We start from the raw sequence: 109859 nt of genomic DNA, 5'->3' as shown, positions 1-109859 counted from the left end.
GACGACCTCAGCCCGCTGCCGCCCGAGGCGCGCATAGACGGCATCTTCGCGGAGGGGCTGACCGAAGACCTCCAACTCCGGGTCGACTACCAGCCGCGCTTCGGCACCGTCGGGAAGTCGACGCCGGAGTTCATCGTCTCCCGGCTGGTCGCGAACGCCCGCGACCGCGCGGAGCGCCGCGGCTTCGAGGCGCTCGCGGCCGCCGTCGGCGAGGAGGCCGTCCAGCGGACGCTCTCGGACGCGGCCTGGAACGAGTAATCGGGCCGAACGCTTTTGCGACAGCCCGTGGTACCGGGTGGCAATGGTCGAGTTCCCCTGGAGTCGCGGCGCCGCGGACGGATCGAGCGGCGGCGACGAGGACCACCCCGAGGCGCTCGTCGCCTGCGCGTTCCAGGACGGGACGCTCGCCGTCTACGCGGACCGCGTCGTCATCGAGCGGGTCGACCGATCCAGGTTCGACGACAAGACGATCCCGATGGGGCAGATCGAGGGCGTCGACCTCGAAAACGGCATCACGATCGGCTACCTCCAGATCGAACAGACCGGGGTTCCGGTGGACTCAGGGGGACTCTTCAGCGACCCGGTCAACGAGAACACGCTCCACTTCGGCCGCGGGAGCCGCGACTGCGCGAGCGAGGCGCGCACCGAAATTCTCGCTCACGCGGAGGGGTGACCGTAGCCACCGCCGCGGGAGTCGAGCGGCCGTAGTCGTCCGTCGTGGTTCAGAGTTCGAGTTCGGTGGCCCCGCTCACCTCGAACCGGATCACTTCGGGTTCGCCCGCCAGCAGGTCCGGAAGCGCCGCCTCGAACGCCTGGAAGTGGTCGGTCTCCTCGTGGTGTTCGAGCGCGGCGGCGTCCTCGTACTGCTCGAAGAAGCGGAGCGTGTGCTCGTCTTCGACGTCTCTCGTCGCCCGGTAGTCGATGACGCCGGGCTCCTCGTTGGTCTCGGCGACGAGCGTCTCGGCGTGGTCGAGCGCCTCGTCCATCCGCTCCGGGTCGATCGGGAAGGTCGCGTGGAGTACGATCATCGGCCGGATCCGTCCGCGACGTCGCCGTCCAGCGGTATATGCGCCGGGGATCCAGAAAGATTCGTCGTCGCCGCGGCGTCACATCTCCGCGCCCTGCTCGTCGATCGCGTCGGCGGCGATCGACCGGCCGCGGGCGTTGAGTTCGACCTCGTGGCGGATCCGGACCTCGTCGAGGACGTCGTGGTCGATCAGGCGGACGAACAGCTTTTCGACCTGGTCGACGTCGATCCCCAGGAACTGCGGGATGTCGAACGGCGAGACGCCGGAGTACAGCGCCATCAGTACCTGTTTGTCCTGCATCGAGAGGTCCAGCGAGGTCTCCGTCTGCTCCTCGCCGATCCTGAGGAGGGACTTCAGGATGCTCACCGCGCGCTCGGGGCCCGAGACGTACGTCTGCACGCTCGTCCCCTCGCTGTCTGAGTGTTCGACCTCGATGACCTCGCGCTGTTCCTCGCGGACGGTCCGCCGCCCCATCTCGATGTCGCCGATGTCGTCGAGGCGGACCTCGACGAACGTCCCCGAGACGGTCGCGATGCTCACAGACTCCTCTTCGACCTTCAGGCGCCCGCCCTCCCACTCGGTGTTCTGGACGACGCCGCCCTCGACCGCGGGGTGGCGGACGAGGAACTTCGTCGAGGAGAGGAGGGCGTCGTAGAGGTCCATCTCGAACTCCTCGAACTCCGCGGGCGCGACGAGGATGACGTTCTCGCCGTCGTCGAACTGCAGGGCGAGGTAATCGGAGACGGTCGCGACGCGCTGATTGACGTCGTACCGGCCGCCGACGCGGTCGATGGCGTCGAGGCGGAACGTCCGCTTGCCGCCGGTCCCCGCGAGGACGATCCGTTTGTTCGAAAGCAGGATCCGCCCGTTCGTCCAACCGGCTTCGTTCCGTTCGCGACCGTCACGGAGCGCCCGCAGGAACTGTCCCCGTGTGTCTGCGATCTTCGTTTCGCCGGGTTGCACGTGTGTTCACCTCCTGGTGGTAGATCGTGACGTCGAGCCGGATCTCGATTGCGAACCGGACCGCGACCTCGAGTTCGACCGCGACGTCGACGAGCGAGAGCGAGAGCGGGAGCGGGATCCGGACCCGCCGCCGTTGTCGCCGCCGTCGCCGTCGGTCGAGTCCCGGTAGATCCGCAGTCGCTTTTCGACCGGATCGAACCGCTCCCGACAAGACGCGGGCACGGTCTCTGTCATCCCGATCGTGAGGTAGCCGCCGGGCTCGACGGCCGAACTCAGCGTCTCGAACATCGCCTGTTTGGCCCGCTTGTTGATGTAGATGAAGAGGTTCCGGCAGATGACGAGATTGAACGTCTGCGGCGGGCTCTCCTGTACCAGGTCGTGCTTCCGGAACGACACCAGCTCTTTCACCTCGTCGGCGACGCGGTAGGTGTCGCCGTCCCTGGCGACGTACCGGTCGTTCCGGGCCAGCGGCTCCAACTGCTCTTCGAGGTCGTTGGTCTCGGAGGCGTGGTACTCGCCGCGGCGCGCCGCCCGGAGGATCTCGGGCTTGATGTCCGTGCCGAGGATGTCGAGGCGTCCCGCGTCGATCCGGTCGTCGTCGAGCGCGAGCATCGCGACCGAGTAGGCCTCGCGGCCGTCCGAGCAGGCGGCGCTCCAGACGTTCGTCCGACCGGACTGGCTCAGGTCCGCGAGGATCTCCCGCAGCGACTCCCAGACCTCGGGGTTGCGGAAGAAGCTCGTGACGTTGACGCTGAGCGCGTTCAACAGCTCTTCGCGTTCGTCTTCGTCCTCCCGGAGGAGCTCCTGGTAGTCGGCGTAGTCGTCGACGCGCTGGCGACGCATCCGCGCGGAGATCCGCCGGTCGAGGTACGAGCGGTTGTACGAACTCGTCGCGAACGACAGCGACGACTCGACGAACTCCAGCAGCTCGTCGAAGCCCTCGTCGGTATCGTCGTCGTCGCTCCCGCCGCCGAGGTCGATGTCCAGGCCCATCAGTCGGCTGCCCCCTCCGCTCCGGCGCCGGCCTCGGTCTCGGCGTCGTCCTCCGGCGGGGTCCACTGGCGGCGCGCCCGCTTGCCCTCGTCCGGAATCGACAGGGAGTTCACATCGAGGATCGGGACGACGTTCCCGTCGCCGACGACGGCCGTGCCGGAGAGCCCCTCGGTGCCCTTGAGCGGGCCCTGGAGCGGCGTGACGACGACCTCCTCCTGCCGGGAGACGCTGTCACAGCGCAGCGCGACCTGCCGGTCGGCGGGACGGATCCGGACGGTCATCCCCTTCTCGCGGCGGCGCCCGTCGATCTCCAGCGCCTCGCGGAGGCGGATCAGCGGGAAGATCCGCTCCTCGTGGACGATCACTTCGGCGCCGTCGACGCGCTGGACGCGCGCCTGCTGGGAGACCTCGTCGATGTACTTGATCGGCACGCCGAACTCGCGGTCGTCGATCCGGACGAAGAGCACCTTGATGATCGCGACCGACACGGGCAGTCGGATCGAGATCCGCGTCCCCTCGCCGAGGTCGCTCTCGACGTTGACCGAGCCGTCGAGGGACTCGACGGTGGTCTTGACGACGTCCATCCCGACGCCGCGGCCGCTGACGTCCGTGATCTCGTCGTTGGTCGAAAAGCCCGGGTGGAAGATGTAGTCGTAGACCTCGCTGTCTGTCATCTCCGCGAGTTCGCCCCGCGGGCGGATGCCCTTCTCTGCGGCCTTGTCGCGGATGACGTCGGCGTCGATGCCGGCGCCGTCGTCCTCGACGGTGATCACGACGGTGTCGTGCTCGCGCCGCGCCCGGAGTTCGACAGAGCCCGTCTGCGGCTTCCCCGCGGCTTCGCGCTCCTCGGGCGGCTCGATGCCGTGGTCGACCGCGTTGCGCAGGACGTGCATCAGCGGATCGGAGATCTCGTCGAGGATCGTGCGGTCGAGTTCGATGTCCTGGCCCTCCACCGAGAAATTGACCCGCTTGTCCTGGTCGCGCGCGAGGTCGCGCACGAGCCGCGGGAACTTGTCGAAGACCTTCTTCAGCGGGATCAACCGCATGTCCATCACGGTCTCCTGAAGGTTCGAGGAGATCTTGTCCAGTTCGTCGAGGGTGTCCCGCCCCGCGCTGTCGTCGGCGCCGAGCGCCTGGCGGAGCTTGATCCGGCTCGTGACCAGCTGCTCGACGAGGCTGTGGAGCTCGTCCAGTTGGTCGACGTCGACGCGGACGGACTTCACGGCGGAGATCGAGCGGGTCTCCTCCTCTTCTTTCTCTTCCCCCTCGGCGTCGCCTTCGTCTTCGCTTCCGCCTTCGTCCGCCGACTTCTCCGAGCCCTCACTCGATTCAACTCCGGCTGCGGCATCTGCGTCGGCCGGAGCTGCCGACGCGGACTCGGCATCGCTCTGGGATTGGGCCGGTTCGTCGGGGCCGCCGGATACACCGCCGCTCGACGGCTCGGCCGTCGGTTCGTCCGGCGCCGGATCCGCGGCGCTCGGCTCGGCTCCTTCCGTGGAATCTGCCCCCGAGTCCTCGCCGTCGCCGGACCCGCCGGACGTGTAGGCGTCGACGACCGCGTCGACCGCGGCGGCCGCGTCGTCGGCGTCGACGTCGTCGGTCGGCGTGGCCGTCGAGACGGTCGGCTCGCTGGCCTCACCGGTCCCGCCGGACGCGTCAGTCGGCGCGTCGTCCGGGGTCGCGTCGCCGTCGTGATCGGCGGCTTCGGCGCCCTCGGACTCGCCCGTGGATTCCGCTTCGCCGCCGTCGTCGACGACGATGCTGACGTCGGTGAGCGTCACCGATTCGACCTTCCAGAGGTCCCACAGCGTCGCTTCGAGGTCCTCGCGGGGCTCGTCGGCGACGAAGACGACGAAGGTCTCGCCGAAGTCGCCGTCCTCGATCCGGTCGAGGCTCGGGTCGGCCCCAACGACGGCGAGGTCCTCCGGGAGCCCCTCGACGAACAGGCCGCCGTCGACGGCCTTCATGTCGCCGACGTTCAGCGCGATCTCGGCGTGGTAGAGCCGATCGGCGTCCGCGACGGCCGGGTCGTCGAGGTCGAGGACGTCGGCCGCCAGTGCGGGCGCGTCGCCGCCGCTCGTGTCGCCTTCGGCGTCTGCGTCCGCCGCGTCGCCGTCGCCCTCTCCGGCCTCGGCTCCGTCGTCGGAACCGCCGGCACCGCCCTCGTCGGCGTTCGGTTCGGCCGCCGCGCGGATCTCGTCGACGAGGTCGCTCGGATCGCGGTTCGACTCGCCGTTCTTCTCGATCTCGTGGAGGATGTCGAGGATCTCGTCCATCCCGTCGAAGACCAGGTCCATCCGCTCGTGGGTGACTTCGATCCGGCCGTTCCGGACCTCGTCGAGGAGGTCCTCGACGGCGTGGGCGACCGTCGCGGCGTTGTCGAACCCCATCGCGCCGAAGTTCCCCTTGAGGGTGTGCGCCTGGCGGAAGATGTCGTCGATCGCTTCCGCGTCCTCGGGGTTCGATTCGAGGTCCAGTAGCGAGTTGTTCAGCTGGGTGATGCTCTCTTCGGACTCGGTGATGAATTCCTGGTACAGTTCGTCGTCCATCTGTCACTCCTCCTCGAAGTACCGCAGTGTGTTCTCGGCGATCCGTTCGGCCGGCGCCACGTCCGCGACGCACCCCGCTTCGATCGCTCGCCGGGGCATCCCGAAGATGGCCGAGGTCTCCTCGTCCTGGGCGATCGTGTGGCCGCCCCCGCCGCTGATCCGCTTGAGGCCGTCCACGCCGTCGCGTCCCATCCCGGTCAGGAGGACCGCACACAGCGGCCCCTCGGCGGTCTCGGCGGCCGAGGCCATCGTGACGTCGATGGCGGGCCGGACGCCGTGGATCGGCTCGGTGTCGGTGAGTTCGAGCTTGAGCCGCCCCTTGCGGTCGCTCGTCGTGAGCAGGTGGTGTCCGCCGGGCGCGACCCGCGCCTCGCCGGGCTCGATCCGCTCGCCGGACTCGGCCTCGGTGACCGAGTACGCCGAGCGCCCGTCGAGCCGGCTGGCGAAGCGCGTCGTGAAGCCCTCGGGCATATGCTGCACGACGAGGATCCGGAGGTTCGCCTCGCGGGGGAGCCCGCCGAGGACGCGCTCGACGACCGCCGGGCCGCCGGTCGACGCACCCACGACGAGGGTTCCGACGTCGGGGTAGGTCGCCGCCGACGCCGGGGTACCGGCGCCCGACTGCGCGGCGCTCTCGGACGCCGCGTCGCGAGCGGCGCCGGCGTCTGCCTCCCCGCCTGCGGCGGTCGATCTGCGCTGCCCCCGCCGCCGCGACGACCCGCCGGGGCCGTCGGTCGACGTCCCCGACGACCGCGACGGCGACTCCGCCGCGTCCGTCCCTCCCGCCGATCCCGATCGAGTCCGCGATCCGGAGCGGGTCGCCGATCCCGACCGCGTCGTCTCGGCCGTCCCGCCGGACCGGTCCGACTCGCGCGTCCGACTCCCGGTCGATCCCCGGTCGGAGACCCGGGCGCTCGCCGAGAGGTCCACGCGCGCCGCGGACTCGACCTTCTCGACCAGTTCGCGCTTCACGCGCGACATCGACGAGGTGACCTCGCCGCCGGGTTTCGTCACGAAGTCGACCGCGCCGCGGTCGAGCGCCTCGAAGGTCACGTCGGCGTCCTCCTCGGCGTGCGCCGAGAGCATCAGCACCGGCGTCGGGTGGTCCTCCATGATCGCCTCGACGGCTTCGAGGCCGTTCATCGCGGGCATCTCGATGTCCATGGTCACGACGTCGGGGTCGTGCTCGCGCACGGCGTCGAGCGCCTCAGACCCGTCCGACGCCTCGCCGACGACGTCGACCCCGCCCTCTTCGAGCAAGCTCCGAATGAGCGTCCGCATGAACCGCGAGTCGTCGACGATGACCGCCCGCGTCGACTGCCCCTCTCGGCCCCGCTCCGAAGCCGTGCTCATCGGTCCTCGCTCCTGTCGTCCGCGCTGCCGGCCACCGTCGGGAACGCCGCCCGCGCGCTGGTGTTCCCTCGCCGGTCGTCTCGCCGGCTGCCGGACGCGCGGCTCGGTCGTCCCGGGATGGGAATCGGGTGGTCCACAGCGTACTCGTACCCGCTCATCTCTACCGGCCATTCCCAACTGGGGGACTTAAGCGCTCGCCGGCGAAAATCAGCCGTGATAATAGCGTGCGTACATTTATTGCCGACCTGTGCGCCCGACTGAGTAACGACCGACGGCCCACGCCGTCGGCGACATCGCTATGTCCCAGGAACAAACCGCGGCGGCGGGTGCCTCAGCCCCTACCGCCACCGACGACGCCGACGCCGATGCCACCGCCCGCAAGATGCAGGTCCTCGAGTTCGAACTCGGAGGCGAGACCTACTGCGTCGACATCGACTACGTCTCGGAGATCGTCGACCGCGGCTCGCTCACCTCGGTTCCGAACGCACCGAACTACGTCGAGGGCGTGATGGACCTCCGCGGGCGAACGACGTCGATCGTGAACCCGAAGACGCTCTTGAACGTCGAGGACAGGGGCGAGGCCAGCAGAATCGTCATCTTCGACGCCAGCAACTTCCAGGACGACGCCGCGGTCGGCTGGCTCGTCGACGAGGTCGACCAGGTCGTCCGGGTCTCGATGGACGACGTCGAGGACCCGCCGATGGAGCGCGGCGAGTTCATCGAGGGCATCGTCCGCCAGGAAGACGGCCTCGTGGTCTGGATCTCTCCGACCAAGACGGTCAACTGATAGTGATTACTCTCACTGTTTACCGCCGAACGCCATCCCCGGTGACGGCGTTCGGCGGGAAGAGACGAGAGTAATCACTATGAGCCAAGCGGACGGCCGGCGCTCGAACACCTGCCTCAACGTCGGACCGGTATCAATTTCTGCGTCCTGACTACGCCTCGGCGGCGCTCTCGCTCGGAGCCCCGCTCCGGACGAGTCCGATCGCGACGACGACGAGTCCGCCCGCCGCGAGGAACGCCACGAGATAGCCGACGCCCTCGGCGACGGCGCCGCCGAGGACGCTCCCGAGGCCGCCGCCGAGGCTCCCGATCGCGGTGTAGAGCCCCAGCGCCTCGCCCCGGGCCGACTCGGGCGCGAGGCGCGACACGAGCGCGGTCGCGGTCACCGTGATGAACGCCCAGGAGGCTCCGATCGCGAGGAATAGCGCGCCGACGACGAGCAGTCCGAACGGGGGCGCGACGGCCGCCCCGGCGACGGCGACGATCGGGAACGCGACGACCCGGAAGCCGAGCGCGCCGACCTGGAGCCCGAGCGGGTCGCGCGTCGTCGCCAGCGCCCCGGCGCGGGCGTAGACGGCGGCCGACGCCGCGGAGTTGACGATGAACAGCGCGAACACCTCGTCGGTCGCGTAGCCCGCATCGACCAGGTAGGCCGGCAGCGGCCCGAAGAACGCCGAAAAGCCCGCGAAGAAGATCGTCGCGCCGAGCAGATATCTGAGGAGCGTCCCCGAAAAGCGGGTCCGCAGGCGCGTGAGGACGTTCCCGCCGCCGATGTCGCGGAGCGCCCAGTAGATCCGGACGGGGCCGAACGGGACGCCGCGGGCGCTCCGGACCGAGGTGCCGCCGTTGAGTCGGAGCCGCCGGACCAGCCGCCGGAACCGCTGTTCGGAGATGGTCGACGCCTCGGGGTAGCGGGCCACCACGAGGAGGAAGCCGCCGACGGTCGCGACGGCGCTGACGACGAAGAACAGCCGCATCGCCGGCAGCGAGGCCAGCCCCAACTGCGGTCCCGCCACCGACGACCAGGCGCCGCCGGCGGCGAGGCCGGCCAGCCAGCCGTAGCCCTGGTAGTGGTTCAGCAGGCCGAAGCGCCGCGTCCACTGGTCGGTCCCGAACCCCTCGACGACGATGATGTTCAACACCGGTGCGGCCGCCGCGATGACGAACCACAGCGCGGCGTTGACGACGAGCACCGACCACGGCGACCCGAGGAACGGCAGGAGCAGGAAGACGACCGCGGTGAGGCCGAGCGCGACGAGGATGAACGGCCGGCGGCGCCGCGTCCGCGTCACCAGCCGCCCCCAGAGGATCGCACCCGGCACGCCCGCGAACGCCGCCGTCGCGGCGATCAGGCTGACCACGAGCGCGCCGGCCCCGAGTTCGATAGCGTAGAGCGGCACGAGCAGCGACGCCGCCCCGACCGCGGCGTAGCCGAGCGCCCAGCCGTACAGCCATCCGTCGGCCCCTCGCGGGCGGTCCTCGCCGGCTGTCGGATCGCTGGCGCCGGCGGCCTCTCCCGATCGGTCCGCGCCCTCGCCGTCGCTCGGTCCGTCGCGGTCGCGCTCTCCGCTCACGTCCGCCGCGACGGCAGGGCGACGTATAGTAGTTGACGGTCCGGCCGTTTCGCTTCCGTCCTCATCGTTCGAGACCGACGATCCCGTCCGCACGGGGGTCGAACCGGAGCACGAAGGCCGGATGCGTGTAGAGGACGGCCCCGCACGCCCGACAGCGCGTGAAGAGCGGCCGCTCTGCGTCCCAGATGTCCGCCCGGCGTACGACGCCCCCGTTCCGGACGCCGTAGCGGGCGCCCGCGGTCCCGACGTGGGCGAACTCGCGGCCGCCGCAGTCCGGACAGGGATCGCTCAATCGGTCCCACTCGCCTCGCTCGACGCCGGTTATCGTGACCGATCGGCCGCCGGCGACGACGCGGAGTCTCCGTTCCATCGGCGGCTCTGGCCCCGCCTTCGGTTATAATGATCCGGGCCCGCTACCGCGGACCGACCGGGTGTTCGAGCGCCCACGGGTCCGTCAGGGCGGCGGCCTTGTCGTCGGTGCCGCGGTCGGTGACGAGGCCGACGTGGTAGAGCTGCGCCTTGTACTGGAAGTGGATGCCCGCCTTGTAGACGCCGGGATCGTCGAGCGCCTCCGCTCGGAGGGTTCCGTCCCGTTCGAGCACGGCGTCACGGCCGCCCTCGGTGAAGAACACCTCGACGGTCAGGGGTCGGTTGATCTCGCAGGCCGACGCCGCGACCTCGGGCAGCGTCGCCGGGCGGACGCCGTCGGCGTGAAGCCGCTCTAGCGCCTCGACGACGAGCCGGGTCGGTTCGTACCCCATCGCCACGCTCCGGGCGAGCTGTGCCCAGCGGGGCGCGAGCTCCGTGAAGCGCGTCGACCTGCCCGTCCAGGAGTCGAACTCGGCCAGCGCCGACTCGACGCTCCCGCACTCGGCGCGGGCGAAGCGGACGACCTCACGGCCGAGGTGGGTGAGCCGATCGACGCCGCGGCCCTCCACGAGTCCGAGGAGGATCGCGCCCCGGCGACCGTCGCCGACGAGTCGGATGACCCGGTCCTCGTAGACGGCTTCGGTGTCTGCGTCGGCCGCGAGCGCGAGCGGGTAGCCGAGGTAGTTCTTCGGGTGATTGACCGGGAAGCTCCCGTCGGTCAGGCGGTGGGTCCGCGCCCGGAACCGGACCGCCTCGACCCCCGTCGAGAACTCCCCGGCGCCGGTCACCCGCGGGGGTTCGAGTACCGTCGCGGCGGCCTCGCTCTCGACGCCGACGACGCCGACGTTCAGTTCGCGCGCGAGCGACCGCGCGGTCTCGGTGACGCTCTCGGCCGGCGCGGCGACGTAACCGAGGTTCACCTCCGAGAGGCGCGAGTGCGCCTGTTCGATGCCGCGGGCGACGTCGGCCGGTCCCCGCTCGCGGTGGCCCTTCGCCTCGACGGCGACGACCGGCGCGCTCGCGACCGACGCGTCGAGGACCTCGCCGGCGGGCAGGCCGACCCCGAGCAGGTCGGGCTCGCCCGAGTCGAGCCGGATCGCGTTGAAGGGTCGGAGCCGCTCGCGGACGTCGTCCGGGATCGACCACCCGCCCCACGCCTCGGCCGTGAACTGCGTCTCCGTGACGGCGTACTGGTCGTCGCGGTCGTCGAGGTCGGGATAGAGCGCGTCCTTCGCGGCGGCGAGCACGGCGGGCTCTGCGAGGGTCGCCATCGGGCTCCCGTTCGCGACGCGGTCACTTAACTGTCGGACGGCGCGCCCCGCCGACCCGAACAATCAAGATTGCCCGCGCGTCAGGGTAGGACATCCGGACTATGCGCCAGTATCTCGATCTCGTCACCGACGTCCTCGAAGCGGGGGGACACAAGCCGAACCGAACGGGGGTAGACACGATCTCGGCGTTCAGCCGGCACTACCGCGTCGACCTCTCGGAGGGCTTTCCGCTGCTCACGACGAAGGACCTCTCGGGGGCGCGCTGGAACTCCCTGATCCACGAGTTCGTCTGGTACCTCTCCGGCGAGGAGCACATCCGGACGCTCCGCGAGGAGACGGGGATCTGGGACGCCTGGGCCGACGAAGACGGGAACCTGGACACGGCGTACGGGCGCTTCTGGCGGCGCTTTCCGGTCCCTGAAGAGGGCCTGCCCGGCGAGTCGTGGCCCGAGGACGGCCACCGCTGGATGAACGACGAGGGGACCTTCGACCAGATCCAGTACGCCCTGGATATGCTTCGGGAGAACCCCAACTCCCGGCGGATCGTCGTCAACGCCTGGCACCCCGCCAACGCCGCGGTCTCGACGCTCCCGCCGTGTCACTACACCTTCGTCCTCAACGTCCAGGGCGACGAACTGAACGTCCACCTCCACCAGCGCTCCGGCGACGTCGCGCTCGGGGTCCCGTTCAACATCGCCGCCTACTCGCTCCTGGCGACGGCGCTCGCCCAGCGGACCGGCTTCGAGCTCGGCGAGTTCGCCCACAGCGTCGTCGACGCGCACATCTACTGCGGCGCGGGCGACCGCGGCGCGTGGTACGCCGACAACCTCGGCGAGCTCCAGTCGCGGCTGGCCGACGTCGACGAGCGGACCGAGTACCGCGACGTCCGCGAGTGGCTCGAAGCGACCGCGCCGCCCGAGGCCGATGGCGAAGAGCGGTACGACCACGTGCCCGGCCTCCTCGAACAGTGCGCCCGCGAGCCCCGCGAGCGGCCGACGATCGACGTCGCGGACGTCCCGCTCGACGACCTGACCTTCGAGGACGTCGAACTCTCCGGCTACGACCCCGCGCCGGGCATCGAGTTCGCGGTGGCCGAGTGATGGTCGGCGACGACACCGCGGGGGACGGTGATCGCGACGGCGACGCAGACGCCGACAGCGACGGTGACGACGTCGACGTCGTCTTGATCGCCGCCGTCGCCGCGAACCGCGTGATCGGCCGCGACGGCGAGATGCCGTGGCACCTCCCCGCCGACCTGAAGCACTTCAAGCGGACGACGACGGGCCATCCGGTGATCGTCGGCCGCCGGACCTACGAGACCGTCGTCGAAGCGCTTGGCGAACCGTTCCCCGACCGGACGAGCGTCGTCCTCACCTCGCAGTCGCTGGACCTCCCGGCGGGCGCGGTCGTCGCCAACTCGATCGACGAGGCGGTCGAACTGGCCCGCGAGGACGCGGCGGCGCGCGGCGTCGACGCCGTCTACGTCGCGGGCGGCGGCCGCGTCTACGAGCAGTTCCTCCCCCGCGCCGACCGGCTGGTGCTCACCGAACTCCGGGCGCCTCACGACGGTGACACGCGGTTCCCGGCGTGGGACGACGAGGAGTGGCGCGAGATCGATCGCGAGGAGCGCGACGGCTTCGCCTTCGTCACCTACGAGCGCGTCCGCGACTGAGGGCCGATTCCGTGCGAACATTTACCATCGATCGCTGCGAGGGACGAACGTAATTCGGCGAAATTCGAGCTGTTCGAAGACCGATCGGGACAGTACCGCTGGCGGCTCGTCCACTCGAACGGGAACATCATCGCGGACAGCGGCGAGGGGTACGCCACAAAGCAGAAGGCAAAGCAGGGAATCGAGAGCGTCAAGCAGAACGCGTCGGACGCGGAGGTCGTCGAGGAGGAGCCCTGACCGTCCCGGAGCGATCCGTCGGTTCCGGTAATATCGTGTGACGCTGGTGGCTTTATCCGTCCCCGGCCCGGAGTAGGGGTAGATGAACCGAAACGACCAGCAGGCGTACGACCGTGGGACGTCGCTCTTCTCCCCGGACGGACGCATCTACCAGGTCGAGTACGCCCGGGAAGCGGTAAAGCGCGGGGCGCCGAGCCTCGGTGTCAGAACGAGCGAGGGCGTCGTCCTCGCGGCCCAGCGCCGGACGAACTCGCCGCTGATGGAGGGCGAGAGCATCGAGAAGCTCCACAAGCTCGACGACTTCCTCGGCGCCGCCTCCGCGGGCCACGTCGCCGACGCCCGCCGCCTGATCGACGACGCGCGGACGGCCGCCCAGCGGAATCGCCTGCGCTACGGCGAGCCGCTCGGCGTGGAGGCCCTCACGAAGACGCTCTCCGACGAGATCCAGGAGACGACCCAGGTCGGCGGGACCCGTCCGTTCGGCGCCGCGCTCCTCGTGGCCGGGATGGACGGCGACGACCCGGACGCGGCGCCCCGGCTCTTTCAGACTGATCCCTCCGGCGCGCCCCAGGAGTGGCGCGCGGTCGCCATCGGCTCCGGTCGCGACGACATCCAGGAGTTCCTCGAAGACAACTGGACCGACGACCTCTCGCTCGACGACGGGATCGCTATCGCCGTTCAGGGCCTCTTCGAGTCCGACGACGAACTCGGCGCAGAGAGCGTGAGCGTCGCGACGATCACGAGCGACGGTTACGAGAGCGTCTCCGAGGACGCGGTCGCGGCTGTCATCGACGAGCACGTCGACGACGAGACGGACGCCGACGACGCCGAGTAAGCCGCCTGCAGTCGTCCGCAGTCGTCGGAATCCGGTACGGCACACCGCCGCACGGCGCGGGCAAAACGGAACCGTTTTACACGTCCCACCGGTATCTGGGAGTGCGCATCGCTCCGTTGGTGTAGTCCGGCCAATCATCTTGCCCTCTCACGGCAAGGACCAGGGTTCGAATCCCTGACGGAGCACTTCTTTCCCCCGCGTCGTATTGCGATTTTCGACCAAAAGTAGCTCGACTGACGATCGGATCGCAGACGTTCGGCGGTGGATCCGATCGACCGAAGCGCCGTCGCGAGATCGATCAGGTGGTCGCCGGGCAAGAACCTTTTCCGACTGGTACCCGACCGTCGGATATGGACATCGATCTCGGACTGGAGGGCAACGTAGCGCTGGTCACCGGAAGCGCCACGGGCCTCGGCCACGCCTGTGCGGAGGCGTTCTCGCGTCAGGGCGCTGATGTCGCCCTCGCCGCGCCGAATCTGGACGACCTCGCGTACGCCGGCGACAGGCTCGACGCGCTCGGTGCGGGCGACATCTTCGGCCTCGAACTCGACGTCCGCGACCCCGACCACCTGGCGGTCCTCGTGGAAGAGACCGTCGACCAGTACGGTGGCATCGACCACCTCGTCACGGGGCCCCGACCACTCGAATCGGAGCGGTTCCTCGATGTCTCCGACGAGGACTGGTTCCGGGGGTTCGATCGGCTGTTTATGAGCGTCGTCTGGGCCATCCGCGAGTCCGCCCCGCACCTCGAAGCCTCCGATGCGGGCACGGTCGTCACCGTCGCCAACCCCGCCATTCCGGCGCTCGCGGACGAGCTGTCGGTGGCGACCGCCTACGGGCGAGCGGTCCAGGGGCTCACCGAGAGCCAGGCGACGTCGTTCGCGCCGGACGTCCGCGTGAACGCCGTCGCTCCGGGGCCGCACGAGACCGCGGACCTGGAGGAACTCCTCGCTCGACGAGTCGACGCCGGCGAGTTCGAGGATCTCGCGTCGGCCTGGGAGGCCGTGCTCGCGGACTGCCCCTACGCGTCGCCAGGGGATCCGCTCGACCTGGGGGCGGTGGTCACGTTCCTCTCCAGCCGGCACGCGAGCTTCGTCAACGGCGCGACCGTCCCGGTCGACGGCGGATCCGGGATCTGAGAGGCCCAGTCGACCCCCGGCTCGGGGGTCCGCTGACGACGGTGCGCAGCGACCGAGCCTCCCGTCGCCGGAAGCCGGAGTCGATCTCGAGAGGTGATCGAGGAGTGCGTCGGTCACCGCCGCCCGCTCGTGATGCACCAGTGGGACGCTTCCGGGAACGTCCGGGGCCGGCCGGTCTCGCAGTAGTCGAGGCTCCGTTCGGCCATCGAGGGGACGAGGCCGACGTCGTCTTCGCCCCAGCAGATGAGCGTCGGCTGTGTCACAGTGTCGCGCGGCGGGCGCTCGGACCGCCGGAAGCCGCGGTACCAGTGTATCCGCGGTTCGACGCCGGCTGGCGTCGACCCCCTCGGGCGCCTCGCTCAGATTGCAGCCTCGCTGGTCCGGGACGGCGCCGCGAGCGTGCCCGTCGCCGGGAGTCTCGTCGTCCGGATCCGGCCACGGCGGAAGGCTTACCTCGCCGGCGGGCGCCCCTGACGGTATGCAGTCGCTGCCGGAGACGCCGGAGCTGACGCCGCCGACGGACCTATCCGGCCACCTCTGGGTGCAGGAGCTCTCGACGGGGGGACGGCTCCGGTTTCAGGTGACGGCGGCCGGCGGACTCGCGTTCGCTACGCCGGACGAGACGGACACGACCGTCACGGCGCTTTCGGCCCCGTATCGGCGCGCGGCGTGGCGACTCCGGGAGGCCCTCGACCGCGATGCGGTCCGGTCTGCGGTCGACGATCCGGAGACCATCACGTTCGTCGGGCGAGCCACGTGGAACGAGGGCGTCGATTACCCGTGGCGCGACGTTCCGGCGTTCCTCGGCAGCGACGTCTGGAGCGACCGGACGGATCGGTTCCTGCCGCCGGACGCGGCGACGGCGGCGTTCGAACGGCTGGGGGTGCCGACCCTGCCCGCCGTCGCGAAGGAACAGCCCGTGTCCCGCACCGACCTCTCTCAGTACACCGACCCCGACGGATTCCCGTCGTCGGCGTGGCGCGACGGCCGCGCCGCCGGCGTCCTCCTCCGCGACAAGACCGGGACGCGCGCCCAGGCGTGGCGTCCCGTCACGACGGCCACCGGACCGGACCGCGACGACCCCTCCGTTGCGGACGTCGTGACGCGACACGCGACCGAAGAGCGCATCGCCGAGACGGTCGCCCGCCTGGACGCCACCGAGTACGCTCCGTCGGTCGAGGCCGTACGCGACCGTGTCGTCGCCGACATCACCCGGGAGCGCTACCCCGAACTGTACCGGGACGGCGACCCCGTGGTGTCGATGAGAGCGCTCGACTCCGCGATCGCGGAGTCGGTCCAGCGGTACCTCGCCGACCGCCCGTGAGCGGAGTCGATTAAGTCTCTCGAACGGTGAGACAGCGGTATGGACATCTTCGGCTCGGAGACCCCGATCATCGGAATGGTACACCTGCCGCCGCTCCCGGGCGCGCCCGGCTTCGACGGCGACAGGGGCGCGACCCGCGACCGACTCCACCGGGACGCGTCGGCGCTCGAATCGGGAGGCGTCGACGGGATTATGCTGGAGAACTTCGGCGACGCTCCCTTCTATCCGGACCGGGTGCCCCGCCACGTCGTCGCCGACGTCGCGGCGCTCGCGGAGTCGCTCCGCGAACGCGTCTCGATCCCCTTCGGCGTGAACGTGCTCCGAAACGACGCCCGGAGCGCGCTCGGCGTCGCCGCCGCGACTGGCGGGGCCTTCGTCCGCGTGAACGTACACACCGGGGCGCGACTGACGGACCAGGGCCTCATCGAGGGGACGGCTCACGAGACCCTGCGGCTCCGCGAGCGGCTCGACGCCGACGTCGCGATCCTCGCGGACATCGACGTGAAGCACTCCGCGCCGGTCGCCGAACGGCCGCTCGGCGAGGTCGTGAGCGAACTCGTCGAGCGCGGCGGGGCCGACGCGGTCGTCGTGAGCGGCACCGGCACGGGCGAGGCGGTCGAGACGGACGCCCTCGACGCCGTGGTCGAGGCCCGCGACGCGCGCGGCCTCGACGCGCCGGTCTTGGTCGGCAGCGGCGTGACGCCCGGGACGGCGCCCGAACTCCTCTCGGTCGCCGACGGCGCGATCGTCGGGACGGCGCTCAAACGGGGCGGCGAGACGACGAACCCCGTGGACGAAGCCGCGGTCGAGCGCCTCGTCGACGCCCGCCCTCACTGACTCTCCAGGAACTCCCGCACCGCGGACTCCGAGGGAAGGCGGCCGCGCGCGCCGTCGGCGGTGCAGTTGAGCGCCGCCGCGGCGGCCGCAAAGCGACCTGCCGCCGCCGGCGACTGCCCGCCGAGCAACCACGTGTGGATCAGCCCCGCGGTGAAGGCGTCACCGGCGCCTGTCGTGTCCGCCACGTCGACCTCGAAGGCGGGCACGTCGATCACCGCTCCCTCGTCGAGGAGGACCGCGCCGTCGCGTCCCCGCGTGACGGCGGCGCGAGAGACGCCCCGTCGCGCGAGGGTAGTTACGGCCTCCTCGACCCCGCCGCCGAAGTACGACTCGGCGGCGACCTCACCGACCACGAACAGATCGACCACGGGGAGGAGGCGATCGATGGTGGCCGGCGTCGTTCCCCGGCCTTCGAGCTCCGAGAGCGGCCCCGCGAGGTCGAACACGAGCGTCGAGACCGCTCCGCGCTCGCGCGCGTCCACGAGTCCGGAGACCACCTCGTCGGGGGCGTAGGCGCTGGTGAAGACCGTTCCGGCCTCGCCCGCGTACTCGACGTCGACGTCGTCGAGCCGAAGCTTCGGGACGCTGTCCCCGCCAGCGACGATCATTCGCTCGCCGTCCGGACCGCGGAGGACCAGCGTGTACGACGACTCCTCGGGGCCGGAACGGATCCGAGTGCAGTCGATCCCGCGTGCGCGGAGGTCACTCTCGATCTCGTCGGCCGCATCCTCGCCGACGCGCGTGACGATGCCCGTCTCGTTCCCCAGCGCGGCGAGCTCCGAAGCGACGTTCGCGGCGACGCCGCCCACTTCGGTCGCGTGATCGCGGACGAACGCACCGCCGTCGGGCTCCGGGAGGTTCGAGAGCGCGTACAGGTGGTCGATGACGGCACTGCCGACCGAAACGACGTCGAGCGAGGCCATTGCGTCTCCTCGGAGGTGGGACTCTACGATCATACAGGCGTCGCTGTTCGTCGCTCCGCGCGAGACGCGGTGACGGGATTCGAGAACGTCGACGGCGACCGAGCGAAACGGCGGAGGGCCGAAGCGGGGGGATGCTTCCGCATCCACTGGGTCGTTCACGTGACAGAGATACAAGAGCACTCCGCTGACAAAGAAGCACTATTGAGAGCGTAAGCAGTTATGACAGCATCAACGAAACGACCGCAGTATCTATACTACGCCCTCACGAAGCGACGCTATGAGCGACGAGGAGCCAGCCCCGACGCCCGCGGACGACCGATCGAACGCGACGACCGAGGACGACACCGCGGCGGACGAGTCGGTGTCGTTCGAGGGCCTGACCGTGTCCGATCGGGTGCACATCGTCCCGCTGGGCTACGAATACGAACGCGTGACCGTCCCGGCGATCCGGATGCGGGCCGACCGCGTGTACCTCGTATACCACGAGGGCGACGACCCGGCCAAGCGGCCAGAGTACTACGCGGACATCCGCGAGGATCTCCGCGCCGCCGGTATTGCTGTCGATGACGACACCGTCTGCAACATCTTCGATCTGTACGACACGCTCCGGACGGTCGCCGAGCTCATCCAGGCCAACAGGGAACACGAGGTGTACGTGAACCTGGCGTCCGGCGGGAAGGTAACCGCGATCGCGGGGATGATCGCGTGTATGGTCACGGGCAACGCCGAGCCGATCTACGTCAGCGCCGCCGAGTACGGACAGGACAAGGAGGTCCCGGTGGCGAAAAACGTCACCAGCGTGTCCCGCCTGCCGACGTACCCGATTCAAGCGCCGTCTCGGGACCCGCTCCGCCTGCTCCGCTACGTCGTCGAGGACGGCCCGGTCACGAAACAGGAGTGCATCGAGTTCGCGGTCGGCGCCGGTATCGACCCGCTCGCCGGCCACAGCGAAGACGACACGCGCGGGCTGTATCGGCTGCTCGACTCGCACCTGCTGAATTCGCTGCGCGACGACGGGTACGTGGAGACGTTCAAGAAGGGCCGGAACAAGTACGTCGAAGCCACTGCCGAAGGAGAAAACACCCTCGAAGCGTTCGCGTATCTACTCGACGAGGACTGATTTGGATTGATAGCGGATTAATATATTAGATATATAAAAATAATTTATAATATTAATTATATTTATAAAATATTCAAATAGTGCAATTAGAATCCAAAACGGCAAAAATCTATTCTAAAATATATCAATTTACGAATTACTAATAAATAGTATCAATTTTGTAGTATATGCGGAGAAGCTCATTTATGACGTTTGGATCCCAGTCCTCGACACAGAGACGCTACGCCGAATCGGATCCGTGGACGAGGTTGAGTTCGACTTCGTTCGTCGCCGCGAGCACCCGATCTGCGATCTCGTTCCGGCACCGCGACTCGGGCATCCGATGGGCCGCGCCGGCGACGCTGATCGCCCCGCGGACGCCCTCCCCGTCGACGATGGCGGCGCCGACGGCGTGGAGCCCGTCGATCGACTCCTCGAAGTTCAACGCGTAGCCCCGCTCGCGGATCTCGTCCAGCTCGGCGAACAGCTGCTCCCGCGACGAGAGCGTGTGGTCAGTTCGCTGTGAGAGCCCGCGCTGTTCGATGATCTCTTCGACTCGGGCGTCCGGTAGCTCCGCGAGTATCGCCTTGCCCCCAGAAGTCGTGTGTAACGGGACGTGCCGGCCGATACGTGCGTCTGTCGCCACGACGTTCTCGCCGATCGCTCCGTGAATGAACACGCCCTGTCCCCGCTCTTCGACGTGTCTGGTGCCATACGATTTGGGCTCGCCTAAACAAATGAAGCGCTTTCGAATTTTAGACTAACCTAAAATTGGCGCTCGCGCGACAATTACATCGGCGTGTCGCCGGAGTTATTTCGACGCCCGCCGTCGGACGTCGGATATGGAGGACGCCCTCGCCGACTACCTCGATGAGTTCACGCGCCGCGACTGGCAGACGCTCGACCCCGACGACGTCGACGACCCCGTCCGGATCGCGGTCGTCGGACTGGGATGGTTCGCCCGCGAGTGGGCGCTCCCGGGCATCGCGCGCTCGGCGTTCACCGAGGCGACCGTCGTCACAGACGTCGACGCAGACGCCGTTGAGACCGTCGCCGCCGAAGGCGACGTCCGCGGAGTCACGCCCGACGAACTCCGATCCGGCGCCGTCGCCGACGCCTACGACGCGGTCTATGTCGCCACGCCGAACGCGACCCACCTGGAGTACGTGCGGGCCGCCGCCGAGCAGGGGAAGGCGATCCTCTGTGAGAAGCCGCTGGAGGCGACGCTCGACCGCGCCCGGGAGCTCGTGGCCGCCTGCCGCGACGCCGACGTCCCGCTGATGGTCGGCTACCGGATGCAGACCGATCCCGCGGTGCGGCGGCTGCGGGACCTCCTGGAGGCGGGCTTCGCCGGCGACGTCGTCCACGTCCACGCGACGATGTCGCAGACGATGCTCGGCGAACTCGGCAGCGACCACGACCAGTGGCGGCTCGACCCCGACCTCTCGGGCGGCTGCGCGCTGATGGACATCGGCGTCTACCCGCTGAACACGACCCGGTTCGTCCTCGGTTCGGACCCGGTTCGGGTGTCGGGCCGGACCCGCACGGAGCACGAGGCGTTCGCGGGCGTCGACGAGCACGCGACGTTCAGATTAGAGTACCCCGGCGGCGTCGACGCGATGTGTACGGTGAGCCAGAACGCCCAGCACGCCAGCCGGCTCGAAGTCACCGGGACCGACGCCCGATTGATCCTCGATCCGGCGTTCTACGAACGCGAGGACCGAGGGTTCGCCGTCGTTCGCGACGGGACCCGCGTCGACGTCGACTTCGACCAGGTCCACCAGATCGAAGAGGAGTTCGCCTACTTCGGGCACCAGCTGCTGGCAGGGGAACCGTTCTACCCGGACGGCGACCACGCGCTGGGCGATATGCGCGTCCTCGATGCGCTCTACGAGTCGGCGGAGACGGGCCGAGCGGTCGCGCTCGGCGACGACGCGTAGGGCTCGGTGCGCCTCGCGCTACGGCTCGGTTCGCCCCGCGCTACGGCTCGATGCCGTAAATGTCGCCCGTCCAGTCGCGCGCGGGGTGGTCGTACACCGGCTGGTCGCGGTCGCGCTCGTCGAGCCGCCTGCGGTCTTCGTCGTCGAGCGACCAGTCGAGGTCGGCGTTGGCCCGCACGTGCTCGGGGGTCGACGACCGCGGCAGGGCCACGATGTCGCGGTCGAGCGCCCAGCGGAGGATCACCTGGGCGGGGTGTTTGTCGTACGTCTCGGCCAGCTCTTGGACCACCTCGTCCTCGAACACGTCGGTCCGCGCCAGCGGCGCCGCGGCCTCGATCACGGTGTCCGATTCCCGACAGTACTCGGCGAGATCGGGCCGCTGGAACCACGGATGGAACTCGATCTGATTGACCGCGATCGGGACGTCGGAGATGTGGTGGGCACAACTCAGCTGGTAGGCGCTGAAGTTCGAGACGCCCACGTTGCGGACGAGCCCCCGCTCGTGGAGGCGCTCCATCGCCTGCAGCGACTCCCGCAGCGAGATCGCCGGATTGGGCCAGTGGATGAGGTAGAGGTCGAGGTAGTCGGTCCCCAGTCGGTCCAGGGACGCCTCGCACGACCGGATCAGCGACTCGTAGTCGAGGTTCTTCGCGAGCACCTTCGAGGTGAGAAACACCTCGTCGCGGTCGTACTCGGCGAGGACGTCGCCGATGACGGCCTCGTTTTGGTACCCCTCGGCGGTGTCGATGTGGGTGTAGCCCGCCTCCAGGGCCGCGCGGACGCTGGCTTCGGTCTCCTCGTCGCTCAGGTCGTAGGTGCCCAACCCGAGCGCGGGCAGTTCGTCGCCGCTCGGGAGGGTGTGGGTGGGAGTGTTCACAGGCACAGTTCGTCAGATCGCTGATTGAAAGTACCGCTTCCGGACGGGAGCGTCCGACCGGCGGCTACAACCGGTCGAGAATGCGGTCGGCCGTGCTCGAGGACTCGCTCGTTCCGCGCTCGTCGCGCCGCGCCTCGTCTTCGTCGTTCCACGTCGTTTCGGGGCGACTCTGGAGGACGTAGAAGCGCCGTTCGTCGCCGTCTTCCTCGATCGCCCACTCGATGTCCTGCGGTTCGTCGTAGTGTCGCTCGATCGCTTTCGCTAGGTCGGTCAGTTTGATGATCTCGTCGGCCGTGAGGGAGGGGACGTCCCGCCGGTCGTCGTCGACCTCGATCTCTTCGGTCCCGGCGTCGGTCGGGACGGTCATCACGTTCTTCTCGGAGACGTTGCGGTCGACGATCTTGTACACCGGCTTGTCGACGAGGAAGCTGTCGGGCGTGACGGTGCCGCTCACGACGGCCTCGCCCAGCCCCCAGTTCGACTCGATCCGCACCTTCGAGCGGTCGCCGTTGGACGGGTTCACGGTGAACATCACGCCGGAGGTGCGGGCGTCGACCATCTTCTGGACCCCGACGCTGATCTGGACCTCGTCGCGGTCGAAGCCGTGCTTCTCGCGGTAGGTGATCGCCCGCGCGGTGAACAGGCTGGCCATACACTCCTTGGTCCGCTGGACGACCGCATCGAAGTCCGTGACGTTGAGGTAGGTGTCCTGCTGGCCGGCGAAGCTCGCGTCCGGGAGGTCCTCGGCCGTCGCGGACGACCTAACGGCCACCTGCAGATCCTCGTTCCCGGTTTCGACCTGTAGCTCCTGCCAGGCCGACGCCAGGTGCTCTGCGAGGAAGTCCGGCAACTCGGCGCTCTCGATGTGCTCGCGGATGTCCGCGCTCGCGGCCGCGACGGCGCTGTCGTCGTCGATGTCGACGGTCGCGAGCCGTTCGGAGATGTACTCGCCGAGCGACTGTTCTTCGAGGAAGGCCTCGTAGAAGTCCGTCGTGACGGCGAATCCTGGCGGTACCTGGACCTCGTCTCCGGCCTCCATCAGTTCGCCGAGGGAGGCGTTCTTGCCACCGACGAGTCCGATGTTCTCCTTGGTGCAGTCCGGTGAGGCGAAACGTAGCGTGTAGGTGCGATTGGACATAGTTCAGATAGTACTCGGTCCGATTTAGTTACTCCCCAGCTTTTTCGAGGATCTCGACCTCGCCGGTCTCGCCGTCGAGACGGATGAGATCGCCCGTCTGGATGACCGACGTGGCGTGTCCGGTCCCGGTCACGGCGGGAAGGCCGTACTCGCGGCAGACGATCGCCGCGTGGCTCGTGATGCCGCCGTCGTCGGTGACGGCCCCCTTCGCCCGCGGGAAGACCGGCGCCCACGCCGGATTGGTCAACGGCGCGACGAGCACCTCGCCGTCCTGGAGTTTGTCGATGTCGCTGGAGTCGCTGATCACCCGCGCCGGTCCCTCGACCCGGCCGGACGAGGAGCCGAAGCCCTCCAGGTGCGTCTCGTCGCCGGCGTCGGACTCGATGTCGAGCCAGTTTTCGACCTTCTCGGTGGTGATCCCCCACAGCATCTGCATCAGCGGGTCGGTGACCTCCTCGGGCGGGTCGCCGAGCGCCGGCGAGGGGTCCCACTCCTTTGCGGCCTCGAACATCTCGCGGCGCTCGGCGGCGCGGTCCTGCCACCGCGTCGAGACGAACGCGTCCTTGCCGAGCGCCCACGTCCCACACGCCTCTTCGAGCAGTTCTGCGACCTCGAAGCGGTTGAAGAGGAAGACGTCCTCGCGGTCTGCGAGTAGCCCGTGATTGACGAGCAACTGTCCGAACTCCCGCATCTTCCGGAAGACGATGGTGTGGAGCCAGTTCTCGATCCAGAACTGGTGGTTCTCGGCGTACTCGTAGATCGTCATACAGGTCTCGTACGCGTGGTCGAACTCCTCGCGTTCTTCGGGGTCCAGATACCGTCGGTACTCGTCGACGACCTCGTCCCGTTCCGCCTGGAGCGCGTCGAAATCACGTCCCAGCGTCTCGCCGGACTGGAGCCGGTCGACCTTCGATTGGAGGTGGTCGAAGGGCGCTTCGAGGTCCTCGATCCACGAGCCCTTGTAGCTGTGGAAGCCGTCGCCGTAGGTCATGTAGAACCACGGATCTTTGACCTCGTCGAAGGCGTCTATGAACTCCCGGCCGGCCTCGGTCTCCCGCAGGCATTCGATCTTCTCCTCCGGGTTGGCGTTCGCGGTCAGCACGTCCGTGACGTCCTCGCCGAGGTCGACCGCCAGCGCGGCCAGGTCGTTCAGTTCCTGATCCGGCCGGAACACGTCGGCCTCGACGGCCGACACCATCTTGCCGATCGCGTCGTCGGAGATGTCCGGGAACAGTTCGCGGCTGAGCTCGGTGAACTGCATATAGGCCAGGTACGCGAGGTAGAGGAACTCGAAGTGGCGCTGCCAGCCTTCGAGCGCCAGCTCGGTGAGGCGGTTGTAGTTCCGGACGACTTGGAGGGTCGACTGACTCTGGCCCTTCCCCTCGGTGATCACGTCGTCGGGGACGTACTCGGGGAGCTCGTCGGGGACCTCCAGGTCGTCGATCTCGTTGCCGATCCGCTTGACCGCCGGGAGCCAGATTCCGTTGTAGAGCGCGTCGTAGTTCTCGTAGTAGTACTCGCTCCGCTCCTTGAAGATGCGGCCGCGCTCTTCGAGGAGTTCCTCGTCCTCGACCTTGATCCCCGTGAAGTACGCGTAGCCGGCGATCACCCGGATGTCGACCGACATCGACGGCGGGATCGCGAAGACCCGGCTCGTGTTCTGGGCCATCGCGATCTGCCACGCCTGCGCGCTGATCGTCATATCCCAGGGCATCACCGGCTCGGTCGTGTCCTTCTTGTCCCAGAACCAGAACCGGTCCCGTTCGTACTCCGTGCGGTCGTCTTCCAACTCGAACTGGAAGTACTCGGGGTACGCCTCCTCCCACCCCTCCAGTTCCGCCGGGAGCTCTAGTTCGCCGGCGTGCGGAAACCGCGTCCGGGCCTCTGTCGTTCCGCCGTCTGTGTCCGCTGTCGCGGACGTTTCACGATCTGACTCCATGTGAACAGTCACCGAGGCACAACTATTTATAATTAACGACTCGGGAGATGATTTTGTAATCAGATATGAGGATATAGAAAATTATTGTATTTTGAAATCGCTTTAAGAGAGTGATTAGGTACAGTAAATGGGGTAGTTTGATTACAGTATAATTACTATGTGAGTGTATGCGAATCGGACTCATCAGCGACGTACACGCCAACCGTCCTGCGCTCGACGCCGTCCTCGACGATATGCCCGACGTCGACGCCTGCGTTCACGCGGGCGACGTCGTCGGATACGGACCCTTCCCCAGCGAGGTCATCGAGGTCTTTCGGGCGAACGACATCGTCTCGATCCAGGGGAATCACGACCGCGCGGTGCTCGGTGACTTCCACGACAACTTCCACGAGATCCCGAAGTCGGCCGCGCTCTGGACGGCCGAACGGTTGACCGACGACGAGCTCGCGTACATCGACGCTCTGCCGACCGAACGCGAGCTGTACGACGGGCAGCTCAAGGTCGCCCACGGGGCCCCGGGGAAGCCGAACACCTACACCTACCCAGAGGATTTCAGCGCCGACCTGCTCGGCGAGGAATCGGTCCTGGCGATCGGCCACACCCACATCCAGGCGTCGGAGACGTTCGAAGACGGCGTCGTCGTCAATCCCGGCAGCGTGGGGCTCCCCCGCGACGGCGACTGGCGACCCGGCTACGCGGTCGTCGACGTGGACGCGGCGACCGTCGACCTGCGCCGCGTCGAGTATCCGAAGGAGGAGACCCAGGCCGCGATCGAGGAACACGGCCTCCCGGAAGTGCTGGTCGACGGCCTCGAACACGGGGAACTGGTCTTCGGCCGGGCGAAGCGGTCCGTCACCGACTCCGTGGAGTGACAGATCGCGCCGGGCGCGGCCGGCGCCAGGTCAGAACGGATACTCGCGCGGCCGGTGCTGAATCGACGTCCACTTGTGTTCTGTGAGTTCGTCGATGATCCACTCGCCGTTGTAGCGACCCATCCCGGAGTTCTTCGTCCCGCCGAAGGGCACGTGCGGTTCGTTGTTGATGGGCTGGTCGTTGATGTGGACCATCCCGGCGTCGATCCGGTCGGCGACGTCGCGCGCCCGCGAGATCCGCTCGGAGTGGACCGAGGCGGCGAGGCCGTACTCGGTGTCGTTCGCCAGTTCGACCGCCTCGTCGTCGTCCGCGAACGGGATCACGGGCGCGACGGGGCCGAAGTGTTCGTTGCACGCGGCGGCCATCTCGTTTTCCATCCCGGAGAGCACGGTCGGCTCGACTAGCAGTCCGTCCGCGTCGCCGCCGAGTTCGAGCGTCGCGCCCTGTTCGACGGACCGCTCGACGTACGCGAGGACGGTGTCGCGCTCGCTCTCGCTGATGATCGGGCCGACGATCGTCTCGTCGTCCAGCGGATCGCCGACGGTCAGGTCAGCCGCGCGTTCGACCAGTCGCTCGACGTACTCGTCGTAGATCGACTCGTGGACGAGGTGGCGGTTGATCGAGATGCAGATCTGCCCCTGATGCATAAACGAGCCGAAGACGCCCGCGTCGACGGCGCGCTCGACGTCCGCGTCGTCGAGCACGACGTGGGGGTTGTTCCCGCCCAGTTCCATCGCGGGGAGCGCGAACGCGCCGGCCGCGTTGCGGGCGACGCGCTGTCCCACGGACGTCGATCCCGTGAACGCCACGGCCGACATCGCCGGGTGGGAGGCGACCCGGTCGCCGATCTCCGAGCCGCGGCCCGTGACGACGTTGAGGACGCCGTCGGGGAGGCCCGCCGCCTCGAAGAGCCGGGCGATGAGGAGTCCGCCGGTGATGGGCGTTTCGGTGGCCGGCTTGAGCACGACGCTGTTGCCGAGGGCGATCGCGGGCGCGACCGCGCGCAGCGAGAGCTGGAACGGGAAGTTCCACGGCGAGATCACGCTCACCACGCCGACCGGCTCCCGCTTGACGATGTTCTCCTTCCCCTCGACCTTCGAGCGGCTGTGGCTCCCGTCCATCCGGAACGGGTAGGTCGCCACGTCGTGCATCATCTCGCCCGTCGAGGTGAACTCCCGCGACGCCTTCGGCCGGGCGCTCCCGGACTCGATCGCCAGCAGTTCTGTCAGTTCCTCGTGGTAGGTCTCGATGAGTCGCTGTACCTCGCGGATGACCTCGCCGCGCTCCTGCGGGAGGACCTCCTGCCACTCCTCTTGGGCCCGCGCGGCCGTCTCGAACGCCTCGTCGACGTCGGCGACGGTCCCGGCGGGCACCTCGCTCACGACGTCGCGGGTGGCGGGGTTCGCCACGGGGATCGTCGCTCCCCCCTCGGCGGGCCGCCACTCGCCGTCGACGTAGATGCCGTTCCAGTCCGCGTCGATCGAGATGTCCCTCGCCGCTATCTGTGCCGTTCGTGATGACTGCTGTGTCATTGTATCAGTGATTGGTTGTCGGTCGTGTGTCGGTCCGTCCGCATCGCCGCTCGAAAGCCCGAGCGCCCGCTCTCAGTGGGCGTGTCCCCCGGGGCCGTGGGGCGTTTCGAGGAACTCCGAGAAGATCTCCGTGTCCTGTGCGGCGAGGCCTTCGAGTCCCTCGGCGTCGACGCGGATGCTGAAGTGCTTCTTCGGCGCCTCGATGATCAGGCGGTCGCCGTCCGGCGACGCGACGCTGCGGACGACGATGTCGGCGTACTCGTTACTCAGCGTGAACTCGCAGTCGACGTCGTCGTCCGCCTCTGATTCCGAGCGGTCCGCGAGGTCGTACTCGTGACCGAGGAACGCCTCGAAGACGTCCAGGTCCTGCCACGAGAGGCTCTCGAGGCCGAGCGCGTCGGCCCGGAGCACGTCGTCGCCGGCGCGGACCTCCAGCCGCTCGCCTTTCGGCGTCCTGATCCGCCGGACGGTCACCGCCGCGTCGTCGCCGCGGATCTCGGTCTCCTCGGCGATCTCGATGTGGTGTTCGGTCTCGGTCGCGTCCGTCATAGGAAGATCGAGACGTTGTCGGTGCTCAGAACCGTCTGGTCCAGTCGGATCTCGCGGTCGGCGATCTCGAAGTCGTCCCCGCGGCGCCGGAGCACGTCCTCGCGCCGCGCCGAGTAGAACGTGTGTTCGTCGCTGTCGCCGCGGCTGATGTACACCAGGAGGTTGCTCTCGACGAACAGTTCGTCGTCCGCGAGATCCTCGTCGTCCCGCGTGACGCGGACGTTGGTGACGTAGCGGCGCGTTCGCGTCGGTGGACGCTCCGCCCACGCGTACTCGGAGTCGAACCGCTCGACGCGGGCCTTCAGCGAGCCGTAGTCCTCGTTGAAGTAGTACCCCTTCTCGCTGAACACGCTGGCGGTGTTCTCGCGCATCAGTCGCCGCGGCATCCGGTAGCTGACGTCGTCGGCGACGTGGTCGAACCACTCGTGGAGTTCGCGGTTGTCGAGCAGTTCCGCCTCGTAGAAGAGGAATTGTTCGACCTCGCGTTCGACGAGGAGCGCCTCCAGTTGGGACTCGCGCTCGGCGAGCATCAGCGGTCCTCCTGGATGTTGATCGGGGTCCCGGTCGCGTCGGTCCGGTCGTTGCCGGCGAGCATCTCGTACCACTGCTCGTGGAACAGCCGCATTCCGCCCTCTTCGAGATTCTCCGAGTAGGCGAAGCCGGGGCCGAGCCAGTCCTCGTCGAGTTCCATCTCGCTCATCCAGTCTAAGCCCATCTGGTAGTTCAACTGGAGGTTCTGCTTCTCGGCGAACTGCCCGCTCGCGGACTCGGTGATTCCCTTCCAGATCGGCACGTCGTCCTGCTCGAAGTTCCCGGTCGGACCGAAGTTCGAGGTGTACATCTTGTACATCCGCTGTTTGAAGTCCTCGGGGGCCTTTTTCGGCGCGAGCCCCCAGCTCCACAGCTCCATCTTGTCGGGGCCGAGCGGCCGCCACTTCCGGATGGTGAAGAAGGGCGCGACGTCCTTCTCGGGGTCGTCCGTGGTGTCGCCGAAGTGGAGGAACCCAAAGTTCGGGAAGATCGCGCCCGTGAACGAGAGCGCCTGGCGGGCCAGGCGCCACTGCGCGTCCGAGAGCCCCTCTTTCGTGAAGAGGTCCTCGACGACTTCCTCGGGGTAGGTGAGGAACACGTCCTCGTCTTCGAACCCGCGCATACTCGTCGTGTGGCCGTCGCAGTGGATGTGCCGGTCGAGGCTGTCGCCAGTGCCGGCGTGGCCGACCGTCTCCTCGCCGCCCAGTTCCAGGTCGAGGACGGATCCGTGCGCCCACGCGGTGTGGTAGCTGTCGCCGTTGAAGTTGTCCGCGATGGTCTTCCAGTTCGCGTCGATCACCCAGCGGTGCGGCTCCCCGATGACCTCCATCCCGCCCTCGGGGAGCTTCATATGCACGTCGAAGTACCACGTGAAGTCCCCGAGCCACTCGTCGAGCGACGGTCCCTCCTCGGCCAGGGAGGCGAACACCAGTCCCTCGTAGCTCTCCAGCCGCGGGACGTGCGCCAGTCCGCAATCGTCCCGGTCGAGGCCCTGGAACGCCTTCGACTTCTGCGGGATCCCGGCCGCCTCGCCGTCGTTCTTGTACGTCCAGCCGTGGTACGGACAGCGGAAGTGGGAGGTGTTACCCTGTTCGGCTCTGCACACCTGCGCGCCGCGGTGGCGGCAGCTGTCGAACAGGAGGTTCACCTCGCCGGACTCGTCGCGGACGAAGATGAACGTGTCATTGCCGATGTACCGACGCGCGTAGTCGCCGGGTTCGGGAATCTCGGACTCGTGGCCGATGAACACCCACGACTCCCCGATGATCCGGTCCATCTCCAGTTCGTGGACGTCCTCGTCGTGGAAGAATTCGAGCGGGAAATACCCCTCGTCGAGGGACTCCCGGGCCGTCTGTAGCGTTCTGTGTATCGCCGGCGATCTGTCATCCGTTGCCATAGTATGAGCACCGATTCAGTGTGTATCTACTTAAGTATTCTGCAAAATAGAGTGAAGTGTAATTTCTGAACTGCATATAGGGATACAACAAACCGTTTTTTCGGAAAATTATATTACGCAAGGGCCGAATGGGGTAGTGAATGAGTCATCGTAGATTCGTCCCCCCAGGCGCGATCCCGCGGACCGGCGACGACCGAACTCGACCGTCGAACCGCGACCGGAGGGGAGACGATGCGTGAGGTCGAGGCGGCCGTCGTCCGCGAGCCCGGGACTCACGCGGTCGAGACGGTCGCGCTCGCCGACCCGGCTCCCGGTGAGGTTCTCGTGGACGTGCGCGCGACCGGGGTCTGCCACACCGACTACCACGCCTACACCAGCGCGGAGACGGACGTCCCGATCGTCCTCGGCCACGAGGGCTGCGGCGTCGTCAAGGCCGTCGGCGACGGCGTCTCGACCGTCGATCCGGGGGATCGGGTGGTCCTCTGGGTGCTCCCGTCCTGCGGCGACTGCGAGTACTGCCGCGCCGGAGAGCCGTACCTCTGTCAGGCGCGGCGCGAGACCCGCGGACGGATGATGGACGGCACGCGCCGGCTCTCGAAAGACGGCGATCCGATCAACCACTTCTACGCCCAGTCGTCGTTCGCCACGATGGCGGTCGTCCCCGAGCGGCAGGTCGTCCCGGTCCCCGAGACGGTACCCTACCCGATCTGCGCGCTGCTCGGCTGCGGCGTCACGACCGGGCTCGGGGCGGTCACGAACATCGCCGACGTCGACAGCGGCGAGACGGTCGCCGTGTTCGGCTGCGGCGGCGTCGGCGCCGGGGCCGTCCTCGCCGCCGACGCCGTCAGTGCGGGCACGATCGTCGCCGTGGACCTCGACGCCGATACCCTCGCGACGATGCGGGAGATCGGCGCCACCCACACCGTCGAGGCCGGCGTCGACGACCCCGTCGAGGAGATTCGGGGGTTGACCGGCGGCGTCGACTACGCCTTCGAGTGTATCGGGACGCCCCAGACCGTCCAGCAAGCCATCGCGTCGCTCGGTCCGGGCGGCACCGCGGCCATCACCGGCACCAGCGACACGCCGCCGGCCGAGATCGACCTCGGACAGTTCACGTCGGGGATCTCGGTCGTCGGCAACATCGTCGGCTTCACCCGACCCCGCATCGACATCCCGCGGTACGCGCGGCTGTACGAGAACGGCGATCTCCCGCTCGACGCCGTACTGACGCGCACGTACGCCCTCGACGAACTGGGGGCGGCCTTCGACGCCCTCGCGGCCGGCGACGTGATCCGGAGCGTCGTCGAGTTCGAGCCCGGTCCGTGATGCTCTTGACCCTCGGCTCGGTCTCGGAAGGCCCCTCGCTGAGACGGTGACGAACCTCACGACGCACTTGCAGGGGACAGTACCAGACTGTCGTCGACGGCTCCGGTCGCAGTACACTTTTGGGGGCAGACCGAATAGGCTCGCAGAACGTAATGTCCGACGACACACTCGCCGACATCGGGGCGCGGGATCTGATCCTTCTCCAGGCGCGCATCGCGAACCCGACCGCCTCCAGCCGCGAACTGAGTGATATCCTCAAGGACGAATACGGGATCTCTCTCTCGCACAACCACGTCAACACGCTCCTCCGGGAGATGGAGACAGACGGACTGTTCCGGAAGACCGTCGTCCCGCGCCGGACCCTGTTCAAGCACTACGTGTTCCGGATCGCGTTCCACTACCCGAACTTCGAGGACCACTGGGAGGCGTGCTACGACACCCTCGTCGAGGACCCGCACGTCCTGATGTTCTTCAACGCGGACCACAAGTACCGCTGGCAGCTCATCACCCAGTTCCGGAGCACCGAACAGATGGACGACTGGGTCACCGACTTCTTCGAGACGCACGGCGAGGTCATCGACGAGTTCGAGACCACCTCCGTCCACAACCTCCACAAGTTCAAGACCGACGCGGCCATCTTCGACGACCTGATCGCCGAGACCGAAGAGGGCCGCGAGTACCTGGCCGAGCGCGGGGGCTACGACGGGAACGCGATCCCGTCCGACGAAGGCTCGGACGCGGAGTAACCTCGCGCCGGCGTCTCGCGTGCCGGCGGGACGTTCTCGATCACCCGGAGCGACGCGTCGGGGACGCTGGTCGAGCTGACGCTCCCGACAGTGACTTGACAAGGATCAGCGCAGCGACCGCGCCGCGTCAAGCGCCTCGACGTCTTCGAACGCCGCGGCGGCGAGCGGCGGACGCACGTCCGGGGTCGCGATCAGGTCACGCTCCGCGAGGAGCGCCTTCGTCGCCGGCGCGAATCCCTCGTCCAGACACCGGTCGAACAGCGGCTCGACCACCTCGCGGTGAATCCGTTCGGCGCGCTCGCTCGACGGCTCTGCGACCAGGCTCGCGTACGCCTCCGGCACCGCGTTCGAGAGGGCGTTGATGCCGCCGTCGAAGCCCATCCGGAGCGACGGCAGCAGCAGCGCGTCGTACCCCTGGAACAGCGCGAAGTCGTCGGGCGTGTCGTGCATCGCGCGGAGCCCGTAGGCGAGGTCGCCGCTGGAGTCCTTCAGCCCGAAGACCGCCTCGTGGTCGGCCGCGGCCGCGACGGTCTCGACGGGGATGGGCTCGCCCACGCACGCGGGGATGTTGTAGAGACACAGCGGCAGCGGGCTCGCCTCGGCGACCGCCTCGAAGAAGCGCCGGAGCCCCGGCTCGCGGTTGGAGTTGTGGAAGTACGGCGCCGTCAGGACCGCGGCGTCGACGTCCAGGTCGTCGAGGGTCTCGATCCACTCGACCGTCTCGCGCACGCTGGTCCCGGTCCCGCCGGCGATCACCGGGACCTCGTCGCCGACGCGGTCGACGGTGTGCTCGACGAGTCGGCGCCGCTCCTCGCGGGTCAGACTCGCGGCCTCGCCGGTGGTCCCGCAGGGGAAGACCCCGGTCACGCCGCCGTCGACGACGTGGGTCAGTAGGTCGTCGAACGACTCCCAGTCGATGTCGGTGCCGTCGAACGGCGTCGCCAGCGGCGGCGTCACGCCGTCGAGCGCGGGCGGGTCTCCCGTCATACGCTCTCCTCCCTGCCGCCGACCCTAAAAATTCCGGCGTGGGTCAGCGATCGATGCCGAGCTCGTCCAGCAGCGTCGCGGCCGCGGCCGACGAGGAGCCGGGGCCGCGCGCCGTGATCAGATCCCCGTCGACGGTGACGGAGGTGTCCGCGTCGAGTTCGGCGTCCCAGTCCGCGCCGGCGGCTTTGACCTCGTCTTCGACCCAGTAGGGGAGCTTCCGGCCGTCGGGCATCAGGTCCTGCTCGTCGACGATGCCCTCCTCCCACTCGTTGGGGAAGCCCGTGACCGACCGGCCCTCGACGAGGTGGCTGCCGTCAGCCTCGCGGGTGAACGCGAGGATCCCGACGGCGTGGCAGACGACGAGCGCCTTGCCCTGGCCGCCGCCGACGGCGCTCAGGAGGGCCTGTCGGGCGTAGCGGTCCTGATTCACGTCCCACTCGGTCCCGTGGCCGCCGGGGAAGACGACGGCGTCGTAGTCGGTCGCGTCGACCGTCGCGAGCGGCTCGGGATCGTTCAGGCGGTCGTCGTTCTCGTCGACCTCCCTGACGCGCGCCGCGGTCTCCTCGCCGACGTTCTCGGGGTCGACCGAGCGCTCGTCGACGACCGGCGGCCCGCCCGTCGGCGTCGCGACCGTGACGTCGACGCCGGCCTCCGAGAGCGTGGTCAGCGGCTCGATACATTCCTCGCCCCAGTACCCCTCTTCGCTGACGATGAACAGCGCTGACGTCATACGTGGTCGCATTGTCGGTCCGCGCGATAAGGTCTTTCCATCCGGAAGGCCGCGGAGCGACCGGGGCGGAGGCGTCGTGGCGGGGAGGGGTGCCCGGAGACGGTTGATCCGCTCGGTCGCCTCGCGGTACGTCTCCACGACGACGACCGAGTACGACAACATCGTCGTCGCGACGGTCGACGACTCGGGACCGGCGCCGGGTGGCGCTTCCGCCTCGGCGACGTACTCGCCCGCTCCCGAAGATCCGGACGGAGCTGGTGCGACGTAGCACACCCGATCGTGCCTCGATTCGATGGCGACGCAAGCACCATTAGGCGTCGGCGTGTCGCTTCGGCTATGCTCAGGCAGGCCCGCGAGTACGGTCCGGCGCTCCTCGTGCCGCTCGCGTGGGCGTTCGTCGCGGCCGCCCACCTCGGCGCCGTCGCCGACTCGACGCTGTTCGTCGCCCACGTCGTGATGACGGTCCTCCTCGCCGTCTTCGCCGTCACCGGCCGGGCGGAGATGCGCGCGGGGACTCTCCGCGTCTGGTGGTGGATCGTCGCGGTCGGCTTCGTCGTGACGCTGCTGGGGACCGTCGGCTTCCGCCTCGGCGACGCCGGCGCGCCGTTGCAGGCGGTCGCCCTGTTCGGCTGGATGGTGCTCCCCGCCGCCGGCTTCCTCGACACCGCTCGGCGGGGCGCCGAGCGGGCGTGGCTCTACTACGGCGCGGCCGTCGGCTCCCTGGTCGGCGCGGGCGTCTACGTCTTCGGGGCGGCCCTGTACTTCCTGGGCGTCGACGGGTCGCTCTCGGCGGTCCCGGTCGTCGGCCTCGGGCTCGTCGGTATCGGACAGACCGCCGCCATCGTCGACGCGGCGTTCGGCTACTGATCCGCCTCGATCAGACGAACTCGGTGTTCTGCGGACCGTTCGTGATGTGGACCTCGAACGGCTGGGTCCCGACGTCGCCCTGCTCGACGAGGTGCCAGTAGGTCTCGGCCATCGCGTCGGGATCGAGGAAGGTGTCGTCCTCGCGGTCAGGGAGCCGCTCGCGCGTCCGCGGATTGTCGATCTGCCCGTCGATGACGACGTGGGCGACGTGGACGCCCTCGGGGCCGTACTCCTGGGCGATGTCCATCGCCATCCCGCGGGCGGCGAACTTCGCGGCGGCGAAGCCGATCGTCCCGCCCGTGCTCCGGACCGCGGAGGTCGCGCCGGTGAAGAGCACCGTCCCGCCGCCGGTTTCGACCATATCGCCGACGGCCTCCTGGGAGGCGACGAAGGCGCCGCGGCCGCCGACCTCCCAGGCGCGCTCGAACTCCGCGACGCTCGAATCCAAGAGCCCCTGCCAGGACGCGGCGCTCGCGTGGTTGACGAGCACGTCGATCGGGCCGAACGCCTCCCGGACGGTCTCGAAGGCGTCGCGAATCCCCTCGACGTCTCGGAGATCCACCTGGACGGCGAGCCCCTCGCCCGGTTCGGGGAGGTCGTCGGCGAGGTCCTCAATGAAGTCGGTCGTCCGCGCGAACAGCGCGACCTGACAGCCCTCCTCGGCGAACTTCCGCGCGATCGACGCCCCGAGTCCGGGGCCGACGCCGGCGATGACGGCCGTGCGTGTCATACCGGCGGATCGACCGCGGGACGCAAAACCGTGGCGGCTGTCGCTCCGCTCGGCTCCGCATCGGGACTTTTGTCGCTCCATTCCTATTCGCACCTATGGAGGGCCTCGATCCCGACGAACTCCGGCGGGTCGTCGCCGACTTCCCGGCGCCGCCGGACGGCGACCGCTTCGACCGCGCGGACGGCCTCCTCGACGGCGCCTACGGCGCGATGGCCGAGATCTGGTATCCCGAACTGGAGCGGCTGACCGCGGCGTACGCCGACGGCGACGTGCTCCGCGAGCGCGTCCTCGAACACGTCGAGTCGGTGCCGTCGGTCCGGCTCTCCGACGGCGCGGCGCCGCTCCCACGCCGCCGCGAGGCGCTGGCGGAGGCGGCGTCCATTCTGGACGAGGTCGCGGCGGTCTCGACGTGGTACTCCGAACTCCGGGCGCTCCTCGGCGACGATCCCGACGAACTGACGCGGGTCGAACGCCTCCTGCACGACGTCGGCTACGCGCTGGCGCACGTCCTGTTTCTCGGCGCCTCGACGCCCGAACAGGTCGTCAGCCGGCTCCGGGTCGCCTACCGTTCCGTGGGCGTCCGCATCGACGACACCGATTCCGAAAGAGGCGCCGAGCGGACGACGTTCACCTGTCCGTATCGGGACGTCGCGGCCGGCCAGTACGGCGAGCGCTGGGTCTGCCACGAGAAACTGGACCGCGTCGACGACGGCTACGTGACCTACCTCGCAGAGCGCGGCATCGACTACCAGCGGCCGCGCGCCTGCCCGCGCGGCGGGCAGTGTTACTCGACGGTCGCCTGCGACGCTCCGGAGCAGTGGTGGCCGAAGACCGCGCCCGAGGCCGTCGACGACGGGGTCGACGGACCGTGACGGGTCCCGATTCCGGCCCGGACCCCGATCGCCCCCCCGACCGCGTCGCCTTTACCGTCGAACAGGCCCGCCGGATCCAGCGCGAGTACGGGACCTGGGCGCCGCTCTACGACTGGTTCGCGCGCGCGACGGCGTCGGTCGGCGGCGTCCGCGCGGCCTGCGTCGAGGCGCTCGACCTCGATCCGGGCGACACCGTCCTCGACTTCGGCTGCGGCCCCGGCGTGAATCTCCCGGCGCTCCGCGAGGCCGTCGGCCCCGCGGGCCGCGTCGTCGGCGTCGACATCACCGGCCCGATGCTTGCCCGCGCCCGGCGGCGCGTCCGCCGCCGCGGCTGGGAGAACGTCGACCTCCTCCGCGCCGACGCCACCGACCCGCCGATCGAGGGCGTCGACGCCGCGCTCTCGACGTTCGTGACGTCGCTGTTCTCGGACCCCTACGCGGTCGTCAGCCGTTGGTGTGAGATCGCAGACCGCGTCGTCGTGACGAACTTCGCGCCGCGCGGGAGCGCGCCGGCGAACGCGGCCCTCCGCGCGTTCGCCCGCCTGAACGCCCGCCTCTTCGACGTCGACGGCGAGGGAGTGCTCCGACAGCTCGACGAGCGCACTGCGGCGTCCCGGCGCGCGCTCGACGATGGGATGGACGCCGTCGCGAGCGAGACCTACGTCTTCGGGACGATCGAACTGAACGCCGGCCGCCGATCGGCGTGATTTCGTATCGCCGTATTCGGTTTATTTCTCGGTCTGCTCCTCGAAGCGAATCGACACGTTGATACTCGAATCCGTGGACTTCCAGGTATGCAGGGCCTCCAGTACAGTCGCGACCGCGGTCGGGACGTCCTCGAATGCCGACACTGCGACGCGACGTTCCCCGAGGGGAAGGCGACGACCGACGGCTGGCACTACGTCTGCCCCGAGTGCGGCGAGGGTCGGGGGATCGGCGAGGGCCTGCGCCGGCTCTGACCGAACGCGGACTGAATCATTTTTACGCCGGGCGCCCGCACGCTCTCGTAATGACTGCGTACGACTACGACGATCTCGGCCTCGTCGCGGGGCTCGAAATCCACCAGCAGCTCGACACCGCGACGAAGCTGTTCTGCGGCTGTCCGACCGAAGAGCGCGACCCCGAATCGGCGACGCGCTCGTTCACGCGGTACCTCCACCCGACGAAGAGCGAACTCGGCGAACTCGACGAGGCGGCGCTCGAAGAGAGCCAGGTCGAACGCGAGTTCGAGTACCTCGCCTACGACACGACCTGCCTGGTCGAAGAGGACGAAGAGCCGCCGCACCGGCTCGACGAGGAAGCCCGCGAGGTCGCCCTCCAGATCGCCGACCTCCTGGAGATGGAGCCGGTCGACCAGGCGCACGTGATGCGGAAGCTCGTCATCGACGGGTCGAACACCTCCGGCTTCCAGCGGACGGCGCTCGTCGCCCAGGACGGCGTGATCGAGACCGACGACGGCCCGGTCGGGGTCGAGGACCTGCTCCTCGAAGAGGAGTCCGCCCAGCGCGTCGAAGAGCGCGGCGACGACGTGACATTCTCCCTGGACCGCCTCGGCGTCCCGCTCGTCGAGATCGGCACCCGACCGGACATCGACTCGCCCGCCCAGGCACAGGAGGCCGCCGAGACGATCGGGATGCTCCTCCGCTCGACCGGCGCGGTCAAGCGCGGGCTCGGGACCATCCGTCAGGACGTCAACGTCTCCATCGCCACGGGCGCGCGCGTCGAGATCAAGGGCGTCCAGGCGCTGGACCAGATCGCCGAGATCGTACGGGAAGAGGTGGGCCGGCAGGTCGAACTGCTCGCGATCCGCGACGAACTGGCGGAGCGGGACGCGAGCGTCGGCGACGTACAGGACGTTTCGGAGGTCTTCGCCGACACCGACTCCGGCGTCATCGGCGGCGCGCTCTCTGACGGCGGCGTCGTAAAGGCCGTGCCGCTATACGGATTCGACGGCCTGGTGGGCCGAGAGATCCAGCCCGACCGCCGGCTCGGCACCGAACTCTCCGATCACGCCAAGCGCCGCGGCGCGGGCGGCATCTTCCACACCGACGAACTGCCCGCCTACGGCGTCACCGAGTCCGAAGTGGACGCTCTCCGGGAGGCCGTCGGCGCGGGCGATGACGACGCGGTCGCCATCGTCGCCGACGACCCCGAGACCGCCGCGGGCGCCATCGAAGCGGCCGCCGAGCGGGCCCGGACCGCGATCGAGGGCGTCCCCGAGGAGACCCGCGGCGCCAACGACGACGCCACGACGCGCTATCTCCGACCCCTGCCGGGCGCGGCGCGGATGTACCCCGAGACGGACGTCCCGCCGGTCGAGCTCGACGTCTCGGACGTCGAGACGCCCGAACTGCTGACCGAGAAGGTCGATCGGTACCAGTCCGAGTACGGCCTCGACGCCGGCCTGGCCGAACAGGTCGCGTTCGGGCGCCGGATGCCGCTGTTCGAGCGGGCCGTCGACGAGGGCATCGACGCGACGTTCGCCGCGGGGCTGCTGGAGTCGACGCTGACGGAGCTCCGCCGGGACGACGTCGCGATCGGGAATCTGACCGACGAGCACCTGCTCGCGGTGATGCGCCTCGTCGAGGACGGCGACCTGGCGAAGGAGGGCGTCGGCGACGTCCTGACGACGCTCGCCGACGATCCGTCGCTCTCCGCCGAGGCGGCGGTCGAGGAGGCCGGTCTCTCGGGCGTGAGCGAGGACGAGGTTCGCGAGGCCGTGAGCGAGGTCGTCGAGCGGAACGCGGCGCAGGTCCAAGACGAGGGGATGGGCGCGTTCTCGGCGCTGATGGGCGAGGCGATGGGCGCCCTGCGCGGGAAGGCCGACGGGGAAGTCGTCAGCGACGTCCTCCGCGAGGAGATCCAAAAGCGGGCCTGAGACGGCTCTCCGTCCGGCTGGTCGACGACGTCGAATCGTAGGAATCGGTCCGTCCTGGCAAAGTATCTCTTCGCGTCGGCACGCGCTTCGGATTATTCAGTCTGATAATTGGTGGCTAAGGGTTTTTACCGTGGTTTACGGGGTTGGTGGTATGGCAGAGAGCACGGTCGGATCTCGGGGGGAACGCTTCGGGACCGACAGTTGGGGGGACAAACTCCGCGAGTTCGTCAGGTACATTCCGAGCGGGGACACGATCCCCGACGACACCTGGCGGGTGCGGCACCGAAACATCGTACTGGCGCTCTTCGCGCACATTCCGTTTCTGATCGCGCTCGGTCTCTATGAGGGCACCGAGCCGTTCTCCGGGGCTCAGATCCCGGAAGTGGCCCTGCCGACGGTCCTCACGCGTGTGGGGATCGTCGCCGCGATCGGGCTGTTGGCGGCGTGGCCGCGGTTTAGCCGCCGGCTCCGCACGTCGCTCGCGACCGTCGGAATGGTGCTGTCCTCGGCGGTGTTGGTGTACTTCTCGGGGGGGTACATCGAGGCGCACTTCCACTTCTTCGTCGTGATGGGGATCGTCGCCGTGTACGAGGACTGGGCGCCGTTCCTCGTCGGCATCGTCTTCGTCGCGCTCCAGCACGCGGTCTTCGGATTCTACATGCCGGAGATGGTGTACAACCACAACGCGGGCGCGACCCGCCCGTTCGTGTGGGCGGGGATCCACGCCGCCTTCGTGCTGATGCTCGCCTCGGCGCTGATGACGAACTGGGTCTCGATCGAGCGCTCCCGCGAAGAGGCGCGGAACCAACTCGCTGAGACCGAAGAGGCGGAGGAACTGAAGGCCGAGGCCGAGGCCCGGCAGCGCGAGGTCGAGGAGATGAACGACCACCTCGAACGGAAGGCCGACGAGTTCAGTGCGAAGATGGCCCGCGCGGCCGACGGCGACCTCGGCGTCCGACTCGACAGCGACGCCGACAGCGAGGCGATGGCCCAGATCGCCGAGGACTTCAACGGGATGATGGACGAGATGGAGTCCGCGGTGCAGGACATCCAGGCGTTCGCCCAGGAGGTCACCGCCGCCAGCGAGGAGGCCAACGCGGGCGCCGGCGAGGTCAAGCAGGCCAGCGAGGAGGTGAGCGAGGCCGTCCAGGAGATCTCCCAGGGGACCGACGAACAGCGCGAGATGCTCGAGGACGTCTACGACGAGATGACGGACCTCTCGGCGGCGGTCGAGGAGGTCGCCTCCTCGGCCGAAACCGTCGCGAAGACCTCCCACGAGACGGCCCAGATCGCCGACGCGGGCGAAGACACCGCCCGCGGCGCCATCGACGACGCCCAGGAGGCCAAGAGCGCGATCGGCTCGACCCGCGACAACGTCGAGCACCTCGAAGACCAGATGACCGAGATCGGCGAGATCGTCGAGCTCATAAGCGACATCGCAGAGCAGACGAACCTCCTCGCGCTGAACGCCAACATCGAGGCCGCCCGCGTCAGTTCGACCGGGAACGGCGACGGCGACGGGTTCGCCGTCGTCGCCGACGAGGTCAAACAGCTGGCCGAGGAGACGCAGGAGTCCGCGACCGAGATCGAAGAGCTCATCGAGGAGACCCAGGCCCAGACCGCCCGGACGGTCGAGGAGGCACGCACCGCCGAGGAGCACATGGAAGAGGGCGTCGAGGCCGTCCAGGACGTCCTCGACGCGTTCACGCAGGTCTCCGAGAACACCGACGAGACCGACAGTGGCATCCAGGAGATCAGCGACGCCACCGACGACCAGGCCAAGAGCGCCGAGCAGTCGGTCTCGGTGGTCGAAGAGGTCGCCGACATCAGCCGGAACACCGCCGACGAGGCCGAGGGCGTCTCCGCGGCGGCCGAACAGCAGGCGGCGTCGATCTCGCAGGTGAGCTCGAACGTCGAAGCGCTCACCGACCAGGCCGAACAGTTACAGTCGCTCCTCGCCCGGTTCGAGGTCAGCGCCACGAAGACGCAGGTCCCGACGCCGGGCCCGGAGGACGGCTCCGGCTCCGGGCGGAACCTCGCGCTGAACGACGGCGGCCGGCTCGAATCCCCCGATTCGGAGGCCCGCCCCGACTCCGGATCCGAGTCCGGGTTCGAGTTCGACGCCGAATAGCGGCCCGCCCGCGGTCGTCGGGGCGGGGACGGGAGCGTGAGGGCGGGCGTGACATCCGTGCGGCGGTGGGGGGGTCAGTCGGGCGTCGATTCCGGAGTCGATTGCGATTGGGACTGAGACTGCGATTGCGAGTTCGACTCTGGCGACGACTCCGCGGACCCCTCGCCGGTGTGGTCACCGAACGAGCGGTCCCCCAGCAGTTCGTTCGCGCGCCGGAAGATCCCCGTGAGCGTGGTGATCTCTCGTTCCGTGGGATGCGCCCGCCCGAGGAGTCGTCGCATCATCACGCGCGTCTTCTCGCGCTTGTGCTCGCGGTTCTCGATCGCGCGGTGGAACTCCTCGAAGAAGTCGTAGAAGCGGTCGATCTCCGCCTCGTCGGCGCGCTCGCGCTCGACGTCGGGGAGCTGCGTCTCCTCGACGGTCAGCGAGCGGAGCTCGTACAGCAGGATCGTCGCCGCCTGACCGAGGTTCAAAACGGGGTACTCCGCGCTCGCGGGGATCGAACACACCTCGTCCAGCTGCTTCAGCTCCGCGTTGTCGAGGCCGGTGCCCTCGCGGCCGAACACGAGCGCGGTCCTCGTGTCGACGGTTTCGAGGCTCTCTCTGACCTCCACGGGCGTCTTGAACGGGAACCGCGTGTGCTTTCTGCTGTCCTCGTTCGTGATCGCCGTCGTGCCGACGGTGTGGTACTCGGCGACGACCGCCTCGAAGGTCACCTCCTCGGCGTTGGGGAGGACGTCCTCGCGGGCGTGGCCGGCGAAGCCGTACGCCTCGCCGTCCTCGTCCAGATCTGGAGGGTTCACGAGCTTCAGCTCCGAGAGCCCGAAGTTCTTCATCGCGCGGGCGATGGTGCCGACGTTGCCGGGCGTCTTCGGGTCGACCACGACGACGACGGGGTCGCGACTGCGCGGCGCCATCGTCACTTCGTGGGGTACTCGCGGGAGAGGTCCGCCTCGTCCAGCGACGGGAGGTCGTCCTCGTCGTCGCCTTCGTCGACGGTCGTGATCTCTCCGGTCTCCAGATTGATCCGCTTGCGCTCGCCCTCGTACTGCTCGTTGAGCCGACGGTTGAGCTCCGCGGGCTCCGGCGGCGTCGGCAGGCCGCCGGGGTCGGTCTCGACGTGTTCGAGCCCGCCGTAGCCCTCCGGCGCGCGGTTGCCCGCCGCGAACCACTCGTGGAACTCGTCGCGGAACGTCTCGGTGCCGGCGGCGTCGCTACCGCCCGCCTCGCGGAACCAATAGAGGAAGTCGGCCTCGTGCTCCGCACAGAGGAGGACCTCCTCCATCGGCTCGCCGTAGACGATCTCCGCCTGGTTCGCTCGCTTTTTGTCCGCCTCTCCGTGGATCAGGTAGCACGCGTCGCAGGGCTTGCCCTGGAGGTACGTCAGCCGAATGAGTCGCCGCCGCGTGTCGTCGGGTACCTCGTCGAGCGGGCGGAACTCCCCCTCGTCGGTGAACACCTCGCGCTCGTCGAAGCGCCACCCGCGGAGCCCGATACTGACTTTGGCCATTACGAGTCGGTTGCGCGCCGGCGAATAAAAGCGGCGTGTCTCGGATGGCGAACTATCAAGGCGCGCCGCGGCGAAGGTCCGCGTATGCCCGCCGACGACCCGGCCGCCGCCGAGACGCCGTCGCCGTACCCCGACGCGCTCCCGCTGTCGCCGCGGGTCGAGCGGCTCCTCCTCGGTCCCGACCCCGCGACGGCGGTCCGCCTGTCGGCGATCGCCGGCGCCCTGTTCGTCGCCACCTTCGTCGTCCACCTGCCGCCGCGTCTCGTCGGCGGCCTCTCGTTTCCGTTCGGGCTGTTGCTCCCCCTCTTGGTCGGCGTCGCGTTCGTCGCCGCCGCGGTCGGCGCCTACCGCAACGACGGGCTCTTCGTCTGTCTCGCGCTCGCCGGCGGCCCGAGCTTCGGCTTCTACCTCCCGCTCGGCCTCTTCGATCTCACGTATCCGAGCGCGACGATGCTGACCGCGCTGGCGATCGGCGCGACGCTCTCGGTCGTCGTCGGAACGGCCGGCTTCGCCGTCGGCGCGGGCGGTCGGCGGCTGGTCGAGCGGGTCGCGTAGGCCGCGGGTCGCCGTCCGTCTCGTCGGCCGCCGTTTCCCTCCCGGCGCGCCGCGGACCCCGGAACGTGCGCCTTTTCCTTCCCCCGCGAGAACGGAGGGGTATGGATCCGAAGCGGGAGCTCACGAGCGTCGATCTGGCCGCCCTCGTCACCGAACTGAACCGGTACGAGGGGGCGAAAGTCGACAAGGCCTACCGCTACGGCGACGACCTGCTCCGCTTTCGGATGCGCGACTTCGACCGCGGGCGCGTGGAACTGCTCCTCGAAGTCGGCGAGGTGAAGCGCGCCCACGTCGCCGACCCCGAACGCGTCCCCGACGCGCCCGGCCGCCCGCCGAACTTCGCGATGATGCTGCGGAACCGCCTGTCGGGCGCCGACTTCGCGGGCGCCGAGCAGTTCGAGTTCGACCGCATCCTCGTCTTGGACTTCGAGCGCGACGACGAGAACACCCGGATCGTCGTCGAGCTGTTCGGCCAGGGCAACGTCGCCGTCCTCGACGAGACCGGCGAGGTCGTCCAGAGCCTGGAGACCGTCCGCCTGAAGTCGCGGACGGTCGCGCCCGGCTCTCAGTACGAATTCCCCGCGTCCCGCCTGAATCCGCTGACGGTCGGTTACGAGGCGTTCAAGCGGAGTATGGACGACTCCGACACCGACGTGGTCCGGACGCTCGCGACGCAGCTGAACCTCGGCGGCCTCTACGCAGAGGAGCTCTGCACCCGCGCGGGCGTCGAGAAGACGACGCCGATCGAGGAGGCCGGCGACGAGGAGTACCGCGCGATCCACGACGCCATCGAGGAACTGCGCACGCGGCTCCGCGCCGGCGACTTCGACCCGCGGGTCTACCTCGACGACGGCGCGGTCGTCGACGTGACGCCGTTCCCGCTCGAAGAGCGCGAGCGAGAGGGCCTCGACAGCGAGGCCTACGACAGCTTCAACGACGCGCTCGACCGGTACTTCTACCGCCTAGAGCTCGAAGACGACGAGCCTGAGGACGCGGGGCGACAGCGCCCGGACTTCGAGGCCGAGATCGAGAAGAAACAGCGGATCATCGACCAACAGCAGGGCGCGATCGAGGACTTCGAGGCGCAGGCCGAGGCCGAGCGCCGCCGCGCCGAACTGCTGTATGCGAACTACGACCTGGTCGACGAGGTGCTCTCGACCGTCCGCGACGCGCGCGAGGAGGGCGTCGGCTGGGACGAGATCCGCGAGACCCTCGCCCAGGGCGCCGAGCGGGGCATCCCCGAAGCCGAGGCCGTCGTCGACGTCGACGGCGCCGAGGGGACGGTCACGATCGAACTCGACGACACCGAGGTCGCAGTCGAGGTCGACACCGGCGTCGAGAAGAACGCCGACCGCCTCTACACGGAGGCAAAGCGCATCGAAGAGAAGAAGGAGGGCGCGCTGGCCGCCATCGAGGACACCCGCGAGGAACTGGCCGCGGTCAAGCGCCGCCGCGAGGAGTGGGAGGAAGACGACGCCGAGGAGGCGGACGACGAAGAGCCCGACGAGCGCGAGGAGCGCGACTGGCTGGCGATGGAGTCGATCCCGATCCGGCAGTCGGACCACTGGTACGAGCGCTTCCGGTGGTTCCGCACCTCCGACGGCTTCCTCGTGATCGGCGGCCGCAACGCCGACCAGAACGAGGAGATCGTCACGAAGTACCTCGATCAGCACGACCTCTTCTTCCACACGCAGGCCCACGGCGGGCCCGTGACGATCGTGAAGGCGACCGGTCCCTCCGAACCGTCCGAGGCCGTCGACTTCCCCGAGCGGACGAAGGAGGAGGCCGCCCAGTTCGCGGTCTCGTACTCCTCGATCTGGAAGGAGGGGCGGTACGCCGGTGAGGCGTACATGGTGACGCCCGATCAAGTCTCGAAGACGCCCGAGTCCGGCGAGTACATCGAGAAGGGCTCGTTCGTCATCCGCGGCGACCGGACGTACTTCCGCGACGTCGAGGCCGAGGTCGCGGTCGGGATCCAGTGCGAGGGCGAAACGCGCGTGCTCGGCGGGCCGCCGTCGGCGATCGAAGACCGCGTGGAGACCTCCGTCCGGCTCCAGCCGGGTCGCTACGCCCAGAACGACGCCGCGAAGATGCTCTACCGAAAATTCAAGGAACGCTTCGCCGACCAGTCGTTCCTCCGGAAGGTGGCGACCGCAGACAGGATCCAGGAGTTCCTCCCGCCCGGCGGGAGCGAGATCGTCGAAGACTGAGGCCCGGATCTCTCCGGCTCCCTCCTGTGAGCCACTCGCCCCGTGCGACCGGCCAGCACGCGTCAGTGCGGCTTTATCTCCGTGGTCGGCGTATCTCTCCCGAGCGACCATCCGGCTCCGTCCGTCTCCCTCGCTCGGTGATACCAATGATTCAACGATCCCTGCAGTACCTCCGCAACGACGAGGACTCGTGGCTCACCACGGTCCTCATCGGCGGGGTCCTCAGCCTGCTCGGCGCGCTCGTGATCCCCGCGATCCTCGTCCTCGGCTACCTCGTCCGCGTCGTCCGCGAGACGATGCGCGGAAACGAGCACCCGCCCGCGTTCGACGAGTGGGGCGACCTCCTCGGCGACGGCCTCCGGGCCTTCGCGGTCGTGGTCGTCTACGGCCTCGTGCCCGCCGTCGTCTCCGCGGTCGTGATCGGCGGCGGCGTCCTCTCGTTCGTCGTGGTCGGCGGCTCGACCGGGGGAATGTCCGGTCCGGGGCCCGTCGGGCCGCAGAGCGGCCTCGGCCTCGGGATCGGCCTCCTCGTGATCCTCGTCGGGGGCGTGCTCGCGCTCGTGCTGACGCTCCTGGCCGCCTATATCGTGCCCGCCGCGATCGCGACGATCGCCGAGCACGACGACCTGAGCCGGGCGTTCTCGGTCGGCGAACTCCGCCCCGTGCTGACCTCGGGGACGTACGCCACCGCGTGGCTCTCGGGCTTCGCGATCGTCCTCGCGGCCGGCCTCGTCGCGGGCGCGCTCAACGCGATCCCGCCGGTCGGCTTCCTCGCCGGGGGCTTTCTCGGCTTCTACGCCGCGGTCGCCGCGTACTACCTGATCGGGACCGCTGGGGCGAGATCCACCCGGTCGAGGTGCGCGACGGCGGCGACGCAGCCGACGAGCGGCCGGCCGTCTGAGCGACAGCTCCGACCACCGCGCCGATCGGCGCGTATGGCCCTGAGACGCACTCTATGCTCTCGGGTGGGACTTTATTGCTAATGAGACACGATCACACACGAAGCGGCAACTCCAGCCCGCCCGTGAGGCAATGTCCACTACGTCCCGGCGCGACCTCGCCGACGAGGTCACCCGCGTCTCCGCGGTGTCGTACCTCCAGGGCGCCACCGGCCACGGCGTCGGCAGCCTCGCCTTTCTCCTCGTGGGCGTCGTCGGGCTCGTGGTCGTCCTCGCCGCCGTGTTCTTCGTCTTCCGCCGGCTGGGCGTGACGTACGGCTCCTACCTCCTGGGCGGCGTCCTCGCCCTCGGCAACCTCGCGGCGCTGGCGCTCGCCTAGCGGCGCACGGACGGATAACAGGACCTTTCTTCCCCGACGCTCCAGTCCCGATATGCGAATCTCCAGTCGCGGCCGCGGCGAGGAGGGCCGCGAGCGGATGACGGTGGTCCCCGAGAACGTCGACGACCTCTGGCACCTCTCGCACGTCCTCGAAACGGGGGACCTCGTCTCCGGCGACACCACCCGCCGGATCCAGCGCGACGACGAGAACCTCCGCGACACCGGCGGCCAGCGCGAGCACCTCTTCGTGACGATCGAGGTCGCGGACGTCGAGTTCGCGCGCTTCGCCAACCGCCTGCGGGTCGGCGGCGAGATCGTCGACTGCTCGCGCGAGGACCAGCTCGGCCACCACCACACGATCAACGTCGAGGAGCACGACGAGCTCACCATCGAGAAGCACTTCAAGCCCGATCAAATCGAGCGGATCGAGGCCGCCGAGGAGGCCGCCGAGAACGCCGACGTCGCCATCGCCACCGTGGAAGAGGGCGAGGCGCACATCCACACGGTCGCGCAGTACGGGACCGAAGAGCGATTTTCGTTCACCGCCCCCACCGGAAAGGGCGAGTACGCCCGGCCGCGGTCCGAACTGTTCGCCGAACTCGGCGACGCGCTCGCGCGGATGGACGTCGACGCGATCATCCTCGCGGGCCCGGGCTTCACGAAGCAGGACGCCCGCGACCACATCGCGGAAAGTCACCCCGAAACCGCGGACCTGATCACGATGGTCGACACCGCCGGCGTCGGCGACCGCGGGGTCCACGAGGTGCTCAAGCGCGGCGCCGTCGACGAGGTACAGACCCAGACCAGGATCTCGAAGGAGGCCGAACTGATCGACGAGCTGACCGAGGGCATCGCGACGGACGAGAAGGTCGCCTACGGGATCGACGAGGTCGCAGAAGCCGCGGAGTTCGGCGCTGTCGAGGAACTGCTCGTCGTCGACGACCGCCTGCGGCAGGAGCGCCAGGGCGAGGGCGACTGGGACGTCGACGTCAACGACGTCATTCAGTCGGTCGAGCGCCAGGGCGGCGAGGTGACGGTCTTCTCCGGGGAGTTCGACCCCGGCCGCCAGCTGAAGAACCTCGGCGGGATCGCGGCGCTTCTCAGATATCGACTCCAGTGAGGCTCACTCGCCGGTGAGCGCCTCGCTGCCGGGCGAGACGTCGACCGTCGTCCCCAGGTCCTCCTCTCGGGCTTTCTTGTAGAGCAGGTACGCTCCGGCGACGGTCTCGATGCCCGTCCCACCGCTGTCGAAGACGGTGATCTCCTCGGCGTCCTCGCGGCCGGGGGCCTCGCCGGCGACGACCTCGCCCAGTTCGGCGTGGACGTGGTCCTCGTCGACGACGCCCGCATCGAGGGCGTGGAGGAACGAGCCCGCGTCCTGGAAGGCCCGCTCGCGGAGGTCGGGGACGTACGTCGCCCGCTCGATCGTCGCGTCGTCGAGTTCGCGCTTCTCGGGGTCGTACTGGCCCATCGCCGTGACGTGCGTGCCGGGTTCGAGCGCGTCGCCGTCGAACACCGGCTCGTCGGCGTTCGTCGCGGTCACGACGACGTCGGCGTCCTCGATGGCGGCGGCGGCGGAGGCGACGGCCGCGACGCTGGCGTCCAGCCGGCGGTCCATCTCGCCGGCGAACGACTCGCGGTGCTCCTTGGTCGGCGAGTACACCCACACGGTCTCGAAGTCGCGGACGGTCGCGAGCGCGCGGAGCTGGCCCTTCGCCTGCGGGCCGCTGCCGATGATCGCCGCCGAGGTGGCGTCCGCGCGGGCGAGTTCGTCGGCCGCGACCGCGCCGGCCGCGCCGGTCTTGTAGGGGTTCATACTCGCGCCGTCGACGAGCGCGAGCGGCTCTCCGGACTCGGCGTCGAACAGCGGCGTCATAAACCACGCGTCCTCGGCGCCGAAGCCCGCGGAGTACATATAGCCGCCCATCGCGCCCGTCTCGGGGAGCACGGCGGCGTAGGCGGTGAAAAAGCCCGGCGGCTCGGCGTTCGTGAGCTTCGTCCGGGGCTCCGCGGGCGCGCCCTCGCCCCGCTGTCGGTAGGCCTCCCGGACGGCGTCGACGAACTCTGCGGGCGTCGCGAGCCCGTCGACTTCGGCACTGTTCAGAAACAACGTCTCGGTCATACCCGCCGGTTCGGGGGGCAGCGATAAGAACCTGGGGAAGGCGTCACCGACCGGCGGACGGAGGCGAAGGACCGAGCGGCGAGCGGCGAACGCCGACGACAGGGCCGACTTCAGTCGGCGTTCTGGACGCCGATGTTCTGGCTCTGGGTCGACTCCGTTCCGGAGAGGCCCGAGCGCGGCCCGCGGTTCACCGGCGAGCGGACGAACATCGCGTGGCCGATGATCCCGGCGGCGACCGCCGCGGCGATCGGGACTGCCTGCGTGAGCGTGAGGCTCGTCTGGACGAGCCCACCAGTGAGACCGAACAGCGCGAGCGGGATGAGGCCGAGAACGTAGTCGTAGTACCCTGTCATAATACAATGTATACTACGAGTGTAGGGAATATAATTTTTTCCCATCAATAACGGGTAAATTCGTAGTTGGGTCTCCGATGGATTTCTATAACTTATGAACCGAAATTCGTGTTAGAGGCCCTCAGACATAGGTCTGCGACGAAATCGAGGCCAGAGTACCGACGGATCGAAATCCGTCGATCACTGCGGCAGAGCCGGCGATTCGCACAGGCCGGCGCGCGCGAGCGTGCCGCGCGGGAGACATCGGAGCGTTGAATTGATCGCCTCGTCGAACGGTGGACGTGAACGGGAACGACCGGTCGATCGTCGCGCTTGTGAGCCTGGCCCACGGGATGGTCCACACCTACGAGCTCTCGATCCCGATCTTCGTCTCCATCTGGCTCGCCGAGTTCGACGTCCTCCCGCTCGGCGTGGTCGAGGTCGAGGTGACCGCCGCCACGCTCGGGCTCGTCGTGACCGCGGGCTACGGGCTCTTCGGCGTCGGCGCGCTCCCCGGCGGCGTCCTCGTCGACCGCGTCGGCTCCGCGCGGCTCATCACGCTGTGTCTGTTCGGGATGGCCGGGTCGTTCCTCCTCCTCGGCGTCTCGCCGAATCTGCTCGTCGTCACGCTCGCGCTCCTGCTGTGGGGCGCGGCCGCCAGCGTCTACCACCCCGCCGGGCTGACGCTCATCTCCAAGGGCGTCCGCGAGCGCGGCACCGGCTTCGCGTACCACGGCATCGCGGGGAACGTCGGGACGGGCCTCGGCCCGCTCCTCACCGCGATCCTCCTCCTCTTCGTCGACTGGACGGTCGTGGCCGTCGTCCTCGCGGTGCCGGCGCTGGCGGCCGGCGCGTACGCGCTCCGGGCGCAGTTCGACGAGACCGCGGCAGTCGAGCCCGACCCCGACGACGCGAACGAGGGAGCGCCTCGCGGCGACGGCGGCGACTCGCGGACCGACAGCGTCGACTCCCTCGCGGAGTTCGTCTCCGAGTCGCGGCGGCTCTTCGCCGGGGCGTTCGCGCTCGTCTTCGTGGTCGTGATGTGCTCGGGGCTCTACTACCGCGGCGTCCTGACGTTCCTGCCGAACCTGCTCGAATCGTTCCCGGCGTTCGAGCCGGTTCCGATCACCACGCTCCTCCCGCCCGCGGTGACCGACGCGCTCGGCGTCGACCCCGACGCGACGCGGACGATCAACCCCGAGCGGTACTTCTACTCGGGGCTCCTGATCGTCGGCGTCTTCGGGCAGTACGTCGGGGGCAAACTGACAGACCGGATCCCGGTCGAGTACGGACTGGTCGGCGGCTTCGGCCTGCTCGCGGTCCTCGCGGTCGTCTTCCTCCCGGCCGCGAGCGCGGGGCTCGCCCCCCTCCTGATCATCGGGGCGGTGCTGGGCGCCGCGCTCTTTCTCGTCCAGCCCCTGTATCAGGCGACCGTCGCGGAGTACTCGCCGCCGGGGACGCGCGGGCTCTCCTACGGCTACACCTACCTCGGCGTGTTCGGCGTCGGCGCGCTCGGCGGGGCGATCGCGGGCGGGATCCTGACCTACGCGACGCCGCCGGTGCTGTTCGCCGTCCTGGCCGGGTTCGCGGCCGTCGCCTCTGGCGTCGGGATCGCGCTCGCTCGGTATCTCTGATAGTGATTACTCTCGTCTCTTCCCGCCGAACGCCACCCGCGGTGACGGCGTTCGACGGTAAACAGTGAGAGTAATCACTGTGAGCCACCGAGACCGGACCCTCTCGGTCGCGGTCGCGACCCATACCGGACTATCGGAAGAGCTTGAAGAAGAGCCAGCGCCCGGCGACGAGCGCCACGCCGCCGAAGAGCAGGACGACGACGCCGAAAGTTAGCTGGAAGCCGCCCGAGAAGAGCGGCGAGGCCCGGAGCGCGAAGCCGACGATCGCGCCCGGCACCCACGCCCGGACGGCGAGCGGAATCGCGGCCTTCGCCGACTCCGCCGCGCCGGCGGAGTACGCCCCGACGAGCGGCCCCGCGACGCCCCAGCCGACGAGGAAGGGAACGAGCGTCAGAGCCCAGCCGACGGGGTCCGCAGAGAGGTACTCGACGCCGTTGTGGTTGATCACGCCGACGGTCAACACCGCCGAGAGCGCCAGGACGTCGACCGCGGCGAGGGGGGCCGCGGCGGCGTCGATGCGTCGCGCGAGGAACGACTCCTCCGAAGCCAATGGTGCCATACCCGTGGATTCGAACGCTCCCTAATGGCTCTCTCGGAATCCGCTCGAATGCTCCGGGACCCGGCCGACAACCACGTAGTCGAACCCCCCGCGGGCGATCCGGGGCTCGAAGCCGGCCGCCGCGAGGCGCTCGCAGAGCTCCGAGGGCGTCCAGAACGTCGAGTCGAAGCCGACGGCGCGCTCGGCCGCGACGAGCGCGCGCCCGCGGAGGCCGCGCGGGTGGAACTCCTGCACCACGAGCACGCCGCCGGGTCGGACGACGCGAGCGGCCGCTTCCAGCGCCGCGTCCGGGTCGGGGACGTGGTGGAGTGCGTCGACGACGACGGCCGCATCGACCGCGTCGGTCCGGACCGGCAGGCGCGTCACGTCGGCGCGGACGGTCGGGTGCCCGGCGTCGCGGGCGCGGGCGAGCATCCCCGCCGAGGCGTCGACGACGACGGCGTCGATCCCGAGCGCGGCCAGCCCCCGCGAGGCCCGTCCGGTGCCGCCGGCCAGGTCGAGGACGCGCTCGATCGGCCGGTCCGCGAAGGCGAACGCGTCCGCGAACGGACCGACGCGCGCCCGGGGCATCGCGGCGTCGTAGAGGCGCGCCACGCGGTCGAAAAAGCGGACGTCGCCGGGGCCGAATCGGGGCATACTCCGAGTACGTTCGGGGCCGAAAAGGGCCTGTCGGCGTCGGCACCGATCCGCTCGCACACCGCCGGACTCTTGCCGGTCGGCGTCCCACTCCGATCGATGGAATTCGCCGTCCTGGGCTGGCCGCCGGAGGGGCCACAGCTCAGACTCGACTACCGGCGCTTCGCCTACGCCGGGAAGTTCGTGATGTCGAACACCGGGAAGGCGGTCGTCCGGGAGGCCGAGGAGCCGGCGGCTGACGGATCGACCGCCGAAGACTCGACTGCCGGCGACACGGCCACCGACGACGCGGCCGCTGGCGCCGACGCTGACTTCGAGGCGGGAGTCGCGGCCGCGCTGGCGTTCAACGCGGACCGGACCGAGGACGCGACGCTCTGGTACCGGTACGTCACCGTCCGCGACGACGCGAAGGGGAACGGCCTGGGCCCGCGCCTCGCGGCGTTCGTCGCGCCGCGGGCGGCCGACCGCGGGTACGATCGGCTCCGGATCGCCGTCAACAACCCCTTCGCGTACGAGGCGATGTACAAGGCGGGCTTCGCCTGGACCGGCCGCGAGACCGGCGTCGCCGAACTCGTCCTCGAACGGCCCGCCGACCCCGCCGCGGCGGCCGGGCGCGATCGCCCCGGGGACCGATACCGCGCCGGCTTGGACCGCTTCCGCGCCCGCGACCCCGCGGATCCGGAAGCGTCGTTCCTGGCCGCGCGAGAGGGTGCGGATCCTCCCGCGGTCCTCGCCGATCTCGCCGATCCGACGGTGGACGCCGTCGAGCGGCCGTCGACGGAGGCCGACCCCAGCGACCCGCCGGCCGACGTCGATCCGGACGGTTAACTCTCCGCGGCACCGACACCGGGATAATGGGCAACGCAGATCTACGCAGTCTCGCGGTCCTCTCGAAGATCGGGTTCGACGAGGTCGCGGGCAGCGTCGTCGCCGTCGACGCGCACAACTGGCTGTATCGCTACCTCACGACGACGGTCAAGTTCACGCGCGAGGGCGCCTACACGACCGACGCGGGCGAGGAGGTCGCGAACCTCATCGGCCTCGTCCAGGGGCTCCCGAAGTTCTTCGAGCACGACCTCACGCCCGTGTTCGTCTTCGACGGCGGCGTGACCGACCTGAAGGACGAGGAGGTCGCCGAGCGGCGCGAGGCCCGCGAGCGCGCCGAAGAACAGCGGAAGGCGGCCGAGGAACGCGGCGACGACGTGGCCGCCGCCCGGCTGGAAGCCCGCACGCAGCGCCTGACGGACGTGATCCACGAGACGACGCGGGAGCTCCTCGCCTTACTCGACGTGCCGATCGTCGAGGCCCCCGCCGAGGGCGAGGCGCAGGCGTCGTACATGGCCAGGCGCGGCGCCGTCGACTACGTCGGCAGCGAGGACTACGACACGCTGCTGTTCGGCGCGCCCTACACGCTCCGGCAGCTCACCTCGAAGGGCGATCCCGAGCTGATGGACCTCGACGCCACCCTCGCCGCGCACGATCTCACCCGCGAGCAGCTCGTCGACGTCGCGATCCTCTGCGGGACCGACTTCAACGACGGGCTCTCGGGGGTCGGCCCGAAGACGGCGCTGTCGGCCGTCCGCGAGCACGGCGACCTCTGGGCGGTGCTCGACGACCGCGAGGCCTACATCGAGAACGCCGATCGGGTCAGGGAGCTGTTCTTGGACCCGCCGGTGACGGACGACTTCGACTTCGGGACGGACCTCTCGCCGGACGTCGAGGCCGCGCGGGCGTACGTCACAGACGAGTGGGAGGTCGACGCCGACGAGGTCGCCCGCGGCTTAGAGCGGATCGAGTCCTCGCTGGTCCAGACCGGCCTCGACGACTGGACCTGAGTCGCGGATCGGCGCCGGCCCCGGACGCCCGCGGTAACTCAAACGCGCGTTCCACCTATCCCAACGGGTATGGTACGGTCCGCCGTACGCCGAGGTAATGCGTCGCCGCGAGCTGCTCTCGTTCGTCCCCGCCCTCCTCGCTGGCTCCCTCTCCGGCTGTCTCGACGGCGTGGGCGCCGGGACGCCGTCGACCGGAACGACCCCCGAGCCCCTCCCGCCCAGCGGCTACGGCAGCCTCTCCGAGTTCGACGCGGGTGACCCCTTCGAGACCCGGCAGATCGGCGAGCCCTCGCCGGCACACCACCACCGGATCGTGGTCTGGAACGACGACTCCGAGCGGCGGCCGGTCTCGCTCCGCCTCCGCGACGTCTCGACCGACGACGTCGTGTTCGCGTTCGAACCGACGTTCCCGGCGTACGGGACGCTCCTCGTCGAGGTGTTCCGCCGGGCCGACTACGTGCTGGCGGTCGACCCCCCCGCCGCCGACGGCCGCCTCCTGGGCATCCGCCGGGACTTCGTCGACTGCAACGACTCGGCGACCCACGTCGCGGTCCGCCCCGACAGCAGCGTCCGGGCGCGGGTCGTCTCCACCGCCGTCGCCTGCGACGTCGGCACCGCGACCGTCGAGGGGAGCGATTCGGGGTCCCGGACCGGATCGACGTCGGCGCCGGCGGAGCCGTCGGGGACGCCGACCCCGACCCCGCGGTAGACTTTTGGTCCGTCGCGGTCCCTGATTCGGTATGTCCGTTCCCGAGTTGGACCGCTCGCGGCTCTCCTGGTGGCTGGGCGGGGCCGCGCTCGGGGTGGGGCTCGCGTACGTGATCTACTCGTTTATCGGCACGTTCGTCTTCGGCATCTTCCTCTACTACTCGACCCGGCCGATCTACCGGCGGATCAAAAAGCGCGTCCGACCGCCGAGCCTCGCGGCCGCCGTCGCCCTGTTCGTCCTGGCGCTGCCGGCGCTCGTCCTCATCGCGTACACGGGCGCGATCGCCGTCAGCGAGCTGACTCGGCTCACGAACCAGGGCGTCTTCGACCTCTCGCAGTACCCGATCACCGAGGCGCAGTTGGCCCGGCTGACCGACGTGGAGCGGCTGCTGGCGTTCGACCCCGAGACGATCACCACCGACCAGATCCGGCGGCTCTTCGCTTCGATCGGCTCGGCCGGCAACGTCCTGGCGTTCGTCGGCTTCGGCCTCGTTCACCTCTTTGCGATGATCGCGCTGGCGTTCTACCTGCTCCGGGACGACCGGAAGCTCACCGCCTGGATCAGGAGACAGGTCGGCGATGACCGGGGCGTGATGGAGGCGTTCCTGGCCGGCGTCGACCGCGACTTCACCCACATCTTCTTCGGCAACATCCTGAACGCGGTCCTCACGGGGACGATCGGCGTCGTCGCGTACGCGCTGTTGAACGTGATCTCGCCGCCCGGCGTCTCCATCCCGGCGCCGGAGCTCGTCGGACTCCTGACCGGCGTCGCGAGCCTGGTCCCCGTCGTCGGGATGAAGCTCGTCTACGTCCCCGTCGCGGCGTATCTCGGCGTCACGTCGTACCTGTTCGATCCGGCGACGCTGTGGTTCACAGCCGTCTTCGTCGCCGTCTCGTTCGTCGTGGTGGACACGATTCCGGACCTCGTGCTCAGGCCGTACGTGTCGGGGCGGAACCTCCACGTCGGCGCGGTGATGATCGCCTACACGCTGGGCCCGCTGCTCTTCGGCTGGTACGGGATCTTCCTCGGGCCGATCCTGCTCGTCCTCGTCGTGAACTTCGCGCGGCACGTCCTTCCCGTGCTCATCAAGAGGCAACCGCTCGCGCCCTACGCCGTCGATCCGGCCGTGATGCAACCGGACGAGCCGACGACCGGAGCGATCCACGACCGAGCCGTCGCCGCCGACGGGGCGCCCGCCGCTTCCGCCGACGACGTCGGTGGCGAGTCCGACCGGGACGGTTCGGACGGCGAGAGCGGATTCACCTTCGGCGCTCGGATCGTCGGCGACGACGACGCGTCCACGGAGTGACGTCCAGTGCCGTCGCTGATCGCGGGAACGAACGCAGGAACTGATGGCGATGGACCGATCGGTCTCGTAGTGATTACTCTCACTGTTTACCGCCGAACGTCACCCACTGACGGCGTTCGGTGCTAAGAGACGAGAGTGATCGCTATCAGTCGTCGTCGATGCCTTCGAAAGAGACGTTGATGTAGGTGCTCTCCCAGTCCTTCCGCGCCGCGATCTCGCGGCGGCCGCGACGGGTGAGCGTGTAGTAGTTCGTCCGGCGGTCGCGCTGTCCCTTGTCGACGAGGCCCTTCTCGACGAGCGTATCGAGGTTGGGATACAGCCGGCCGTGGTGGATCTCCTTTTCGTAGTACTCTTCGAGTTCTTCCTTGATCGCGAGTCCGTGCGGTTCGTCGAGCCCCGCGATGACGTACAGCAGGTCACGCTGGAATCCTGTCAGGTCATACATCCGTGGAATCTATTCGGATGTTAGTGTTCTCCAAAATAAACATATCGGCCTGAATCGACCCCGACGATACCCGAAATGGATGGTAGCCGCCGATCTGGCAGATGAGTGACCGCGAACATATATTTCAGTTTACTATTTCCGAGTCAAAAGACGAATATGTCAACGTAATTTGTATTCCGGACTGTGGTCGCTTCTGTTGCCACTCCGTGATCGAGCCAGTAGTCGACGATTGAGATTCGCAACGACGGAGACGGCTCCCGCTCGTCGATTACTTCGCGAAAAGGAAGCAAGCCGCGTGAAAAACACGCGGAAGCTTGCCGCCCTGAATTGGTCCCCGCTGACGCTTCGGCCCTCCAAAGCGAAGCGTCACCCGATGGTTGCCGATTGCTCCACATAAATATGTCGACTACGGCGAAGCGTGAGCCGTCCGCCCATTCGCCGGCGGTCGAAACGGGACGTTCGCCCGTCAACGGCGTCGCGACGCGCTTTTGGGCGTCGGCCGCGACGTTTCGGGTATGCGCATCCGTGGCCGGCGCCGCTGTACGGACTGTGGCCGGGAGTGGTCGTACTTCGAGACGGGCCGAGTGGCGTGCCCGGACTGCGGGAGCCTCCGGAGCGTCGGGACCGGCGACCGCGAGCGCCACACCGACAGCCCGGCGGAACTGGACCTCTCCGAACACCGGAACGCGCTCGATTCGGCCACCGGGATCGGCGACGTCGCCGACGGGCTGAAGTCGACCCTCCGGGACTACGTCCGCAAGCGGGGCTTCGTGCGCGGCGTCGACCTCCGGACGGTCGACGACACGGTGCTCGCGGCCGCGGAACTACTGCACGCGGTCGACGTGTACGAGCGGACGCGGGACCCGACCGACGAGATGCGGCTCTACGTCCTCTCGCTCCTGCGCGGGGCCGACGGCGGCGACCGCCCGGCGCCGGAGGAGGTCCCCTCGGAGATGACCGACGCTCGCGGGCTGGCGTACGCCGAGGTGCTCGACGGCTTCTGCTCGGACCTCGGCGTGTGGCTGGAGGACCACCCCGATCCGAGCGCTCGGACGGTTCGCGAGACGCTCGAAACTCACATCGCGCGAGTGGACGCCCTCTACGGCGACGTTCCGGCCGCGGAGTCGGAGTCGCTCGTCCGCGCCGCGCGCGAGCTCGCGACGTACCTCAGAGACGACGACGAGGTGGCGCTGGCGACCGCGCGCGACCGCCTCTCGCGGCTGGAGTGACCGCGCTCGGCCCGCCGACGGAACGGCTTTGTCGCCGGCGGGCCGACCGCCCCGTGATGGCCGACCGCTTCGACCAACACGCCGTCCGGCACCGGATGAAGCTCCTCAGCGACGACGGCGACACCACGCTCTACGAGAACCGCGAGAAAGTCGACTGCCCGGCCTGCGGCGAGCCGTTCTCCCGGCTGCTCCTCACCGAGCGCCGGGCGCACTCCTTCGACGTCGACGGCGCCGGGCGGCTCTGTGTCGTCCACGAGGACGAGCGGTTGGTCGTCTGTCTCCATCGCCCGTAGTCCGCGCGTCCGCCCGCTCTCGCCGCCTGGCGACCGGGGAGGTTTATATACGAAGGCGAGGCCACGCCCGCCGTGCGGTGAGTACGGTCCGCGGGGGTCAGGGCGGGTGCGCGGCGCGCCCTCGCGGGTATCGGAGCGGTTGCAAGCGTTCGCTCACCCGATCGCACGAGGGCGTGCGGGCGGACGAGCGATAGATTGCGGCCGCTCCTGTGGCAACCGAGCACGCGCCGCCTGTTCGCCCCACGCGGTGGATCGAGCCGGGAGCGAACGCTATCCCTTGATGTTGCAGACGGGGTACGTGCGCGCCACCTTGTCGCCGATGCCGAGTTCGTCCGAGACGCGGACCACCTCGTCGACGTCCTTGTAGACGCCGGGGGCCTCCTCGGCGACGGTCGCGCCCGACTGGGCCTTCACGTAGATCTTCTCCTGGTCGCGGAGCTCGTCCTGGACGGTCTCGCCCCAGAACTCGTTTTTCGCCTGCGTGCGGCTCATCGTCCGCCCGGCGCCGTGGGCCGTCGAGCCGAAGGACAGTTCGAGCGAGCGCTCGCCGCCGCGCAGGACGTACGAGCCCGCGCCCATACTGCCCGGGATGATGATCGGCTGGCCGACGTCCCGGTACGCCTTCGGGACCTCCGGCCGCCCGGCCGGGAACGCGCGCGTCGCGCCCTTGCGGTGGACGTAGAGCTCCCGCTCTGCCGTATCGACGGCGTCGCCGACGGCCGTCGGCTGGCCGCGTTCGTCGACGGGGACCTCGTGGACCTCCCGCTTGCCGATGTTGTGGGCGACGTCGTAGAGGAGTTCCATCTCCATCGCCTCCCAGTCGCGGTCGAAGACGCGCTCGAACACCCGGCGCGTCCGGTGCATGATCAGCTGGCGGTTCACCCACGCGAAGTTGATCGCCGCGCACATCGCGCCGTAGTACTCCTCGGCCAGCGCGGAGCCGGCCGGGGCGGCCGCCAGTTCCCTGTCCGGCAGCGACTCCAGGAGGTCGCCGTGGGTCTCTTCGATCCGCCGGAGGTAGTCCGAGCAGATCTGGTGGCCCAGCCCGCGGGACCCGCAGTGGATGAGGACGACGATCTGGTCCGGTTCGAGTCCGAACGCCTCGGCGACGTCCGGCCGGTAGACGTCGGTAACGCGCTGCACTTCGAGGAAGTGGTTCCCGGAGCCGAGGCTCCCGATCTGATTTTTGCCCCGGTCTTTGGCCTTCTGGGAGACGGCCTCGGGGTCGGCGTCGTGGCGCATCCCCTCGTCCTCGCAGTGTGCGAGATCGTCCGGGACGGCGTAGCCGTGTTCGAGCGCCCAGTCGACGCCGCGGGCGAGGATGGCCTCGATCGTCTCGCGGTCGCCCTCGACGATCCCGCCGCCGCCGAGCCCCGAGGGCACGTTCGCGAACAGCGACTCGACGAGCTCTTCCTCCCGGCCCTCGACGTCGTCGTAGGTGAGGTTCGTCCGCATCATCCGGACGCCGCAGTTGATGTCGTAGCCGATCCCGCCTGGCGAGATGCAGCCGGTCTCGGCGTCGGTCGCGGCGACGCCGCCGACGGGGAAGCCGTACCCCTGGTGGCCGTCCGGCATACAGATCGCCCGGCCGACGACTCCCGGGAGGTGCGTCGCGTTCCGGAGCTGCTGGAGGGTCTTGTCGTCGGCGATCTGTTCGAGCAGTTGCTCGCTCGCGAACACCCGCGCGGGGGCGTTCATTCCCCCCTCGCGTGGGATCTCCCAGACGTTCTCGCGGACGCGTTCGAGCCGGACGTCGCCGAGGGTACGAACGTCGTCGCCGTCGTGAGTCATACGCGTGAGAAAGACAGCCCGGGAGGAAAGCGTTCTCCTCGACGATCGCCCCGTCTGGCGCCGACAGCGCTACGGGATTACTCCTGGTAGGCGATCCGGACCTGCTCCCACTTGTTCTTCGATTCGAGGTGGTCCTGGAGCGCGTCCGCGTAGGCCTGGGTGAGCCGCTCGGCGGCGTCCAGCCGCTCCTGGTCGTTGCCGCCCGTCCCGTTCCCGAGGCCGAGCGCGCCCTTCAGCGAGTCGACGATGCCGCCGCCGGAGTCCGAGTCCTCGCCGGGCGCGCCGCCCATCTGCGCCATCTGGGAGCGGACGTTGTCGAGCTCGGGCATGATCTGCGGGAGCTTCTCCGTGTCGGCGACGATCCGCGCGCGCTCGGGGTCGCCGGCGTGTTCGATCTCCAGTTCCGTCGCCGTCATGATGAGTCCCCACTCCTGACTCGTGAACCGCGAGTTCTCCACGCGGTCGTTGAACTCCCGGTCGACAGTCATCCGGTCTCCGACGATGCTGTCGGTCCAGTCTGCCATACCCCGCTGTAGGACACACCCGGGTTTGAGCGTTTCCCTGGCCGCGCGGCCGACCCGACCCGGACTCAAGGGAGGTGCGTTTTTACCGACGGCCGACGGCGTTGTGGTATGGACCGGTACGACCTCCTGTATCGCCTCTACGAGGACTACGAGACCGACACGCTCTACGATCTCCAGAACTTCGTCGACCTCTTTCCGCCCGTCGACTCCCGCGTCGCGCTCGGGTACTGGCAGGACGCCAGCGACGACCTCACAGAGCGGAAAGCCGACGTCTCGGAGGCCTTCGCCGCCGGCGAGACGATGGCCGAGATCGCCGCGCACGCGACCCGCGAGCAGACCTTCACCGCGCTCGACCTCCACGCGGAGTACGGCCGCGCGGTGAACGCGCTCGTGCTCGACGTCGACGAGACGCTCCGCTCCGCCGGCCGGACGGACAACGAGATCCCGCGCGAGACGCTGCACCTCCTCACCGAACTCCACGAGTCCGGCGTCCCGATCGTGATCTGCACCGGCCAGACCCTCGAGAACGTGAAGGGGTTTATGATCCAGGGGCTCGGCACCGAACTCGTCCACTCGGGGTCGTTCAGCATCGTCTACGAGGCCGGGACCGGGGTGTTCACGCCCGGCCACGGCTCCGACACGAAGCGGCTCCTCTACGAGTCGCTCGACGACGAGATCCGGGACGTCTTCGCCCGCGTCCGCTCGCGCGTCCTCACGGGGGCGGACGCCGAACTCCGCCGCTCGGCTCACCTCCAGGGCAACGAGTTCAACGTGACGCTCAAGCCGAACTTCGATGTCGGCAGCGACGCCGCCGCCGAGGTCATCGACGCGGGGCTCGTCCACCTCGTCGACCTCCTCGGGGGCGCCGTCGTCGAGAGCGTCGAGGGCGTCGGCGACGTCGGGATCGAGACGCGCGACGGCGACCGCGAGGGTCCGGCCGACTCCGCCGACTGGGCCCGGGCGTACTACGCCGACGCCGACCCGGAGATCGACGCGGTGCTCGCACGCGAAGACGCCGCGCCGACCTGTGGGGTCGAGGCGATCCCCGAGGCCGTGCGCGAGCGCTTCGATCGGATCGACGTGGCGTACTACCACGCCGACGCCGCCGAGATCGGCTCGCTCGACCTCGACAAGCCCACCGGCGTCCGGGAGGCGCTCGACGTCCTGAGCATCGACGACCCGTTCGTGCTGGTCATGGGCGACAGCAAGTCCGACCTGCGCGTGATGGAGTGGGCCGACGAGGCCGACGCCGGCATCGCCGCCGCGCCCGAACACGCCTCGGCGTCGGTGCTCAACCACGTCCGCGCCACCGACGACCTGGTGTACGGCCCCGGCGACGCGGGCTCTGTGCTCCGCATCGTCTCCGTGCTGAACCGCCTGGCCGAGTGGTAAGCGCCGACGGAATCGGGGGTCGACCGCGGTTCTCCAAAGATTTACCTCCTATCGAGTAAATCACCCGGTATGGGAATCGACTACGCCGACTTACACGATCCGAACGCGGAGTACACGATGCGAGAGCTCTCCGCGGAGACGATGGGCGCGACGGCCGAGCGGGGCGGCGGTCGGGACGTCGAGATCACGGACGTCCAGACCACGATGATCGACGGCAACTTCCCGTGGACCCTGGTGCGCGTCTACACCGACGCGGGCGTCGTCGGCACCGGCGAGGCCTACTGGGGCGCAGGCGTCCCCGAGCTCGTCGAGCGGATGAAGCCGATGATCGTCGGGGAGAACCCCCTCGACGTCGACCGGCTGTACGAGCACCTGATCCAGAAGATGTCCGGCGAGGGAAGCGTCGAGGGCGTCACCGTGACGGCGATCTCGGGCATCGAGGTCGCGCTCCACGACCTCGCGGGGAAGATCCTCGACCTCCCGGCCTACCAGCTGCTGGGCGGGAAGTACCGCGACGAGGTGCGGGTCTACTGCGACTGCCACACCGAAGAGGAGGCCGACCCCGAGGCCTGCGCCGACGAGGCCGAGCGCGTCGTCGAGGAACTGGGCTACGACGCCCTGAAGTTCGACCTCGACGTGCCCTCCGGCCTGGAGAAGGACCGGGCAAACCGCCACCTCCGCCCCGGCGAGATCCGCCACAAGGCCGAGATCGTAGAGCGGGTCACAGAGCGCGTGAAGGACCGCGCGGACGTCGCCTTCGACTGCCACTGGACCTTCTCGGGCGGGTCGGCCAAGCGCCTCGCCGCCGAGATCGAGGAGTACGACGTCTGGTGGCTCGAAGACCCCGTGCCGCCGGAGAACCTCGACGTCCAGGAGGAGGTCACGAAGTCGACGACGACGCCGATCGCCGTCGGCGAGAACCGGTACCGAGTCACAGAGGAGCGCCGCCTCGTCGAGAATCAGGCGGTCGACATCGTCGCGCCGGACCTCCCGAAGGTCGGCGGGATGCGCGAGACGCGGAAGATCGCCGACGTCGCCAATCAGTACTACGTCCCCGTCGCGATGCACAACGTCGCCTCGCCCGTCGCGACGATGGCCGCCGTCCACGTCGGCGCCGCGATCCCGAACGCGCTGGCGGTCGAGTACCACTCCTACGAACTGGGGTGGTGGGAGGACCTCGTCGAGGAGGACGTCATCGAGGACGGCTCGATCGCCGTCCCCGAAGAGCCCGGCCTCGGCGTGACGCTCGATATGGACGCCGTCGGGGCGCATATGGTCGACGGTGAGGAGCTGTTCGACGAAGCGTAGCTTCGTCGTGCTCGTCGGACGGAGTCCGGCGGCGTCCGACGAAGCCTAAAGCCAGTCACTCCTCGACGTCGGGATCGATCCCCAGCGACCGCAGCGCGTCGGCGGTGTCGTCGCCGGCGACCCGGATCGTGTACCCCGCGACCATCCGCGCGGCCTCCCAGTCCTCGTCGCCCGCGCACCGCTCGTCCAAGAGCGCCAGCCCCTCGTCCAGCACCGCGGCCGTCTCCGCGCGGAGGTCCCGGAAGAGGTCCGCACGGCGGGCCGCGACGTCGCAGTCGCGGTTTTCGAAGAACGCGATCAGCCGCCCGTGCGTCCGGAGCGTGACGAGCGGGCGGCCGACCATCCCGCCCGCGATCCGCTGGACCGTGGCGTCGCGGCCGCGGAAGTACGCGTGCATCGGTCCGGCTCCGCCGTCGTCGGGCGTCCAGCCGTCGAGTTCGGCGGCGACCCGCTCGCGGTGGTCGTGCTCCTGGTCGACCACGGACTCGAAGGCGGCGCGCGCCGCGGCGTCCGACTCGTCGGCGACCCACGCCCGAAAGGTCTCGCGGGCGGCGTGTTCGCTCTCGGCGGCGGCGTCCAAGAGCGGTTCCGGCGCGGGGTCGCCGCCGGCCGCGGCACGGAGAAACCGCGGCGATCCGAGGAGCGACAGCGACGCCGACTCGTCGGCTTCGAGCCGGGTGCGGAGCGTCTCGCCGTCCATACCCGAGTTTCCAGCCGAATTTACGTAACCGTTGCCGTCCGCGGTTCGCGGGCCGTCCGGTATCAGCGCTGATAGCGGGGAGATAACAGTCTTATGGCCGACACGCCCCCGTTCTGGTAATGAGCGGAGACAGCGTCGCTGTGACCGACGAGAACAGATCTCTCGTCGACGGTCGCAGGCTACTCGAGGATCTGGACATCGACCGCGAGGAGATGGAGTGGCGGAAGTCGTTCGTCCGCCTGGACGAGGCGGACAGAGAGCGGATGCGGGAATTGGAGCCGACGTTCGACGCCGTCGCCGACGACATCGTCGAGGACTTCTACGACCACCTGACGGGCGATCCCGCCTCGAACGAGATCTTCGGTCGCTCCTCCAAGGGGATGCAGCGGCTGAAGGCGGACCAGGCGGCCTACCTGCGATCGCTCGCCGACGGCGAGTACGGCGAGGACTACTTCGCCCGCCGCGCGCGGGTCGGAAAGCTCCACGAGATGCTCGATCTCGGGCCGAAGTTCTACCTTGGCGCGTACAGCATCTACTACGACGGACTGCTCGATGCGATCGGCGAGGAGGTGAAATCCGAGTTCGCCGGCGCGGCGCGCGACGCCGACGGGCGCGGGTCCGGGGGAGACACCGACGGCCGATCGGGCGGCGGCTTCCTCTCGCGCGTCGTCGGTGGCGAGTCGCCGTCCCGGCTCGAAGAGGGCGACACCTCGCCCACGCGGGGGCGGGCGGACGATCCCGTGGCCGCCGCCGTCGACGCCGTCGTCGAGCGGGCCTCGTCGCTGCTGAAAGTGCTCGCGCTGGACCAGCAGGTCGCGATGGACACCTACATCCACGCGTACAGCGAGGAGGCGCGCAAGCAGGCCGAAGACCGCGAGCAGCTGGCCCGCGAGGTCGAAGAGGACCTCAGAGAGCCGATTGAGGACGTCTCGGAGGCCTCCTCTGTCGTCGCCGAAGAATCCGCCGCGATCCGCGAGATCGCCGACGAGCAGGCCGAAGATATGGAGGAGGTGAGCGCCGAGGTCTCACAGATGAGCGCGACCGTCGAGGAGATAGCGGCCACCGCCGAGGACGTCGAGGAGACGAGCACCGAGGCGGCCTCCCGCGCGCGGACCGGCGAGGAGGCCGCCGACGAGGCCATCGAGGTGATGGAGGAGGTCGCGGACGCGGCCGCGGCGGCCTCCGAGGACCTCGAACGGCTCCAGTCGCAGATCGACGAGGTGGACGAGGTGCTCGACGCGATCGACGACATCGCCGAGCAGACGAATCTGCTGGCGCTGAACGCCTCGATCGAGGCCGCCCGCGCGGGCGAGGCGGGCGAGGGCTTCGCCGTCGTCGCCAACGAGGTGAAACAGCTCGCCGAGGAGTCGCGACAGCGCGCCAGCGAGGTCGAAGAGACCGTCGGCAAGGTCCAGGCCGACGCCGACGAGACGATCGAGAGCCTCGCGGAGACGACAGAGAAGCTCCACGAGGGGATCGACCGCGGCGAGGACGCGATGGACAGCCTCGGCGGGATCGTCGAGGCCGTCGAGCGGACCTCCGAGGGGATCGCGGAGGTCGCGGTCGCGACCGACGAACAGGCGGTCAGCGCAGAGCAGGTGACCGCGCTCGTCGAGGGCGCCCGCGAGCGGGCCGAGGACGTCGCCGGGCGCGTCGACGAGGTCGCCGATGCGAGCCGAGAGCAGACGGAGCGAATGGAGGAGATCCAGTCGGCGGCGAACCGCCTCGTCGTGGACGAGGACGGACCGGCGGGCTCGGCCCCGGCCGGCCCCCGAGGCGGGGGCGTCGGCGGCGCCGACGACCTCGCTGTCGGGACCGACGGCGGGACCGATCGGCGGGAGTAATCGCTATCAGTCGTCGCCGGCGGCCGCCCCGGACTCGCCGCCCACGTCGGCGGCGTCCGCTTCGATGCTCGGCGGGTAGACGCCGCGTTCGAGCTTCAGGTCGCTCTGGGGGCGGGCCATACACGTCAGCGCGTAGCCCTCGCGCTCCTCGTCTGTGAGTCCGCGCGCCGCAGGCTGGGCGACCTCGCCCTCGATGATCTCCGCCGAACAGGCGAGACACATCCCGACGCGGCAGGAGTACTCCTGGGCGATGCCCGCCTCGATGCAGGCCTTCAGGATCGTCTGCTTGTCGGAGATCTCCAGCGTCTCGCCGGTGCCGACGAACTCGACGGTGTACTCGGTCATACCTCGCCGTTCGACGGACCGCTCCAAAACTCTTTGCGAAGCGACCGTGGGGGCACTCCGGCCCGTCCGGCGGTAGACGTTTTAGGGCCCGCCCGAGAGACCCACGCAGGTCACGATGGCGTCGCTACCCAGCCTCCCCGGAGTCGAACTCTCCCGCCGCAACCGACTCATCGCGTACTACCTCCTCGGTCTCGTCGCGCTCGTGGTCGTGTTCACCGGCGTGTACAACCTCGCGCTGCTGCGGCTCGAAGGCGTCGAGCAGTCGGTCTTCGCCTCGTTCGAGTTCGTCGTCCAGACGATGACGACGACGGGCTACGGCCAGGACTCGGGGCTGTGGAGCCACCCGTTGATGTTCCTGCTCGTCGCCGGGATGCAGCTGTCGGGGATCGGTATCGGCTTTTTCACGCTCCGGCTCGTGATCATCCCGCTGTTCAACGACGCCGAGGTCGACCTCGACGACCGCCTCACGCGGAAGCGGGACCACGTGATCATCTGCGAGTACCGGCGCGACTCGGCGGTGCTGCTCGACGAACTGTCCGAGCTCGGCGTCGACTACGTCCTGATCTCCTCCGACGAGGAGCGCGCGCGGGACCTCTCTGATGCGGGCTACTCCGTCATCCACGGCTCGCCGCAGGACAACGCGGCCTTCAAGCGGGCCAGCATCGGCGCCGCGAGCGCGGTCATCACGGACGCCGGCGAGGCGAACGTCGGCACGATCCTGACAGTGACGTCGCTCCGCTCGGACGTCGACATCATCGCGCTCACCGACGACAGCGATATGCGGGACGTCCTCGTCGACGCGGGGGCCGACACCGTGCTCTCGCCGCACGGCGTCCTCGGGCACCGGCTCGCGGAGAAGGCGGTCTCATCGCTCGGGACGGACCTCTCGGACACGGTCGATCTCGGCGGCGACCTCGAGATCTCCGAGGTGCCGGTGGGCCACGGGAGCCGGCTGATCGGCACGCGACTGCGGAACTCCGGGATCAGAGAGGAGACGGGCGCGACCGTCCTCGCCGCCTGGATCGACGGCGAGCTCCAACTGCCGCCGGACCCCGACGCGGTCATCCGCCCGAACACGGTCCTGCTCGTCTCGGGCGGGCACGAGGAGCTGACCGCGTTGAGCGAGTTCACCCGGCGGGTGCGGTCGTTCGGCCGCCACGAGCGGATCCTCGTCGCCGGCTTCGGCGAGGTCGGCCAGGCGGCGCGGTCGCGCGTCCGTGAGGCGGGCATCGAGACCGTGACGATCGACCGCGAGACGGGCGCGGGCGTCGACGTCGTCGGCGACGCCACCGCGAAGGCGACGCTCCGCGAGGCGGGCATCGAGTCGGCCGACGCGATCATCGTCGGCCTCCCGGACGACGCCGCGGCGCTGCTGACGACGGTGGTCGCGCGGTCGCTCAACCCCGACGTCGAGATCCTCGTGCGGATGACGGACACCGACGCGATCCGGAAGGCGCTGAACGGCGGCGCCGACTACGTGCTCTCGGTCCCGCGGGTGAGCGCCCGGATGGTCGCCCGGGAGCTGGGCGGCGAGGACGTGCTCGCGCCCGCCAGCCAGATCCGGCTCGTCCGCGTGTCCGCGGCGCCGTTCGCCGGGCAGACGCTCGCCGGGTCCGGGATCTACGAGCGGACGGGCTGTCGGGTCGTCGCCGTCGAAGACGAGTCGGGCCTTTCGAGCACGGTCGATCCGAACCGGACCTTCTCGGGCGAAGAGCGGCTCGTCATCGTCGGCTCGGACGAGTCGATCCGGCAGTTCCACGGGCGGTTCGACGTGCCGACGGCGGAGTCGTGACCGGAGCGGGAGTCGGATTTCAGCGGGCGGAGCGGGAGTCGGATTTCAGCGGGTGGTGCGATTGGTCGCGGTCGTCCCGCCGTCGGTCTCCGCGTCCGGTTCGGCTTCGGCTTCGGTTTCGGCGTCCTCCGGAGCCCGCACGGTCATCACCGGCACGTCCGACGAGCGGACGACCTTCTCGGCGACGCTGCCGAGGAGGAACCGCCCGACGCCGGTCCGGCCGTGGGTCCCCATCACGATCAGGTCGACCTCGTGGTCCGACGCGTGGTCGATGATCTCGCGGTGGGCGATCCCGTTCGCGACCGCGGTCTCGGCGTCCACGCCGGCCTCGGCGGCCCTTTCGGCGACGGCGTCGACCGCCTCCTGACCCTCCTCGCCGAGCGCCTCCGCGACGATCTCCGATCCCATCTCGAGCGAGGCGTACGCGCCCGTATCGACGACGTACAGGGCGTACAGGGTCGCGTCGTACTGCGTCGCGAGTTCGATGGCGTGGTCGACGGCGCCCGCGGTGGCGACGCTCCCGTCGGTCGGCACGAGGATTCGGTCGTACATCGTTCTACGTGAACGTACGGCACCCGGGGTTTAGAAGCTACCCCGGCGGTCGGCCGCTCGGCCGTCACTCGCTGGGGGACTCATTCGTCGTCGCCCGAGGACTCACTCGTCGTCGGACTCCGGCACCGCGGGCTCGTAGGCGCCGGGTGCGTCCGCGGGCGTCACCGCTTCGGGGTCGTCGCCGCGGAACCGCAGGATCGCCGCCTCGCAGGCCTGGAGCCCGTCGACGCGCTCGGCGTCGGCGTCGAGGCCGACGGTCTCGACGACCGTCCAGCCGTCCGCCTCGTCGTCGAGCGCGAGCCCCTTCACCCACGACTCGGTGGCGACGAGGACGCCCGTGACGCGGCCCTCGTCCTCGGTCGGGACGGCCAGGTCCAGCGCGTCGGCCGAATTGAGCCGGAGCAGTTCCTCGGGATCGAGCGGGCGGGGCGGCAGCGACTCGACGACGGACATACCGTCGCTGGGGCGAGCGGGCGCTTGGGCGTTGCGGATCGGCCCGGCCCCCGGCGTCGATCACAAAGCTTCTATCGGCCCGGGAGCGAGGGGTGCCTATGTCGCCCGAGGCCGACGCCGGGAACGCGGCCGGAAGCGACGGGACGGCGACGCCGTGGGGCGCTCGCCTCTCCGCCGCCGGCGTCGGATTCCGTCGGGACCGCGTGCTCGCGGCCGTGCTGGCGATCGCGGCCGTCGGGCTGTGTTTCAGACTCGTCGCGCTCGGGGCCCGGCCGTTCCACTGGGACGAGGCCCGCGTCGGCTACTGGACGCTCCGCTACCTCGAAACGGGCGCGTTCCAGTACCGCCCCGTCGCCGGCGGGCCGCTGCTCTACCACCTCGGCCGAGCGTCGTTCGCCCTCCTCGGCGCCTCGGAGTTCACCGCGCGCCTTCCGGTCGCGGTCGCCGGCGCGGGCCTGCCGCTTGCGGCGCTGCTCTTCCGGGACCGCCTCGACGACGCCGAGACGGTCGCGCTCGCGCTCGTGCTGGCGTTCCAGCCGCTGGTGCTCTACTACGGTCGGTTCCTCCGCGGCGACGTCCCCCTCGCGGTCTTCGGCCTCGTCGCGGTCGGGTTCACGATCCGGGCGTGGGACCGCGGGAGCCGCCGGGACGGCTACGCCGCCGCCCTCGCGATCCCGCTCGCGGCGTCGGCCTCGGGGTTCGTCGCGGGCTATCTGCTCTGCGGACTGGGCGCGTGGCTCCTCGTCGTCGACCAGCGGAGCGTCGCCGCCGACGGCGGACGGAGCGCCCGTGAGACGCTGGCCGCGGTCCGGCGTCGATTCGCTGGAACGGCGACGCCGGCCGCCCGCGCCGCCCTGCTCTCGGTCGGGACCGCTGTCTTCCTCTTCGCGCCCCGAGCCGGCCCCGGCGTCGAGCGGGGGCTCTACGCTCCCGCCGACCTCCCGTACGCGATCTACGAGGGCACCGTCGGCGCGCTCTGGCGGTTCGTCGGCGTCCGCCTCGTGAACCGCGCTCCCGACGGCACCCACGCCTTCCTCCCGTTCGTCCGCGACGCCGTCGCGCTCCTCGTCGCGGTCGCGCTCCCCGTGCTCGTCGCCGGCGTCGCGGTCACCCTCCTCGCGCGCTACGCGTCGCCCTCGCGACGCCGCCCGCTGATCGAGGGCGCCGGCTACTGGGGGCTCTTGGCGCTCGTCGTCTTCCCGACGCTCGCGGAGGTGTCGGCGCCGTGGACGCTCGTCCACGTCGTCGTCCCGCTGTCGCTCCCCGCGAGCGTCGGCTTCGTCGCGCTCGCCCGGCGCGGGATCGCCGCCGTCCCCCGATCGCTCGGCGGCGCCGCGGCCGTCGACGTCGGCACCGCGGTCGCCGTCGCGCTCGCGTTCCTCGCGGTCGGCGCGCAGGTCGGCGCCGTCACCGCCGGCGGCGTGTACGGCCCCGCGGACCGCTCGAACAGCCTCGCGCAGTTCGCCCAGCCCAGCGACGACCTCGAACCGATCGAGGCCGCCGCGCGGGCCGCCGCCGACGGAAATCGGTCGACGGCCGAGGTCGTCTACGTCGGCGAGTCGTTCCACCTGCTCGACGACGCGACGCTGCGCCCGCCGGTCGGCGACGCCTGGGGCGCGCGGCTGCCCCTGCCGTGGTACGTCGCGGTCGCGGGCGCGGACGCGACGAGCGCGCCGAGCGTCTCCGCGTTCGCCGAGCGGTACGGCAACGGGAGCGCGCCGCCCATCGTTGTCGCCGATCCGGCGGCGCGGGCGGCGCTCGCGGACCGCCTCGGCGACGGGTACGAGGCGACCGTCTATCGGCTCGGCCTCTGGAACCGCGAGGTCGTCGTCTTCACGCGGCGTGCGGCGGTTCGGGACCGCCGGCTTCGCGGCGCAGGAACGACCGAACCTATTTTGCCCCGACCGGGCGGAGGGTGAGTATGGACCGCGAGGTCCGGGTGTTGTTCGTCGGGGGCGACGGCCGCGGGTCGACTGCGGCATCGCTCGCGGCGGCCGACGACCGATTCGCGGTCGTCACCGAGCCCCGCTCCGGGGACGCGCTCGACCGACTCGCCGGCGACGGGGCGATCGACTGCGTCGTCTCGGCCCAGGACCTCCCCGAGACCGACGGGCTGGCGTTCCTGGAGCGCGTCGCGGCCGGCGAGCGCGTGGAGGCGACTGCGCGGCACCGCCGGGCCGACGGGTCGACGTTCCCCACGGAGGTGTGGCTCACCAAGATCGAACTCGACGAGGAGCACCGCATCGTCGCGTTCAGCCGCGACGTCACGGAGCGCCACGAGTACGAGGCGGAGCTCCAGCGACAGATCGACCGCCTCGAACAGTTCGCCACGGTCGTCAGCCACGACCTCCGAAACCCGCTCAACGTCGCCACCGGGCGCTTGGACCTCCTCCGCGAGGAGGTCGACAGCGACCACCTCGACGTCGCGGTCGACGCGCTGGATCGGATGGAAGAGCTGATCGAGGACCTGCTGGTCCTGGCCCGCGAGGGCGGACAGGCGACGGACGCCGACGCGGTCGACCTCGCCGGCCTGGCGGGCGACTGCTGGCGGACCGTCTCGACGGCCGAGGCGACGCTCGACATCCGGACCGACGAGCGGATACGGGCGGACCGCCCCCGGCTCCAGCAGCTGCTGGAGAACCTGATCCGAAACGCCATCGAACACGGCGGCAGCGACGTCACGCTGACGGTCGGCGACCTCCCCGGGGGCTTCTACGTCGAAGACGACGGTCCCGGGATCCCGCCCGACGAGCGCGAGCACGTCTTCGAGACGGGCTACTCGACCGCCGAGGAGGGCACCGGCCTCGGCCTGAACATCGTCCGACAGGTCGCCGAGGCCCACGGCTGGGACGTCACGATCACAGAGAGCGGCGCGGGCGGCGCCCGCTTCGAGATCACGGGCGTCGAGACGTTCGAGAAGACGGCCGAATCGGACCCGGCGTAGGCCTCAGCGGAAGCCCATCGCTTCGATCTGTTCTTGGTAGCGATTTCGAATCGTGACCTCGGTGACCTGGGCGACGTCCGCCACTTCGCGCTGGGTCTTCTTCTCGTTGCACAGAAGCGAGGCCGCGTAGATGGCCGCGGCGGCGAAGCCCGTCGGCGACTTCCCCGACAGCAGGCCCTGGTCGGCGGAGACGTCGATGATCTCCGTCGCCTTCGACTGGACCTCCTCGCTCAGGCCGAGCGCCGACGCGAAGCGGGGAACGAACTGCTTGGGGTCGACCGGCTTCAGTTCGAGGCCGAGCTCCTGGGAGATGTAGCGGTACGTCCGGCCGATCTCCTTTTGGGGCACCCGAGAGACCTCCGCGACCTCGTCGAGCGAGCGGGGGATGCCCTCCTGGCGACAGGCCGCATACAGGGCAGAGGTGGCGACGCCCTCGATCGAGCGGCCGCGGATCAGGTCCTCGTTGAGCGCGCGCCGGTAGATCACCGAGGCGACCTCCCGTACCGAGCGGGGGACGCCCAGGGCGGAGGCCATCCGGTCGATCTCGGAGAGCGCGAACTGGAGGTTTCGCTCGCCCGCGTCCTTCGTCCGAATGCGCTCCTGCCACTTCCGCAGGCGGTGCATCTGCGAGCGCTTTTCGGAAGACAGGGACCGGCCGTAGGCGTCCTTGTCCTTCCAGTCGATCGTCGTCGTCAGGCCGCGGTCGTGCATCGTCTCGGTGATCGGCGCGCCGACGCGGGACTTCGACTGCCGCTCGGAGTGGTTGAACGCCCGCCACTCGGGCCCGCGGTCGATCTGCTGCTCGTCCAAGACCAGCCCGCAGTCGTCACACACCAACTCCCCCTGGTCGGCGTCGGTGACGATGTTCGACGACTCGCACTCCGGGCAGACGAGCTGCTCGTCGCTCGTCTGCTCGGATTCCTGCTCACGCTGGCGCTGGCGACGCGAACGTTCCATTATAAGGTTTGTGGTGAAGGGTCAATTTAAACCTTTGTGACGTAATTTTTATACTATTCCGTTTCGGGCCCAAAGTAGTATACGGTTCCGTCGCCCAGCGGGAACCGATGCGTTCCGCGACGGCGCTCGTTCTCGCAGTTGTGCTCGCCGCCGGCTGCCTCGGAGCCGCGCCCGCGCCCGACTCCACGGCCACCGACGCCGGCGCCTCGTCGGTGTCGGGCGACGCCGTCCGCGTCACCGTCGTAGAGGTCGTCGACGGCGACACCGTCGACGTAGCGTACCCGAACGGGACCCGCGACACCGTCCGGCTGTTGGGCGTCGACACGCCCGAGACCCACGGCGAGAACACGCCCGGGGAGTTCGAGGGCGTCCCGGAGACGGCCGCCGGCCGCGAGTGCCTCGCCCGGGCGGGCGAACGCGCCTCCGCGTACGCGAGAGACCGGCTGGCGGGCGAGACCGTCACGCTGCGCTTCGACGAGCGCGCCGACCGCCGGGGGTACTACGTGCGGCTCTTGGCGTACGTCGTCGTCGACGGCGAGTCGTTCAACCGCGCGCTCCTCCGCGAGGGTCACGCCCGCGTGTACGACAGCACCTTTACCGAACGTGAACGCTACGAGGCGATCGAAGCCGAGGCGCGGGCGGCGCGCCGCGGCCTGTGGGCCTGCGCGGATCCCGACGCGCTCACGGCGACGGCGGCCGCATCGGGATCGACGACCGCCACCGCAACCCCGCTGTCCGACGGCGGGAGCGGTCCGCTCCGGGTCGTCGAGGTCCACGCCGACGCCGCGGGCAACGACCACGAGAACCGCAACGACGAGTACGTCACGTTCCGCAACGCGGGCGAGGCCGCGCTGGATCTCTCGGGCTGGGCCGTCGCCGACGCCACGGGACGCACCTACACCGTTCCCGAGGGCACGGTCCTCGACCCCGGCGCGGAACTGACGCTGCGGACCGGAAGCGGCACCGACACGGAGACGACGCTCTACTGGGGCGCCGACGGCGCGATCTGGAACAACGGCGGCGACGAGGTCGTCGTCCGCGACGACGACGGATCGGTGGTGCTCCGATACGCGTACTGACGAGCGCCGGCGGCGCGGATTACCGCCTGTTTTCGAGAAGGCTTTTTGTATTATCGGAAGGAATCTCACGGTGATGCGATCGACCGCCGAGCCGTCGGACCGCTGCCGCGAGACCGCGCCGCGAGGGGGGTGGCCCTGATGGCGACGAAGTCCGCCCTGGAGACCCAACTGGCCGTCGTCGCCGGCTTCGAGGACCCCCGCGCGGACTTGGAGCAGTACCCGACGCCGCCGGAGCTCGCCGCCCACGTGGTCCACATCGCGGACCTGAACGGCGACGTCGAGGACCGGCCGGTGATCGACCTCGGCACCGGGACCGGGATGCTGGCGCTCGGGGCCGCCCTCCGCGGGCCCTCGCGGGTCGTCGGCGTCGACGTCGACCGCGCGGCCCTGAAGACCGCCGTCGCGAACCGCCGCCGGGTCGGGACGACGACGCCAATCGACTGGGTCCACGCAGACGCGACCCGCGCGCCGCTCTGCCCCGACGGCCCCACGACGGTGCTGATGAATCCGCCGTTCGGCGCGCAGAACGGCAACGAGCACGCGGACCGGGCGTTCCTGGAGACCGCGGCGGACTTAGCCGAGGTGTCGTACTCGGTCCACAACGCCGGCTCGGAGTCGTTCGTCGAGGCCTTCGCCGCCGACCGGGGCGGGACGGTGACCCACGCGTTCCGGGCGACCCTCGACGTCGACCGGCAGTTCGACTTCCACGACTCGGAATCGAAGGCGATCGAGACCGAGGTCTACCGGATCGAGTGGGCCGACGAGGGCTGATAATGATTACTCGTAGGTCTCCTTCGAGAACAGCCGCAGGCGCGTCTCCCCGTAGGAGACGTAGACGTTCGAGCGGTTCCGGCGGAACGTCAGCCCGTTGACCGTCACCGACTCGTTCTCGGCCGGCATCCCGGCGCTCAGCGTGTGGTTCCCGCGGTCGACCCGGATGTAGTACCCGTCGGTTTCGGGGACGACCGTGACGTTCCGGCCCGCGAGCGTGGGACTCGCCCGGACGGGGTCGGAGGTGTAGACGATGCGCCCCGACTTCCGGTCGCCAAGCGCGACCCGGTAGGCGGTGCCGTTGCCGAGGACGTTCCAGCCGTCGCGCTGGGCGTACACCGTCTCGCGCCAGCCGACGCCGCCGAGGCGGACCGCGGCCTGGCCGGTGAACGCCAACCGCCCCTTCGACACGGCGGTCGTCCAAATGCCGCGCTCCTGGCTGCGGACGATCACCCCGGAGGTGTTGACCGCGGTGGTCTCGCCGAACGCCTCGACGTCGACGGCCGACACGAGGCCGTTCCGGACGTCTTCGGCGTAGGTCACCTCGTAGTCCCGGACCGAGATCTCCTCGCCCGGCAGGTCGCCGTCGCCGGCGGTGAAGAGGTTCGCCGGCACCGAGGGCCCCGCCAGCGCGGCCGTCACGAGCAGGAGCACGCCGAGGGCGACGTGCCAGCGCTCGACCGTCCCGCTGTCGACGCCGAGATCCCACGCGAAGAGCGGGTCGTCGCGGGCGACGACGGCCGAGGCGACGACGAGCGCGAGCAGGGCGACGAGCGCGACGCCGACCGCGCGGTAGAGGACGTACGTCTCGCCGCCGCGGTACCAGTAGACGGCCCACATCGACTGCTCGATCGCGAAGAGCACGGTCCCGAGCCAGAGCCGCCGGGCGCTCGGACGCTCGCTTGCCGGGCGCGTCCTGATCACCGCGAGGCCGACCAACACGCCGAGGAGCAGTCCGAGCGCGTGGCCCTGGATGGCGATGTCGGCCCACCAGGGCGAGATGTACGCCGGCCGGCCGCTCGCCGTCAGCACGGGCGTCCGGAGTGCGTTGTACAGCAGTCGGAGCGCCCCGCCGGCCGCCAGCGCCACCACGGTCCCGATCGGATAGGCGACGAGCGCGGCGCCCGCGAACGCGAAGACGACGCCCGAGAAGCCGATGATCGGACCGATCGCGAACACCGAGGTCAGGAGGCCGACGACGAGCACCGCGAGCGGAAAGACGAGGAAGGCGCGGACGAAGGGGTTCGTCCGGAGGGACGAAAACGACTGCGAGCCGCGTTCCCGCGGGAAGTGCCCCCACGCGTACTCAGCCAGCGGTGCGAGCGTCAGCGTCCCGACGAGGTTGCCGATCAGGTGCGCCGGGCCGTTGTGAGAGAAGGCCGCGGTCAGGAGCCCCAGCGGGTAGAAGTACGACCACGCGCGGAACGGGATCGTGACCGGCGAGTACCAGTACTGAAAGCCGCTCTGTGCGAAGAGGTACACCCCGAGGACCGCCGTCGCCGAGACGAGCGTGCCCCACGGGAGGCCGAGGACGAACCGCCTGCGGAGCGGCGCGCCCAGGTCGCTGCCGCGTTCCAGTCGGAGGAGGCCGAAGAGGGAGAGCGCGATCGCGACCACCACTGCGACGCGAAAGAGGAGATCGACGGGTGGGACGTCCATCGTACGTACGACGTTGGCGCGGAGTCATAAGAACTGTTGTAACCGCCGCCCGACGGTCGTGTCACCGATCCGACCCTCGGCCAGTCGACGGCCGTTCCCGCCACAGACGGCCCGGCGGTTTCCGTGTCTCCGCCACCGACCCGCTTCGCTTATCCGGGGGGCCGTCCGATCGCGGGACCGAGTCAGATCTTGCTCTCGGCGTCCTTGGCGAGTTCCTTCATTCGCTTGCCGACACGGCCCGCGTTCGAGAACTCGTCGTCGCTCATCGCCGTCGCCAGGGCGTTACCCAACACGAAGACGGCGTGTTTGTGCTCGCTCTTGGACTTGTGGACGTGCGAGGGGTCGACCTCGAGTTCCTCGTACTCGGCGAAGATCTCCTCGTCGACGTCCTCGCGACCGGCGAAGTTGTCCTTGATGATGACCATCTGTTCGTGTAGTTCCAAGAGCTCGTCTTTGTGCATAGACGTGGATACGCGAGAGGCCGTGTTAAGGATTATTGGTGGCTTCTGACACGGGTATATATATGGATGCCGATCGACTCCGCGGCGGAGCCGGACCGGGAGGGCAGGAAAACAGCGTGCGTCGAGCGGTCAGAAGACGTACTCGTCTTCGTGGCCCATCATCCCGTCGTCTTCGAACCGGTCTTCCTCGTCCATCGGGCCGCTCGTCTTGAACGCCCGAATCCCCGTCGAGAGGAGCTCCTCGATGGCTTCCTCCCGATTGACGAACTCGCCTTGGTCGACGAGTTGTGCGATCTGCATCTCTAGGTGTTCGGGGACGTTGATGTTCACCTTGGGCATCTGAACGTGAGGGGGTTTGGATCCGGGTTATTTAAACCCTGCGGCGAACTTTCAGCGTTCGAGAAACTAAATTTCTGCAATCGCGTAGATCTCTTGTTCCTTCCCGGATGATAGTTCACGCTGCCGGTAGCGACGGCGAATTAGGTCGACATTGTCGGTGATCGGGGCCGACTGGGCAGACCGAAAGCGACCCGGACCGTTGGTGACGCGCAGTCGAACAGCGTATACCGCGCCGTCGCCTACCGCGGGTATGGTCGAAGACGTCACCGATCTCTACCGGGAGTTCGGCGAGGAGCGGCTCCCGCCCGGCCAGCGCGAGTCCTCGGAGTTCCCGGTGCTCTCGAAGGGCGGCACGCCGTCGTGGGACCGCGAGACGTGGTCCTTCGACGTCTGGGGCGCCGTCGAGGAGGAACTGTCCCTCTCGTACGAGGAGTTCCGGGACCTCCCGGCGACGACGCAGCGGCAGGACTTCCACTGCGTCACCGGCTGGAGCGGCCTGGGCTTCGAGTTCACCGGCGTCCCGTTCACCGAGATCGCCGACCTCGCGGGCGTCCGCTCGGACGCGGTCCACGTGATGTTCCACGCGCTCGACGGCTACACGACGGACCTCCCGCTCTCGGACTGTCTGCGCGAGGAGGTCCTCTTCGCGTACGGGTACGACGGCGAGGACCTGCCCGAACCGCACGGCGGCCCGCTCCGCGTCGTGACGCCGCACAAGTACGCCTACAAGGGCGCCAAATGGGTCGACGGCGTCGAGTTCCTGACCGAACCGGAGCCCGGCTACTGGGAACAGCGCGGCTACTCCCAGACGGCGAACCCCTGGAACGAAGAGCGCTACGGGTGACCGCGCGGGTGCGGGGGCATCCCCGCCGTCGGAGCGCCGACGCCGTCGTGCGATCGGTTGGACGAAATCGGGAACGCGCGCCCATAGTCAAATAAAAGAGCGTGGCGTCCCGAACGCCGACAATGGAATCGTTGCGGACCGACGCGGCGGACTACCACCTCGTCAGCCGGTCGGTCCCCATCCCGATGCCCTCGTTTCGCGCCGTGCTCCGCGCCGCCGACGCGCCCCGGACCGTCTGGAGCGCGCCCGGCGAGGCGGCCGTCGTCGGGAGCGGCGCGGCGGCGACGCTGACCGCCGACGGCGCCGACCGCTTCGACGCGATCCGGGAGGCCGCGGAGGCGCTCTTCGCCTCCGGCGACGTCCACGCGGGGACCGAGGCCGCCCGCCCGCGGCTGTTCGGCGGCTTCGCCTTCCACGCCGACAGCGCCGACGGGCCGCCCTGGGAAGACTTCCCCGGCGCGCGCTTTGTCTTCCCGCGCGTGCAGGTGACCTGGACCGGCGGGACGCCCGACGCGGCCGACGCAGCGGCCGACTCTGACCGCGGCGCGTGGCTGACGGTCAACGCCGTCGGCACCGACGTCGACGCCGCGGACGTCGAAGCGCGGCTCGACGCTGAACGCGACCGACTGGCGTCGCTTTCGGACGACTCGGAGACGGGACCGCCCGGCGTCACCGACCGGCGGCGGACGACCGCCCGCGAGGACTGGCGAGCGGGCGTCGAGACCGCGGTCGAGCGGATCCGATCGGGCGACCTCCGGAAGGTGGTGCTCGCCCAGGCGCTCGAAGTCGACCTCGGCGACGACCTCTCCCTGCCGGACGTGCTCTCGCGGCTCGGCGAGGCGTACCCGGACTGTTACCGCTTCCTCGTCGAGCCCGAACCCAGCGCCGACCGCCCGCAGACGTCGTTCTTCGGCGCGACGCCCGAGCGGCTCGTCTCCGTCCGGGGCCGGACCGTCGAGACCGACGCCCTCGCCGGGACGACCGGCCGGGGCGAGACCCCCGCCGAGGACGAGTGGCTGGCCCAGGAGCTCGCGCGCGACGAGAAGAACGTCCACGAGCACGAGCTCGTCGCCGAGACCGTCGAAGACCAGCTCGCGCCCTTCGCGGCGTCGGTCTCGGCGGGCCCGCGCCGGATCAAGCGGCTCGCGACCGTCCAGCACCTCTGGACGCCGATCACGGCCACGCTCGCCAGCGACGAGCACGTCCTCTCGCTGGCGGAGGCGCTGCACCCGACGCCCGCGGTCGGCGGCCTCCCCCCCGAGGCGGCCCTGGAGACGATCCGCGAGACCGAGCCGTTCGACCGCGGCTGGTACGCGGCGCCGGTCGGCTGGATCGACGCCGCGGGCTACGGGACGTTCGCGGTCGCGCTCCGCTCGGCGGTCGCCCGCGAGGACACTGCGACGCTGTTCGCGGGCGTCGGCATCGTCGCCGACTCCGACCCCGACCGCGAGTGGGACGAAGTGCAGCTGAAGTACCGACCGATCCTCGACGAACTGGAGGCAGACGGGGGATGACGCGGCGCGGAACGGATCCGAACCGCAACACCCTCTGGGCCCGGGCGTTCGTCGACGAACTCGCGGAGGCGGGCGTCGACGCCGTCTGCATCTCGCCCGGGAGCCGGTCGACGCCGCTGACGGTCGCCTTCGACCGCCACGACGACGTCCACGTCTTCTCCCAACTGGACGAGCGTGCGTCGGCGTACTTCGCGCTCGGCCGCGCCCGGCGAACCGGGAATGTCACGCCGCTTGTCTGCACCTCGGGGACGGCGGCGGCGAACTTCCACCCGGCCGTGATCGAGGCGTCGCAGTCGCGGGTGCCCTTGCTGCTCCTCACCGCGGACCGGCCGCCGGAGCTCCGCGACTCGGGCGCGAACCAGACGATCGACCAGGAGAAGCTCTACGGCGACGCCGTCCGGTGGTACCGCGACGTCGCCGAGCCGGAGCCCGACGATCGAAAGCTCCGCTCGCTGCGGACGACCGCCGCGCGCGCCCTCGCGAAGGCGCGGGGGACGCCCGCCGGCCCGGTCCACCTGAATTTCCCGTTCCGGAAGCCGCTGGAGCCGACGCCCGTCGAGGGCGACGTTCCCGCCGACCTCCCCGGACCGGCGACGGAGGGACGCGACGGCCCGTTCGTGAACGTCGAGTCCGGCCGGCCCGAACTCGACGACGACGCGCTCAGGAAATTGGCGTCCGAGCTCGCCGAGCCCCGCGGGCTGCTCGTCGTCGGGCCGACCGACGCGCCGGGCGTCGACCCCGAGGCCGTCGCGGCGTTCGCCCACGCCAGCGGCTTCCCCGTGCTCGCGGACCCGCTCTCGGGCGTCCGATACGGCGGGCTGACGCGGACGACGCCCGTGATCGGCGGCTACGACGCCTACCTCGGCGAGCGCGTCCGCGACGCGTGGCCCGACCCCGACGTCGTCGTGCGGGTGGGGGCCTCGCCGACGTCGAAGCCGCTGCGGAAGTACCTCTCCAACACCCGCGCGACCCAGTACGTCGTCGACCCCGCCGCCGGCTGGCGCGAGGCTGAGTTCGCCGCCACGGACCTCGTCGTCGCGGACCCCTCGCGTCTCCTCGGCCGGCTCTCGCGACTCCTTTCTGGCACGGGAAGCCGCGACTGGCGCGAGCGATGGATTGCCGCCGACGCGGCCCACGAGGCGGTCCTCGACGAGGAGGGGGAGTTCTGCGAGGGTCGGCTCCTCCGCGACGTCGTCGATCTCGCGCCCGATCCGTCGACGCTCTTCGTCTCGAACTCGATGCCCGTCCGCGACCTGGACCGCTTCGGGGCGCCGACGACGACGTCCCTGACCGCGCTGGGCAACCGCGGCGCCTCCGGTATCGACGGCATCGTCTCGACGGCGCTCGGCGCGGGCTCGGCGACGACCGACGACCTGACGCTCGTGACCGGCGATCTGGCGTACTACCACGACATGAACGGGCTCTTGGCCCTCGGCCGCTGTGACGTCGACGCCACGATCGTCCTCATCAACAACGACGGCGGCGGGATCTTCCATATGCTCCCGATCGAGCGGTTCGACCCGCCCTTCACCTCGCAGTTCGTGACGCCCCACGGCCTCGACTTCGCGCCGACGGAGGATCTCTACGACCTCTCGTTCGCGCGCGTCGAGGGGGGCGACCGCGAGGCCTTCCGCGAGCGGTACGCCGACGCGACCGACCGCGAGGGCTCGCACGTCATCGAGGTCCGGACCGACGCCGAGTCGAGCCACCGCGTCCGCGAGGACCTCCGCGAGGGGACCGTCGAGCGAGTGCTCGACGAGACAGCGTAGCTCCCGGCCGGCGCGCAAACGAATCTTTTTGCGGACTCCGACCGGCCTCCCGGTATGGTCTCAGAGATCTTCGACGCCGAGCGCTGGGAGCCCGTCGATGGGTCCGACGCCTTCGACGACATCACCTACCACCGCGCCGTCGACGTGCCCGCGGTCCGGATCGCGTTCGACCGCCCGGAGAAGCGCAACGCCTTCCGGCCGGGCACCGTCGACGAACTCTACGCCGCGCTCGACGACGCCCGGAAGAAAGCCGACGTCGGCTGCGTGCTCCTCACGGGCAACGGCCCCTCGCCGAAGGACGGCGGCTGGGCGTTCTGCGCCGGCGGCGATCAGTCGGTGCGCGGCGAGTCCGGCTACGAGTACCGCGGCGACGACGCGGCCGACGAGTCCGACGACGAGCTGGTGAGAGAAGCGAAGGCGGGGCGGCTCCACATCCTCGAAGTCCAGCGGCTCATCCGGTTTATGCCGAAGCCCGTCGTCGCGGTCGTGCCCGGCTGGGCGGTGGGCGGCGGCCACTCGCTCCACGTCGTCTGCGACCTCACGCTCGCGAGCGAGGAGCACGCGAAGTTCCTCCAGACGGACCCCGACGTCGCCTCCTTCGACGGCGGCTTCGGGTCGGCCTACCTCGCGAAGCAGATCGGCCAGAAGAAGGCCCGCGAGGTGTTCTTCCGCGGGAAGACCTACTCCGCCGCGGAGGCCGTCGAGATGGGGATGGCGAACGAAGCGATCCCCCACGAGGACCTCGAAACCGTCGCCCTGGAGTGGGCTGCCGAGATGACCGATAAATCCCCGACTGCGATACGAATGCTCAAGTACGCCTTCAACCTCGCCGACGACGGCCTGGTCGGCCAGCAGGTCTTCGCCGGCGAGGCGACCCGGCTCGCGTATATGACCGACGAGGCCCGCGAGGGCAGAGACGCCTTCCTGGAAGGCCGGGATCCGGACTTCTCCCAGTTCCCCTGGCACTACTAACCCACCTTTTTTACACCGGGGCCTCGCGCCGCTTCGCGGCGCTCGACCCCGGTCAAAAAATCTGGACCAAAAAATGCCGACTGAGCCGTCGCCCACGGCTCAGTCGGGGAACCGCTCACTCACTGCGTTCGCTCGCGGATGCTCAGTATAGGCACTTTACACACCGAATGTCTTCGCTACATATGCCTCGGTGGCCTCGCTGACTGTCTTCGATGACCCCCCGTCTGAACTCACCGTCGCTTGGCACCGACTTGATACTGCGGAATTGACTGGTCGTCAATCCCCACCTGTCACTGAACACTAAATCGGGGGTTGGACCGGTCATACTCTCCAAAATCCACCTTACAGGCACCCATACCAGAAGGCCACACATCTATATGGGTCTCGTCTGAAGAATTGCATTGCATATGAGTGTCCGGAATTTAGGCGACGAAAATCCCCCGTTCGTCGTCCACGACAACGGACCCATTCTGTATATCAACGAGTCTGGGCTCGCCTTGTTCGAAGCTGACTCACCGGACGCGTTCGCTGGAGAATCAATATTTGAATTTATCGTAGAACGACATCAGAATGACGTAGCCGAGCATTTCCAGCGAATCCACTCGGGCGAACTTGCTACAGCCGGGCGGACGTTCGATTTGACTACACCATCTCTCGAATCGAAGACCGTAATCGCGTTGAGTACGCTCGTTGAGTGGGACGGTGCCGAACGCATCCAGACGCTGTTTTTCGATATTGACAGTCAATTACCACCGAGTCTTTCCGAGCAGACAATGGATGCCTCTCCGATCGGCATCTCTGTGGCGGATGCAACGCGGGATGACGAACCGCTCATCTATGTCAACGATGGCTTTGTCGAGTTAACCGGTTATTCACGGAGCGAGATTCTCGGTCGGAACTGTCGGTTTCTCCAAGGTGAGGAAACGAGTGAAGACACCGTCGCCGAGATTCGTAAGGCGATTGATGCAGAAGAACCGATTGTCACCGAGCTTCTGAACTACCGCAAAGATGGATCGATGTTCTGGAACCGACTTTCGATTCAACCGGTGAGGGACGATACCGGGACAGTCACGCACTTCCTCGGATTCCAACAGGATATCTCGGATGAAAAACTCTACGAGCAGGAGCGGACGCTGTTTGAATTACAAGCTGACGCAATCGAACAGGTCGTGTTCATTACGGATGCTGATGGGTCGATCGAATACGTGAACCCCGCCTTCGAGCGGACAACAGGCTATACCGCTGAAGAAGCGATTGGGGAAAATCCGCGTCTCTTGAAATCCGAGCAGCAAGACGAGGAGTTCTACAGGGAGTTGTGGGAGACGATCTCCGCTGGCGACGTATGGGAAGCGGAACTCGTCAACCGCCGTAAATCCGGCGAGCGGTATCGGATCAAACAAAAGATCGTTCCGATAACGAACGAGCGCGACGAAATCACACATTTCGTAGCGATAGAAGAGGACATCACGGATATCCAATTCATCGAAGAAGTGTTGTCGGTGATGGATCGAGTCTTGCGGCACAACGTTCGGAATTCGGTGACAGCGATTGATGGGTACGCAAATCTTCTCGAAGGAGAATTAGACGAGACAGAGCATCGCGCGGCGGTGCAAACGATCCGTGACCATACACACAAACTGGAGCAAGTCAGTAGCGAGACTCGGACAATTCGTGAACTCTTCCGCCGTCGCCACAGCCAGCATTCCCTATCCGTTGGTGCGATTGAGGGGTTTATTGAGACACGGCGCGAGCAACATCCGGCTGCGGAAATCGAACTCGGAATGGACATCGATTCTGGTGTAGAGATCCAAAACGGGAGTTTACTCCAATTAGCAATCGACGAGGCGTTGGAGAATGCGGTCGTCCACAACGACCAAGATCACCCCCACGTGATGGTGAAGGTCGATCAAATCGAGTCCGAGTCGGAGGTCCGGATCGAGATTGCTGAGAACGGGCCAGGAATTCCAGCGGACCAATGGGAGGTCATCACGGCTGGCAAAGAAACTGCGCTCGCACACAGTACTGGCATCGGATTGTGGTTGATTCACTGGACAGTCACTGCACTCGGTGGGACATTAGAACGAAGGGACAACAAACCCAGAGGAACGATTCTCAGGTATCTCATCCCGATCGGTGCGGGCGATCACTCAGACCAGTTTGACGTAATGGATCGCCTGTAACTTTTGGCGACTACTCTCTCAAACTACCGCTACAGCATAGCTAAAATTGAGAGAGTCACAATCAAAAAGCACGTATGCTCTAATGGAAGATTCACCAGTTTTCACGTGAAATAATCTTCCTGAGAGTAGCTTTAGTAGCCCTACCCGACAGAACAATCAACCTACAAACCAACCGAATATGCGAGAGCCCACCGGCGCACGTTCGCGCGAACGAGGGGTCCGAAGGACCCGGAAGTGAGTGCGATTCACCGAGAGCGAGGCCGAAAGCCGAGCTCTCGGCATTTTTTGGTCCAGATTTTTTGCGGGGGTTCGAGGCCGCGCTGCGCGCGGCCGAGGACCCCCGACAAAAAAGGTGGATGCGAAGTTTGACGCCGCCGCCGTTCCCACCCCGACGTGATGAGCACACAGGACATCAGCCGGCGTCGGGCGTGGGTGATCGCCGCGCGCCCGCAGACGCTCCCCGCGGCGGCGGCGCCGGTGATCGTCGGCACGGGGCTCGCGGTCCACGACGGGGTCTTCGCCGCCCTCCCGGCGCTGGCGGCGCTCGTCGGCGCCGGGCTGATCCAGATCGGGACCAACTTCGCGAACGACTACTACGACGCGGTGCAGGGCGCAGACACCGACGACAGGGAGGGGTTCACCCGCGTCACCGCGGGCGGTCTCATCGCTCCCGAATCGGTCAAGCGCGCGATGTACCTCACCTTCGCGCTCGCCATCCTCCTCGGGTCTTACCTCGTCTACGTCGGCGGCGTGCCGATCCTCGTGATCGGCCTGCTGTCTGTCGCGTCGGGCATCGCGTACACCGGCGGCCCGTACCCGCTCGGCTACCACGGCCTCGGCGACCTCTTCGTGTTCGTGTTCTTCGGCCTCGTCGCGGTCGCCGGGACGTACTACGTCCAGGCGGCTGCGGTCCTCGCGGCGCCGTTCACGGTCGGGATCCCGTCGGGGACGCTCCCGGTCGTCGCGCTCGTCGCGGCCCTGCCGATCGCGGCGCTGTCGACGGACATCCTCGTCGTCAACAACGTCCGTGACAGGGCGGAGGACGCGACCACCGGCAAGCGAACGCTCGTGGTCCGGTTCGGCTACGGCTTCGCCCGCGCGGAGTTCGTCGCGATGCTCGCCCTGGCGTACGCCGTGCCGCTGTGGTTCTTTTTCCGGGAGGATTTCACGGCCGCGGTCCTGCTGCCGTTCCTGACGGTGCCGACCGCGCTCGACATCACACGGACGATGCTGACCGAGACGGCCGGCGAGGTGCTGAATCCGACGCTCGAACGGACCGGGCGCCTGCTTGCGGCCTACGCGGTCCTGTTCGCCGTGGGCCTCTCGGTCACGGAGCTACCGTTCTGATGCGCGTCGATCCGTTCGCCCTCCGCCTCCGCTCTTCGCTTTCGACCGCCGCCGGGGAGATCGACCGCCGCGAGGGCTTCCTCGTGCGCGTCGAGCGCGGGGACGCGGTCGGACTCGGCGAGGCGACGCCGCTTCCCGGGTGGACGGAAGGCTACGAGGAGTGCGAGGGGGCGCTGGAATCGGTTGACGACCGCGACGGCGACATCGGCCCCGACGCCCCCGCGGCGCGACACGGCGTCGAGCTCGCTCGCGCCGACGCGGCCGCCCGCGCCGCCGGTGAGTCGCTGGCGCGGTACCTCGGCGACGACGCGGCCGAGACCGTCGCCGTCAACGCCACGATCGGCGACGGCTCCGTTGAGGAGACCCGCTCGGCCGCCCGCGAGGCCGTCCGAGACGGCTACGCCGCGCTGAAAGTGAAGGTCGGCGCTCGGTCGGTCCCCGCGGACGTCGCGCGACTGCGGGCGATCAGAGCGGCCGTCGGCGACGGCGTCGAACTCCGCGCGGACGCCAACGGCGCGTGGGAGCCCGCCGAAGCCGAGTCGTTCTTCGCGGCCGCGGCCGACGCCGCGCTCGATCTCGCGTACGTCGAACAGCCGCTCCCGCCCCAGTCTGTGGCCGAACACGGGGCGTTGGATTCCCGGGGAGTCGATCTCGCGCTCGACGAGTCGCTCGCGGCCGTCGGCCCCGACGCAGTGCTCGAAAGCGGCGTGGCCGACGTGGTCGTCTGCAAGCCGATGGCGCTCGGCGGTCCGGTCCGGACGCTCGAATTCGCCGAGCGCGCCGCGGCCCGCGGCACCGACGTCGTCGTCACGACGACCATCGACGCCGTCGTCGCCCGCACCGCCGCGCTCCACGTCGCGGCCGCGGTCCCGACGCGACGGGCCTGCGGCCTCGCCACCGCCTCGCTCCTCGCGGCGGACCTCGCAGCGGACCCCGCGCCCGTGGAGGACGGCGAGATGCGCGTTCCCGACGGACCCGGCCTCGCCGGCGACGCGTTCGAGTCGCTGCGGCGAAACGGGCCGTAGCGCTCGTTCTGCCGCGGAGCAGTCTCGAATCCGGCGGCGGGTATAAGCCGCTCCGCGCCCACACGCGAGTATGGCCGAACCGACGCCGGGCCAGCGTCGACTCCTCGCCGGACTGTTCGTCTTCGCCGCGGTCGTCTTCGTCGTCGGGATCGTCGCCGTCGCGTTCCTCGCGGGCGTGATCTGACGCCGATCCCCGCGCCTCGCTACTCCTCGCCGGGGCGGTGAGTCACGCCCGATCGGCTGTCGGCGCCCTTCCGACGGATGGCGGCCGCGGCGGTCGAGGCGTCGTAGCCGAAGTAGACGTGATCGGCGTACTCCTCGGCGACTTCGGCGGCGCGCACGAGGTCGTCGAGGTCCAGGTCGACGGCGTAGAGCTCGACCGAGAAGGGCGTATCGAGCCCGCTGAGTCGGCTCTCGAAGCCCTTCGCGATCGTCTCCAGCCAGTAGGTCGTCCCGTAGTGGGTGTCGTAGAGCGGGACGACGAACTCGTCGATGTGGGGGGCGAGCGCGTCGAGGTCGAGGCCGGCGCGGCGGTAGAGGTGACCGTCGTACGGATCGGGATAGAGCGTCAGGTAGGTGCGGCCCGGGATCCGGTCGGCGGCCGCCGTGACGAAGTCGGTGATCACGTCGGCGCGCCACGCCAGCCAGTCGTCGCGGTCGCTCTCGGCGAAGCGGCGCTCGCACCGCTCACAGTGACAGAAGCCCTCGCGGGGGAAGCCGACGTCGTCGAGGCGGACGTCGTCGTTTTCGGCGGCGCAGTCCTCGACGATCTCCAAGAGCCCGGCGCGGTACTCCTCGTGCGTCGGGCAGATGTAGGACCAGTCGAAGTACCGGCGGTCGCGCGTCGCCTCCTCGCCCGCTTCGTCGACGGGGACGAGGTCGGGATCCGAGGACGCGGCGGCGTTGTCTCCGAAACACGAGATCATATTCACCGCCTCCGCGAGCGGTTCGGCGGCCCGGCCGGTGACGTCTTTGACCTCGTAGAAGCCGACGTCGAACTCGCTCCACCCGACCTCCTCGGCGTTCCGCGTGACCACACCGTACATATCCGCTCTTCCGGGGCGAGCGGTATCAGTCGTTCGTTCCCGCCCCCAACCCATCCCGGGGAAACGCCGTCGCCGGCGGCTACTGCTCGCGGCGTGTGAGATCGGCGGGAACACTCGGCGTCGTCGGTCCGTGGCGACGGCGACGCTGTTTTCCGATTCGCTATCGCAGTTAAGAACGGGGGTCCGAGGGCTATTGGTCGTCGACTTCGACTTCGACGGTCTCGTCGCCGCCGGAGACGACGAAGTAGACGAGTGCGATGAGGGCCAGTACCAGGATGAACTTGGATTTTCCGGACATACGAGGGGGTAGGACATCTCGGTACAAAGTGGTTTCCCTCCGAGAGCCGGGCGCGTGGCTCCGAAAACAGACGGCGACCCGATCGTTCGTCAGGACACGTCGAGGTGAGTCGCCATCTCGTCCTCGCGGACAATCTCGCCGCAGTAGTCACACCGCAGGCCGTCCGAGAAGACGACAAAGCGCGTCTCGACGGGCTCGTCGGCGTTCGTGATGCAGTTCCGGTTCGGACACGAGAGCACGCCCGTGACGGCCTCGGGGCGCTCGATCCGCTTCTTCTCTATGACGTCGTACTCGCGGATGATGTTGATCGTCGCCTCCGGCGAGATGACAGAGAGGACGTCGACCTCCGACTGGCTCAGCTCGCGGTCTTCGACCTTCACGATGTCCTTCTTCGCGAGCTTGTCCGAGGGGACGTTCATCCCGACCGAGACGCTCTCGCCGCCGGAACCGTCGATTCCGAGGAGCGCGAGGACGTTCAGCGCCTGCCCGGCCGCGAGGTGGTCGATCACCGTCCCGTTGCGGATCTTCGAGACGCGGAGCTCGCGGTCGCTGTCGTCGGTGTCGTTCATTGGCTCCCCCCCTCGGCGTTTTCGAGCAGCATATCCAGCAGCGCCATCCGGACGGGGACGCCGTTGTGGGCCTGCTCGAAGTACTTCGCGTGATCGGTCTCGTCGACCTCGGGCGCGATCTCGTCGACGCGCGGCAGCGGGTGCATCACCGTCAGCGAGTCCTTCGCGGCGTCGAGGTCGTCGGTGTCGATCTGGTACTCGCCGGCGACTTTTCGGTACTCGTTCTCGTCGGGGAAGCGCTCGCGCTGGATCCGCGTGACGTAGAGGACGTCCAGGTCCGCGAGCACCTCGTCGAGGTCGGTGTGTTCCCGCACCTGCGCGCCCGACTCGTGGAGGTCGTAGCGGACGCTCCGGGGGAGCCGGAGGCTCTCGGGGCTGACGAAGTGCTGGCGCACGTCGAAGTTCGTCAGCGCCGCGGCCAGCGAGTGGACGGTCCGGCCGTACTTCAGGTCGCCCATGATCCCCACGGTGACGTCGTCGAGGCCGGCGTTCTCCCGCATCGTGTAGAGGTCGAGGAGGGTCTGGGTCGGGTGCTGGCCCGCGCCGTCGCCGGCGTTGACGAGCGGCACGTCGACGAACTCCGTGGCCATCTTGGCCGCGCCCTCAGAGGGGTGCCGGAGCACGAGCGCGTCGGCGTAGCCCTCGATGACGCGGACGGTGTCCGCGAGCGTCTCGCCCTTCTTCACCGACGAGGACTCGACAGAACCCATATCGATCGTCCGCCCCCCGAGTCGCTTCATCGCCGTGTCGAAACTCATCCGCGTGCGGGTGCTGGGCTCGAAGAAGCAGAGCCCGAGGACCGTGCCGTCGCGCCGCCCCTGCCAGGCGCCGACGTCGGCGTCGAACTCCGCCGCGCGGTCGAGCACCGCCTCGATGTCGGCCCGCGACAGCTGGGTCGCGGAGATGAGGTGGTCCTGACGCATCGTATACGTGCCCGCGGGGTACGGACTTGAATCGCTCGGGTCGCTCCGGGTGTGGAACGCGGGAACACGCCTGACGGGCTCAGGGCCAGTTGCCGCCCTCGCGGTACGACTCGACGATCCGCCGGATGGCGACCACGTAGGCCGCCGTCCGGAGGTTCGGGACGTCGTGGGACTCGAAGGCGTCGACGAGTTCGTCGAAGGCGCTCGTGATGACGGATTCGAGCTCGTCGTTCACCCGCGCTTCGGTCCAGGGGAAGCGCTGGCGGTTCTGCACCCACTCGAAGTACGAGACCGTCACGCCGCCGGCGTTCGCGAGGATGTCGGGCACGACGCGGACGTCGCGCTCGGTGAGGACGTCGTCGGCGTCGGGCGTCAGCGGCCCGTTCGCGGCCTCGACGATCACGTCCGCCCGGACGTCGCGGGCGAGGTCGCCGTCGATGGCGTTCTCCAGGGCGGCGGGCACCAGGAGGTCGACGTCGAGCGTGAGAAGTTCCTCGTTCGTCTTGGCCTCGGCGTCCCCGTAGTCGGAGACCGAGCCGGTCTCGGCCTTGTGGGACTTCACCGCGCGGGGGTCGACCCCGTCCGGGTCGTAGATCGCGCCCGAGGAGTCCGAGACCGCGACGACGGACGCGCCGAGGTCGTCGATGAGTTTCGCGGCGACCGAGCCGGCGTTCCCGAAGCCCTGGACGGCGACGGTGGCGCCCTCGATGTCGGTGCCGAGGTAGTCGAACACCTCGCGCGCGGCGAGCATCACGGAGCGCCCGGTCGCCTCGATGCGGCCCGCGCTCCCGCCGGAGGACTTGGCCTTGCCGGTGATCACGCCCGGCGCCGTGGTCCGTTCGAGCGTCTCGTAGGTGTCCTTGAACCAGTTCATCTCGCGCTGGCCGGTGTTGACGTCCGGCGCGGGGATGTCGCGCTCGGGACCGACGAACGGGCGGAGTTCGGTCGCATACGAGCGCGTGAGCCGTTCGAGCTCCGCGGTCGAGTACTCGCTGGGATCGACGACTATACCGCCCTTCCCGCCACCGTAGGGGATGTCGACCACGGCGCACTTGTAGGCCATCCACCCCGAGAGCGCCTTGACCTCGTCGCGGGTGACGTTCGGGTGGTAGCGGATGCCGCCCTTGTACGGGCCGCGGTCCCCGTTGAACTGCGAGCGGAAGGCCCTGAACTGCTCTAAGGTGCCGTCGTCCAACTCGACGGAGAGAGTCAACTCCAGGACGCGCTCGGGGTGCTTCAGCCGGCCGATGACGTCCTCGTTGACGTCGAGATACGCCGCCGCGTCGTCGACCTGCTCCTGGAGGCTCTCGAACGGATTGGCTTCGCTCATACTAAACCGCAGAACCGCGGCGTGGTTATAGTTGCTGGAGGCCTCACCGATTCGGCGCGTTGCGAGCGCGATCATCGGTGGCCGATGATTAAGTCAATCAAAATTCAAATAGCTATATAGTTTTAATATGGACAATATATTAGGGATAAAATCGCGTCAAAACCCCAAATAAAGCCGATTGCTGAGAAATAAAAATTAAAACTCTAATCAGTTTTAACAATATGCGATATCCGGCCAATAGTTTTCATACCGAAAATGTATGTACCTCCCCGTTCTTCGGGTACGTATGACGAAGAAGGCGAACCATCCCGTCAGGACGACCGAGAAGACCCTCGAACTGATCGAGGTCCTCGACACCGACGACGGGTTCCGCCTGAGCGAACTCGAAGAGCGGCTCGATATGAGCAAAAGCGGGATCCACAACCACCTCAGCACGCTTCGGGAGCACGGCTACGTCGAAAAGCACGGCGACGAGTACGCGCTCAGCCTCAAATTCCTCTCGCTCGGGGGACACGTCCGTAGCCGCTCGCCGCTGTACCGACACGGCCGGGCGAAGATCGACCAGCTCGCCGACGACACCGGAATGCTGGCGAACCTCGCGACCGAGGAGAACGGCCGGGCGGTCTACCTCTATCAGTCCCGCGGTCGCTACGCCGTCAACCTCGACACCCACGTCGGCTTCCGCCTCCGCCTCCACAACGTCGGGATCGGGAAGGCCATCCTCGCGTCGCTCCCGCGCGAGCGCGTCGAGGAGATCATCGACCAGTGGGGCCTCCCGGAGGCCACGGAGAACACGATCACCGACCGCGAGGAGCTGTTCGCAGAGCTCGACGAGATCCGGGAGCGCGGCTACGCGACCGACGACGAGGAGCGAACCGAGGGCCTCACCTGCATCGGCGCGCCGGTGAAGCTCGGCGGCGAGGTGCTGGGCGCGATCAGCATCTCCGCGCCGACGAAGCGCCTGGGGAACGCCGGCTTCGACGACGACATCACCGCCGAGGTCGAGAGCACCGCCCACGAGCTCGCGCTCGACATCAAGTACGCCCGACAGTAGCGCCAAGTCTCTGGGATCGGTTCGCCAACGTCAGTGAGAACAATTATCACCTCGGTCCGGCGTAGTACCCACGTATGCCGGAAATCGTCGACGGGTACACCCACATCCTGACGGAGCACTTCTTCGAGGAGCTGACCGACCGCTTCGGATTCCAGGGGCTCTCGGGCCGCCCCGAGTTCCTCTGGGACGTCGAGCAGCGGAAGCAAGACATGGACGACTACGGCGTCGACAAGCAGGTCATCACGCTCGCTCTCCCCACGTTGTTCCAGGGGATGGACCACGACCTCGCCCTGGAGATCACGAAGCTCGCCAACGACGAGGTCCGCCGGCTCGCCGACGAGCACCCCGACGACTTCATCCCGGTCGCGACGCTGCCGAAGGTGAGCGGGGAATTTATGACCGAGTTCGAGCGCTGCGTCGACGACCTCGATATGCAGGGGGTCCAGATCTTCTCGAACATCGACGGCAAGCCGCTCGACCACGAGACGTTCTGGCCGCTCTTCGAGGAGGCAGAAGCCACCGACACGCCGCTGTGGATCCACCCCCAGCTGTGGGAGTGGTACGACTGGGCCTCCGAGTATATGGAGCACCGCCTCTTCGGGTGGCCGTTCGACACGACGCTCGCCCTCTCCAGATTGGTCTTCGGCGGCGTGATGGAGGAGTACCCCGACCTGGAGATCGTCTCCCACCACGGCGGCGGGATGGTCCCCTTCTACGGCAGCCGCATCGAGATGTTCTACCAGCAGCGGCAGGCCTACCCCGAGAACTACCCCGAGTTCCACGAGAACAGCGCGCCGCTCTCCCGGCCCGCCGAGGAGTACTTCAAGACGTTCAACGCCGATGCGGCCGTCTCGGGCTCGACGCCCGCCCTGGAGTGTGCGGCGTCGTTCTTCGACGACGGCAACGTCGTCTTCGGGACCGACTACCCCTTCAGCCCCGAGCGCGGCCGGCGGACGATCGAGGTCACCATCGACGCGGTCGAGGAGATGGACGTCGACGACGGCGTGCGAGCGGACATCTTCGCCGGGAACCTCTACGATCTGATCGACTGACTCCGATCGGTTTTCACATATAGAACGACCCCGAGAAATTTCCCCCGATTAGAACAGGCGTACGGCTGTTACGAACCTGATCCCAGCCCGCTTTTCGCCCGAACCGTCGGGAAAATATCGGCCCCCCGCGAGCGCGGATTTTCTATGTGGAAACGTTCTCCGAAGGCGGGCCGCGGTTACTCCGCGCGGACTTCCATCGTGCCGAGGTTGGTGAACTCGATGCTGTAGAGGTCGCCGGGCTCCATATCGATCGCGGCCGTGATCCCGCCGCTCATCACGAGCTCGCCCTCGCGGAGGTGGTCGTCGACGTCGTCGAGGCGGTCGGCCAGCCACGCGACCGGGCGGGCGGGGTTGCCCATGATGTCCGCGCCGAGGCCCGTCGCTTCGACCTCGCCGTTGACCGAGACCGCGACGCCCTCCATTTTCAGGTCGAGATCGGTGACGTCGCGGTGCTGTTCGCCGACGATGACCTTGCCCGCGGAGGTGAGGTCTGCGATCACGTCCTGCGCGGAGGGGATCGACCAGCCCTGGAAGCGGCTCTCCAGGATCTCCACGACGGGGACGACAGCGCGCGTCGCGGCCAGGATGTCCATCGTCGAGACCGGCGGTTCGAGGTCCTCGTCGAGGACGAAGCCGATCTCGGCCTCGATCCGCGGCGAGATCATCTCGTCGACGACGACGGGCTCGTTCTCCAGTACGGTCTCGTGGGCGACGTAGCCGAAGATCGGCTCCGGGATGCCGAGCTGTTCCTGCTTGGCCTCGCTGACGAGGCCGAGCTTGTGACCGACGACCTCCTCGCGGCCGCCGGCGCTGAGTCGGTCGAACACCTCGAACTGGATCTGATACGCCTCCTCGGTGGTGATCTCGGTGTCGTCGCTCAGCGGCGGGATCGGCTCCTTCTCGTCGTAGGCGTCGTAGAGCCGCGTCGCGAGGCTGTCGATTTCGTCCTGACTGAGTGGCATACACTCGCTACGTTCGGTGGTGTACTCATTATACTTTCGACAACGGGTGCGCGTGCGTCTCCGTCCGGTCGAAATGCCCTCACGAGTCGATTGGGGTGATGAAACTACTCCCGATTACGTTCGTCCTGATTATTATAATACGTCCGGGATTCCGACAGCGACACCATTTTACTCCCGGGAACCGTTGATTTGGGCGTATGTCAGAAGCCGAGCTATCCCAGGACATCTCAATCGACGCGTTCTGGAACGCCCTCTACATCGACGGCGAGTGGGAGTCGCCCGGAGACAGAGACCGACTGGACGTGACGAACCCCGCGACCGGCGAGAAGGTCACCGAGGTCCCCGCGGCGACGGCCGAGGACGTCGACCGCGCCTACGAGGCCGCGGTCTCGGCCCAAGAGGAGTGGGAGCAGGTAACCCCCGACGAGCGCGCGGCGGTCGTCCGGCGCGTCGCCGACCTCATCGACGAGTACGAGGCGGAGATCCGCGAGATCCTGGCGGTCGAAAGCGGCGCCGCCAAGCCCCGACAGGACATCGAACACGGCGGGACGGTCACCTTCGTCCACGACGCCGCGTCCTTCGCGTTCCGCGCCTCCGGCGGCCACAACCAATCGAAGATCCCCGGCAAGGAGAACATCATCCAGAAGGAGCCCGTCGGCGTCGTCGGCGTGATCTCGCCGTGGAACGTCCCGCTGAAGCTCTCGATCCGCGCGGTCGCGCCCGCGATCGCCCTCGGCAACAGCGTCGTGCTCAAGCCCGCCCGCGAGACGTCGATCTCCGGCGGCCTGCTCCTGGCGCGGCTCTTCGAGGAGGCCGGCCTCCCCGACGGCGTCCTCAACGTCGTCACCGGCAAGGGCTCGGAGGCCGGCGACCGGGTCGCCGCCCACCCCGACAGCGACGTCATCGCCTTCACGGGCTCGACGCCCGTCGGCCAGCTCGTCGGCCGGAACGCCGTCGACCACTTCGCGTTCCCCGCGCTCGAACTCGGCGGCAACAACCCCCACGTCGTGCTGGAGGACGCCGACCTCGACCAAGCGGTCGCCGCCGGGACCTTCGGCTCCTTCTGGAACCAGGGCCAAGTCTGCATCTCGATCAACCGCCACCTCGTACACGAGTCGATCTACGACGAGTACGTCGAGCGCCTCGCCGAGCGCGCCGCGGAGTTGGAGATCGGCGATCCGACCGACGACGACGTCGTCATCGGGCCGATCATCAACGAGGCCCAGCGCGACGAGATGATCGAGTACGTCGAGCAGACCCTCGACCAGGGCGCGACCCTCGAAGCCGGCGGCGACTACGAGGACCTCTTCGTCGAGCCGACGGTCCTCTCTGATGCGACGAACGATATGGCGGCCGCGTGCAACGAGCACTTCGGCCCCATCGCGCCCGTCATCCCCTTCTCGGACGACGAGGAGGCGGTCGAGCTCGCCAACGCCACCGAGTACGGCCTCGCGGCCTCCGTCCACTCCGAGGACCGCGGCCGCGCCCGCGACGTCGCCGACCAGATCGACGCCGGGATGGTCCACGTCAACGACCAGACGGTCAACGTCGAGCCGCACGTTCCCTTCGGCGGGATGAAGGACTCGGGGATGGGCCGCTACAACGGCGAGTGGATCATCGACGAGTTCACCGAGGTCAAGTGGACTTCGGTCCAGCGCGAGCCCCGCGAGTACCTGTTCTGAGGTCTCGAAGGGCGGGGCAGGCCGCCGTCCCCGTGCCCGTCCCCATTTCCGTTCTCCGTTCCTGTTCCCGTTCCCCTCTCCCTCTCCCCGTTCGGGCCCGCCGCTCCACGACTCGGCTCGGAGTAAATCTCGTTTCTCGCCTCCGTCTATTCGGCGTCACAGCCGCTGAGATCGTCGGGAATACCACTCCCGGCCGACCGGAGCGCCGTCCCGTAGGCGAAGTTATTTGTACGTCACTTTCGTACCGACCTGTATGTCGTTAGACGCAGCGATCGTCGGTCCGGGTAACATCGGGACCGACCTGATGTACAAGATCCTCGATCGGGGGGAGAACATCGACCTCCAGCGGATGGTCGGGATCTTCCCGGTCGAGGAGAGCGAGGGGTTGCAGGCCGCCGTCGACGAGGGCGTCGACGTCGGGACCGAGGGCATCGACAGCATCAAAGAGCACGCCGACGAGATCGACCTCGTCTTCGAGGCCACGAGCGCGAGCATCCACGAGCAGCACGCGCCGGTCTACGACGAACTCGACCTCTTCGCGGTCGACCTCACGCCGGCGGCCGTCGGTCCCTACACCGTCCCGGTCGTCAACGTCGACGGGGTCGTCGCGGGCGGCCACGAGAACGTGAACATGGTCACCTGCGGCGGCCAGGCGACGATCCCGATCGTCCACGCGGTCGACCGCGTCGCGAGGGTCGAGTACGCGGAGATGACCTCCCACATCGCCTCGAAGAGCGCCGGCCCGGGGACCCGAAAGAACATCGACAAGTTCACCCAGACGACCGCGGCCGGGCTGGAGGAGGTCGGCGGCGCCGACGAGGGCAAGGCAATCATCACGCTCAATCCGGCTGAGCCGCCGATCATGATGCGGAACACCGTCTACACGATGGTGGACGGCAGCACCGACGTCGACGAGGTACGCGACTCCGTCGACGACGTCGCCGAGGCGGTCCGCTCGGACGTCCCCGGCTACGAGATCACGCTCGAACCGACAGTCAAAGACCAGGACGACGTCGCCTTCGACCTCGGCGACTCGGTCATCCTCACCACGATGATCGAAGTCGAGGGCGAGGGCCAGCACCTCCCGCCCTACGCGGGCAACCTCGACATTATGACCAGCGCAGCACTCGGCACGGCGGAGCGCGTCGCAGCACAATCGGTCGAAGCGGACGTCGCCGGAGGTGTCGGCGATGACTGACGCCGACGTCCGTCTGGTCGATATGACCCTCCGCGACGGGATGCACGCCGTCGACCACCAGTTCACGCCCGAGGAGATGGCCGACGTCGCCGCGGCCCTGGAGGCCGCCGAGATGGACGTCGTCGAGGTCTCCCACGGCGACGGAATGGGCGGCTCCTCGATCAACTACGGCTTCTCTGCGGCCACCACCGAGGAGTACCTCGACGCCGTCGCACCCGAACTCGACGACACGCGACTGTCGGTGCTGATGCTGCCCGGAATCGGCACGGTCGAAGAGATCGACATGGCGATCGACCGCGGCGCCGACATGTGCCGGATCGCGACCCACGTCACCGAGGCCGACATCTCCGAGGACCACTTCACCAAGGTCAAAGACCGCGGGCTGGAGGCGAACGGCCTGCTGATGCTCTCGCACATGGCCGAGCCCGAGCGCGTCCTCGAAGAGGCGCAACTGATGGAGGAGTACGGCGCCGACGCCGTCTACGTGATGGACTCCGCGGGCGCGCTCCTGCCGCAGGACGTCCGCGACCGCGTCGGCCTCCTCACGGAGGAACTCGACATCGAGGTCGGCTTCCACGCGCACAACAACCTCGGCCTCGGCATCGGCAACACCCTGGCGGCGCTCGACGAGGGCGCGACGACGGTCGACGGCTGTCTCCGCGGCCTCGGCGCCGGCTCCGGCAACGCTCAGATCGAGGTGCTCGTCGGCGTGCTGAAGAAAGCCGGCTACGACATCAACCCCGACTTCTTCGGCGTGATGGACGCCGCCGAGGACGTCCTCGTGCCGATGATCGACGACGACGAGATGCCCGAACTCGACAACGACTCGCTCATCCTCGGGTACGCGGGCGTGTACTCCTCGTTCCTGCGGCACACCCGCCGCGCGGCCGAGAAGTACGACCTCGACCCCCGCGAGATCCTGATCGAACTCGGCGACATGGAAGTCGTCGGCGGGCAGGAAGACCTCATCACCGACGTCGCCTCGCGGCTGGCGGACGAAAGCGGCGCCGCCGCGGAAGCCGCCGGCGACGACTGATTCGGAGAAACCGGTTCGGTTTTTTCTCTCGATCGGCTACAGGTCGTCCCGCGGCTCGACCAGTTCGATCACGTGACCGTCGGGGTCGGTGATGAAGGCGACGCGAGCGCTCGCGCCCGTGGAGTCGAGCGGGCCGCGGAGCAGCTCCGTGTCGGTCTCCTTCTGGAGGCGTTCGACCTCGGCGTCGGTGTCGGAGACCTCGATCGCGAGGTGGTCGAACCGCGCGGTCTGCGGCTCGCCGAGGTCGTGGCCCTCCTTGTGCTTGAACTGGATCTCGGTGTCGCTCTCGCCGCGGACGTAGACGTTCGTGGCGTCGTCGCCGCCGACGAACTCGTTCGTCTTCTCCAGTCCCAGAGCCCCGACGTAGAAGTCGAGCGTCTCCTCGACGTCCGATACCCAGATCGCGCTGTGGATGACGTCCATACCGGAAGGGACGCGGGCGGCGACATAAATTCAGGGGAATCGTCGGCGATGGGACGTACGCTCTCGCCCGCCCACGCGGAGGTCGGACACCAACCTATTTGACGCCCGACGGGGAAGCGAAGGTATGGTCTCGGAAGACACACGCGAGGAGTTGGCAGAAGCGCTCTACCAGGCGCTGCGCGAGCAGTCGCCGATCGACCGGCTCACCGCCGACCACGACCTCTCGATGGCGGACGCCTACGACGTCCAGACGCGCCTGATCGACCGCCGCCTCGACGACGGCGCCGAGATCGTCGGCCACAAGATCGGCCTGACGAGCGACGGCATCCAAGAGCAGCTCGGCGTCGACGAACCCGACTTCGGCCGCCTCCTCGATACGATGTTCGTCGAGGGGCGGGAGATCCCCGGCGATGACCTGATCCAGCCGCGGGTCGAGCCCGAGATCGGATTCGTGTTGGAGAAGCCGCTCGAACCGCCCGTGACGTACCTGGACGTGCTCGACGCCACCGGGTCGGTCCTCCCCGTCGTCGAGGTCATCGACAGCCGCGTCCGCGACTGGGACATCCGGATCGAAGACACCATCGCCGACAACGCCTCCTCGGCGCTGTACGCCGCGGGCGAGCGGACTTCGATCCCCGACAACGACCTCTCGCTTGAGGGCGTGAAGCTCTACAAGAACGGCACGCTCGAATCCTCTGGCGTCGGCGCGGCGGTCCTCGATCACCCCGCGCGCTCTGTCGCGTGGCTCGCGAACACCCTCGACGACCTCGACGAGACGATCGAGGCCGGCCACCTCGTCCTCAGCGGGTCGCTGACGCCCGCGGTCGACCTCGCCCCCGGCGACGTCATCTCCGTCGAGTTCACCTCGATCGGGACGGTCAACGCCCGCCTGAGCGAGTAGCGCGAAAAGCGACTCCCTCTTGTCCTATTCCGTATACGGGATGCCGTCCATCTCGTACTGCGTGCCGAACCACTGGTGGTCCGACTCGGAGCCGATGCTCTCCTCCCAGACGACGGTCTCCCAGTCGGGCTCGAAGTTCAGGTAGCCCGGACCGGCGAACAGCTCCAGGCGGATGCCGCTGGCGGGGTCCTTGACGTAGAGGTAGTTCGCGTTCGTGATCGCGTGCTTGCCCGGGCCGCCGTCGATCTCGACGTTGTTCTCCGAGAGGATGTCGGCGGCGTCCCACAGGTCCTGGAGGTGGTCGAGGTGGTAGGCGATGTGGTGGAACTCGCGTGTGTCGTCTTCGAGGCGGTGGACCGCGAGGTCGTGCGGCAGCGGCGTCGTGGCGTGCCACCAGCCCCACGTCGTGCCGTCGGCGGACTTGAAGACCTCGTTGAGGCCCATCCCGAACTCCTCTTCGAAGAGCTCGGAGGTCGACTCCGGCGAGCCGTCCTGGACGTGGGCGTGATCGATCCGCTGGGGGTACACCCGGTTGGCGTACTCGGGGCTGTACCGCCGCATCGGGATGTTCGAGCGCTGCTTCCCGTCGATGTCTGGCTTGTCCATCTCGTAGTAGATCTCGAAGCGGTGGCCCGCGGGGAACTCGAACTGGATCGACTCGCCGATGCCGGCCTCGTGGCTGCCGTCGGTCCAGGTGACGTCCATCCCCAGTTCCTCGAAGCGCTCGGCGAACTCCTCGACGGACTCGGGGTTCTTCGCCCGGAGCCCGATGTGGTCGACGGCGCCCCGCTCGCCTTCGGTCAGGCTCATCGTGTGGTGCTCGTAGTCCCGGAGCCCGCAGAGATACGCCGTGTCGTCGTCGCGCTCGACGACTTTCATCCCCATCAGGTCACGGAAGAACCAAAGCGACTCCTCGAGGTCCGGCGTCTCGAACGCGATGTGTCCGAGCTTGGCAAGTTCTGCCATACTGTTACCCGCTTAGCGGTACGGTTATATACTTCTTTCTAAGCGGTACGGGACGATCGCCCGGGGGGATCGGTCGACGGCGCGTGCTCCGTTCCGAATCAGGCGCGAAAAAGATCTCGTGGACGCCGCTCAGTCGTCGGCGGCCTGTGCGAAGTCCGCGACGAGGGTCTCGGGGACGACGCCGTCGTCGCTCCAGCCGCGGGCCTCGTAGTACTCCTGGATCGAGGATTCGAGGTCCGGGAGGTCGTACGGGAGGCGGTCGTCCTCGATGTCGCGGCCGCGCTGATTGGCGAAGTGGCGTTCGAGGTTCACGATGCGGTCGCCGACCGAAAGCAGGTCCTCGTAGTCCTCGTCGAACAGCGCCTCGAAGATCTCCGCTTCGATGATCCGGCCGATGCCGAACTGACAGACCACGGCGCTGTCGCGGATCGCGTTGCGGTTCTCGTTGTCGATGATGTGCTCGGACTTGCCGGCGGTGCCCTCCGCGGGGATGACGTCGTTGTACTCGTCGATCATCGTCGTCGAGTACATATGGTCGGCGCCGCGGTTCGAGACGGCGTAGGAGAGCCCCTGGCCGTGGACGACGCGGCCCTCGTGGGCGGCGAAGTCCATCCCCTTGACGGTCCAGTTTTCGACCCCGAGGTCCTCGTGGACCCGCTCGATCCCCTCGGCGAGCGTGTCGCCGATGCCCTCGCGGTGGGCGATCTTCTCGACGAGCTCGTGGATCAGCTCTACGTTTCCGAACTCGTCCTCGCTGGCGAGGTACGCGGCGATGGTGTTACCGCAGGAGATGGTGTCCATCCCGAGGTCGTCGCACATATCGTTCGACTTCATGATGTCGACGATGTCGTCGACGCCGGAGTTGCTCCCGAAGGCCATAATGGTCTCGAACTCCGGCCCCTCGGTTTCGAGGCCGCTCGCGTCGTCGCGGGTGGGGAGCTTGCAGGCGAACGCACAGACCGAACAGGCCGCCTTCTTGTACTTCTTCTCCTCGACGCGGTCGCCGTTGATCTTCTCGGCGTTCTCGAAAGAGAGTTCGGAGTAGTACCGCGTCGGGAGCCCGAAGTTGTCGTTGAGGACCTGGACGAGGTGGGTCGTCCCCTGCCGCCGGAAGATGTCGTCGCTGGTGGCGGCCTGCCGGTGGACGTCCATCTGGACGTCCTCGTTCGGCATCTCGATCTCCGGGGGGGAGTCGCCCTGGAAGGAGATGCACTTGACGTTCTTCGCGCCCATCACGGCGCCGAGGCCGCCGCGCCCGAACGCGCGCTCGTCGTAGGTCATCGCCGACGCGAACCGGACGAGGTTCTCGCCGGCCGGGCCGATCGTCACGAGGTTCTCGCTTTCGAGCCCGTGGCGGTCGTTCATCTCGTCTGTGACCTCGGGGACGGTCGCGCCGGCCAGCTCGGGCACTTCCTCGAACTCGACGCCCTCGTCGGTGACGTGGATCGCCAGCAGGTCGTCGCTCTCGCCCGCGACCTCCACGACCGAGTGGCCCGTGCCGATGAAGTTCCGCGAGAGGTAGCCGCCGGCGTTCGAAGAGAGGAGGCCGTCGGTCAGCTGCGAGAGCCCGGTGAGGTTCATCCGGCCGGTGAAGCTTATGTCCGACTGCTGGAGCGGCCCCGACGCGAGGTAGAGCCGGTTCTCCGGGCCGAACGGGTCGGCGTCGAACGGGATCCGGTCGTGCGCCAGCTTCGTCGACACCCCTCGGCCCCCGATGAACGATTCGAGTTCGTCGTCGATGTCTGCGGTCTCGGTCTCCCGAGCCCCCACATCGATCGTCAGCAGCGAACCGCGCGCGTGTAGCATACTACAATGATGCGCGACCCGATACAAAAACTATTCGCAGGGCGGCGAACCGCCGGCGCATCACCCGAAGGCCGCCAGGACGCCGAGCTGGATCGGGACCAGGAAGACGATGGTCGCGATCGTGACCGCGGCGACGACGCGGATCAGCTCCCGCGTCTCGACGATGTCGTACGCGAGGATGACGACGAGCACGGCCGACTGGTAGGGGAAGAACGGCATCTGGAGCGCGACGGCCTCGGTCAGCGTCACCGGCACGACGGGGAGCCCGGCGTTGCCGGCGAAGGCGACGACGACCGACGTGACGACGCTCGCCGCCGCCAGGCCGCTGATGACGAACAAGAGGAGCACCGTGAGCGCGAAGACGATGCCGAGGACGACGACCAACGGCGCGCCGGTCGGCACGACCGCCAGGAGACGCTCGGCCATCACCGCGGCGACGCTCGTCCGCGTCATCCCCTCGCCGATCGCGAGCACGGCGGCGATGAAAAAGAGGATCGAGAAGTCGACCTCGCCGACGGCCGCCTCGAAGTCGACGATCCCGACGCCCGGCAGGCACGCCAACAGCGTGACCAGCATCGCGCCGTAGACGGGGTGCAGGCCGTGGAACGCGTCTGTCACCCACACGGCCACCCCCGCGAGCAGGAAGACGAGCATCCGGCGTTCACGACGGTCCATCGCCCGCGCGTCCCGCTCCGGCGGCTCGAACCCCGTCTCGCCCGTCGGCCGATAGAGCGCGTACGCGACGCCGACGATGACGAGCAGGCGCCCGACGCCCATCACCGGAAACAGGAGCGCGAACCACTCGGTCCACGCGATCGACGCGCCGGTGATCGACTCGAAGATGCCGAGGACGACGATGTTCGGCGCGCCGCCGGTGAGCACCGCGACGGTCCCGAGGTAGGTGACGAGCACCGGCCCGAAGAAGAGCCCCAGGGAGGCCGCCCGGGAGTCGAACCGCTCGCCGACTTCGAGCGCCACGGGCGCCAGCACCAGCACGCGGACGATCCCGGCGGGGATCACGAGCACCAGGAACAGCCCGGCCGTCGAGAGGCCGAAGAGCAGCCGCCGGTACGTCCGGACCGGCGCCTCGGCGGCCGCGGGGGGCGTGAGCCGGTGGACGACCCGGCCGCTCGCCCACTCCGCCAGCCCGCTCCGCCGCGTCGCCTCGCCCATCACGAGCCCGAAGGCGATCAGCCAGATCGCCGGCGAGCGGAAGCCGACGAGCGCCAGCTCCAGTGAGAACGCCAGTCCGAGCAGCCCCAGGCAGACGACGCCGGTGTAGGCGGGCGAGACGACGTTGCCGATCCACAGCGCGATGCAGAGCGTCGTGATCGCGAGCATCGTCGCACCCGCCGGATCGAACGGCGCCATCGCCCGAACTCCGACCGCGGCGGCGATCCCGATCGGGACCGAGAGGGCGGACGGCGAAAGGGACGGTCGGCCGACTGCCGCCATTAGCAACCGCCTCCCGTGTCGCCGCCGTCCCGTGCTTGCACGGGCCACCCAACGGCGATCAGGGGTATAGGTGTTGGGTCCGGCGGGATCGATTCGCCTCCGCATCCGCCCGACACGAACGTTTATTATGGTGGTTGCTGTCGACGATATATCCGGACACACACGTCCCACGCAGGAACGTCTCACGCCTATGCTTCCCCCACATTCGCCCGACCGATCCGCGGACCGCACCGTCGCCGAATCGATGCTCCTGTCGCTCGCCGAGTGCGGCGTGGAGTACGTCTTCGCCAACTTCGGCACCGACCACACGCCCTTCATCGAGGCCCAAGCCCGACTGTGCGAGGAGGGAGAGGCGCTCCGCGAGATCGTCGTCTGCCCCCACGAGTTCGTTGCGCTGTCGGCGGCGCACGGGTACGCCGTCGCGACCGGCGAGCCGCAGGCGGTCCTGGTCCACGTCGACGTCGGCACGCAGAACCTCGGCGCCGCGATGCACAACGCCCACCGCGCGAACGCAACCGTGCTCGTCGTCGCCGGGCTCTCGCCGGTCTCCGACGCGGGCTATCCCGGCTCGCGGGACAACCCCATCCACTACGCCCAGGACGTGTTCGATCAGACCTCGATCGTCGAGGAGTACTGCCGCTGGACGGGCGAGTACCGCGTCCCCGCGGATCCCCGCGAGACGATCCGGCGCGCGCTCTCCCGGACCGTCGGGACGCCGTCCGGGCCGGCGTACCTCACCGCCGCGCGCGAGGCGCTCGAAGCCCCCGATCCCGCCGGTGCCGGTGGTTCGGACGACAGCGACGCCGACGTCCGACCGGTCCGGAAGACCCGACCGGCCGCGCCGGACGACGCAGCGCTGGCGCCGATCGAGGAGCGACTCCGGGCGGCAGAGCGGCCGCTCGTCGTCACGAGCAACGGCGTGGCACCGACCGGCGACCCCGACCTCGACGCGCTCGTGGACTTCGCGGAGGCGGTCGGCGCGGGCGTCGTCGAGCACGTCCCGCAGGTCCTCTGCTTCCCGCGGGATCACGAACTCCACGTCGGCTACGACCCGAGCGGGCCCGTCCGGGAGTGCGACCTGTTGGTCGTCGCCGAGTCCGGTGTCCCCTGGGTGCCCTCCCGGGTCGAGATCCCCGCGGGTCTCGACGTCGTCCAGATCGACACCGATCCCGGGAAGGGGACCTACCCGCACTGGCCCTTCGAGATCGACGAGACGGTGCTGGCCGACCCGACCGCCGCGCTCCGACGGCCTCGGCTGGGCGGTCCCGGGCGGGATCGGCGCGAAGCTCGCCGACCCCGAAGCGCGGGTCGTCTCCCTCGTCGGCGACGGCGGCTACCTGTTCAGCAACCCCGCCGTGAGCGTCCTCGCGGCGAACAACGCCGACGCGCCGACCCTGAGCGTGATCTACCACAACGACGGCTGGGAGGCCGTCCGGCGGGCCACCCGGAAGCAACACGAAACGGGCGCGGCCGCGGCCCAGGGCGTCCCCGAGGGCGACTACGGCGAGACGGTCGACCTCTTGCGCATCGCGACGATCAGCGACGCACACACCCGCCGGGTCGACGATCTCGATTCCCTCCACAACGCGCTGGAAACGGCCGTCGCGGCCGTCGACGGAGGCCAGGACGCGGTTCTGGACGTTCGGCTCGATCCGAAAAGTGATTTTCTATTTGAAAATGGGAATCGACGAATCCGGTCATACTGTTGGCCTTCCACTATCGTCACTATTGGTGCTCAAAATATCGATTAATTACTTATGATTCAAATTCATCAAAATCTAGTACTATTTAGCATATAAATATAGATACGGATCGTAACGTGATAAATGAATATGTTTGCCCAGCAGGCGAAGATGTAGACGTATTAACGTCCTATATCGGCACATTTTGTATTAAAATATAGTAGGGTTTGGGTTTTCTATACGGAAACAATCGTCTAATTTTCGGGATTCAAAAGCGGAACAGCATCCGTGAACTAGACGTCGTACGACCCGGAGCGGACCACGGCCAAAAGAAATAACATTCGTACCTTTGTTATCGAACTTTGGCTTCGTCAGTTGAATCCCACGACACCGTATCTGGGCTCTGTACGTCGGTTTGAGAGCTTCGGGCCGGATTATTGGCTGCGAGTTCCGTCTTGCAGACCACATTGAACTCCCGGATTTTGTCGATGAAAACACTCCATTCCTGCTCTACGAACGTCGAGGGGGCGCGTGTGGTCGGCAAAGCCATCATCGTCGACGGCGAGGTCGTCGGCGCGATCAGCATCGTCGGGCCGGCGAACCGCCTGACCGATCACCAGCTGGAAGACGGCATCGTGGATCAAATCCTCGGTGCCGCGAACGAACTGAAATTGAAACTCAGTCAGGCGTGAGGGCCGCCGACGGGATCACGCGTTCTGACACTGACAGCCGCGCTCTTCGAGGAACTCCGCGATGGAGTACTGCTCGCCGCACTGCTGACACAGCACCTGCAGATCGAGGAGCACCTCGAAGTCGGCGGCCTCGATGCGGCCGGTCTCGCGGAGCTTCTCGATCCGCTCTTCGGTCACAGAGAGCGTCCGCGTCATCAGCCGCTGGATGCTCTGGAGGTCCTTCTCGACCTTCTCCTCGTCGGTGAGGTGGTGATACTCCGCGCCGCGGTACTCCGTCAGGTACGAGCGGATCGCCTGATAGCTGACGAAGTCCGATTCCAGTTTGTCGACGTCGATGCCGTTCTGTTCGAGGCGGTTTCGGGTGTCGGTCCGGACCCCGGTGCTGATGTCGTCGTCGGTGAGGTTCCGGTACGTCGAGGCGACGTCGCTTTCGAGGGCGCTCAGTCCGGCGTCGATGAGCGCCTGTTCCAGGATCCGCCTGTTGAAGTAGTCCGCGAGGTCGCGGAGGCTCGTCCGCTCGACGCCGTCGCCGGTCCAGCGCACTTCCAGTTCGTCCCCGAGTCCTTCGAGGTCGTACTCGTCGATCAGCCGTGCGACCTTGCTCGATGGTCGATCGTCGGTCGTGTCTGCCATTGGATGCTGTGTTCGGCCGGGAAAGATAGTCGGTTCGGTTCGTCTCGATCAGATCGAGGTGACGCGGGTGAAGTCGTCGTCGAGCGCCTGGGCGTCCTCGGGCAGGAGCGCGACCACGAGGTAATCCGCGTAGTCCGCGAAGTACTCCACGAGGGCGGCGATCCGATCGGAGTCGATCGCTTCCAGGGAGTCCAAGAGCATGAACGGCACCGTCTCGTGGAGGTCGTGGACGAGATAGCCCGCGAGCGCGAAGATCAGGCCTGTGACCTCGCGTTCGCTCTCCGAGAGGTGGTCGATCGTGTCCTCGTAGGCCGCGCCGTTTTCGGTCGTTCGGACGATGTGGAGTTCGAAGCGGGTCTGGGCGCCGCTCGCGTCGCCCTCCTCGATGCGTTCGATCCAGATCCGCTCGATGTTCTCGTAGCCCAGCAGATCGAGGATCGACTCCATATGTTCGTTGAAGGACTCGACGGCCTCGCCTTCGATCTGGTCGATCTTCGTCCGCTGATCGGTGAGTTCGTCGACCAGTTCCGCGCGCTGCTCGCGGAGGTCGTCTGCGCGCTCGACGTCGGCCTCGATCGACTCGATCTCCTCGGTCACCTCGTCGAGGTCCGATTCGAGGCTGTCGATCTCGAACTCCAGCTGATTGGCCTCCTTGTGGAGCGAGAGGATCTCGTCGAAGTCCGCGGATTCGAGGTTCTCGACCTCGGATTCGAGGGCCTCGACTTCGTCGGTCAGCGACTCGCGCTGGTCTTTCAGCGCGTCGATCTGGTCGCTCCGCCGATCGAGTTCGTCGTCGACGTCGTCGATCTTGCGCTCGATCTCGGTGCGGCGGCGCTGCTTTTGGGTCGCCTCTCGTTGTTCTTCCTTCCGCGCTTCGAGGTCGCTTTTGACCTCGTTGAGCTGTTCGACTTTTTCGCTCCGAAGGTCCTTCAGCCGGTCGATCGTGGACTCGATCTGGCCGCGCTCGACCGACGAGCCGCAGGTCCAACAGACGACGGTCTCCGCGTCGTCGCCGACGAGCCGGTCGGTGACGGAGCCGCCCTCGGCGGCGGCGCCGCCGTCCTGGAGGAGTTCGTAGTCCTCGGCTTCGAGGCGCTCCTCGTTGTACTGGATCAGACTGCGGAGCTCGTTGATCTCGGTGTTGAGGTCCTGGCGCTTCGAACGGAGCCGGTCGATCTCGGCTTCGAGGTCGCGGTGGTCGCCCATCGGCGTCTCCGGGAGCTCTGCGAGGTCCTCTTCGAGCTCGCTCCGTTCGCGCTTCAGCGAGGAGATGCTCTCCTCTTGACGTTCGATCTTCCGGCGGACGGATTCGAGCTCCGAGCGGGTCTCGCGGAGCTCCTGGAGCTTGTCTTCGAGTTCTGCCTGTTCCTTGCGGCCCTGTTCGACGTCGCGGCTGCTGTCGTCGATGTCCTCTTCGAGGTCGGCGAGCTCCTCGCGCTTGTCTTCGATCTTCTCGCGGAGGGTGTTGCGTCGGCGTTCCAGATCCGGAAGTTCGCGCTTCTCGGATTCGATGCGGGCGAGTTCGTCGTTGATGTCGCCCTTCTCGTCTTCGAGGCGGTGGATTTCCGAGCGGATGGCCTCGACGTCGACGGGCCGCATAATGACGTCCCGGAGTTGCTCGTCGCGAGCGGCGGCCTGGCGGGCGTCGTTCGTTTCGAGGAGGAACGCGAAGAGATCGGCGACCTCGGGGTCGTCGAGGTAGGCGTCCCCCTCGAACTGGACGCCGTCGCCGACGCGCTTGAGGGTCCGCTCGTAGGTCGTATCGCCGAGCGTGAGTTCGATGCGGCCCCGGTCGGCGTCGCCTTTCAGGGCGACGCGCTCGCTGCCCATCGCACCCATAATCGAGCGGAGGAAGGAGGTCCGATTGGTCGCGTTCTTGCCGGTCAGAACCGTCACGCCGGGCGGAATGTCGACTTCAGTTCGATCGATCCCCCCCACGTTCTCGACGGAGAAGTGAGCGGAGTCAGCCAATTGCTTCGAAGTAGCCATATTTCGAGTAACTACGCTTGTGTATAAATGCTTTGTGCAACAACTCGACACTGAGTACCCGTTCACGGCGGCGCTGTTCGAGATCATCGAACTATCGGGCGGTTTCGACCTCTCTATCGTCGGCGACGCGGCGGGTATCCCTGTCGCGCGCGCCGACTGGGTCCGCGCCGCGGAACGGGGCCACTACCTCGGGTCGAAGGCCGATTCGCCGGGAGCGAGAGGGACCGGAGACAGAATCGGGAGTTCCTGGCCCGGAAACAGAAGATAACAGTCGTACTTCCGTTATGCGTGTCGTACGCGCAAGTGGGTCAGCGCACCCGCGCAGTTCCCGACTCGCAGCGAACTGATCCCGTCGAGGGAGACCCCACCGAGTCCGGCGACCCTCTCCGAGGAAACCAACCTGTCATTCGAATAAACCGGACAATATTCGGTAGATACAGAATCGGAGAGAGGGCCCGGAATACGCCGATTTTGCACGTTCGAAACGATTACTACACATATGATAAAAGTTCGAAAGAACGGATCTGCGGCGTTTGCGACCGCCTTTCGTCCGTTCGCTACGAGATAGAGAATTGTTCGAGATAACCGCAGTACTTAGGTCGGTGGAGTGCAAGCATCCACACAGGAATGACCAACGACGCTCCCCCGCTGAAGACCATCCGTCGGGCCTTCGAGATAATGGACGTGCTCAAACAGCAGAAGCAGGTCGGCGTCGCGGAGCTGGCGCGCCAACTGGACCTCCCGAAGAGCACGGTCCACGACTACCTCCGGACGCTGCGGACGATGGGCTACGTCGTCAACGACGACGGGACCTATCGGCTCGGGTTTCAGGTGCTCGAACTCGGCGGCCAGGTGAAGTACCGCAATCGGCTGTTTCACGTCGCGAAGCCGGAGCTCGAACGCCTGGTCGAAGAGACCGGCGAGCAGGCCAGCGTCAACGTCGAAGAGCGCGGCGAGTTCGTGATCCTCCACACGGAGTTCGGCGCCGACTCGCTCCGGCTCGGGATCTATCCGGGGCTTCGGACGCCGATTCACACCCACGCGGGCGGCAAGGTGATCCTCGCGCACCTCGACGACGAGCGGATCCAGGAAATCATCGACACACAGGGGCTCGAAGCGCGCACGGAGTACACGATCACCGACCCCGACGAACTCGCCGCGGAACTCGAAGCGATCCGACGGGAGGGCTACTGCGCCGACCGGAACGAACAGGTGGTCGGGATGGGCGCCGTCGCCGCGCCGGTCACGATCGACGGCCGCGCCATCGGGTCGCTCGGCATCGTCTGTCCGAGCGACCGCCTGCTCGAAGACGACTACCGGGAGAAGCTCGCCGCTGAGGTCCAGAAGTCGGCGAACATCGTCTCGGTCAATTACCAGTACGCTCCCTGAACCGTTCGGGAATATCGAACGCTCTCGTGCGGCATCGCACCACGATATTCCGCCAGACAGAATATTTAACATAGTTAATTACAATCCGCCAATAACGATGGCTGATCCACGCGAACTGGAGAAATACTACTACCACGAACGGGATTTCGAGACGATCGAGGAGATCGAAGAGTGGTTCGAGTGGCAGGTCCCAGAGCAGTTCAACATCGCCGAGTACGTCTGCGACCGGTGGGCCGACGCCCGGAAGAACCGCGTCGCGCTGTATCACCGCTCGTCGGACGGCGAGGAGACGGCCTACACGTTCCGACAGGTCCAGCGGTGTGCGAACCGCTTTGCGAACTACCTCGTCGAGCAGGGGATCGGACCGGGCGACTGCGTCGCGATCAACGGGACCCAGCGCTTGGAGTCGCTCGCGGGTCACCTCGCGGTGTTCAAGATCGGCGCCGTCTCGGTGCCGCTCACGGTCCTCCTCGGGACCGACGGCGTCCGCTACCGACTCGACGACTGTAGCGCCGACGCGTTCCTCGTCGACGAGGGCGCCGTCGACGCCGTCCGCGAGAT

Annotated in this window: 110 protein-coding genes, 1 tRNA gene and 2 pseudogenes (2 of these 113 only partly in view); 63 read left to right on the top strand and 50 right to left on the bottom strand. The window is 68.4% G+C overall.

Annotated elements, in window-relative coordinates; genetic code table 11:
- On the top strand, window positions 1-258 hold the 3' end of the coding sequence (locus ACQUQ0_RS01095) for a DNA mismatch repair protein (protein WP_435182632.1). Its footprint begins 1497 nt before the window's first position; only the last 258 of its 1755 coding nucleotides appear in the window; its start codon lies off the left edge, out of view; its stop codon occupies window positions 256-258.
- Between the two features lie 43 nt (window positions 259-301).
- Window positions 302-673, top strand: coding sequence for a hypothetical protein (locus ACQUQ0_RS01090; protein ID WP_435182631.1), 372 nt, complete (start codon window positions 302-304; stop codon window positions 671-673).
- Window positions 674-722: 49 nt separating this feature from the next.
- Here the strand turns inward: ACQUQ0_RS01090 and ACQUQ0_RS01085 are convergent, their stop codons facing one another.
- The 6 genes from ACQUQ0_RS01085 to ACQUQ0_RS01060 all read right to left on the bottom strand — a co-directional run bounded on the left by ACQUQ0_RS01085 (window position 723) and on the right by ACQUQ0_RS01060 (window position 7044).
- The gene (locus ACQUQ0_RS01085; protein ID WP_435182630.1) at window positions 723-1028 is read right to left on the bottom strand and encodes a putative quinol monooxygenase; all 306 of its coding nucleotides are present in this window, start codon (window positions 1026-1028) and stop codon (window positions 723-725) included.
- Between the two features lie 78 nt (window positions 1029-1106).
- Window positions 1107-1991, bottom strand: a complete 885-nt coding sequence (locus ACQUQ0_RS01080; RefSeq protein WP_435182629.1) for a CheF family chemotaxis protein — start codon at window positions 1989-1991, stop codon at window positions 1107-1109.
- Between the two features lie 6 nt (window positions 1992-1997).
- Complete coding sequence (locus ACQUQ0_RS01075; protein WP_435182628.1) at window positions 1998-2984, bottom strand: CheR family methyltransferase; 987 nt, start codon at window positions 2982-2984, stop codon at window positions 1998-2000.
- Window positions 2984-5533 carry an ATP-binding protein gene (locus tag ACQUQ0_RS01070; RefSeq protein WP_435182627.1) on the bottom strand — a complete coding sequence of 850 codons (2550 nt, stop codon included), beginning with the start codon at window positions 5531-5533 and terminating at the stop codon, window positions 2984-2986. The genes ACQUQ0_RS01075 and ACQUQ0_RS01070 overlap by 1 nt, the downstream gene beginning before the upstream one ends.
- A 3-nt stretch (window positions 5534-5536) precedes the next feature.
- Complete coding sequence (gene cheB, locus ACQUQ0_RS01065; protein ID WP_435182626.1) at window positions 5537-6886, bottom strand: chemotaxis-specific protein-glutamate methyltransferase CheB; 1350 nt, start codon at window positions 6884-6886, stop codon at window positions 5537-5539.
- Window positions 6883-7044: a hypothetical protein gene (locus ACQUQ0_RS01060; RefSeq protein ID WP_372388520.1), complete on the bottom strand. Its 162-nt coding sequence runs from the start codon at window positions 7042-7044 to the stop codon at window positions 6883-6885. Before ACQUQ0_RS01060 ends, cheB begins: the two co-directional genes overlap by 4 nt.
- A 140-nt stretch (window positions 7045-7184) precedes the next feature.
- Here ACQUQ0_RS01060 and ACQUQ0_RS01055 point away from each other — a divergent pair, with 140 nt between their 5' ends.
- Entirely contained in the window at window positions 7185-7673 is a 489-nt protein-coding gene (locus tag ACQUQ0_RS01055; protein ID WP_435182625.1) for a chemotaxis protein CheW, read from the top strand.
- Between the two features lie 151 nt (window positions 7674-7824).
- Here ACQUQ0_RS01055 and ACQUQ0_RS01050 read toward each other — a convergent pair whose 3' ends face one another.
- The 3 genes from ACQUQ0_RS01050 to ACQUQ0_RS01040 all read right to left on the bottom strand — a co-directional run bounded on the left by ACQUQ0_RS01050 (window position 7825) and on the right by ACQUQ0_RS01040 (window position 10886).
- The gene (locus tag ACQUQ0_RS01050; RefSeq protein ID WP_435182624.1) at window positions 7825-9246 is read right to left on the bottom strand and encodes an MFS transporter; all 1422 of its coding nucleotides are present in this window, start codon (window positions 9244-9246) and stop codon (window positions 7825-7827) included.
- Between the two features lie 61 nt (window positions 9247-9307).
- On the bottom strand, window positions 9308-9616 hold the full coding sequence (locus ACQUQ0_RS01045) for a hypothetical protein (RefSeq protein ID WP_435182623.1): 309 nt from the start codon (window positions 9614-9616) through the stop codon (window positions 9308-9310).
- A 43-nt stretch (window positions 9617-9659) separates the two neighbouring features.
- Window positions 9660-10886: a hypothetical protein gene (locus ACQUQ0_RS01040; RefSeq protein WP_435182622.1), complete on the bottom strand. Its 1227-nt coding sequence runs from the start codon at window positions 10884-10886 to the stop codon at window positions 9660-9662.
- A gap of 101 nt (window positions 10887-10987) precedes the next feature.
- Here ACQUQ0_RS01040 and thyA point away from each other — a divergent pair, with 101 nt between their 5' ends.
- From thyA to ACQUQ0_RS01010, 6 genes are all read left to right on the top strand, one after another.
- Complete coding sequence (gene thyA, locus ACQUQ0_RS01035; protein WP_435182621.1) at window positions 10988-11986, top strand: thymidylate synthase; 999 nt, start codon at window positions 10988-10990, stop codon at window positions 11984-11986.
- Complete coding sequence (locus ACQUQ0_RS01030) at window positions 11986-12558, top strand: dihydrofolate reductase (protein WP_435182620.1); 573 nt, start codon at window positions 11986-11988, stop codon at window positions 12556-12558. The genes thyA and ACQUQ0_RS01030 overlap by 1 nt, the downstream gene beginning before the upstream one ends.
- A 30-nt stretch (window positions 12559-12588) precedes the next feature.
- Window positions 12589-12795: an HVO_2922 family protein gene (locus ACQUQ0_RS01025; RefSeq protein WP_435183030.1), complete on the top strand. Its 207-nt coding sequence runs from the start codon at window positions 12589-12591 to the stop codon at window positions 12793-12795.
- A gap of 82 nt (window positions 12796-12877) precedes the next feature.
- On the top strand, window positions 12878-13630 hold the full coding sequence (locus ACQUQ0_RS01020; RefSeq protein WP_435182619.1) for an archaeal proteasome endopeptidase complex subunit alpha: 753 nt from the start codon (window positions 12878-12880) through the stop codon (window positions 13628-13630).
- A gap of 110 nt (window positions 13631-13740) precedes the next feature.
- A tRNA-Glu gene (locus tag ACQUQ0_RS01015) sits at window positions 13741-13815 on the top strand.
- 165 nt (window positions 13816-13980) lie between these two features.
- Entirely contained in the window at window positions 13981-14769 is a 789-nt protein-coding gene (locus ACQUQ0_RS01010) for an SDR family NAD(P)-dependent oxidoreductase (RefSeq protein WP_435182618.1), read from the top strand.
- An 87-nt stretch (window positions 14770-14856) separates the two neighbouring features.
- On the opposite strand, the pseudogene ACQUQ0_RS01005 reads toward ACQUQ0_RS01010, so the two are convergent.
- Window positions 14857-15098, bottom strand: a pseudogene (locus tag ACQUQ0_RS01005) (alpha/beta fold hydrolase); the annotation flags it as partial.
- Between ACQUQ0_RS01005 and ACQUQ0_RS01000 the strand changes: the two are divergent.
- The 3 genes from ACQUQ0_RS01000 to ACQUQ0_RS00990 are packed head-to-tail and all read left to right on the top strand — an operon-like array spanning window position 15013 to window position 16930.
- Window positions 15013-15243, top strand: a complete 231-nt coding sequence (locus ACQUQ0_RS01000; protein WP_435182617.1) for a hypothetical protein — start codon at window positions 15013-15015, stop codon at window positions 15241-15243. The pseudogene ACQUQ0_RS01005 and the gene ACQUQ0_RS01000 sit on opposite strands and share 86 nt — an antisense overlap.
- A gap of 4 nt (window positions 15244-15247) precedes the next feature.
- The gene (locus ACQUQ0_RS00995; protein WP_435182616.1) at window positions 15248-16093 is read left to right on the top strand and encodes a hypothetical protein; all 846 of its coding nucleotides are present in this window, start codon (window positions 15248-15250) and stop codon (window positions 16091-16093) included.
- Window positions 16094-16132: 39 nt separating this feature from the next.
- The gene (locus ACQUQ0_RS00990) at window positions 16133-16930 is read left to right on the top strand and encodes a BtpA/SgcQ family protein (protein ID WP_435182615.1); all 798 of its coding nucleotides are present in this window, start codon (window positions 16133-16135) and stop codon (window positions 16928-16930) included.
- On the opposite strand, the gene ACQUQ0_RS00985 is transcribed toward ACQUQ0_RS00990, so the two are convergent.
- Window positions 16924-17853, bottom strand: a complete 930-nt coding sequence (locus tag ACQUQ0_RS00985) for a carbohydrate kinase family protein (protein ID WP_435182614.1) — start codon at window positions 17851-17853, stop codon at window positions 16924-16926. The two genes, ACQUQ0_RS00990 and ACQUQ0_RS00985, sit on opposite strands and share 7 nt — an antisense overlap.
- A gap of 277 nt (window positions 17854-18130) precedes the next feature.
- Between ACQUQ0_RS00985 and ACQUQ0_RS00980 the strand changes: the two genes are divergently transcribed.
- Window positions 18131-18973, top strand: a complete 843-nt coding sequence (locus ACQUQ0_RS00980) for an HFX_2341 family transcriptional regulator domain-containing protein (RefSeq protein WP_435182613.1) — start codon at window positions 18131-18133, stop codon at window positions 18971-18973.
- A gap of 220 nt (window positions 18974-19193) precedes the next feature.
- Here the strand turns inward: ACQUQ0_RS00980 and ACQUQ0_RS00975 are convergent, their stop codons facing one another.
- Complete coding sequence (locus ACQUQ0_RS00975; RefSeq protein WP_435182612.1) at window positions 19194-19631, bottom strand: IclR family transcriptional regulator; 438 nt, start codon at window positions 19629-19631, stop codon at window positions 19194-19196.
- A 163-nt stretch (window positions 19632-19794) separates the two neighbouring features.
- Between ACQUQ0_RS00975 and gfo6 the strand changes: the two genes are divergently transcribed.
- A complete protein-coding gene (gfo6, locus tag ACQUQ0_RS00970; RefSeq protein WP_435182611.1) occupies window positions 19795-20892 on the top strand; it encodes a D-xylose 1-dehydrogenase Gfo6 in 1098 nt (365 codons plus the stop codon).
- A gap of 40 nt (window positions 20893-20932) precedes the next feature.
- Here the strand turns inward: gfo6 and ACQUQ0_RS00965 are convergent, their stop codons facing one another.
- The 3 genes from ACQUQ0_RS00965 to ACQUQ0_RS00955 all read right to left on the bottom strand — a co-directional run bounded on the left by ACQUQ0_RS00965 (window position 20933) and on the right by ACQUQ0_RS00955 (window position 24846).
- Entirely contained in the window at window positions 20933-21769 is an 837-nt protein-coding gene (locus ACQUQ0_RS00965) for an aldo/keto reductase (protein WP_435182610.1), read from the bottom strand.
- A gap of 64 nt (window positions 21770-21833) precedes the next feature.
- Entirely contained in the window at window positions 21834-22907 is a 1074-nt protein-coding gene (locus ACQUQ0_RS00960; protein WP_435182609.1) for a PEP/pyruvate-binding domain-containing protein, read from the bottom strand.
- Between the two features lie 28 nt (window positions 22908-22935).
- Window positions 22936-24846 carry a PEP-utilizing enzyme gene (locus tag ACQUQ0_RS00955; RefSeq protein ID WP_435182608.1) on the bottom strand — a complete coding sequence of 637 codons (1911 nt, stop codon included), beginning with the start codon at window positions 24844-24846 and terminating at the stop codon, window positions 22936-22938.
- A gap of 167 nt (window positions 24847-25013) precedes the next feature.
- Between ACQUQ0_RS00955 and ACQUQ0_RS00950 the strand changes: the two genes are divergently transcribed.
- Complete coding sequence (locus tag ACQUQ0_RS00950; RefSeq protein WP_435182607.1) at window positions 25014-25718, top strand: metallophosphoesterase family protein; 705 nt, start codon at window positions 25014-25016, stop codon at window positions 25716-25718.
- Between the two features lie 30 nt (window positions 25719-25748).
- Here ACQUQ0_RS00950 and ACQUQ0_RS00945 read toward each other — a convergent pair whose 3' ends face one another.
- The 4 genes from ACQUQ0_RS00945 to ACQUQ0_RS00930 form a co-directional block, all read right to left on the bottom strand.
- Window positions 25749-27251: an aldehyde dehydrogenase family protein gene (locus tag ACQUQ0_RS00945; RefSeq protein ID WP_435182606.1), complete on the bottom strand. Its 1503-nt coding sequence runs from the start codon at window positions 27249-27251 to the stop codon at window positions 25749-25751.
- A gap of 72 nt (window positions 27252-27323) precedes the next feature.
- On the bottom strand, window positions 27324-27800 hold the full coding sequence (locus ACQUQ0_RS00940; RefSeq protein WP_435182605.1) for a hypothetical protein: 477 nt from the start codon (window positions 27798-27800) through the stop codon (window positions 27324-27326).
- Window positions 27797-28330, bottom strand: a complete 534-nt coding sequence (locus ACQUQ0_RS00935; RefSeq protein ID WP_435182604.1) for an aromatic-ring-hydroxylating dioxygenase subunit beta — start codon at window positions 28328-28330, stop codon at window positions 27797-27799. The genes ACQUQ0_RS00940 and ACQUQ0_RS00935 overlap by 4 nt, the downstream gene beginning before the upstream one ends.
- Entirely contained in the window at window positions 28330-29727 is a 1398-nt protein-coding gene (locus ACQUQ0_RS00930; RefSeq protein WP_435182603.1) for an aromatic ring-hydroxylating oxygenase subunit alpha, read from the bottom strand. The genes ACQUQ0_RS00935 and ACQUQ0_RS00930 overlap by 1 nt, the downstream gene beginning before the upstream one ends.
- Before the next feature lie 231 nt (window positions 29728-29958).
- Here ACQUQ0_RS00930 and ACQUQ0_RS00925 point away from each other — a divergent pair, with 231 nt between their 5' ends.
- The gene (locus tag ACQUQ0_RS00925; RefSeq protein WP_435182602.1) at window positions 29959-31053 is read left to right on the top strand and encodes an alcohol dehydrogenase catalytic domain-containing protein; all 1095 of its coding nucleotides are present in this window, start codon (window positions 29959-29961) and stop codon (window positions 31051-31053) included.
- Window positions 31054-31205: 152 nt separating this feature from the next.
- Window positions 31206-31799: a helix-turn-helix domain-containing protein gene (locus tag ACQUQ0_RS00920; RefSeq protein ID WP_435182601.1), complete on the top strand. Its 594-nt coding sequence runs from the start codon at window positions 31206-31208 to the stop codon at window positions 31797-31799.
- Window positions 31800-31904: 105 nt separating this feature from the next.
- Here the strand turns inward: ACQUQ0_RS00920 and ACQUQ0_RS00915 are convergent, their stop codons facing one another.
- Together ACQUQ0_RS00915 and ACQUQ0_RS00910 are read right to left on the bottom strand one after the other, a co-directional pair.
- A complete protein-coding gene (locus tag ACQUQ0_RS00915; protein ID WP_435182600.1) occupies window positions 31905-32786 on the bottom strand; it encodes a dihydrodipicolinate synthase family protein in 882 nt (293 codons plus the stop codon).
- Between the two features lie 43 nt (window positions 32787-32829).
- A complete protein-coding gene (locus tag ACQUQ0_RS00910; RefSeq protein WP_435182599.1) occupies window positions 32830-33516 on the bottom strand; it encodes a type 1 glutamine amidotransferase domain-containing protein in 687 nt (228 codons plus the stop codon).
- Between the two features lie 103 nt (window positions 33517-33619).
- On the opposite strand from ACQUQ0_RS00910, the gene ACQUQ0_RS00905 reads away from it, so the two are divergent.
- Together ACQUQ0_RS00905 and ACQUQ0_RS00900 are read left to right on the top strand one after the other, a co-directional pair.
- Window positions 33620-33784, top strand: a complete 165-nt coding sequence (locus tag ACQUQ0_RS00905; RefSeq protein WP_435182598.1) for a hypothetical protein — start codon at window positions 33620-33622, stop codon at window positions 33782-33784.
- 68 nt (window positions 33785-33852) lie between these two features.
- Entirely contained in the window at window positions 33853-34383 is a 531-nt protein-coding gene (locus tag ACQUQ0_RS00900) for a hypothetical protein (RefSeq protein WP_435182597.1), read from the top strand.
- Between the two features lie 10 nt (window positions 34384-34393).
- Here ACQUQ0_RS00900 and ACQUQ0_RS00895 read toward each other — a convergent pair whose 3' ends face one another.
- On the bottom strand, window positions 34394-35113 hold the full coding sequence (locus ACQUQ0_RS00895; RefSeq protein ID WP_435182596.1) for an SDR family NAD(P)-dependent oxidoreductase: 720 nt from the start codon (window positions 35111-35113) through the stop codon (window positions 34394-34396).
- 95 nt (window positions 35114-35208) lie between these two features.
- On the opposite strand from ACQUQ0_RS00895, the gene ACQUQ0_RS00890 reads away from it, so the two are divergent.
- From ACQUQ0_RS00890 to ACQUQ0_RS00870, 5 genes are all read left to right on the top strand, one after another.
- A complete protein-coding gene (locus tag ACQUQ0_RS00890; RefSeq protein WP_435182595.1) occupies window positions 35209-35985 on the top strand; it encodes a hypothetical protein in 777 nt (258 codons plus the stop codon).
- Window positions 35934-36692 carry a class I SAM-dependent methyltransferase gene (locus ACQUQ0_RS00885; RefSeq protein WP_435182594.1) on the top strand — a complete coding sequence of 253 codons (759 nt, stop codon included), beginning with the start codon at window positions 35934-35936 and terminating at the stop codon, window positions 36690-36692. The genes ACQUQ0_RS00890 and ACQUQ0_RS00885 overlap by 52 nt, the downstream gene beginning before the upstream one ends.
- A gap of 87 nt (window positions 36693-36779) precedes the next feature.
- Complete coding sequence (locus ACQUQ0_RS00880; protein ID WP_372388686.1) at window positions 36780-36944, top strand: HVO_2901 family zinc finger protein; 165 nt, start codon at window positions 36780-36782, stop codon at window positions 36942-36944.
- A gap of 50 nt (window positions 36945-36994) precedes the next feature.
- Window positions 36995-38863 carry a Glu-tRNA(Gln) amidotransferase subunit GatE gene (gene gatE, locus ACQUQ0_RS00875; RefSeq protein WP_435182593.1) on the top strand — a complete coding sequence of 623 codons (1869 nt, stop codon included), beginning with the start codon at window positions 36995-36997 and terminating at the stop codon, window positions 38861-38863.
- A gap of 151 nt (window positions 38864-39014) precedes the next feature.
- Entirely contained in the window at window positions 39015-40994 is a 1980-nt protein-coding gene (locus ACQUQ0_RS00870) for a methyl-accepting chemotaxis protein (protein WP_435182592.1), read from the top strand.
- Between the two features lie 74 nt (window positions 40995-41068).
- Here ACQUQ0_RS00870 and ACQUQ0_RS00865 read toward each other — a convergent pair whose 3' ends face one another.
- Both ACQUQ0_RS00865 and ACQUQ0_RS00860 read right to left on the bottom strand, forming a co-directional pair.
- Window positions 41069-41911, bottom strand: a complete 843-nt coding sequence (locus ACQUQ0_RS00865; protein ID WP_435182591.1) for an RNA methyltransferase — start codon at window positions 41909-41911, stop codon at window positions 41069-41071.
- A gap of 2 nt (window positions 41912-41913) precedes the next feature.
- Window positions 41914-42504: a hypothetical protein gene (locus ACQUQ0_RS00860; protein WP_435182590.1), complete on the bottom strand. Its 591-nt coding sequence runs from the start codon at window positions 42502-42504 to the stop codon at window positions 41914-41916.
- 84 nt (window positions 42505-42588) lie between these two features.
- Between ACQUQ0_RS00860 and ACQUQ0_RS00855 the strand changes: the two genes are divergently transcribed.
- From ACQUQ0_RS00855 to ACQUQ0_RS00835, 5 genes are all read left to right on the top strand, one after another.
- Window positions 42589-43059: a hypothetical protein gene (locus ACQUQ0_RS00855; protein ID WP_435182589.1), complete on the top strand. Its 471-nt coding sequence runs from the start codon at window positions 42589-42591 to the stop codon at window positions 43057-43059.
- Between the two features lie 101 nt (window positions 43060-43160).
- The gene (gene rqcH / locus ACQUQ0_RS00850) at window positions 43161-45269 is read left to right on the top strand and encodes a ribosome rescue protein RqcH (protein WP_435182588.1); all 2109 of its coding nucleotides are present in this window, start codon (window positions 43161-43163) and stop codon (window positions 45267-45269) included.
- A gap of 146 nt (window positions 45270-45415) precedes the next feature.
- Window positions 45416-46252, top strand: a complete 837-nt coding sequence (locus ACQUQ0_RS00845) for a DUF4013 domain-containing protein (protein WP_435182587.1) — start codon at window positions 45416-45418, stop codon at window positions 46250-46252.
- A 49-nt stretch (window positions 46253-46301) separates the two neighbouring features.
- Complete coding sequence (locus ACQUQ0_RS00840) at window positions 46302-46547, top strand: hypothetical protein (protein WP_435182586.1); 246 nt, start codon at window positions 46302-46304, stop codon at window positions 46545-46547.
- Between the two features lie 52 nt (window positions 46548-46599).
- A complete protein-coding gene (locus tag ACQUQ0_RS00835) occupies window positions 46600-47667 on the top strand; it encodes an mRNA surveillance protein pelota (protein ID WP_435182585.1) in 1068 nt (355 codons plus the stop codon).
- A 3-nt stretch (window positions 47668-47670) separates the two neighbouring features.
- On the opposite strand, the gene ACQUQ0_RS00830 is transcribed toward ACQUQ0_RS00835, so the two are convergent.
- Window positions 47671-48669, bottom strand: coding sequence for an ornithine cyclodeaminase family protein (locus ACQUQ0_RS00830; protein WP_435182584.1), 999 nt, complete (start codon window positions 48667-48669; stop codon window positions 47671-47673).
- Between the two features lie 110 nt (window positions 48670-48779).
- Window positions 48780-49022 (bottom strand): hypothetical protein, encoded by a 243-nt coding sequence (locus ACQUQ0_RS00825; RefSeq protein ID WP_435182583.1) that lies wholly within the window; start codon window positions 49020-49022, stop codon window positions 48780-48782.
- 332 nt (window positions 49023-49354) lie between these two features.
- Between ACQUQ0_RS00825 and ACQUQ0_RS00820 the strand changes: the two genes are divergently transcribed.
- Complete coding sequence (locus ACQUQ0_RS00820; protein WP_435183029.1) at window positions 49355-50635, top strand: MFS transporter; 1281 nt, start codon at window positions 49355-49357, stop codon at window positions 50633-50635.
- A 130-nt stretch (window positions 50636-50765) separates the two neighbouring features.
- Here the strand turns inward: ACQUQ0_RS00820 and ACQUQ0_RS00815 are convergent, their stop codons facing one another.
- Window positions 50766-51185 (bottom strand): DUF3054 domain-containing protein, encoded by a 420-nt coding sequence (locus ACQUQ0_RS00815; protein WP_435183028.1) that lies wholly within the window; start codon window positions 51183-51185, stop codon window positions 50766-50768.
- Window positions 51186-51215: 30 nt separating this feature from the next.
- On the bottom strand, window positions 51216-51830 hold the full coding sequence (locus ACQUQ0_RS00810; RefSeq protein WP_435182582.1) for a class I SAM-dependent methyltransferase: 615 nt from the start codon (window positions 51828-51830) through the stop codon (window positions 51216-51218).
- A 99-nt stretch (window positions 51831-51929) separates the two neighbouring features.
- On the opposite strand from ACQUQ0_RS00810, the gene ACQUQ0_RS00805 reads away from it, so the two are divergent.
- The 4 genes from ACQUQ0_RS00805 (at window position 51930) to ACQUQ0_RS00790 (ending at window position 55683) form a co-directional block, all read left to right on the top strand.
- Window positions 51930-52658 (top strand): GNAT family N-acetyltransferase, encoded by a 729-nt coding sequence (locus tag ACQUQ0_RS00805; protein WP_435182581.1) that lies wholly within the window; start codon window positions 51930-51932, stop codon window positions 52656-52658.
- A 26-nt stretch (window positions 52659-52684) separates the two neighbouring features.
- Entirely contained in the window at window positions 52685-53665 is a 981-nt protein-coding gene (gene fen / locus ACQUQ0_RS00800) for a flap endonuclease-1 (RefSeq protein WP_435182580.1), read from the top strand.
- A gap of 97 nt (window positions 53666-53762) precedes the next feature.
- Window positions 53763-54374, top strand: coding sequence for a hypothetical protein (locus ACQUQ0_RS00795; protein ID WP_435182579.1), 612 nt, complete (start codon window positions 53763-53765; stop codon window positions 54372-54374).
- A gap of 31 nt (window positions 54375-54405) precedes the next feature.
- Complete coding sequence (locus tag ACQUQ0_RS00790) at window positions 54406-55683, top strand: AI-2E family transporter (protein ID WP_435182578.1); 1278 nt, start codon at window positions 54406-54408, stop codon at window positions 55681-55683.
- Window positions 55684-55828: 145 nt separating this feature from the next.
- On the opposite strand, the gene ACQUQ0_RS00785 is transcribed toward ACQUQ0_RS00790, so the two are convergent.
- Window positions 55829-56128, bottom strand: a complete 300-nt coding sequence (locus tag ACQUQ0_RS00785; protein ID WP_372388722.1) for a helix-turn-helix transcriptional regulator — start codon at window positions 56126-56128, stop codon at window positions 55829-55831.
- A 515-nt stretch (window positions 56129-56643) separates the two neighbouring features.
- Between ACQUQ0_RS00785 and ACQUQ0_RS00780 the strand changes: the two genes are divergently transcribed.
- Both ACQUQ0_RS00780 and ACQUQ0_RS00775 read left to right on the top strand, forming a co-directional pair.
- Window positions 56644-57357 carry a DUF7117 family protein gene (locus ACQUQ0_RS00780; RefSeq protein WP_435182577.1) on the top strand — a complete coding sequence of 238 codons (714 nt, stop codon included), beginning with the start codon at window positions 56644-56646 and terminating at the stop codon, window positions 57355-57357.
- A 56-nt stretch (window positions 57358-57413) separates the two neighbouring features.
- Window positions 57414-57650 (top strand): DUF7385 family protein, encoded by a 237-nt coding sequence (locus ACQUQ0_RS00775; RefSeq protein ID WP_435182576.1) that lies wholly within the window; start codon window positions 57414-57416, stop codon window positions 57648-57650.
- Window positions 57651-57920: 270 nt separating this feature from the next.
- Here ACQUQ0_RS00775 and ACQUQ0_RS00770 read toward each other — a convergent pair whose 3' ends face one another.
- Both ACQUQ0_RS00770 and ACQUQ0_RS00765 read right to left on the bottom strand, forming a co-directional pair.
- Window positions 57921-59441, bottom strand: a complete 1521-nt coding sequence (locus ACQUQ0_RS00770) for an RtcB family protein (protein WP_435182575.1) — start codon at window positions 59439-59441, stop codon at window positions 57921-57923.
- A 77-nt stretch (window positions 59442-59518) separates the two neighbouring features.
- Window positions 59519-59965 (bottom strand): DUF5799 family protein, encoded by a 447-nt coding sequence (locus ACQUQ0_RS00765; protein WP_435182574.1) that lies wholly within the window; start codon window positions 59963-59965, stop codon window positions 59519-59521.
- Between the two features lie 108 nt (window positions 59966-60073).
- On the opposite strand from ACQUQ0_RS00765, the gene ACQUQ0_RS00760 reads away from it, so the two are divergent.
- Together ACQUQ0_RS00760 and ACQUQ0_RS00755 are read left to right on the top strand one after the other, a co-directional pair.
- A complete protein-coding gene (locus tag ACQUQ0_RS00760) occupies window positions 60074-61357 on the top strand; it encodes an HAD hydrolase family protein (RefSeq protein WP_435182573.1) in 1284 nt (427 codons plus the stop codon).
- 69 nt (window positions 61358-61426) lie between these two features.
- The gene (locus ACQUQ0_RS00755) at window positions 61427-62665 is read left to right on the top strand and encodes a mandelate racemase/muconate lactonizing enzyme family protein (protein ID WP_435182572.1); all 1239 of its coding nucleotides are present in this window, start codon (window positions 61427-61429) and stop codon (window positions 62663-62665) included.
- Between the two features lie 55 nt (window positions 62666-62720).
- Here the strand turns inward: ACQUQ0_RS00755 and ACQUQ0_RS00750 are convergent, their stop codons facing one another.
- Complete coding sequence (locus ACQUQ0_RS00750; protein ID WP_435182571.1) at window positions 62721-63365, bottom strand: rubrerythrin family protein; 645 nt, start codon at window positions 63363-63365, stop codon at window positions 62721-62723.
- Between the two features lie 119 nt (window positions 63366-63484).
- Here ACQUQ0_RS00750 and ACQUQ0_RS00745 point away from each other — a divergent pair, with 119 nt between their 5' ends.
- A complete protein-coding gene (locus ACQUQ0_RS00745) occupies window positions 63485-65209 on the top strand; it encodes a globin-coupled sensor protein (RefSeq protein WP_435182570.1) in 1725 nt (574 codons plus the stop codon).
- Between the two features lie 6 nt (window positions 65210-65215).
- Here ACQUQ0_RS00745 and ACQUQ0_RS00740 read toward each other — a convergent pair whose 3' ends face one another.
- Entirely contained in the window at window positions 65216-65554 is a 339-nt protein-coding gene (locus tag ACQUQ0_RS00740) for a 2Fe-2S iron-sulfur cluster-binding protein (protein WP_435182569.1), read from the bottom strand.
- Window positions 65555-65669: 115 nt separating this feature from the next.
- Here ACQUQ0_RS00740 and ACQUQ0_RS00735 point away from each other — a divergent pair, with 115 nt between their 5' ends.
- Entirely contained in the window at window positions 65670-67346 is a 1677-nt protein-coding gene (locus ACQUQ0_RS00735; protein WP_435182568.1) for an NAD-binding protein, read from the top strand.
- 45 nt (window positions 67347-67391) lie between these two features.
- Here ACQUQ0_RS00735 and ACQUQ0_RS00730 read toward each other — a convergent pair whose 3' ends face one another.
- Window positions 67392-67898, bottom strand: coding sequence for a universal stress protein (locus ACQUQ0_RS00730; protein WP_435182567.1), 507 nt, complete (start codon window positions 67896-67898; stop codon window positions 67392-67394).
- 102 nt (window positions 67899-68000) lie between these two features.
- Entirely contained in the window at window positions 68001-68351 is a 351-nt protein-coding gene (locus ACQUQ0_RS00725; protein WP_435182566.1) for a hypothetical protein, read from the bottom strand.
- Between the two features lie 98 nt (window positions 68352-68449).
- Between ACQUQ0_RS00725 and ACQUQ0_RS00720 the strand changes: the two genes are divergently transcribed.
- Window positions 68450-70270, top strand: coding sequence for a flippase activity-associated protein Agl23 (locus tag ACQUQ0_RS00720; RefSeq protein ID WP_435182565.1), 1821 nt, complete (start codon window positions 68450-68452; stop codon window positions 70268-70270).
- Between the two features lie 2 nt (window positions 70271-70272).
- On the top strand, window positions 70273-71295 hold the full coding sequence (locus ACQUQ0_RS00715) for a sensor histidine kinase (RefSeq protein ID WP_435182564.1): 1023 nt from the start codon (window positions 70273-70275) through the stop codon (window positions 71293-71295).
- A gap of 3 nt (window positions 71296-71298) precedes the next feature.
- On the opposite strand, the gene ACQUQ0_RS00710 is transcribed toward ACQUQ0_RS00715, so the two are convergent.
- A complete protein-coding gene (locus tag ACQUQ0_RS00710) occupies window positions 71299-72252 on the bottom strand; it encodes a transcription initiation factor IIB (RefSeq protein WP_372388749.1) in 954 nt (317 codons plus the stop codon).
- A gap of 107 nt (window positions 72253-72359) precedes the next feature.
- Here ACQUQ0_RS00710 and ACQUQ0_RS00705 point away from each other — a divergent pair, with 107 nt between their 5' ends.
- Together ACQUQ0_RS00705 and ACQUQ0_RS00700 are read left to right on the top strand one after the other, a co-directional pair.
- Window positions 72360-73331, top strand: a complete 972-nt coding sequence (locus ACQUQ0_RS00705; protein WP_435182563.1) for a lamin tail domain-containing protein — start codon at window positions 72360-72362, stop codon at window positions 73329-73331.
- Between the two features lie 138 nt (window positions 73332-73469).
- Complete coding sequence (locus tag ACQUQ0_RS00700) at window positions 73470-74102, top strand: METTL5 family protein (protein WP_435182562.1); 633 nt, start codon at window positions 73470-73472, stop codon at window positions 74100-74102.
- 6 nt (window positions 74103-74108) lie between these two features.
- Here ACQUQ0_RS00700 and ACQUQ0_RS00695 read toward each other — a convergent pair whose 3' ends face one another.
- The 3 genes from ACQUQ0_RS00695 to ACQUQ0_RS00685 all read right to left on the bottom strand — a co-directional run bounded on the left by ACQUQ0_RS00695 (window position 74109) and on the right by ACQUQ0_RS00685 (window position 76561).
- Entirely contained in the window at window positions 74109-75761 is a 1653-nt protein-coding gene (locus ACQUQ0_RS00695) for a rhomboid family intramembrane serine protease (RefSeq protein WP_435182561.1), read from the bottom strand.
- A 182-nt stretch (window positions 75762-75943) separates the two neighbouring features.
- Entirely contained in the window at window positions 75944-76222 is a 279-nt protein-coding gene (locus tag ACQUQ0_RS00690; protein WP_372388757.1) for a UPF0058 family protein, read from the bottom strand.
- Window positions 76223-76351: 129 nt separating this feature from the next.
- On the bottom strand, window positions 76352-76561 hold the full coding sequence (locus ACQUQ0_RS00685) for a ribbon-helix-helix domain-containing protein (protein WP_372388759.1): 210 nt from the start codon (window positions 76559-76561) through the stop codon (window positions 76352-76354).
- A gap of 250 nt (window positions 76562-76811) precedes the next feature.
- Between ACQUQ0_RS00685 and ACQUQ0_RS00680 the strand changes: the two genes are divergently transcribed.
- The 7 genes from ACQUQ0_RS00680 to ACQUQ0_RS00650 all read left to right on the top strand — a co-directional run bounded on the left by ACQUQ0_RS00680 (window position 76812) and on the right by ACQUQ0_RS00650 (window position 86212).
- On the top strand, window positions 76812-77405 hold the full coding sequence (locus ACQUQ0_RS00680; protein ID WP_435182560.1) for a molybdopterin-dependent oxidoreductase: 594 nt from the start codon (window positions 76812-76814) through the stop codon (window positions 77403-77405).
- A 122-nt stretch (window positions 77406-77527) separates the two neighbouring features.
- Window positions 77528-78919, top strand: coding sequence for an isochorismate synthase (locus ACQUQ0_RS00675; RefSeq protein ID WP_435182559.1), 1392 nt, complete (start codon window positions 77528-77530; stop codon window positions 78917-78919).
- Window positions 78916-80688, top strand: a complete 1773-nt coding sequence (gene menD / locus ACQUQ0_RS00670; RefSeq protein ID WP_435182558.1) for a 2-succinyl-5-enolpyruvyl-6-hydroxy-3-cyclohexene-1-carboxylic-acid synthase — start codon at window positions 78916-78918, stop codon at window positions 80686-80688. Before ACQUQ0_RS00675 ends, menD begins: the two co-directional genes overlap by 4 nt.
- 54 nt (window positions 80689-80742) lie before the next feature.
- The gene (locus tag ACQUQ0_RS00665; protein ID WP_435182557.1) at window positions 80743-81660 is read left to right on the top strand and encodes a 1,4-dihydroxy-2-naphthoyl-CoA synthase; all 918 of its coding nucleotides are present in this window, start codon (window positions 80743-80745) and stop codon (window positions 81658-81660) included.
- 407 nt (window positions 81661-82067) lie between these two features.
- Window positions 82068-83840, top strand: a complete 1773-nt coding sequence (locus ACQUQ0_RS00660; protein ID WP_435182556.1) for a PAS domain-containing protein — start codon at window positions 82068-82070, stop codon at window positions 83838-83840.
- 396 nt (window positions 83841-84236) lie between these two features.
- Window positions 84237-85187 (top strand): 1,4-dihydroxy-2-naphthoate polyprenyltransferase, encoded by a 951-nt coding sequence (locus ACQUQ0_RS00655; RefSeq protein ID WP_435182555.1) that lies wholly within the window; start codon window positions 84237-84239, stop codon window positions 85185-85187.
- Window positions 85187-86212 (top strand): mandelate racemase/muconate lactonizing enzyme family protein, encoded by a 1026-nt coding sequence (locus ACQUQ0_RS00650; protein ID WP_435182554.1) that lies wholly within the window; start codon window positions 85187-85189, stop codon window positions 86210-86212. Before ACQUQ0_RS00655 ends, ACQUQ0_RS00650 begins: the two co-directional genes overlap by 1 nt.
- A 203-nt stretch (window positions 86213-86415) precedes the next feature.
- On the opposite strand, the gene ACQUQ0_RS00645 is transcribed toward ACQUQ0_RS00650, so the two are convergent.
- The 4 genes from ACQUQ0_RS00645 to ACQUQ0_RS00630 form a co-directional block, all read right to left on the bottom strand.
- Window positions 86416-87258, bottom strand: a complete 843-nt coding sequence (locus ACQUQ0_RS00645) for a hypothetical protein (RefSeq protein WP_435182553.1) — start codon at window positions 87256-87258, stop codon at window positions 86416-86418.
- A 387-nt stretch (window positions 87259-87645) separates the two neighbouring features.
- Window positions 87646-88125: an aspartate carbamoyltransferase regulatory subunit gene (gene pyrI / locus ACQUQ0_RS00640; protein ID WP_435182552.1), complete on the bottom strand. Its 480-nt coding sequence runs from the start codon at window positions 88123-88125 to the stop codon at window positions 87646-87648.
- Window positions 88122-89048 (bottom strand): aspartate carbamoyltransferase, encoded by a 927-nt coding sequence (gene pyrB, locus ACQUQ0_RS00635; RefSeq protein WP_435182551.1) that lies wholly within the window; start codon window positions 89046-89048, stop codon window positions 88122-88124. The genes pyrI and pyrB overlap by 4 nt, the downstream gene beginning before the upstream one ends.
- A 79-nt stretch (window positions 89049-89127) precedes the next feature.
- Window positions 89128-90378 (bottom strand): Glu/Leu/Phe/Val family dehydrogenase, encoded by a 1251-nt coding sequence (locus ACQUQ0_RS00630; RefSeq protein WP_435182550.1) that lies wholly within the window; start codon window positions 90376-90378, stop codon window positions 89128-89130.
- A gap of 286 nt (window positions 90379-90664) precedes the next feature.
- Here ACQUQ0_RS00630 and ACQUQ0_RS00625 point away from each other — a divergent pair, with 286 nt between their 5' ends.
- Together ACQUQ0_RS00625 and ACQUQ0_RS00620 are read left to right on the top strand one after the other, a co-directional pair.
- Entirely contained in the window at window positions 90665-91432 is a 768-nt protein-coding gene (locus ACQUQ0_RS00625; protein WP_372388780.1) for an IclR family transcriptional regulator, read from the top strand.
- Window positions 91433-91506: 74 nt separating this feature from the next.
- Complete coding sequence (locus tag ACQUQ0_RS00620; protein ID WP_435182549.1) at window positions 91507-92484, top strand: amidohydrolase family protein; 978 nt, start codon at window positions 91507-91509, stop codon at window positions 92482-92484.
- A gap of 176 nt (window positions 92485-92660) precedes the next feature.
- On the opposite strand, the gene ACQUQ0_RS00615 is transcribed toward ACQUQ0_RS00620, so the two are convergent.
- Window positions 92661-93446: a 2-keto-4-pentenoate hydratase gene (locus tag ACQUQ0_RS00615; RefSeq protein WP_372388784.1), complete on the bottom strand. Its 786-nt coding sequence runs from the start codon at window positions 93444-93446 to the stop codon at window positions 92661-92663.
- A 197-nt stretch (window positions 93447-93643) separates the two neighbouring features.
- Here ACQUQ0_RS00615 and ACQUQ0_RS00610 point away from each other — a divergent pair, with 197 nt between their 5' ends.
- From ACQUQ0_RS00610 to dmpG, 3 genes are all read left to right on the top strand, one after another.
- Entirely contained in the window at window positions 93644-95128 is a 1485-nt protein-coding gene (locus ACQUQ0_RS00610; protein ID WP_435182548.1) for an aldehyde dehydrogenase family protein, read from the top strand.
- Between the two features lie 253 nt (window positions 95129-95381).
- Entirely contained in the window at window positions 95382-96326 is a 945-nt protein-coding gene (locus tag ACQUQ0_RS00605; protein ID WP_435182547.1) for an acetaldehyde dehydrogenase (acetylating), read from the top strand.
- The gene (gene dmpG / locus ACQUQ0_RS00600; RefSeq protein ID WP_435182546.1) at window positions 96319-97362 is read left to right on the top strand and encodes a 4-hydroxy-2-oxovalerate aldolase; all 1044 of its coding nucleotides are present in this window, start codon (window positions 96319-96321) and stop codon (window positions 97360-97362) included. Before ACQUQ0_RS00605 ends, dmpG begins: the two co-directional genes overlap by 8 nt.
- Before the next feature lie 36 nt (window positions 97363-97398).
- Here the strand turns inward: dmpG and ACQUQ0_RS00595 are convergent, their stop codons facing one another.
- Window positions 97399-97785, bottom strand: a complete 387-nt coding sequence (locus ACQUQ0_RS00595) for a VOC family protein (RefSeq protein WP_435182545.1) — start codon at window positions 97783-97785, stop codon at window positions 97399-97401.
- 124 nt (window positions 97786-97909) lie between these two features.
- On the opposite strand from ACQUQ0_RS00595, the gene ACQUQ0_RS00590 reads away from it, so the two are divergent.
- Window positions 97910-98686, top strand: coding sequence for a 2-keto-4-pentenoate hydratase (locus ACQUQ0_RS00590; RefSeq protein ID WP_435182544.1), 777 nt, complete (start codon window positions 97910-97912; stop codon window positions 98684-98686).
- Window positions 98687-98710: 24 nt separating this feature from the next.
- On the opposite strand, the gene ACQUQ0_RS00585 is transcribed toward ACQUQ0_RS00590, so the two are convergent.
- The 3 genes from ACQUQ0_RS00585 to ACQUQ0_RS00575 all read right to left on the bottom strand — a co-directional run bounded on the left by ACQUQ0_RS00585 (window position 98711) and on the right by ACQUQ0_RS00575 (window position 102913).
- Window positions 98711-99652 carry a VOC family protein gene (locus ACQUQ0_RS00585; protein ID WP_435182543.1) on the bottom strand — a complete coding sequence of 314 codons (942 nt, stop codon included), beginning with the start codon at window positions 99650-99652 and terminating at the stop codon, window positions 98711-98713.
- Window positions 99653-99781: 129 nt separating this feature from the next.
- Window positions 99782-101458, bottom strand: a complete 1677-nt coding sequence (locus ACQUQ0_RS00580; RefSeq protein WP_435182542.1) for an aldehyde ferredoxin oxidoreductase family protein — start codon at window positions 101456-101458, stop codon at window positions 99782-99784.
- A gap of 60 nt (window positions 101459-101518) precedes the next feature.
- Window positions 101519-102913 (bottom strand): SLC13 family permease, encoded by a 1395-nt coding sequence (locus tag ACQUQ0_RS00575; RefSeq protein ID WP_435182541.1) that lies wholly within the window; start codon window positions 102911-102913, stop codon window positions 101519-101521.
- Window positions 102914-103040: 127 nt separating this feature from the next.
- Here ACQUQ0_RS00575 and ACQUQ0_RS00570 point away from each other — a divergent pair.
- The 3 genes and pseudogenes from ACQUQ0_RS00570 to ACQUQ0_RS00560 all read left to right on the top strand — a co-directional run.
- Window positions 103041-103472: pseudogene (locus ACQUQ0_RS00570) on the top strand (thiamine pyrophosphate-binding protein); the annotation flags it as partial.
- Between the two features lie 217 nt (window positions 103473-103689).
- Window positions 103690-104664, top strand: coding sequence for a thiamine pyrophosphate-dependent enzyme (locus ACQUQ0_RS00565; RefSeq protein ID WP_435183026.1), 975 nt, complete (start codon window positions 103690-103692; stop codon window positions 104662-104664).
- Window positions 104665-105128: 464 nt separating this feature from the next.
- The gene (locus tag ACQUQ0_RS00560; RefSeq protein ID WP_435182540.1) at window positions 105129-105287 is read left to right on the top strand and encodes a hypothetical protein; all 159 of its coding nucleotides are present in this window, start codon (window positions 105129-105131) and stop codon (window positions 105285-105287) included.
- A gap of 15 nt (window positions 105288-105302) precedes the next feature.
- Here ACQUQ0_RS00560 and rdfA read toward each other — a convergent pair whose 3' ends face one another.
- Window positions 105303-105920 (bottom strand): rod-determining factor RdfA, encoded by a 618-nt coding sequence (gene rdfA, locus ACQUQ0_RS00555; protein WP_435182539.1) that lies wholly within the window; start codon window positions 105918-105920, stop codon window positions 105303-105305.
- A 48-nt stretch (window positions 105921-105968) separates the two neighbouring features.
- Complete coding sequence (locus tag ACQUQ0_RS00550; RefSeq protein ID WP_435182538.1) at window positions 105969-107909, bottom strand: archaea-specific SMC-related protein; 1941 nt, start codon at window positions 107907-107909, stop codon at window positions 105969-105971.
- 34 nt (window positions 107910-107943) lie between these two features.
- Between ACQUQ0_RS00550 and ACQUQ0_RS00545 the strand changes: the two genes are divergently transcribed.
- The 3 genes from ACQUQ0_RS00545 to ACQUQ0_RS00535 form a co-directional block, all read left to right on the top strand.
- A complete protein-coding gene (locus tag ACQUQ0_RS00545; RefSeq protein WP_435182537.1) occupies window positions 107944-108177 on the top strand; it encodes a hypothetical protein in 234 nt (77 codons plus the stop codon).
- A 359-nt stretch (window positions 108178-108536) separates the two neighbouring features.
- Complete coding sequence (locus ACQUQ0_RS00540) at window positions 108537-109298, top strand: IclR family transcriptional regulator (protein ID WP_435182536.1); 762 nt, start codon at window positions 108537-108539, stop codon at window positions 109296-109298.
- Window positions 109299-109395: 97 nt separating this feature from the next.
- A protein-coding gene (locus ACQUQ0_RS00535; protein WP_435182535.1) for an acyl-CoA synthetase crosses the window boundary here: on the top strand, window positions 109396-109859 show its start. 1207 nt of this gene lie beyond the right edge of the window; the window shows 464 of its 1671 coding nt (coding positions 1-464); the start codon lies at window positions 109396-109398; its stop codon lies beyond the right edge, outside the window.

The sequence above is a fragment of the Halobellus sp. EA9 genome (assembly GCF_051195055.1).
Taxonomy (GTDB): domain Archaea; phylum Halobacteriota; class Halobacteria; order Halobacteriales; family Haloferacaceae; genus Haloquadratum; species Haloquadratum rubicundus.
Note: the sequence above shows the minus strand (reverse complement) of the source record. Positions and strands in the feature narration are given on the sequence as shown.

What these genes read in the sequence shown, in the direction of transcription:
- ACQUQ0_RS00895 (WP_435182596.1), bottom strand. Translation starts at nt 35,113, where the DNA reads ATGACACGCACGGCCGTCATCGCCGGCGTCGGCCCCGGACTCGGGGCG.
- ACQUQ0_RS00980 (WP_435182613.1), top strand. Translation starts at nt 18,131, where the DNA reads ATGAGCGACGAGGAGCCAGCCCCGACGCCCGCGGACGACCGATCGAAC.
- ACQUQ0_RS00765 (WP_435182574.1), bottom strand. Translation starts at nt 59,965, where the DNA reads ATGGCAGACTGGACCGACAGCATCGTCGGAGACCGGATGACTGTCGAC.
- ACQUQ0_RS00820 (WP_435183029.1), top strand. Translation starts at nt 49,355, where the DNA reads ATGGTCCACACCTACGAGCTCTCGATCCCGATCTTCGTCTCCATCTGG.
- ACQUQ0_RS00650 (WP_435182554.1), top strand. Translation starts at nt 85,187, where the DNA reads ATGCGCGTCGATCCGTTCGCCCTCCGCCTCCGCTCTTCGCTTTCGACC.
- ACQUQ0_RS00725 (WP_435182566.1), bottom strand. Translation starts at nt 68,351, where the DNA reads ATGTCCGTCGTCGAGTCGCTGCCGCCCCGCCCGCTCGATCCCGAGGAA.
- ACQUQ0_RS00590 (WP_435182544.1), top strand. Translation starts at nt 97,910, where the DNA reads ATGGTCTCGGAAGACACACGCGAGGAGTTGGCAGAAGCGCTCTACCAG.
- ACQUQ0_RS00870 (WP_435182592.1), top strand. Translation starts at nt 39,015, where the DNA reads ATGGCAGAGAGCACGGTCGGATCTCGGGGGGAACGCTTCGGGACCGAC.
- pyrB (WP_435182551.1), bottom strand. Translation starts at nt 89,048, where the DNA reads ATGCGTCAGGACCACCTCATCTCCGCGACCCAGCTGTCGCGGGCCGAC.
- ACQUQ0_RS00740 (WP_435182569.1), bottom strand. Translation starts at nt 65,554, where the DNA reads ATGACCGAGTACACCGTCGAGTTCGTCGGCACCGGCGAGACGCTGGAG.
- ACQUQ0_RS00790 (WP_435182578.1), top strand. Translation starts at nt 54,406, where the DNA reads ATGTCCGTTCCCGAGTTGGACCGCTCGCGGCTCTCCTGGTGGCTGGGC.
- ACQUQ0_RS01030 (WP_435182620.1), top strand. Translation starts at nt 11,986, where the DNA reads ATGGTCGGCGACGACACCGCGGGGGACGGTGATCGCGACGGCGACGCA.
- dmpG (WP_435182546.1), top strand. Translation starts at nt 96,319, where the DNA reads ATGACTGACGCCGACGTCCGTCTGGTCGATATGACCCTCCGCGACGGG.
- ACQUQ0_RS00620 (WP_435182549.1), top strand. Translation starts at nt 91,507, where the DNA reads ATGCCGGAAATCGTCGACGGGTACACCCACATCCTGACGGAGCACTTC.
- ACQUQ0_RS00830 (WP_435182584.1), bottom strand. Translation starts at nt 48,669, where the DNA reads ATGACCGAGACGTTGTTTCTGAACAGTGCCGAAGTCGACGGGCTCGCG.
- ACQUQ0_RS00750 (WP_435182571.1), bottom strand. Translation starts at nt 63,365, where the DNA reads ATGGACGGCGAGACGCTCCGCACCCGGCTCGAAGCCGACGAGTCGGCG.
- ACQUQ0_RS01090 (WP_435182631.1), top strand. Translation starts at nt 302, where the DNA reads ATGGTCGAGTTCCCCTGGAGTCGCGGCGCCGCGGACGGATCGAGCGGC.
- ACQUQ0_RS00625 (WP_372388780.1), top strand. Translation starts at nt 90,665, where the DNA reads ATGACGAAGAAGGCGAACCATCCCGTCAGGACGACCGAGAAGACCCTC.
- ACQUQ0_RS00575 (WP_435182541.1), bottom strand. Translation starts at nt 102,913, where the DNA reads ATGGCGGCAGTCGGCCGACCGTCCCTTTCGCCGTCCGCCCTCTCGGTC.
- ACQUQ0_RS00835 (WP_435182585.1), top strand. Translation starts at nt 46,600, where the DNA reads ATGCGAATCTCCAGTCGCGGCCGCGGCGAGGAGGGCCGCGAGCGGATG.
- ACQUQ0_RS00760 (WP_435182573.1), top strand. Translation starts at nt 60,074, where the DNA reads ATGGACCGGTACGACCTCCTGTATCGCCTCTACGAGGACTACGAGACC.
- ACQUQ0_RS00825 (WP_435182583.1), bottom strand. Translation starts at nt 49,022, where the DNA reads ATGACAGGGTACTACGACTACGTTCTCGGCCTCATCCCGCTCGCGCTG.
- ACQUQ0_RS00865 (WP_435182591.1), bottom strand. Translation starts at nt 41,911, where the DNA reads ATGGCGCCGCGCAGTCGCGACCCCGTCGTCGTCGTGGTCGACCCGAAG.
- ACQUQ0_RS00910 (WP_435182599.1), bottom strand. Translation starts at nt 33,516, where the DNA reads ATGACGTCAGCGCTGTTCATCGTCAGCGAAGAGGGGTACTGGGGCGAG.
- ACQUQ0_RS00630 (WP_435182550.1), bottom strand. Translation starts at nt 90,378, where the DNA reads ATGAGCGAAGCCAATCCGTTCGAGAGCCTCCAGGAGCAGGTCGACGAC.
- ACQUQ0_RS00950 (WP_435182607.1), top strand. Translation starts at nt 25,014, where the DNA reads ATGCGAATCGGACTCATCAGCGACGTACACGCCAACCGTCCTGCGCTC.
- ACQUQ0_RS00605 (WP_435182547.1), top strand. Translation starts at nt 95,382, where the DNA reads ATGTCGTTAGACGCAGCGATCGTCGGTCCGGGTAACATCGGGACCGAC.
- ACQUQ0_RS00700 (WP_435182562.1), top strand. Translation starts at nt 73,470, where the DNA reads ATGGCGACGAAGTCCGCCCTGGAGACCCAACTGGCCGTCGTCGCCGGC.
- ACQUQ0_RS00930 (WP_435182603.1), bottom strand. Translation starts at nt 29,727, where the DNA reads ATGGCAACGGATGACAGATCGCCGGCGATACACAGAACGCTACAGACG.
- rdfA (WP_435182539.1), bottom strand. Translation starts at nt 105,920, where the DNA reads ATGGCAGACACGACCGACGATCGACCATCGAGCAAGGTCGCACGGCTG.
- ACQUQ0_RS00990 (WP_435182615.1), top strand. Translation starts at nt 16,133, where the DNA reads ATGGACATCTTCGGCTCGGAGACCCCGATCATCGGAATGGTACACCTG.
- ACQUQ0_RS00695 (WP_435182561.1), bottom strand. Translation starts at nt 75,761, where the DNA reads ATGGACGTCCCACCCGTCGATCTCCTCTTTCGCGTCGCAGTGGTGGTC.
- ACQUQ0_RS01070 (WP_435182627.1), bottom strand. Translation starts at nt 5,533, where the DNA reads ATGGACGACGAACTGTACCAGGAATTCATCACCGAGTCCGAAGAGAGC.
- ACQUQ0_RS00595 (WP_435182545.1), bottom strand. Translation starts at nt 97,785, where the DNA reads ATGGACGTCATCCACAGCGCGATCTGGGTATCGGACGTCGAGGAGACG.
- ACQUQ0_RS00710 (WP_372388749.1), bottom strand. Translation starts at nt 72,252, where the DNA reads ATGGAACGTTCGCGTCGCCAGCGCCAGCGTGAGCAGGAATCCGAGCAG.
- ACQUQ0_RS00880 (WP_372388686.1), top strand. Translation starts at nt 36,780, where the DNA reads ATGCAGGGCCTCCAGTACAGTCGCGACCGCGGTCGGGACGTCCTCGAA.
- ACQUQ0_RS00665 (WP_435182557.1), top strand. Translation starts at nt 80,743, where the DNA reads ATGGTCTCAGAGATCTTCGACGCCGAGCGCTGGGAGCCCGTCGATGGG.
- ACQUQ0_RS00985 (WP_435182614.1), bottom strand. Translation starts at nt 17,853, where the DNA reads ATGGCCTCGCTCGACGTCGTTTCGGTCGGCAGTGCCGTCATCGACCAC.
- ACQUQ0_RS00955 (WP_435182608.1), bottom strand. Translation starts at nt 24,846, where the DNA reads ATGGAGTCAGATCGTGAAACGTCCGCGACAGCGGACACAGACGGCGGA.
- ACQUQ0_RS00705 (WP_435182563.1), top strand. Translation starts at nt 72,360, where the DNA reads ATGCGTTCCGCGACGGCGCTCGTTCTCGCAGTTGTGCTCGCCGCCGGC.
- ACQUQ0_RS00580 (WP_435182542.1), bottom strand. Translation starts at nt 101,458, where the DNA reads ATGCTACACGCGCGCGGTTCGCTGCTGACGATCGATGTGGGGGCTCGG.
- ACQUQ0_RS00855 (WP_435182589.1), top strand. Translation starts at nt 42,589, where the DNA reads ATGCCCGCCGACGACCCGGCCGCCGCCGAGACGCCGTCGCCGTACCCC.
- ACQUQ0_RS00755 (WP_435182572.1), top strand. Translation starts at nt 61,427, where the DNA reads ATGGGAATCGACTACGCCGACTTACACGATCCGAACGCGGAGTACACG.
- gatE (WP_435182593.1), top strand. Translation starts at nt 36,995, where the DNA reads ATGACTGCGTACGACTACGACGATCTCGGCCTCGTCGCGGGGCTCGAA.
- ACQUQ0_RS01060 (WP_372388520.1), bottom strand. Translation starts at nt 7,044, where the DNA reads ATGAGCGGGTACGAGTACGCTGTGGACCACCCGATTCCCATCCCGGGA.
- ACQUQ0_RS00610 (WP_435182548.1), top strand. Translation starts at nt 93,644, where the DNA reads ATGTCAGAAGCCGAGCTATCCCAGGACATCTCAATCGACGCGTTCTGG.
- rqcH (WP_435182588.1), top strand. Translation starts at nt 43,161, where the DNA reads ATGGATCCGAAGCGGGAGCTCACGAGCGTCGATCTGGCCGCCCTCGTC.
- ACQUQ0_RS00770 (WP_435182575.1), bottom strand. Translation starts at nt 59,441, where the DNA reads ATGACTCACGACGGCGACGACGTTCGTACCCTCGGCGACGTCCGGCTC.
- ACQUQ0_RS01075 (WP_435182628.1), bottom strand. Translation starts at nt 2,984, where the DNA reads ATGGGCCTGGACATCGACCTCGGCGGCGGGAGCGACGACGACGATACC.
- ACQUQ0_RS00845 (WP_435182587.1), top strand. Translation starts at nt 45,416, where the DNA reads ATGATTCAACGATCCCTGCAGTACCTCCGCAACGACGAGGACTCGTGG.
- ACQUQ0_RS00900 (WP_435182597.1), top strand. Translation starts at nt 33,853, where the DNA reads ATGCTCAGGCAGGCCCGCGAGTACGGTCCGGCGCTCCTCGTGCCGCTC.
- ACQUQ0_RS00540 (WP_435182536.1), top strand. Translation starts at nt 108,537, where the DNA reads ATGACCAACGACGCTCCCCCGCTGAAGACCATCCGTCGGGCCTTCGAG.
- ACQUQ0_RS01020 (WP_435182619.1), top strand. Translation starts at nt 12,878, where the DNA reads ATGAACCGAAACGACCAGCAGGCGTACGACCGTGGGACGTCGCTCTTC.
- pyrI (WP_435182552.1), bottom strand. Translation starts at nt 88,125, where the DNA reads ATGAACGACACCGACGACAGCGACCGCGAGCTCCGCGTCTCGAAGATC.
- ACQUQ0_RS00940 (WP_435182605.1), bottom strand. Translation starts at nt 27,800, where the DNA reads ATGACGGACGCGACCGAGACCGAACACCACATCGAGATCGCCGAGGAG.
- ACQUQ0_RS00685 (WP_372388759.1), bottom strand. Translation starts at nt 76,561, where the DNA reads ATGCCCAAGGTGAACATCAACGTCCCCGAACACCTAGAGATGCAGATC.
- ACQUQ0_RS00925 (WP_435182602.1), top strand. Translation starts at nt 29,959, where the DNA reads ATGCGTGAGGTCGAGGCGGCCGTCGTCCGCGAGCCCGGGACTCACGCG.
- ACQUQ0_RS00615 (WP_372388784.1), bottom strand. Translation starts at nt 93,446, where the DNA reads ATGCCACTCAGTCAGGACGAAATCGACAGCCTCGCGACGCGGCTCTAC.
- ACQUQ0_RS01000 (WP_435182617.1), top strand. Translation starts at nt 15,013, where the DNA reads ATGAGCGTCGGCTGTGTCACAGTGTCGCGCGGCGGGCGCTCGGACCGC.
- ACQUQ0_RS00585 (WP_435182543.1), bottom strand. Translation starts at nt 99,652, where the DNA reads ATGGCAGAACTTGCCAAGCTCGGACACATCGCGTTCGAGACGCCGGAC.
- ACQUQ0_RS00690 (WP_372388757.1), bottom strand. Translation starts at nt 76,222, where the DNA reads ATGCACAAAGACGAGCTCTTGGAACTACACGAACAGATGGTCATCATC.
- thyA (WP_435182621.1), top strand. Translation starts at nt 10,988, where the DNA reads ATGCGCCAGTATCTCGATCTCGTCACCGACGTCCTCGAAGCGGGGGGA.
- ACQUQ0_RS00675 (WP_435182559.1), top strand. Translation starts at nt 77,528, where the DNA reads ATGGAATCGTTGCGGACCGACGCGGCGGACTACCACCTCGTCAGCCGG.
- ACQUQ0_RS00890 (WP_435182595.1), top strand. Translation starts at nt 35,209, where the DNA reads ATGGAGGGCCTCGATCCCGACGAACTCCGGCGGGTCGTCGCCGACTTC.
- ACQUQ0_RS00795 (WP_435182579.1), top strand. Translation starts at nt 53,763, where the DNA reads ATGCGTCGCCGCGAGCTGCTCTCGTTCGTCCCCGCCCTCCTCGCTGGC.
- ACQUQ0_RS00995 (WP_435182616.1), top strand. Translation starts at nt 15,248, where the DNA reads ATGCAGTCGCTGCCGGAGACGCCGGAGCTGACGCCGCCGACGGACCTA.
- ACQUQ0_RS01045 (WP_435182623.1), bottom strand. Translation starts at nt 9,616, where the DNA reads ATGGAACGGAGACTCCGCGTCGTCGCCGGCGGCCGATCGGTCACGATA.
- ACQUQ0_RS00660 (WP_435182556.1), top strand. Translation starts at nt 82,068, where the DNA reads ATGAGTGTCCGGAATTTAGGCGACGAAAATCCCCCGTTCGTCGTCCAC.
- ACQUQ0_RS00745 (WP_435182570.1), top strand. Translation starts at nt 63,485, where the DNA reads ATGAGCGGAGACAGCGTCGCTGTGACCGACGAGAACAGATCTCTCGTC.
- ACQUQ0_RS00935 (WP_435182604.1), bottom strand. Translation starts at nt 28,330, where the DNA reads ATGCTCGCCGAGCGCGAGTCCCAACTGGAGGCGCTCCTCGTCGAACGC.
- ACQUQ0_RS00810 (WP_435182582.1), bottom strand. Translation starts at nt 51,830, where the DNA reads ATGCCCCGATTCGGCCCCGGCGACGTCCGCTTTTTCGACCGCGTGGCG.
- ACQUQ0_RS01085 (WP_435182630.1), bottom strand. Translation starts at nt 1,028, where the DNA reads ATGATCGTACTCCACGCGACCTTCCCGATCGACCCGGAGCGGATGGAC.
- cheB (WP_435182626.1), bottom strand. Translation starts at nt 6,886, where the DNA reads ATGAGCACGGCTTCGGAGCGGGGCCGAGAGGGGCAGTCGACGCGGGCG.
- ACQUQ0_RS00715 (WP_435182564.1), top strand. Translation starts at nt 70,273, where the DNA reads ATGGACCGCGAGGTCCGGGTGTTGTTCGTCGGGGGCGACGGCCGCGGG.
- ACQUQ0_RS00805 (WP_435182581.1), top strand. Translation starts at nt 51,930, where the DNA reads ATGGAATTCGCCGTCCTGGGCTGGCCGCCGGAGGGGCCACAGCTCAGA.
- ACQUQ0_RS00785 (WP_372388722.1), bottom strand. Translation starts at nt 56,128, where the DNA reads ATGTATGACCTGACAGGATTCCAGCGTGACCTGCTGTACGTCATCGCG.
- ACQUQ0_RS01010 (WP_435182618.1), top strand. Translation starts at nt 13,981, where the DNA reads ATGGACATCGATCTCGGACTGGAGGGCAACGTAGCGCTGGTCACCGGA.
- gfo6 (WP_435182611.1), top strand. Translation starts at nt 19,795, where the DNA reads ATGGAGGACGCCCTCGCCGACTACCTCGATGAGTTCACGCGCCGCGAC.
- fen (WP_435182580.1), top strand. Translation starts at nt 52,685, where the DNA reads ATGGGCAACGCAGATCTACGCAGTCTCGCGGTCCTCTCGAAGATCGGG.
- ACQUQ0_RS00960 (WP_435182609.1), bottom strand. Translation starts at nt 22,907, where the DNA reads ATGTCCAATCGCACCTACACGCTACGTTTCGCCTCACCGGACTGCACC.
- ACQUQ0_RS00720 (WP_435182565.1), top strand. Translation starts at nt 68,450, where the DNA reads ATGTCGCCCGAGGCCGACGCCGGGAACGCGGCCGGAAGCGACGGGACG.
- ACQUQ0_RS00860 (WP_435182590.1), bottom strand. Translation starts at nt 42,504, where the DNA reads ATGGCCAAAGTCAGTATCGGGCTCCGCGGGTGGCGCTTCGACGAGCGC.
- ACQUQ0_RS00775 (WP_435182576.1), top strand. Translation starts at nt 57,414, where the DNA reads ATGGCCGACCGCTTCGACCAACACGCCGTCCGGCACCGGATGAAGCTC.
- ACQUQ0_RS00920 (WP_435182601.1), top strand. Translation starts at nt 31,206, where the DNA reads ATGTCCGACGACACACTCGCCGACATCGGGGCGCGGGATCTGATCCTT.
- ACQUQ0_RS00780 (WP_435182577.1), top strand. Translation starts at nt 56,644, where the DNA reads ATGCGCATCCGTGGCCGGCGCCGCTGTACGGACTGTGGCCGGGAGTGG.
- ACQUQ0_RS00840 (WP_435182586.1), top strand. Translation starts at nt 46,302, where the DNA reads ATGTCCACTACGTCCCGGCGCGACCTCGCCGACGAGGTCACCCGCGTC.
- menD (WP_435182558.1), top strand. Translation starts at nt 78,916, where the DNA reads ATGACGCGGCGCGGAACGGATCCGAACCGCAACACCCTCTGGGCCCGG.
- ACQUQ0_RS00680 (WP_435182560.1), top strand. Translation starts at nt 76,812, where the DNA reads ATGGTCGAAGACGTCACCGATCTCTACCGGGAGTTCGGCGAGGAGCGG.
- ACQUQ0_RS01055 (WP_435182625.1), top strand. Translation starts at nt 7,185, where the DNA reads ATGTCCCAGGAACAAACCGCGGCGGCGGGTGCCTCAGCCCCTACCGCC.
- ACQUQ0_RS00645 (WP_435182553.1), bottom strand. Translation starts at nt 87,258, where the DNA reads ATGTACGGTGTGGTCACGCGGAACGCCGAGGAGGTCGGGTGGAGCGAG.
- ACQUQ0_RS00735 (WP_435182568.1), top strand. Translation starts at nt 65,670, where the DNA reads ATGGCGTCGCTACCCAGCCTCCCCGGAGTCGAACTCTCCCGCCGCAAC.
- ACQUQ0_RS00915 (WP_435182600.1), bottom strand. Translation starts at nt 32,786, where the DNA reads ATGACGGGAGACCCGCCCGCGCTCGACGGCGTGACGCCGCCGCTGGCG.
- ACQUQ0_RS00655 (WP_435182555.1), top strand. Translation starts at nt 84,237, where the DNA reads ATGAGCACACAGGACATCAGCCGGCGTCGGGCGTGGGTGATCGCCGCG.
- ACQUQ0_RS01040 (WP_435182622.1), bottom strand. Translation starts at nt 10,886, where the DNA reads ATGGCGACCCTCGCAGAGCCCGCCGTGCTCGCCGCCGCGAAGGACGCG.
- ACQUQ0_RS00550 (WP_435182538.1), bottom strand. Translation starts at nt 107,909, where the DNA reads ATGGCTACTTCGAAGCAATTGGCTGACTCCGCTCACTTCTCCGTCGAG.
- ACQUQ0_RS00730 (WP_435182567.1), bottom strand. Translation starts at nt 67,898, where the DNA reads ATGTACGACCGAATCCTCGTGCCGACCGACGGGAGCGTCGCCACCGCG.
- ACQUQ0_RS00945 (WP_435182606.1), bottom strand. Translation starts at nt 27,251, where the DNA reads ATGACACAGCAGTCATCACGAACGGCACAGATAGCGGCGAGGGACATC.